The 115343-nt window shown below is 30.8% G+C and carries 103 protein-coding genes and 2 tRNA genes (2 of these 105 only partly in view); 74 read left to right on the top strand and 31 right to left on the bottom strand.

All coding sequences use genetic code 11. From position 1 onward, the window contains the following. On the bottom strand, nt 1-362 hold the 5' portion of the coding sequence (locus LQ677_RS02720; protein ID WP_025905690.1) for a Crp/Fnr family transcriptional regulator. The gene continues 331 nt to the left of window position 1, outside the view; the window shows 362 of its 693 coding nt (coding positions 1-362); the start codon lies at nt 360-362; its stop codon lies beyond the left edge, outside the window. Nucleotides 363-532: 170 nt separating this feature from the next. On the opposite strand from LQ677_RS02720, the gene clpB reads away from it, so the two are divergent. Then, on the top strand, nt 533-3130 hold the full coding sequence (gene clpB / locus LQ677_RS02715) for an ATP-dependent chaperone ClpB (protein ID WP_239748073.1): 2598 nt from the start codon (nt 533-535) through the stop codon (nt 3128-3130). Nucleotides 3131-3752: 622 nt separating this feature from the next. Here clpB and LQ677_RS02710 read toward each other — a convergent pair. Continuing rightward, nucleotides 3753-3956, bottom strand: coding sequence for a YjzD family protein (locus LQ677_RS02710; protein ID WP_025905688.1), 204 nt, complete (start codon nt 3954-3956; stop codon nt 3753-3755). Between the two features lie 186 nt (nt 3957-4142). Here LQ677_RS02710 and LQ677_RS02705 point away from each other — a divergent pair, with 186 nt between their 5' ends. Then, nucleotides 4143-5084, top strand: coding sequence for a beta-ketoacyl-ACP synthase III (locus LQ677_RS02705; protein ID WP_159315238.1), 942 nt, complete (start codon nt 4143-4145; stop codon nt 5082-5084). Nucleotides 5085-5098: 14 nt separating this feature from the next. Next, nucleotides 5099-6343 (top strand): beta-ketoacyl-ACP synthase II, encoded by a 1245-nt coding sequence (fabF, locus tag LQ677_RS02700; protein ID WP_037588871.1) that lies wholly within the window; start codon nt 5099-5101, stop codon nt 6341-6343. A gap of 65 nt (nt 6344-6408) precedes the next feature. On the opposite strand, the gene LQ677_RS02695 is transcribed toward fabF, so the two are convergent. Next, entirely contained in the window at nt 6409-6780 is a 372-nt protein-coding gene (locus tag LQ677_RS02695) for a DUF3899 domain-containing protein (RefSeq protein WP_025905685.1), read from the bottom strand. A gap of 381 nt (nt 6781-7161) precedes the next feature. On the opposite strand from LQ677_RS02695, the gene opp3b reads away from it, so the two are divergent. From opp3b to LQ677_RS02645, 10 genes are all read left to right on the top strand, one after another. Then, entirely contained in the window at nt 7162-8088 is a 927-nt protein-coding gene (gene opp3b, locus LQ677_RS02690; protein WP_025905684.1) for an oligopeptide ABC transporter permease, read from the top strand. After that, the gene (gene opp3C, locus LQ677_RS02685; protein WP_037588872.1) at nt 8088-9158 is read left to right on the top strand and encodes an oligopeptide ABC transporter permease; all 1071 of its coding nucleotides are present in this window, start codon (nt 8088-8090) and stop codon (nt 9156-9158) included. Before opp3b ends, opp3C begins: the two co-directional genes overlap by 1 nt. 14 nt (nt 9159-9172) lie before the next feature. Continuing rightward, complete coding sequence (locus LQ677_RS02680) at nt 9173-10246, top strand: ABC transporter ATP-binding protein (RefSeq protein WP_037588873.1); 1074 nt, start codon at nt 9173-9175, stop codon at nt 10244-10246. Then, nucleotides 10246-11211, top strand: coding sequence for an ABC transporter ATP-binding protein (locus LQ677_RS02675; RefSeq protein WP_025905681.1), 966 nt, complete (start codon nt 10246-10248; stop codon nt 11209-11211). The genes LQ677_RS02680 and LQ677_RS02675 overlap by 1 nt, the downstream gene beginning before the upstream one ends. 147 nt (nt 11212-11358) lie before the next feature. Beyond that, on the top strand, nt 11359-13029 hold the full coding sequence (locus LQ677_RS02670) for a peptide ABC transporter substrate-binding protein (RefSeq protein WP_037588875.1): 1671 nt from the start codon (nt 11359-11361) through the stop codon (nt 13027-13029). Between the two features lie 89 nt (nt 13030-13118). Beyond that, nucleotides 13119-14774, top strand: coding sequence for a peptide ABC transporter substrate-binding protein (locus tag LQ677_RS02665; protein WP_239748072.1), 1656 nt, complete (start codon nt 13119-13121; stop codon nt 14772-14774). A 162-nt stretch (nt 14775-14936) separates the two neighbouring features. Next, nucleotides 14937-15647 carry a hypothetical protein gene (locus tag LQ677_RS02660; RefSeq protein WP_239748071.1) on the top strand — a complete coding sequence of 237 codons (711 nt, stop codon included), beginning with the start codon at nt 14937-14939 and terminating at the stop codon, nt 15645-15647. Between the two features lie 11 nt (nt 15648-15658). After that, on the top strand, nt 15659-16372 hold the full coding sequence (locus tag LQ677_RS02655; RefSeq protein ID WP_239748070.1) for an ATP-binding cassette domain-containing protein: 714 nt from the start codon (nt 15659-15661) through the stop codon (nt 16370-16372). Nucleotides 16373-16512: 140 nt separating this feature from the next. Further along, the gene (locus tag LQ677_RS02650; RefSeq protein ID WP_037588879.1) at nt 16513-18153 is read left to right on the top strand and encodes a peptide ABC transporter substrate-binding protein; all 1641 of its coding nucleotides are present in this window, start codon (nt 16513-16515) and stop codon (nt 18151-18153) included. A 44-nt stretch (nt 18154-18197) separates the two neighbouring features. Further along, nucleotides 18198-19820, top strand: coding sequence for a peptide ABC transporter substrate-binding protein (locus tag LQ677_RS02645; protein ID WP_025905675.1), 1623 nt, complete (start codon nt 18198-18200; stop codon nt 19818-19820). Between the two features lie 274 nt (nt 19821-20094). On the opposite strand, the gene trpS is transcribed toward LQ677_RS02645, so the two are convergent. Beyond that, nucleotides 20095-21090, bottom strand: a complete 996-nt coding sequence (gene trpS, locus LQ677_RS02640) for a tryptophan--tRNA ligase (protein ID WP_037588881.1) — start codon at nt 21088-21090, stop codon at nt 20095-20097. Nucleotides 21091-21424: 334 nt separating this feature from the next. Here trpS and spxA point away from each other — a divergent pair, with 334 nt between their 5' ends. The 4 genes from spxA (at nt 21425) to pepF (ending at nt 25551) form a co-directional block, all read left to right on the top strand. Next, nucleotides 21425-21820 carry a transcriptional regulator SpxA gene (gene spxA, locus LQ677_RS02635; protein ID WP_025905673.1) on the top strand — a complete coding sequence of 132 codons (396 nt, stop codon included), beginning with the start codon at nt 21425-21427 and terminating at the stop codon, nt 21818-21820. A gap of 151 nt (nt 21821-21971) precedes the next feature. After that, nucleotides 21972-22661, top strand: coding sequence for an adaptor protein MecA (gene mecA / locus LQ677_RS02630; RefSeq protein ID WP_025905672.1), 690 nt, complete (start codon nt 21972-21974; stop codon nt 22659-22661). A gap of 53 nt (nt 22662-22714) precedes the next feature. Continuing rightward, complete coding sequence (locus tag LQ677_RS02625; RefSeq protein WP_239748069.1) at nt 22715-23704, top strand: competence protein CoiA; 990 nt, start codon at nt 22715-22717, stop codon at nt 23702-23704. A 41-nt stretch (nt 23705-23745) separates the two neighbouring features. After that, the gene (pepF, locus tag LQ677_RS02620; RefSeq protein ID WP_239748068.1) at nt 23746-25551 is read left to right on the top strand and encodes an oligoendopeptidase F; all 1806 of its coding nucleotides are present in this window, start codon (nt 23746-23748) and stop codon (nt 25549-25551) included. A 500-nt stretch (nt 25552-26051) separates the two neighbouring features. Here pepF and LQ677_RS02615 read toward each other — a convergent pair whose 3' ends face one another. The 3 genes from LQ677_RS02615 to LQ677_RS02605 all read right to left on the bottom strand — a co-directional run bounded on the left by LQ677_RS02615 (nt 26052) and on the right by LQ677_RS02605 (nt 27900). Beyond that, the gene (locus LQ677_RS02615) at nt 26052-26846 is read right to left on the bottom strand and encodes a DsbA family protein (RefSeq protein ID WP_025905669.1); all 795 of its coding nucleotides are present in this window, start codon (nt 26844-26846) and stop codon (nt 26052-26054) included. A gap of 20 nt (nt 26847-26866) precedes the next feature. Next, complete coding sequence (locus LQ677_RS02610) at nt 26867-27226, bottom strand: globin domain-containing protein (protein ID WP_049319860.1); 360 nt, start codon at nt 27224-27226, stop codon at nt 26867-26869. 95 nt (nt 27227-27321) lie between these two features. Continuing rightward, a complete protein-coding gene (locus LQ677_RS02605; RefSeq protein ID WP_239748067.1) occupies nt 27322-27900 on the bottom strand; it encodes a CYTH domain-containing protein in 579 nt (192 codons plus the stop codon). Between the two features lie 135 nt (nt 27901-28035). Between LQ677_RS02605 and LQ677_RS02600 the strand changes: the two genes are divergently transcribed. The 7 genes from LQ677_RS02600 to fabI all read left to right on the top strand — a co-directional run bounded on the left by LQ677_RS02600 (nt 28036) and on the right by fabI (nt 34903). Continuing rightward, nucleotides 28036-28392, top strand: coding sequence for a UPF0738 family protein (locus LQ677_RS02600; RefSeq protein WP_025905666.1), 357 nt, complete (start codon nt 28036-28038; stop codon nt 28390-28392). Between the two features lie 5 nt (nt 28393-28397). Further along, complete coding sequence (gene yjbM / locus LQ677_RS02595) at nt 28398-29033, top strand: GTP diphosphokinase (protein ID WP_037588886.1); 636 nt, start codon at nt 28398-28400, stop codon at nt 29031-29033. Nucleotides 29034-29044: 11 nt separating this feature from the next. Next, nucleotides 29045-29848, top strand: a complete 804-nt coding sequence (locus tag LQ677_RS02590; protein ID WP_025905664.1) for an NAD kinase — start codon at nt 29045-29047, stop codon at nt 29846-29848. A gap of 2 nt (nt 29849-29850) precedes the next feature. Continuing rightward, nucleotides 29851-30711: an RluA family pseudouridine synthase gene (locus LQ677_RS02585; RefSeq protein WP_239748066.1), complete on the top strand. Its 861-nt coding sequence runs from the start codon at nt 29851-29853 to the stop codon at nt 30709-30711. 31 nt (nt 30712-30742) lie between these two features. Then, complete coding sequence (mgtE, locus tag LQ677_RS02580) at nt 30743-32125, top strand: magnesium transporter (RefSeq protein WP_025905662.1); 1383 nt, start codon at nt 30743-30745, stop codon at nt 32123-32125. 10 nt (nt 32126-32135) lie between these two features. Next, on the top strand, nt 32136-33977 hold the full coding sequence (locus tag LQ677_RS02575; RefSeq protein WP_037588887.1) for a cation:proton antiporter family protein: 1842 nt from the start codon (nt 32136-32138) through the stop codon (nt 33975-33977). A gap of 152 nt (nt 33978-34129) precedes the next feature. Further along, nucleotides 34130-34903 (top strand): enoyl-ACP reductase FabI, encoded by a 774-nt coding sequence (gene fabI, locus LQ677_RS02570; protein ID WP_037588888.1) that lies wholly within the window; start codon nt 34130-34132, stop codon nt 34901-34903. A gap of 227 nt (nt 34904-35130) precedes the next feature. Here fabI and LQ677_RS02565 read toward each other — a convergent pair whose 3' ends face one another. Then, nucleotides 35131-36243 (bottom strand): AI-2E family transporter, encoded by a 1113-nt coding sequence (locus LQ677_RS02565; protein ID WP_037588889.1) that lies wholly within the window; start codon nt 36241-36243, stop codon nt 35131-35133. 370 nt (nt 36244-36613) lie between these two features. Between LQ677_RS02565 and LQ677_RS02560 the strand changes: the two genes are divergently transcribed. The 3 genes from LQ677_RS02560 to LQ677_RS02550 all read left to right on the top strand — a co-directional run bounded on the left by LQ677_RS02560 (nt 36614) and on the right by LQ677_RS02550 (nt 39546). Continuing rightward, on the top strand, nt 36614-38176 hold the full coding sequence (locus LQ677_RS02560; RefSeq protein ID WP_269669427.1) for an alanine/glycine:cation symporter family protein: 1563 nt from the start codon (nt 36614-36616) through the stop codon (nt 38174-38176). A 78-nt stretch (nt 38177-38254) separates the two neighbouring features. Next, entirely contained in the window at nt 38255-39004 is a 750-nt protein-coding gene (locus tag LQ677_RS02555) for an alpha/beta hydrolase-fold protein (RefSeq protein WP_191835749.1), read from the top strand. Between the two features lie 35 nt (nt 39005-39039). Then, nucleotides 39040-39546 carry a YjcG family protein gene (locus LQ677_RS02550; RefSeq protein ID WP_191835750.1) on the top strand — a complete coding sequence of 169 codons (507 nt, stop codon included), beginning with the start codon at nt 39040-39042 and terminating at the stop codon, nt 39544-39546. A 202-nt stretch (nt 39547-39748) separates the two neighbouring features. Here the strand turns inward: LQ677_RS02550 and ltaA are convergent, their stop codons facing one another. The 4 genes from ltaA to LQ677_RS02530 all read right to left on the bottom strand — a co-directional run bounded on the left by ltaA (nt 39749) and on the right by LQ677_RS02530 (nt 44117). Next, nucleotides 39749-40945, bottom strand: coding sequence for a lipoteichoic acid biosynthesis MFS flippase LtaA (gene ltaA, locus LQ677_RS02545; protein WP_191835751.1), 1197 nt, complete (start codon nt 40943-40945; stop codon nt 39749-39751). After that, entirely contained in the window at nt 40923-42098 is a 1176-nt protein-coding gene (locus tag LQ677_RS02540) for a diglucosyl diacylglycerol synthase (protein ID WP_037588893.1), read from the bottom strand. Before LQ677_RS02540 ends, ltaA begins: the two co-directional genes overlap by 23 nt. Before the next feature lie 170 nt (nt 42099-42268). Continuing rightward, nucleotides 42269-43402, bottom strand: a complete 1134-nt coding sequence (locus tag LQ677_RS02535; protein WP_191835752.1) for an ABC transporter permease — start codon at nt 43400-43402, stop codon at nt 42269-42271. After that, the gene (locus LQ677_RS02530; protein ID WP_107565915.1) at nt 43395-44117 is read right to left on the bottom strand and encodes an ABC transporter ATP-binding protein; all 723 of its coding nucleotides are present in this window, start codon (nt 44115-44117) and stop codon (nt 43395-43397) included. The genes LQ677_RS02535 and LQ677_RS02530 overlap by 8 nt, the downstream gene beginning before the upstream one ends. A 127-nt stretch (nt 44118-44244) precedes the next feature. Here LQ677_RS02530 and LQ677_RS02525 point away from each other — a divergent pair, with 127 nt between their 5' ends. The 6 genes from LQ677_RS02525 to LQ677_RS02500 all read left to right on the top strand — a co-directional run bounded on the left by LQ677_RS02525 (nt 44245) and on the right by LQ677_RS02500 (nt 51842). Next, nucleotides 44245-45729, top strand: a complete 1485-nt coding sequence (locus LQ677_RS02525; protein WP_037588897.1) for a UDP-N-acetylmuramoyl-L-alanyl-D-glutamate--L-lysine ligase — start codon at nt 44245-44247, stop codon at nt 45727-45729. Continuing rightward, nucleotides 45719-45958: a YueH family protein gene (locus LQ677_RS02520; protein ID WP_025905650.1), complete on the top strand. Its 240-nt coding sequence runs from the start codon at nt 45719-45721 to the stop codon at nt 45956-45958. Before LQ677_RS02525 ends, LQ677_RS02520 begins: the two co-directional genes overlap by 11 nt. 13 nt (nt 45959-45971) lie before the next feature. Then, nucleotides 45972-47534 carry a peptide chain release factor 3 gene (locus LQ677_RS02515; protein ID WP_037588898.1) on the top strand — a complete coding sequence of 521 codons (1563 nt, stop codon included), beginning with the start codon at nt 45972-45974 and terminating at the stop codon, nt 47532-47534. A 218-nt stretch (nt 47535-47752) separates the two neighbouring features. Then, on the top strand, nt 47753-48574 hold the full coding sequence (locus LQ677_RS02510; protein ID WP_037588899.1) for a TerC family protein: 822 nt from the start codon (nt 47753-47755) through the stop codon (nt 48572-48574). 212 nt (nt 48575-48786) lie between these two features. Continuing rightward, on the top strand, nt 48787-50472 hold the full coding sequence (locus tag LQ677_RS02505; protein WP_191835753.1) for a S1C family serine protease: 1686 nt from the start codon (nt 48787-48789) through the stop codon (nt 50470-50472). A 17-nt stretch (nt 50473-50489) separates the two neighbouring features. Further along, entirely contained in the window at nt 50490-51842 is a 1353-nt protein-coding gene (locus LQ677_RS02500) for a TrkH family potassium uptake protein (protein ID WP_239704676.1), read from the top strand. A 36-nt stretch (nt 51843-51878) separates the two neighbouring features. On the opposite strand, the gene LQ677_RS02495 is transcribed toward LQ677_RS02500, so the two are convergent. Further along, nucleotides 51879-53351 (bottom strand): ATP-binding protein, encoded by a 1473-nt coding sequence (locus tag LQ677_RS02495; protein ID WP_191835754.1) that lies wholly within the window; start codon nt 53349-53351, stop codon nt 51879-51881. A gap of 153 nt (nt 53352-53504) precedes the next feature. On the opposite strand from LQ677_RS02495, the gene LQ677_RS02490 reads away from it, so the two are divergent. Continuing rightward, nucleotides 53505-55016, top strand: coding sequence for a bifunctional metallophosphatase/5'-nucleotidase (locus LQ677_RS02490; protein WP_191835755.1), 1512 nt, complete (start codon nt 53505-53507; stop codon nt 55014-55016). A 66-nt stretch (nt 55017-55082) separates the two neighbouring features. Here the strand turns inward: LQ677_RS02490 and LQ677_RS02485 are convergent, their stop codons facing one another. Together LQ677_RS02485 and LQ677_RS02480 are read right to left on the bottom strand one after the other, a co-directional pair. Continuing rightward, nucleotides 55083-55688: a CPBP family glutamic-type intramembrane protease gene (locus tag LQ677_RS02485; protein WP_025905643.1), complete on the bottom strand. Its 606-nt coding sequence runs from the start codon at nt 55686-55688 to the stop codon at nt 55083-55085. 2 nt (nt 55689-55690) lie between these two features. Further along, nucleotides 55691-55876, bottom strand: a complete 186-nt coding sequence (locus LQ677_RS02480; RefSeq protein WP_025905642.1) for a YkvS family protein — start codon at nt 55874-55876, stop codon at nt 55691-55693. Nucleotides 55877-56045: 169 nt separating this feature from the next. Here LQ677_RS02480 and lplA point away from each other — a divergent pair, with 169 nt between their 5' ends. Continuing rightward, complete coding sequence (gene lplA, locus LQ677_RS02475; protein WP_191835756.1) at nt 56046-57041, top strand: lipoate--protein ligase; 996 nt, start codon at nt 56046-56048, stop codon at nt 57039-57041. A 73-nt stretch (nt 57042-57114) separates the two neighbouring features. On the opposite strand, the gene LQ677_RS02470 is transcribed toward lplA, so the two are convergent. Continuing rightward, a complete protein-coding gene (locus tag LQ677_RS02470; RefSeq protein ID WP_016911637.1) occupies nt 57115-57330 on the bottom strand; it encodes an IDEAL domain-containing protein in 216 nt (71 codons plus the stop codon). Nucleotides 57331-57573: 243 nt separating this feature from the next. On the opposite strand from LQ677_RS02470, the gene LQ677_RS02465 reads away from it, so the two are divergent. The 8 genes from LQ677_RS02465 (at nt 57574) to LQ677_RS02435 (ending at nt 60551) form a co-directional block, all read left to right on the top strand. Continuing rightward, nucleotides 57574-57939, top strand: a complete 366-nt coding sequence (locus tag LQ677_RS02465) for a VOC family protein (protein ID WP_191835757.1) — start codon at nt 57574-57576, stop codon at nt 57937-57939. A 112-nt stretch (nt 57940-58051) separates the two neighbouring features. Then, entirely contained in the window at nt 58052-58606 is a 555-nt protein-coding gene (locus LQ677_RS02460) for a competence protein ComK (RefSeq protein WP_191835758.1), read from the top strand. Nucleotides 58607-58738: 132 nt separating this feature from the next. Beyond that, nucleotides 58739-58813 (top strand) — tRNA-Asn (locus LQ677_RS02455). Between the two features lies 1 nt (nt 58814). Further along, nucleotides 58815-58902 (top strand) — tRNA-Ser (locus LQ677_RS02450). 365 nt (nt 58903-59267) lie between these two features. Further along, entirely contained in the window at nt 59268-59594 is a 327-nt protein-coding gene (locus LQ677_RS02445) for a fibrinogen-binding protein (RefSeq protein ID WP_191835818.1), read from the top strand. Between the two features lie 350 nt (nt 59595-59944). Next, nucleotides 59945-60073, top strand: a complete 129-nt coding sequence (locus LQ677_RS14675) for a hypothetical protein (RefSeq protein WP_262405058.1) — start codon at nt 59945-59947, stop codon at nt 60071-60073. A gap of 40 nt (nt 60074-60113) precedes the next feature. Further along, nucleotides 60114-60353, top strand: a complete 240-nt coding sequence (locus tag LQ677_RS02440; protein ID WP_191835819.1) for a hypothetical protein — start codon at nt 60114-60116, stop codon at nt 60351-60353. 3 nt (nt 60354-60356) lie between these two features. Beyond that, the gene (locus LQ677_RS02435; protein WP_191835820.1) at nt 60357-60551 is read left to right on the top strand and encodes an LSM domain protein; all 195 of its coding nucleotides are present in this window, start codon (nt 60357-60359) and stop codon (nt 60549-60551) included. A gap of 169 nt (nt 60552-60720) precedes the next feature. On the opposite strand, the gene LQ677_RS02430 is transcribed toward LQ677_RS02435, so the two are convergent. Both LQ677_RS02430 and LQ677_RS02425 read right to left on the bottom strand, forming a co-directional pair. Continuing rightward, entirely contained in the window at nt 60721-60930 is a 210-nt protein-coding gene (locus tag LQ677_RS02430; RefSeq protein ID WP_126477171.1) for a hypothetical protein, read from the bottom strand. 324 nt (nt 60931-61254) lie between these two features. Further along, entirely contained in the window at nt 61255-61470 is a 216-nt protein-coding gene (locus LQ677_RS02425; RefSeq protein ID WP_037588914.1) for a hypothetical protein, read from the bottom strand. Between the two features lie 512 nt (nt 61471-61982). Between LQ677_RS02425 and LQ677_RS02420 the strand changes: the two genes are divergently transcribed. Beyond that, complete coding sequence (locus tag LQ677_RS02420; RefSeq protein WP_191836728.1) at nt 61983-62114, top strand: putative holin-like toxin; 132 nt, start codon at nt 61983-61985, stop codon at nt 62112-62114. 166 nt (nt 62115-62280) lie between these two features. Here the strand turns inward: LQ677_RS02420 and LQ677_RS02415 are convergent, their stop codons facing one another. Next, nucleotides 62281-62766, bottom strand: a complete 486-nt coding sequence (locus tag LQ677_RS02415; protein WP_191836727.1) for a tetratricopeptide repeat protein — start codon at nt 62764-62766, stop codon at nt 62281-62283. 214 nt (nt 62767-62980) lie between these two features. Between LQ677_RS02415 and LQ677_RS02410 the strand changes: the two genes are divergently transcribed. The 6 genes from LQ677_RS02410 to LQ677_RS02385 all read left to right on the top strand — a co-directional run bounded on the left by LQ677_RS02410 (nt 62981) and on the right by LQ677_RS02385 (nt 66590). Next, complete coding sequence (locus LQ677_RS02410) at nt 62981-63130, top strand: hypothetical protein (protein WP_239748065.1); 150 nt, start codon at nt 62981-62983, stop codon at nt 63128-63130. A 147-nt stretch (nt 63131-63277) separates the two neighbouring features. Next, a complete protein-coding gene (locus LQ677_RS02405; protein WP_239704675.1) occupies nt 63278-63409 on the top strand; it encodes a putative holin-like toxin in 132 nt (43 codons plus the stop codon). A 481-nt stretch (nt 63410-63890) separates the two neighbouring features. Next, nucleotides 63891-64358, top strand: coding sequence for a GNAT family N-acetyltransferase (locus tag LQ677_RS02400; RefSeq protein ID WP_191836726.1), 468 nt, complete (start codon nt 63891-63893; stop codon nt 64356-64358). Nucleotides 64359-64392: 34 nt separating this feature from the next. Next, on the top strand, nt 64393-65121 hold the full coding sequence (locus LQ677_RS02395; RefSeq protein ID WP_191836725.1) for an alpha/beta hydrolase: 729 nt from the start codon (nt 64393-64395) through the stop codon (nt 65119-65121). A 107-nt stretch (nt 65122-65228) separates the two neighbouring features. Beyond that, nucleotides 65229-65801 (top strand): LysE family translocator, encoded by a 573-nt coding sequence (locus tag LQ677_RS02390; RefSeq protein WP_191836724.1) that lies wholly within the window; start codon nt 65229-65231, stop codon nt 65799-65801. 15 nt (nt 65802-65816) lie between these two features. Then, on the top strand, nt 65817-66590 hold the full coding sequence (locus LQ677_RS02385; RefSeq protein ID WP_191836723.1) for an AraC family transcriptional regulator: 774 nt from the start codon (nt 65817-65819) through the stop codon (nt 66588-66590). 47 nt (nt 66591-66637) lie between these two features. On the opposite strand, the gene LQ677_RS02380 is transcribed toward LQ677_RS02385, so the two are convergent. After that, the gene (locus LQ677_RS02380) at nt 66638-67576 is read right to left on the bottom strand and encodes a 1,4-dihydroxy-2-naphthoate polyprenyltransferase (protein ID WP_025905471.1); all 939 of its coding nucleotides are present in this window, start codon (nt 67574-67576) and stop codon (nt 66638-66640) included. Between the two features lie 205 nt (nt 67577-67781). On the opposite strand from LQ677_RS02380, the gene LQ677_RS02375 reads away from it, so the two are divergent. Genes LQ677_RS02375 through menB form a run of 4 tightly spaced genes read left to right on the top strand, consistent with a single transcriptional unit; the run spans nt 67782 to nt 72394 of the window. Next, nucleotides 67782-69116: an isochorismate synthase gene (locus tag LQ677_RS02375; protein ID WP_239704673.1), complete on the top strand. Its 1335-nt coding sequence runs from the start codon at nt 67782-67784 to the stop codon at nt 69114-69116. 2 nt (nt 69117-69118) lie between these two features. Continuing rightward, entirely contained in the window at nt 69119-70798 is a 1680-nt protein-coding gene (menD, locus tag LQ677_RS02370) for a 2-succinyl-5-enolpyruvyl-6-hydroxy-3-cyclohexene-1-carboxylic-acid synthase (RefSeq protein ID WP_191836721.1), read from the top strand. Then, a complete protein-coding gene (gene menH / locus LQ677_RS02365; RefSeq protein ID WP_191836720.1) occupies nt 70779-71600 on the top strand; it encodes a 2-succinyl-6-hydroxy-2,4-cyclohexadiene-1-carboxylate synthase in 822 nt (273 codons plus the stop codon). Before menD ends, menH begins: the two co-directional genes overlap by 20 nt. Beyond that, nucleotides 71573-72394 (top strand): 1,4-dihydroxy-2-naphthoyl-CoA synthase, encoded by an 822-nt coding sequence (menB, locus tag LQ677_RS02360; RefSeq protein WP_025905467.1) that lies wholly within the window; start codon nt 71573-71575, stop codon nt 72392-72394. The genes menH and menB overlap by 28 nt, the downstream gene beginning before the upstream one ends. 301 nt (nt 72395-72695) lie before the next feature. On the opposite strand, the gene LQ677_RS02355 is transcribed toward menB, so the two are convergent. Together LQ677_RS02355 and LQ677_RS02350 are read right to left on the bottom strand one after the other, a co-directional pair. Beyond that, entirely contained in the window at nt 72696-74294 is a 1599-nt protein-coding gene (locus tag LQ677_RS02355) for a M20/M25/M40 family metallo-hydrolase (RefSeq protein ID WP_191836719.1), read from the bottom strand. 15 nt (nt 74295-74309) lie between these two features. After that, nucleotides 74310-75467, bottom strand: a complete 1158-nt coding sequence (locus LQ677_RS02350) for an aminotransferase class I/II-fold pyridoxal phosphate-dependent enzyme (RefSeq protein WP_191836718.1) — start codon at nt 75465-75467, stop codon at nt 74310-74312. Between the two features lie 126 nt (nt 75468-75593). Here LQ677_RS02350 and LQ677_RS02345 point away from each other — a divergent pair, with 126 nt between their 5' ends. Further along, entirely contained in the window at nt 75594-76130 is a 537-nt protein-coding gene (locus LQ677_RS02345) for a hypothetical protein (protein ID WP_025905464.1), read from the top strand. Nucleotides 76131-76182: 52 nt separating this feature from the next. On the opposite strand, the gene LQ677_RS02340 is transcribed toward LQ677_RS02345, so the two are convergent. The 5 genes from LQ677_RS02340 to LQ677_RS02320 all read right to left on the bottom strand — a co-directional run bounded on the left by LQ677_RS02340 (nt 76183) and on the right by LQ677_RS02320 (nt 84004). Further along, nucleotides 76183-77184 (bottom strand): acyltransferase family protein, encoded by a 1002-nt coding sequence (locus LQ677_RS02340; RefSeq protein ID WP_196308043.1) that lies wholly within the window; start codon nt 77182-77184, stop codon nt 76183-76185. Nucleotides 77185-77331: 147 nt separating this feature from the next. Then, nucleotides 77332-81003, bottom strand: coding sequence for an N-acetylmuramoyl-L-alanine amidase (locus LQ677_RS02335; protein WP_275583243.1), 3672 nt, complete (start codon nt 81001-81003; stop codon nt 77332-77334). A gap of 119 nt (nt 81004-81122) precedes the next feature. Next, nucleotides 81123-81545: a GNAT family N-acetyltransferase gene (locus tag LQ677_RS02330; protein WP_037588927.1), complete on the bottom strand. Its 423-nt coding sequence runs from the start codon at nt 81543-81545 to the stop codon at nt 81123-81125. Nucleotides 81546-82219: 674 nt separating this feature from the next. Further along, the gene (locus tag LQ677_RS02325; protein ID WP_025905460.1) at nt 82220-82699 is read right to left on the bottom strand and encodes a DUF2538 family protein; all 480 of its coding nucleotides are present in this window, start codon (nt 82697-82699) and stop codon (nt 82220-82222) included. Nucleotides 82700-82717: 18 nt separating this feature from the next. Next, entirely contained in the window at nt 82718-84004 is a 1287-nt protein-coding gene (locus LQ677_RS02320; RefSeq protein WP_191836715.1) for an LCP family protein, read from the bottom strand. Between the two features lie 197 nt (nt 84005-84201). Between LQ677_RS02320 and LQ677_RS02315 the strand changes: the two genes are divergently transcribed. From LQ677_RS02315 to LQ677_RS02290, 6 genes are all read left to right on the top strand, one after another. Next, nucleotides 84202-85050 carry a WecB/TagA/CpsF family glycosyltransferase gene (locus tag LQ677_RS02315; protein ID WP_025905458.1) on the top strand — a complete coding sequence of 283 codons (849 nt, stop codon included), beginning with the start codon at nt 84202-84204 and terminating at the stop codon, nt 85048-85050. A gap of 84 nt (nt 85051-85134) precedes the next feature. Then, complete coding sequence (locus LQ677_RS02310; protein WP_239748064.1) at nt 85135-86544, top strand: AMP-binding protein; 1410 nt, start codon at nt 85135-85137, stop codon at nt 86542-86544. After that, complete coding sequence (locus tag LQ677_RS02305; RefSeq protein WP_037588929.1) at nt 86526-87668, top strand: thiolase family protein; 1143 nt, start codon at nt 86526-86528, stop codon at nt 87666-87668. Before LQ677_RS02310 ends, LQ677_RS02305 begins: the two co-directional genes overlap by 19 nt. Then, entirely contained in the window at nt 87631-87993 is a 363-nt protein-coding gene (locus LQ677_RS02300; protein WP_239748063.1) for a hypothetical protein, read from the top strand. The genes LQ677_RS02305 and LQ677_RS02300 overlap by 38 nt, the downstream gene beginning before the upstream one ends. A gap of 8 nt (nt 87994-88001) precedes the next feature. Further along, complete coding sequence (locus tag LQ677_RS02295; protein ID WP_191836713.1) at nt 88002-88253, top strand: hypothetical protein; 252 nt, start codon at nt 88002-88004, stop codon at nt 88251-88253. 120 nt (nt 88254-88373) lie between these two features. Next, on the top strand, nt 88374-89441 hold the full coding sequence (locus LQ677_RS02290; protein ID WP_191836712.1) for an acyltransferase family protein: 1068 nt from the start codon (nt 88374-88376) through the stop codon (nt 89439-89441). 42 nt (nt 89442-89483) lie between these two features. On the opposite strand, the gene tagH is transcribed toward LQ677_RS02290, so the two are convergent. After that, nucleotides 89484-90278 (bottom strand): teichoic acids export ABC transporter ATP-binding subunit TagH, encoded by a 795-nt coding sequence (tagH, locus tag LQ677_RS02285; RefSeq protein WP_037588932.1) that lies wholly within the window; start codon nt 90276-90278, stop codon nt 89484-89486. Between the two features lie 207 nt (nt 90279-90485). Here tagH and LQ677_RS02280 point away from each other — a divergent pair, with 207 nt between their 5' ends. The 4 genes from LQ677_RS02280 to LQ677_RS02265 all read left to right on the top strand — a co-directional run bounded on the left by LQ677_RS02280 (nt 90486) and on the right by LQ677_RS02265 (nt 95687). Further along, nucleotides 90486-91289 (top strand): ABC transporter permease, encoded by an 804-nt coding sequence (locus LQ677_RS02280; protein WP_037588933.1) that lies wholly within the window; start codon nt 90486-90488, stop codon nt 91287-91289. Between the two features lie 116 nt (nt 91290-91405). Beyond that, nucleotides 91406-92461 (top strand): CDP-glycerol glycerophosphotransferase family protein, encoded by a 1056-nt coding sequence (locus tag LQ677_RS02275; protein WP_037588934.1) that lies wholly within the window; start codon nt 91406-91408, stop codon nt 92459-92461. A gap of 4 nt (nt 92462-92465) precedes the next feature. Next, nucleotides 92466-93518, top strand: a complete 1053-nt coding sequence (locus LQ677_RS02270; RefSeq protein WP_191836711.1) for a glycosyltransferase family 2 protein — start codon at nt 92466-92468, stop codon at nt 93516-93518. Between the two features lie 183 nt (nt 93519-93701). Next, complete coding sequence (locus LQ677_RS02265) at nt 93702-95687, top strand: acyltransferase family protein (RefSeq protein WP_191836710.1); 1986 nt, start codon at nt 93702-93704, stop codon at nt 95685-95687. A 27-nt stretch (nt 95688-95714) separates the two neighbouring features. Here the strand turns inward: LQ677_RS02265 and LQ677_RS02260 are convergent, their stop codons facing one another. After that, nucleotides 95715-96833, bottom strand: coding sequence for a serine hydrolase domain-containing protein (locus tag LQ677_RS02260; protein ID WP_191836709.1), 1119 nt, complete (start codon nt 96831-96833; stop codon nt 95715-95717). An 87-nt stretch (nt 96834-96920) separates the two neighbouring features. Then, a complete protein-coding gene (gene tagD, locus LQ677_RS02255) occupies nt 96921-97313 on the bottom strand; it encodes a glycerol-3-phosphate cytidylyltransferase (protein WP_037588940.1) in 393 nt (130 codons plus the stop codon). A gap of 234 nt (nt 97314-97547) precedes the next feature. On the opposite strand from tagD, the gene LQ677_RS02250 reads away from it, so the two are divergent. Together LQ677_RS02250 and LQ677_RS02245 are read left to right on the top strand one after the other, a co-directional pair. Beyond that, nucleotides 97548-99032: a CDP-glycerol glycerophosphotransferase family protein gene (locus tag LQ677_RS02250; protein WP_051575416.1), complete on the top strand. Its 1485-nt coding sequence runs from the start codon at nt 97548-97550 to the stop codon at nt 99030-99032. A 2-nt stretch (nt 99033-99034) separates the two neighbouring features. After that, the gene (locus LQ677_RS02245; RefSeq protein ID WP_191836746.1) at nt 99035-102232 is read left to right on the top strand and encodes a CDP-glycerol glycerophosphotransferase family protein; all 3198 of its coding nucleotides are present in this window, start codon (nt 99035-99037) and stop codon (nt 102230-102232) included. A gap of 49 nt (nt 102233-102281) precedes the next feature. Here the strand turns inward: LQ677_RS02245 and LQ677_RS02240 are convergent, their stop codons facing one another. Then, nucleotides 102282-103709, bottom strand: coding sequence for a glycosyltransferase family 2 protein (locus tag LQ677_RS02240; RefSeq protein ID WP_191836745.1), 1428 nt, complete (start codon nt 103707-103709; stop codon nt 102282-102284). 135 nt (nt 103710-103844) lie between these two features. On the opposite strand from LQ677_RS02240, the gene LQ677_RS02235 reads away from it, so the two are divergent. The 7 genes from LQ677_RS02235 to LQ677_RS02205 form a co-directional block, all read left to right on the top strand. Then, the gene (locus LQ677_RS02235) at nt 103845-105518 is read left to right on the top strand and encodes a CDP-glycerol glycerophosphotransferase family protein (RefSeq protein ID WP_239748062.1); all 1674 of its coding nucleotides are present in this window, start codon (nt 103845-103847) and stop codon (nt 105516-105518) included. Between the two features lie 14 nt (nt 105519-105532). Next, nucleotides 105533-106699: a glycosyltransferase gene (locus LQ677_RS02230; RefSeq protein WP_191836185.1), complete on the top strand. Its 1167-nt coding sequence runs from the start codon at nt 105533-105535 to the stop codon at nt 106697-106699. Between the two features lie 145 nt (nt 106700-106844). Continuing rightward, entirely contained in the window at nt 106845-108833 is a 1989-nt protein-coding gene (locus tag LQ677_RS02225) for an acyltransferase family protein (protein ID WP_239748061.1), read from the top strand. A 210-nt stretch (nt 108834-109043) separates the two neighbouring features. Next, nucleotides 109044-110327, top strand: coding sequence for a nucleotide sugar dehydrogenase (locus LQ677_RS02220; RefSeq protein WP_126477807.1), 1284 nt, complete (start codon nt 109044-109046; stop codon nt 110325-110327). Between the two features lie 18 nt (nt 110328-110345). Further along, complete coding sequence (locus LQ677_RS02215; protein WP_191836187.1) at nt 110346-111290, top strand: hypothetical protein; 945 nt, start codon at nt 110346-110348, stop codon at nt 111288-111290. Continuing rightward, a complete protein-coding gene (locus LQ677_RS02210; RefSeq protein ID WP_239704671.1) occupies nt 111290-113923 on the top strand; it encodes a glycosyltransferase in 2634 nt (877 codons plus the stop codon). Before LQ677_RS02215 ends, LQ677_RS02210 begins: the two co-directional genes overlap by 1 nt. 30 nt (nt 113924-113953) lie before the next feature. Then, nucleotides 113954-115343, top strand: the 5' portion of a protein-coding gene (locus LQ677_RS02205) for a hypothetical protein (RefSeq protein WP_191836188.1). 437 nt of this gene lie beyond the right edge of the window; the window shows 1390 of its 1827 coding nt (coding positions 1-1390); its start codon is at nt 113954-113956; its stop codon lies off the right edge, out of view.

Here is a 115343-nt window from a genome sequence, read left to right as displayed (position 1 = left end):
ACCCACAGTAACCATTCATATTTAAGCACTTCATCGTTTAAAATGGCTTCTTCGAATTGTACTTTAGGAATACTAAATACGACAGCTGCTTCTTTTACTCTTGCTGAAAGGCTATGTGTCTTTCTGCCACAAAATAATGTTGTCGAACCGAAAATACTATGTCTGCCTAATAGTTTAGTATTAAATTCTTTCCCGTCTTCCATTACGCGATGTGTAATGACTTTTCCCTCTACAATTACATAAATATGATTACATAAGTCTCCAGTATGGTATATATAATGGTGGGCATCAAAATGGTGTCGTTGACCATGTTGAATAATATACTCAATAATTGAAGTTGCTTCTGTATATGTAGTTTGCAAAAGATCACTTCCCCTTATGATTTCACTTATAGTTTACCATAAAATGTCATAAAAAAGGTTTGTAATTTTGGTGCTTTATATTTGTCAAAGAAGGTCAAAAGGTATATAATCAAATTAAGGTCAAAGATAGTCAAACTATTGACCGTTGAAAATTTAAAGAGGTGATACATTTGGATATTAATCAGATGACATATTCCGTACAAAGTGCAATTGAACAAGCACAACAATTATCACAATCATATCAACTACAAAATATTGAAATAGAAGCTGTATTACTTGCAGCATTAAATGAAGATGAAAGTATTTATAAAAGAACGCTAGAAAGAGCAAATATTGATACAGAAATTTTAAAAGATAAATATGAACAAAAGTTAAAACAATATTCTGTAGTTAAAGGTGATAACGTCCAATATGGACAATATATTTCGCCAAAGCTTAATGAATTATTTAATAAAGCAGATAAAATTAAAGAAGAAATGCAAGATGACTATATGTCTATGGAGCATATCTTAAAAGCAGCTATCGAAGTTGACCAAACAACAATCGATATTGTAGGCAATAAAAAAGAAGTCGTAAATGAAATTATTAATAAAATAAGAGGAGGGAATCGTGTGACATCACAAAATCCTGAAGTACAATATGAAGCATTATCTAAATACGGTAGAGATTTAGTCGAAGAAGTTCGAAAAGGGAAAATGGATCCTGTAATCGGTAGAGATGAGGAAATTCGTAATACGATTCGTATATTAAGTAGAAAAACTAAAAATAACCCAGTATTAATAGGTGAGCCTGGTGTTGGTAAAACAGCTATTGTAGAAGGACTTGCTCAACGAATTGTTAAAAGAGATGTTCCTGAATCACTATTAGATAAAACAATTTTTGAATTAGATTTATCAGCATTAGTTGCTGGTGCCAAATTCCGCGGTGAATTTGAAGAAAGATTAAAAGCAGTCTTAAAAGAAGTTAAAGAATCTGAAGGAAGAATTTTATTATTCATTGATGAAATTCATATGCTAGTTGGTGCAGGTAAAACAGACGGAGCAATGGATGCAGGTAACATGCTTAAACCAATGTTAGCAAGAGGTGAGTTACACTGTATTGGTGCAACAACTTTAAATGAATATCGTCAATACATTGAAAAAGACTCAGCATTAGAAAGACGTTTCCAAAAAGTAAACGTTAAAGAACCTGACTTAGAAGATACTATTTCAATTTTAAGAGGTTTGAAAGAAAGATATGAAGTACACCATGGTGTTCGTATTCAAGATAGAGCATTAGTGGCAGCAACTGAATTATCAGATAGATATATTACAGATAGATTCTTACCAGACAAAGCGATAGATTTAGTAGACCAAGCTTGTGCAACAATACGTACAGAAATGGGTTCTAATCCAACTGAATTAGATGCTGTAAATAGACGTGTCATGCAGTTAGAAATTGAAGAAAATGCACTTAAATCAGAATCTGATCAAAGCAGTCAAATACGTCTAGAAGAATTACAAAAAGAATTAGCCGATGAAAAAGAAAAACAACAACAATTACAAAGTAAAGTTGAACAAGAGAAAGAACAAATCAAATCATTACAAGATAAAAGAGCAGAATTAGATGAAAGTAAACAAGCGCTTGAAAATGCAGAAAATCAATATGATTTAGCTAAAGCAGCAGAACTTAAACACGGCAAGATTCCACAAATAGAAGCAGAATTAAAAGAATTAGAAGAAGCATTTGCTGAAGAAACAGGATCTGACCATGACCGACTTATTAGAGAAGTTGTAACAGATGAAGAAATTGGTTATATCGTCAGTCAATGGACAGGTATTCCAGTATCAAGACTTGTTGAAACTGAAAGAGAAAAATTACTTAAACTTTCAGACATTCTACATGAAAGAGTTGTAGGTCAAGATGAAGCAGTAGATTTAGTGTCAGATGCTGTTGTAAGAGCAAGAGCAGGTATTAAAGATCCTAATAGACCAATTGGTAGTTTCTTATTCTTAGGTCCTACTGGTGTCGGTAAAACTGAATTAGCTAAGACATTAGCAGCAACATTATTTGATTCTGAAAAACATATGATCAGAATTGATATGAGTGAATATATGGAAAAACACTCTGTAGCACGTTTAATTGGTGCGCCTCCAGGTTATGTAGGTTATGAAGAAGGTGGCCAATTAACAGAAGCGGTTAGAAGACAACCATATTCAGTTATTTTATTAGATGAAATTGAAAAAGCACACAATGATGTGTTTAACGTATTACTTCAATTATTAGATGAAGGTAGATTAACAGATGCAAAAGGTCGCAGTGTTGATTTTAAAAATACAATTATCATTATGACAAGTAACATTGGTTCACAATTTTTATTAGATGGTGTTACTGAAAATGGTGAAATTGAAGAATCAGCTAAAAAACAAGTAGACGACAGCTTGCATGCTTACTTTAAACCAGAAATATTAAACAGAATGGACGATATCGTATTATTCAAACCATTATCTATTAAAGATATGAGTCATATCGTAGATCATATTATTACAAACTTAAACATTCGATTAGTAGATCAACACATCAAAGTGAGTGTAGACCAAGATGTGAAAGAGTGGATAGCTGAAGAAGCATATGAACCACAATTTGGTGCAAGACCATTAAAACGATTTGTACAAAGACAAATTGAAACACCATTAGCAAGATTAATGATCGGTCAAGAATTAAAAGAAGGTACAATAGTAAACGTACACTTAGTAGATGGTGAAGTTAAATTTGAAGTAAATGCATAATAATGAATCCCGTCATGTAATTGGCGGGATTTTTTTGGTGTTATGTATAAGGTAGCAAGGAAGTAATTAGCAAGTTAGGTGAGAAGTGCAAATACTGAGGTTGTTATTAGCAGTTTTGGTAAGAAGTGCAAATACTGGTATCGTTATTAGCAGTTTCGGTGAAAAGTGCAAATACTGAGTGTGTTAGTATCACTTCGACCAAGTTTTGTAACTATAGCGGTCCACAGTAACAGTTCAGCAGAGATTTGTAACTATAGCGGTCCACAGTAACAGTTCAGCAGAGATTTGTAACTATAGCGGTCCATAGTAACAGTTCAGCCGATTTTTGTAAATAACGCCCCTGTTATGAACAAGTTTGGTAAGAAGTGTTCATAAGACTGCCGTTATGAACAAGTTTGATAAGAAGTGTTCACAACGCCCTCGCTATAAACAAGTTTGGCGAGAAGTGTTCACAAGACCCTCGTTATGAACAAGTTTGGCGAGAAGTGTTCGCAACGCCCCCGTTATGAACAAGTTTGGCAAGAAGTGTTCATAACGCCCACGTTCACACCATGAATATAAGCTAGAAATCATTTGGTCTAATATAAACAAAAAATCCCGCCACATAATTGACGGGATTTTTTTATGAATGTTGTGTACTTTGTTTGTCCGAAGAAGATTTACCAACTAATGCATCTAAAAGAATAATAACAACTGTAAAAATGATTGCATAAATAGTTGGACTAACAAAATTTAGCGCTTCATCTGAACCGCCTAAACTATGTAAAACAAAGTTTATCATTTGTGATAATAAGAATGCCCATATAAAAGTTAAGATGTATTGCATTTTTTATCCTCCGTAACTGTTAATGTCATATTATTCATTATAATTAACTTTTTATAAATTGTATACCTTATATGATGAAAACGATTTAAATATTTTTAAAAGTGAGTCTGTGCTTGTGTATAATGGTATAAGTATGTTAAATTAGTACCTGATAATAACAACAGATTATAAGAAGGTGTCAATATAATGGATATTGGTATAAAAGGTTTTGGTGCATATGCGCCTAAACGCGTGGTAAAAAATGAACATTTTGAAAGTTATTTAGATACATCAGATGAATGGATTACAAAAATGACAGGTATAAAAGAAAGACGTTTTGCTGATGATACTGAAGATACAAGTGATTTGGCATATGAAGCTGCGGTAAGAGCGATTGAAGATTCTGGTATGGATAAAGAAGAAATCGAAATGATCATCGTAGCAACGTCAACAGGGGATAAACCATTTCCAACTGTAGCAACTACATTACAGAAAAGATTAGGTTTAAATAAAGTACCTTCTATGGATCAACTTGCTGCATGTACTGGTTTTATTTATGGTATAGTAACTGCACAACAATTTGTACAATCTGGTCTTTATAAAAATGTATTAGTAGTTGGTGCTGATAAACTAACGAAAATTACAGATATGAATGACAGAAGTACAGCTATATTATTTGGAGATGGTGCTGGCGCAGCTATCATTGGCGAAGTATCAGAAGGTAAAGGTATACTAAGTGTTGAACTTGGTTCAGATGGTAATGGTGGACCACACCTATATCAAGATATGGATGCTAATACAATCCAAATGAATGGACGAGAAGTCTTTAAGTTTGCAGTTAGAATTATGGGTGAAGCTTCTACTAAAGCAGTAGAAAAAGCAGGTCTACAATCAGATGACATCGATATGTTTGTACCACATCAAGCGAATATTAGAATTATGGAATCTGCTCGTGAAAGATTAGGTATTTCTAAAGAGAAGATGAGTGTAACTGTAGATAGATACGGGAATACATCTGCAGCTTCAATACCCTTAAGTATTGCATATGAATTAGAACAAGGTAAAATAAAAGATAACGATACAATAGTCCTAGTTGGATTTGGTGGCGGCCTGACTTGGGGTGCCATAACGTTACGCTGGGGTAAATAGGAGGAAATTGGATAATGACAGAGAAAAAACGTGTTGTAATGACTGGTTTAGGTACATTAAATCCTTTAGGAAATGACGTGCCTACAACTTGGGAAAATGCAATTAACGGTAAAAACGGCATAGACGAAGTAACAAGGATTGATGTTTCTGAATTTCCAGCTAAATTAGCGGGTGAATTGAAAGACTTCAATATTGATGATCATATTCCGAAAAAAGATGCTCGTAAAATGGACAGATTCACGCAATATGCAATTGTTGCTGCGCGTGAAGCTTTAAAAGATTCTAAATATGAAATTACAGATGAAAATAGTCATCGTGTAGGTGTTTGGATTGGTTCAGGTATTGGTGGTATGGAAACATTCGAATACTCACACAATATGCTTTTAAAACGTGGTCCAAAACGTGTAAGTCCTTTCTTCGTACCAATGATGATTCCAGATATGGCAACTGGTCAAGTATCTATAGATTTAGGCGCTAAAGGACCAAATGGTTGTACAGTTACGGCTTGTGCAACAGGTACAAACTCTATAGGAGATGCATTTAAAATCATCCAACGTGGTGATGCTGATGTTATGTTAGCTGGTGGTACAGAGGCACCTATAACAGAAATGGCTATTGCAGGTTTCAGTGCGAATAAAGCATTATCTACAAATCCTGACAAAAATACAGCTTGTCGTCCTTTCCAAGAAGGAAGAGATGGCTTTATCATGGGTGAAGGTGCTGGTGTAGTCGTATTAGAATCATTAGAATCAGCTGAAGCACGTGGTGCACATATTTATGCTGAGGTTGTAGGATATGGATCAACTGGGGATGCATTCCATATAACAGCTCCATCTCCAAATGGAGAAGGCGGTGCTCGTGCAATGCAAGCAGCCATTAAAGATGCTGGTATTAATCCAGAAGATATCCAATATTTAAATGCACACGGTACAAGTACACCAATTGGTGATTTATATGAAGTATTAGCTATTAAATCTACTTTCGGTGATGCAGCTAAGAACTTAAAAATAAGTTCAACTAAATCAATGATGGGTCATTTACTTGGTGCAACTGGTGCAGTTGAATCAATCTTAACGGCTTTATCAATTGAAAATAGTATTGTCGCTCCGACAATTAATGCAAACACACCAGATCCAGAAATCGATTTAGACTATACGCCTAATGAAGCGGCTAAATTAGATATTGAGTACGCTATGAGTAACAGCTTAGGCTTTGGCGGACATAATGCAGTATTAGTCTTCAAAAAATATCAAAAATAGATCATAAAAATAAAGCAGAAATACCAATGGAAAGTTGGTGTTTCTGCTTTTTATTTTAAAAAATATTAAACGATAAACCCTAGAAAGATTGAGATAATAAAAAATAATGTACTTAATACGACAAAAGGTAATACCCAGTTATGTATTGTTCTTTCTTTTAAATGTAGTTCTTTCATATTTGGATTCATGATTTCATCGTCTTTCAAATAATCTTGTGACGCTTTAGACTTCATATGAAAATTAAACTTCCGAACTGCTTGTCTAGAAACTTCTCCAACGCCATCTTGTTTCATCGCAACAATCCAACTAGCTGCAAAAGCAATTGTCATGATGTAAAAGTATATATTAGCTGCTTGATCTAAGTCTTTTAAAAAGATAAGACAAAGGACAGCGAATAGGCCAATATAACCTATAGTAAAAATACCCCAAAATTTCATTATTACCTACCTCTTATCATTAGATTTAAGTGTATTATAACAGATTAGAAAAAAATATTTATGTTTTGTGGAACTTAATAAAAAAATAAGTGTAATTTTACTTATGTATAATTATTGTATGTGACTACATAGTAAATGACTGAAAATTAGAAAAAATAGGTAATTAGTAAACATTTGTTGTATATTTATGCTAATAAAGTGTATATCGATATCGCGTTGTCGCTTTATCGTAATAAAATAATCTACTATTTTGAACACTTTCATATTCAAAATTCTGAATATTCGTGTTGATTTACATTGTATAAATTCTGTATAATGTATATAAATATTTCTGAATATTAAAAGAAATATGAATTCGATAAGGGGATTGGAGGCAAAACAATGGTTAGATATACTTTGAAACGTATTATTTATATGTTCATATCATTGTTTTTAATTATGACGATAACATTTTTCTTAATGAAATTGTTACCGGGTTCACCGTACAACGATGAGAAATTATCAGAAGAGCAGAAGGTTATTATAAATGAAAAGTATGGTCTGAATGATCCTGTACCAGTACAATACGCGAACTATTTAAAAAATGTCGCGAAAGGTGATTTTGGTATTTCATTCCAATACGATAACAGAGAGGTTTGGAGTTTAATTAAACCTAGACTTGGACCATCTGTAGAAATGGGTACATATGCGATGATTTTAGGAACTATTACTGGTTTATTATTAGGTATAGTTGCTGCAATCAGGCAAAACACAATAGTAGACTATGGGGCTACCTTCCTATCGGTGATATTTATTTCAGTTCCATCATTCGTTCTAGCTGTACTACTACAATATGTATTTGCTGTTGAATGGCAAATCTTCCCTGTAGCAGGTTGGAGTGGATTTATGACTGCTGTATTACCATCAATTGCGTTAGCAGCAGGTGTAACAGCAACAATTGCTCGTTATATTCGTTCTGAAATGATTGAGGTCCTAAGTTCTGATTACATAGAATTAGCAAGAGCTAAGGGGATGTCAAGTGCACGTGTTATCTTTGGACATGCAGTACGTAATGGATTAATTCCAATCATTACGATTATCGTTCCAATGTTAGCAGGTATCTTAACAGGTACTTTGACAATTGAAAATATATTCGGCGTTCCTGGTCTAGGTGACCAATTCGTTCGATCAATTCAAACAAATGACTATCCTGTCATTATGGCTTTAACATTACTATTCAGTTTCTTATTTATTATTTCAATCTTTTTAGTTGATGTACTTTACGGATTAGTAGATCCAAGAATCCGTGTTGAAGGAGGTAAAAAATAATGGCTAATAATGATGATAACAAGTTAAATAATAGCGGTTATGATAACGCCTCTGTTACACACTCAACACAAGGTATGCCAGCAGAAAGCTTCGTATTACATGGTAGAGATAAAGTAGTAGAAGAAAAATTCGAAAGAAAAAGTCGTACATTCTGGCAAGATGCTTGGAAACAACTTGTAGGGAATAGACTAGCGATTGTTGGTTTAATATTCCTTATCTTACTGACAGTTATTTCTTTAGTAGGACCATTAATGAATGATCATAAATTTAGTGATCAAAACGTTTCACATGCGAACTTACCACCGAAAATTCCAGTATTAGATAAAGTTCCGTTCTTACCATTTGATGGTACAGATAGAGATGGTTTTGACTTATATGAAAGTCAAAACGTTCAAGAAAATTACTGGTTCGGTACAGATGAACTTGGACGTGACTTATGGACACGTACTTGGAGAGGTACACAAGTATCCTTATTCATCGGTCTTGTAGCAGCAGCTCTAGATATCTTTATCGGTGTCATTTACGGTGCTGTATCAGGTTACTTCGGAGGAAGAATAGATGATATTTTACAACGTATTGTAGAAATACTTTCTTCTATTCCAAACTTAATCGTCGTAATTTTATTCGTATTACTATTTGATCCATCTATATGGACAATTATTTTAGCCATGTCTGTAACAGGTTGGCTCGGTATGAGTCGTATTGTACGTGGACAATTCTTGAAAATTAAAGAACAAGAATTCGTAATGGCATCTAGAACATTAGGGGTTTCTAACTTTAAATTAATCTTTAAACATATTTTACCGAATACACTTGGCCCAATTATTGTAACGTCTATGTTTACAGTTCCAAGTGCAATTTTCTTCGAAGCATTCTTAAGCTTCATTGGATTAGGTATTCCAGCACCACAAGCATCACTAGGTTCATTAGTTGATACAGGTAGAAAAATGTTGCTGATTTACCCACATGAATTATTCGTACCAGCAACAGTATTAAGTTTATTAATCTTATTCTTCTACTTATTCAGTGATGGTTTAAGAGATGCGTTTGACCCTAAAATGCGTAAATAAGGAGGAAATTAATTATGGCTAAGAGAATATTAGAAGTAAATAACTTACATGTTTCCTTCGACATTGACGCGGGGGAAGTACAAGCAGTAAGAGGTGTAGACTTTTATTTAGATAAAGGGGAAACACTTGCAATAGTTGGTGAATCAGGTTCAGGTAAATCTGTTACGACTAAAGCATTAACACGTTTATTGCCTAGAAAAGTAGGTAGAATTAAAGACGGTTCTATCTTATTTGACGGGAAAGATATTGCAAAATTAAGCGAAAAAGAAATGCAGAAGATTCGTGGTAAAGAGATTGGTATGATATTCCAAGATCCTATGACTTCACTCAATCCAACAATGAAAATTGGTAAGCAAGTTATGGAACCACTTATTAAGCATCAAAAATTATCTAAACAAGATGCAAAAAAACGCGCATTAGATATTTTAAATTTAGTAGGTTTACCGAAAGCAAAAGAAAGGTTTAATAACTATCCTCACCAATTCTCAGGTGGTCAAAGACAAAGGATTGTTATTGCGACAGCATTAGCTTGTGACCCTAAAATCTTAATTGCGGATGAACCTACAACAGCATTAGATGTAACGATTCAAGCACAAATCTTAGAATTGATGAAAGAATTACAACATAAAATAGATACTTCTATTATCTTTATTACACATGACTTAGGTGTGGTAGCAAACGTGGCAGATAGAGTAGCAGTTATGTATGGTGGACAAATAGTAGAAACAGGTTCTGTTGATGAAATTTTCTATAATCCTAAACATCCATACACATGGGGCTTACTATCATCAATGCCAAGTTTAGAAACATCTCATGAAACAGAGCTTTTGGCTATACCTGGTACACCACCAGATTTAATCAAGCCACCTGTTGGAGATGCTTTTGCTAGACGTAGTGAATATGCCTTAGATATTGACTTTAAGGAAGAGCCACCTTGGTTCCAAATTTCACCTACACACTTTGTGAAGTCATGGTTGTTAGATGAAAGAGCACCTAAAGTAGAATTACCAGAAGCTGTTAAATTAAAACAAAAAGCAACACCAGATCAATTTGACAAGCCAAAACGTGTAGAAAGGGTGACGTTCTAATGGCTGATAAAAAAGAAGTACTGATTGATGTTCAAAATTTAAAGCAATATTTCAACGTAGGTAAGAAAAACGAGGTAAGAGCAGTAGATGATATCTCATTTCAAATATTTAAAGGTGAAACATTAGGTTTAGTTGGTGAGTCTGGTTGTGGTAAATCCACAACGGGACGCACACTTATTAAACTATATGATGCAACTGACGGAAAAGTCATCTTTGATAACGTTGATATACAAAATATCAAAAAGCGTAAAGACTTATTACGATTTAATCGTCGTATGCAAATGATTTTCCAAGATCCATATGCATCGTTAAATCCACGTCTTAAAGTTATGGATATTATTGCTGAAGGTTTAGATGTTCACAAACTCGTTTCAAGTAAAGAAGAAAGAAAAAAACGTGTTTACGAATTACTTGAAACAGTTGGTTTAAATAAAGAGCATGCGAATAGATATCCACATGAGTTCTCTGGTGGACAAAGACAAAGGTTAGGAATTGCGCGTGCACTAGCTGTTGAACCAGAATTCATTATTGCAGATGAACCTATCTCTGCACTTGACGTTTCGATTCAAGCACAAGTTGTTAACTTAATGCAAAAGCTACAAGATGAAAAAGGCATTACGTTCTTATTCATCGCGCATGATTTATCAATGGTTAAATATATTTCAGATAGAATCGGTGTAATGTACTTTGGTAAATTGGTTGAACTTGGACCATCTGACCAAATTTATAAGCATCCTCAACATGAATATACTAAATCATTGTTATCAGCGATTCCATTACCAGATCCTGATTCTGAACGAACAAGAACAAGATCTTCATATAATCCAGATATACATAAATATGAAGACGACGACAAACTAGAATTAAGAGAAGTAGGTCCGGATCACTTTGTATATTGTTCTGAAAAAGAATTTGCTGAGAAGAAGGCCAACTATAATAAAGACTTTGATTTAACAGAAGCATAAATTATAGTTTTTTAATCTAGGTTTATCGTATTTTAACAATTGTTTGAAAATTGTGTGAATTTTTGTTGTTATTCATGCATTTTTAAAATATAATTATAATAACTCTTCTGGTTACACAGGAGAAAGAAAACAAGGGGGAAAAGCTATATGAGGAAGAAGATTTCGGTTTTATTGTCAATACTCGTTGCAGCTGTTTTAACGTTAGCAGCATGTAGTGGTGGCGGTTCTAAAAGTGACGAAGGTGGTAAAGGCGGCGTTAAGAGCGAAAAATCTGAAAACGTCTTAAACTTATCTTCATCATCAGATATTCCAACTATGGATTCATCTTTAGCAACAGACCAAGTATCATTCTTTACGTTTAACCAAACTTTAGAAGGATTATATGTTTTAGATAAAGATGATAATCCTGCACCAGGTGTTGCAAAAGCAGATCCTGAAAAATCTGCAGACGGTAAAACTTGGACTATCAAATTAAGAGACAATGCAAAATGGTCAAATGGTGATCCAGTAACAGCACATGACTTCGTTTATGCTTGGCAAAGAACTGTTGATCCAGACACAGCTGCAGAATATGCATACATGTTTGAAAACATCGAAAACGCTAAAGACATCACTGCAGGTAAGAAAAAACCTGAAGAATTAGGTGTTAAAGCAATCGATGATCATACTTTAGAAGTTAAATTAATTAAAGACGTTCCTTGGATGCAAAGTCTATTTGCTTTCGGTTCATTCATGCCTCAAAACGAAAAATTCGTTGAGAAGCAAGGTAAGAAATTCGGGACTACTGCAGATGCTACATTATCAAACGGTCCATTTATCATGAAAGAATGGAAAACTGAAGATAACTGGAAGCTTGTACCAAACAAAGAATATTGGGATAAAGACAAAGTTAAACTTAAAGAAGTTAACTATAAAGTTGTAAAAGAAGTACAAACAGCTATTAACATGTACCAAACTGGTAAATTAGATACTGTTGGATTAGATGCTTCAAACGTTACAAAATACAAAGATAGAGAAGACTTCTCTACTCAATTAAACTCTTCTAACTATTTCTTTAGAATTAACAAAACTAAGAATAAAGATTTAGCAAATGAAGATTTAAGAAAAGCATTCGCAAAATCTATTGATAAAGAACAATATGTTAAATCATTATTAAACAATGGTTCTGTTCCTTCAGATAAATTAATGGTTAAAGATTTCGTTAAAGATGAAGACGGTAAAGACTACATCGATGGCGTTAAATCTCCATTAAATTATGACAAAGAAGAAGCTAAGAAATTATTAGAAAAAGCTAAAAAAGCAACTGGTAAAGATAAATTCAACATCGAGTTATTAACATATGATGCTGATGAATCTAAAAAAGCAGCTGAGTTCGTTAAAGAACAAGTTGAGAAAAACTTACCAGGTGTAACATTAAAAATTAAACAACAACCTTTCAAACAAAAATTAGCATTAGAATCTAAAGGCGATTATGACATTTCATTTGCTGGTTGGGGTCCTGACTATCCAGACTCAACTACATTCTTAGATTTATTTAAGAAAAATAGTCCACATAACCAAACAGGATATTCAAATGATGAGTACGATAAAGCATTAGAAGAAGCTAATTCTGATGAAATGTTAAAAGATGAAAATAGTGAAAAACGTACTAAATTATTACAAGATGCTGAAACTAAATTCTTAGACTCAGCTTCAATTGGGCCACTTTACCAACAAGGTGTTGCACGTTTACGTCAACCATACGTTAAAAACTGGCAACCACATAAATTCGGTGGTGACTACTCACTTAAAGAAGTAGAAATCGCTGGAGCTAAATAAAAGTGAATGAAAGCAATCAATGGAAACATTGATTGCTTTTCTTTATATATTCAAGATGTTTGACACAATAATGAGGAGGCGCATTAAAAATGAAAAAGTATAAAGTCATATTTATGATAGTTGTCTCATTGATGCTTATTATGTCAGCGTGTAGTAATGATAAAGATGAAAAAGGCAGTAATATTAAACAATCCAAATCTAAAAATGAGCTTAATTTATCATCAGGGGATGATATACCAACTATGGATCCATCATTAGCAGCTGACCAAGTATCATTTACAACTTTTGCACAAACGTTAGAAGGCTTATATGTATTAGACAAGAATGACAAACCTATACCAGGTGTTGCAAAAGATGAACCTAAAAAGTCTAGTGATGGGAAAACATGGACAATTGAATTAAGAGATAACGCAAAATGGTCTAACGGGGACCCAGTAACTGCACATGATTTTGTATATGCATGGCAAAGATCAGTGGATCCAGATACAGCTGCAGAATTTGCATATATGTTTGAAAATATAGAGAATGCAAAAGACATTACGCAAGGTGATAAAAAGCCAGAAGAATTAGGTGTTAAAGCGATTGATGATCACACGCTTCAAATTAAACTCATTAAAGATGTGCCTTGGATGGAAAGTTTATTAGCATTCGGTTCATACATGCCTCAAAATGAAAAGTTTGTTAAAAAGCAAGGTGACAAATTTGGAACAACAGCTAAGACCACATTATCTAATGGACCATATAAATTAACAGAGTGGAAACCAGAAGATAAATGGAAGCTTGAAAAGAACGATGAATATTGGGATAAAGATAAAGTCAAAGTTCAAGACGTGAACGTTAAAGTAGTTAAAAATACGCAAACAGCCATTAATATGTATCAAACAGGTAAGTTAGACATGGTTGGTTTAGATGCGCAAAACATAAAAAAATATAAAGACAGAGAAGATTTTTCTACTGAAGCAACATCAGGAAGTTACTTCTTCAGAATTAATAAAGAGAAAAATGAGAACTTAAAAAATGAAGATTTAAGAAAAGCAATTGCGAAATCAATCGATAAGAAATCATATGTGAATTCGTTGTTGAATAATGGATCTAAACCATTAGATACATTAATGATTAAAGACTTTGTGAAAGATAGCGATGATAAAGATTATACAGAAGGTGTGAAATCGTCACTGAGCTATAATAAAAAAGAAGCAAAAGAACATCTAGAACAAGCGAAAAAAGACTTAGATAAAGATAAATTTACAATTGAATTGCTAACGTATGATGAAGATGAATCTAAAAAAGCAGGAGAATTTGTTAAAGAACAAGTAGAGAAAAATTTACCTGGTGTAACATTAAAAATTAAACAACAACCATTTAAACAAAAACTCGCACTTGAGTCTAAAAAAGACTTTGATATTTCATTTGCAGGTTGGTTCCCAGATTATCCAGATCCAACAACATTCTTAGATTTATTTACATCAGATTCTCCGCATAACCAAACAGGATATGCTAACAAAACGTATGATAAAGCGTTAGAAGAAGCCAATTCAGATGAAATGTTGAAACCAGAAAATAGCGATAAACGTATTAAAGCATTACAAGATGCAGAATCAGAATTTTTAGATTCAGCATCCATATCTCCATTATTCCAAACAGGGTCTGCACGATTGAGACAACCATATATTAAAAATTGGCAAAACCATAAATACGGTGGAGATTACACATTAAAAGGTGTCGAAATAGAAGGCGCTAAATAAATTAATTTAATAGGGATATAAAAACCATTTGTGTATGGATTTTATATCCCTATTTATTTTGTAAATTTTTAACACTTTATTGATACTGAAATAGACTTTATATATAATTAAACTAAATAAAGTCAGAAAATTCACGCTTTTAAAAGCTGATTGGAGGGAACTATGAATCAACTTAATTCTTTTCTTGTATTTAATTTAAAATCGATATTGAAAGATAGGATTACTTTAGTTTGGACGCTAATTTTTCCGATTCTAATGATTATCATTAATTTTTCAGTTTATCAAAATAGTGTCAAGACTATTGAAGATAAGGAAATATTATTAGTTCAATTTTGGTCATTTATGACAATCCTGATATTACTTAATGGCATTGCAGTTGAAATTGCAAATATTAGAGAAGTTGGCGCACTGAAAAGTTATGTTATGTTGGCAGGATCCAAGTATCCATTTATATTGGCAATATTAGTATCTCAAATCTTAATTTTATCTATAAGCATAAGTGTTATATCCATTCTATTTATGGCTTTATTTAAACTCTTTAGTTTGAAAATTTTATTATATGCCTTTATTTATATACTTTTAATCATTCCTATATCATTTATATTCTTAGTAGTAACGTCATTGCCTTTTAAAGCAAGTTCTATCGCTACTATTTCAACGATACTTTCAATTGCATTATTTTACATTGTCAATATGCAACTCTTTGGATTGGAATGGATTAATCCGTTACATTTCCTTTATAAATTAGGGGATTTGATTGTTCTTGGTTTTAATCATTTTAGCATGATGATTCCTATAATCTACGTACTTTATGTCGTAATTGGTTTATATGCACTTTTAAAATTAGATATTAATTCTAAAATTATTAGATAAGGATGAGTTACATGTACTATGTAAAAAATTTAAAATATACATACAAAAATAGTGATAAAGCTGTACTTTCAAATATTTCGTTTGATCTAAAACGAGACAGATTAAATGTATTAATAGGTATGAATGGAGCTGGTAAAACAACTTTATTCGATTGTATAACGAATCATTTAAAAGCAGAATGCGATGAAATCAATATGCCGAAATTGAATGATATTTCATTTCTTACACAATATAATTATTACGCACCAAATAATACTGGAGAAGACCTTATAAAATTATTTTTAGGCATTATTCCTAAGGATGAAAAAAAGAAGTTCAAAGATCGTTTTTATAATAGTTTATCCAACATCGAAAAAGAGAAATATGATCATTTATTAAAAATGAAAATTGGGAAAATGTCATTTGGAGAAACTAAATGGCTGTTAACAGTGATTTTTTCAAACTTGGATAGAAAGCTGTTTTTATTTGACGAACCGACGAGTGGTGTTGATCCAGTATCTAGGAAAATGATAATGGAAAAATTACAGTCATTAATACATAAAGGTAAAATTTGTCTATTAGCCACTCATCAATTACAAGATTTAGCTCATTTAAATCCACATATCATATTTATAGATCATGGAGAAATCCTATATGAAGGAAACTATGATAAGTGGTTAGAATTAAATCATACTCAAAATCCAGATGTGGCTTTTGAAAATACTATAGGTATAAATAAATACTAGTTTTCCTCTTAATTTTAATTTGTAAAATATTATTGCTGTCAACTTGATAACTTATGTTGCGACATAAACAAATTAACATTATAATTGAAGAAAGTTCAGAAATGACTGAATTTTCAAAAATTGAATAAGGGGAAATGTTTATGAAAAACAAACATGCAAGGTGGAGTTTTTTAGTTTTTCTGTCGATAATTTTACTTTTATCGGCATGTAGTGGTGGAAACGGAAAGGATAAAAGTGGTGGTTCTGCAGGGGATGGCAAAAAGTTACGATTAATTTCTATTTCGGATATTCCATCAATGGATTCATCTTTAGCAACTGATGCTGTGTCTTTTGATGCATTAAATAATACGATGGAAGGGTTGTATAAGTTAGATAAAAATGACAAAGCGATTCCGGGTATTGCAAAGGGTGATCCTAAAAAGTCTAAAGACGGTTTGACTTGGACGATTGAATTAAGAGATGCAAAGTGGTCGAATGGAGATGAAGTTACTGCGCATGATTTCGTATATGCTTGGCGTAAATTAGTTGATCCAAAGACTGCTTCTGAATATGCATTTATTATGTTTGATATTGAAAATGCCGAAGATATTAACAAAGGTGACAAGAAGCCTGAAGAATTAGGTGTTAAAGCGATTGATGATAAGACATTAGAAATTAAACTTAATCGTGAATTACCTTATTACCAAGAATTATTGTCATTCGGTTCATTTTTACCGCAAAATGAAAAATTCGTAAAAGAAAAAGGCGATAAATACGGTACAACTGCTGAAGATACACTATACAATGGACCATTTACGTTATCTGACTGGAAGACAGAAGATAATTATACTTTAACTAAGAACAAAGAATATTGGGATAAAGGTAATGTGAAATTAGACAGTGTGAATTTTAAAGTTGTTAAAGAGCCTCAAACAGCTCTAAACATGTATAATGCAGGGGATGTAGATGAAGCACTTATCCCAGCAGAAAATGTTAAGAAATATGAAAAAGATAAAGCTTATAATACAGAACTTGAATCAAGAGTTTACTTTATGAGAATGAATCAAAAAGATGTACCTGAATTCAAAAATAAAGATTTAAGAATGGCAATCGCGCAATCAATTGATAGAGAGCAATATGTTAAGAGTAATTTAAACAATGGTTCTAAAGCAGCAAACTCATTAGTACCTACAGAATTTGTAAAGGATACTAAAGGAGAAGACTATACTAAAGGTGTTAAAACAGATAATAAATTCAATAAAGCAGAAGCTAAGAAACATTTAGAAGCTGCTAAGAAAGAACTTGGTAAAGATGAATTTACTTTTGAATTATTAACATATGACCAAGACAACGCTAAAAAAGATGCTGAATACTTTAAAGAGCAAATTGAGCAAAACTTACCAGGCGTGACAATTAAAGTTAAACAACAGCCTTACAAGCAAAAATTAAAACTAGAAGCGAACATGGATTATCAAATTTCATTCGGTAGATGGGGTCCTGATTACCCAGATGCTATGACATTCTTAGAATTATTTACAAGCGATAATGTGATGAATGAAACTGGTTGGAAAAACAAAGAATATGATAGCAAAATTAACGATGCGGGAGATAAATTGTTAGATAAAGAACAAGAACGTGTTGAAGCTATGCAAGATGCTGAATCATTATTGTTAGATGAAGCGGTTATTGTGCCTATTTATCAACAAGGGAATGCAAGATTAACGCAAAGTTATGTGAAAGATATTGAAAGACATAAGTTTGGTGGAGATACAGATTTAAAACATGCTTATGTTCAAAAGTAACAAATCGGTAGTTTAACTAAATATAAACTTAGGGGATGAGTTACATGTCGAAAATATTTAAAGTTTTAACAATGATGTTGGCAGCTGTACTCGTATTGAGTGCATGTTCATCGGGTGGCGGAAGTAAAGGCAAGAGTGACGAAACATTAGATTTACAAATCAATGGTGATATACCCACGATGGATTCAGCTATGGCAACAGATGGTTTATCATTTGATATGTTCTTCCAAACAATGGAAGGTCTCTACACATTAGATAAAGATGATAAAGCAATACCAGCAGTAGCAAAAGGTGATCCGAAAATTACTAACGATGGTAAGAAGTGGACGATTAAATTAAGAGATGATGCAAAATGGTCAAATGGGGATCCAGTAACGGCACATGATTTTGTCTTTGCTTGGAGAAAAGTTGTAGACCCAGATACTGCATCTGAATATGCATATATCTTATACGATATTAAAAATGCAGAAGAAATTAATTCAGGTGACAAAAAGCCTGAAGAACTTGGTGTTAAAGCCGTAGATGATCATACATTAGAATTTGAACTAACGAAATCATTACCATACTATAAAGAATTATTGTCATTCGGTACATTTATGCCACAAAATGAAAAATTCGTTAAAAAACAAGGTGACAAGTATGGTACAACTGTCAAAACAACTTTATATAATGGACCATTCAAAATGACTGAATGGAAAACAGATGATAAAGTTACGTTAGAAAAAAATGATGATTACTGGGATAAAGATAAAGTTAAATTAAACAAAGTAAACTACAAAGTCGTTAAAGAAGCTTCAACAGCTGTAAACTTATATGAAACGAATAAATTAGATATTGTAGATTTACCAGCAGAACAAGTTAAGAAATATAAAGATGATAAAGCATTTAATACAGAATTAGATACTGTAACGTATTACTTCAAATTAAATGAAGATACAGTACCTGAATTCAAGAATGAAGACTTTAGATTAGCATTTGCTAAAGCAATTGATAAAGAAGCATACGTGAAAAATAACTTGAATAACGGATCTATTCCAACAGATAACTTTGTACCGAAAGACTTTGTTAAAGACAGTAAAGGTAAAGAATATCAAGATGGCGTGAAAAATACGAACCAATATAATGTTAAAGAAGCAAAAGAACATTATGAAAAAGCTAAAAAAGCATTAGGTAAAGACAAATTTACAATTGAGCTGATGACTTATGATAAAGACACAGCTAAACGAGATGCTGAATACTTTAAAGAACAATTAGAGAAAAATTTAGATGGAGTTACAATTAAAATTAAACAACAACCATTTAAACAAAAACTTGATCTTGTTTCAAAAGGTGAATATGAAATGTCACTAGAAAACTGGATTCCAGACTATCCAGATCCAATGACATTCTTAGAACTTTATGTAACAGACGGTTCTCATAATAATACTGGCTGGTCTAATAAAGAGTATGACAGTATTATTAAAGCAGCAGACTCATCATTAGCAAGCGACCCTGACAAACGACTTTCAGAATTACAAAGAGCTGAAGGTATGTTATTAAATGAAGCGGGTATTGTACCACTTTATCAAGTCGGTGTAGCACAACTTCAAAAACCTAACGTTAAAAATGTAGTGAACCACCAATTCGGAGGCGTTTCTACATTAAAAGAAGCTTATATTGAAAAATAGACATTAAAGAAGCAGTAGAAATTCACTTAAATGTGAGTTTCTACTGCTTTTTATAGGTTGGAGATGAAATTGGTAGTTGGGCACGCACGAAGACTGAGAGATATCGTGCGCTAAGGTACAAAATAGGGGTGAAACGCACGAAGACTAAGAGATATCGTGCGCTAAGGTACAAAATCAGGGTGAAACGCACGAAGACTGAGAAATATCGTGCGTTATGATAACCAAATATAATCTAGCATAAAAAAGAGATGGTCAAGACCATCTCTTTTTATAATTATTTTCTTTTTCTTCCTAATCCTATAGCGTTTTCCATCTTTTTCAATGTTTTGTTGGCTACGAAACTTGCTTTATCTCTACCTTTATCAAGTATTTCATCTAATACTTCTTTGTTTTCATAATAATAATTGAATTTTTCTTGGAATTCTACAAGGAATTTCTTAACTTCTTCAGCTAAGTCTCCTTTGAAATCGCCATATCCTTTATCAGCATATTGTGCTTCTAATTCTTCAATTGATTGTCCTGATAGGCTAGAGTATATAACGAGCAAGTTACTGATACCTGGTTTGTTTTCTTTATCATATTTAACGATGCCATCAGAATCTGTAACAGCACTTTTAATTTTCTTAGCTGCAACGTTTGGCTCGTCTAATAATGAGATGAAGTTCTTTTGATTATCATCACTCTTACTCATTTTCTTAGATGGATCTTGTAAGCTCATAATTCTAGCGCCAAACTTAGGCATGTGAATTTCTGGTTTAATTAAAACATCATTATATTTCGTATTAAAGCGATCAACGACATTACGTGTTAATTCAATATGTTGTTTTTGGTCATCGCCGACAGGTACGATATTTGTATTATATAGTACAATATCTGCTGCCATTAATGGTGGATAAGTTAATAGACCTGCTGGAATACCTTGAGATTGTTTTTGTGCTTTATCTTTATATTGCGTCATTCTTTCAAGTTCACCAATTGAACTGATTGTTGTTAAAATCCAACCTGCTTGAATATGTGCTGGTACTTCTGATTGGATGAATAGCGTTACTTTTTCTGGATCTAATCCAGATGCTAAGTAAATCGCAGCTAATTTACGTGTGTTTTCTCTTAATTTAAGTCTATCTTGAGGTACTGTAATTGCATGCTGATCTACAATGCAAAAAAAGCAGTCATAGTCGTGTTGAATTTCATTAAATTGTTTTAATGCACCAATGTAGTTACCTAAAGTAGGGATACCACTTGGTTGGATACCTGAAAATAAAGTTTCCATTAACCTTGCCTCTTTTCTACAAAATTTCTTTATATCATTATAACAGTATTTTATTCATTTGTAAGTTGTGTTATTCTTGTAATTAGATAAATATGTCGTCATAAACATATTCATCTATAATTTATGTGCTTTTTAATGAATTATTAGCAGTTTCTCATTTAATTTTAATCTTTGAGTTATATAATATATTTATAGCAATTAGATAAAGATTAAACCAAGTGAGCAATATATGTTTAACCTAGTAAGATATAGGGTATATATAATTAAGTGTATTTTATCTTATAAGTTCACTGACGTTTAACATAAATAATATTCAATTAGGAGAGTGAGATGTATGGTAACATTATTTACTTCACCAAGTTGCACATCTTGCCGTAAAGCGAAAGCATGGTTACAAGAACATGACATTCCGTATACGGAGCGTAATATTTTTTCAGAACACTTAACATTAGATGAAATTAAATCAATCTTAAAGATGACAGAAGATGGAACAGACGAAATTATTTCAACTCGTTCTAAAACATATCAAAAATTAAATGTAGATATCGATGCATTACCTCTACAAGAATTATATACAATTATACAAGACAACCCAGGTTTATTACGTCGACCTATTATTTTAGATGATAAACGTTTACAAGTTGGTTATAACGAAGATGAAATTCGTCGTTTCTTACCAAGAAAAGTGCGTACATTCCAATTAATGGAAGCACAACGTATGGTTGACTAATTTAGTCTAATATTAACATTATAGCTCCTGTTTACAGGGGCTATTTTTGTATATAAAATTAAATGTGAATAGTTCGAACAAATTACTGTTAAAATGTACTTGTTTATAATACAATGAATGTACTATTCCTAGAGTAAGGGAGTGTGACATTATGAGAATAGAACGAATTGATGAAACAACGGTAAAATTATTTATAACTTATCAAGATATCGAAGCAAGAGGTTTCAAACGTGAAGATTTATGGACAAATCGTAAACGTGGCGAAGAATTTTTCTGGTCTATGATGGATGAAATCAATGATGAGGAAGAATTTGTCGTTGAAGGACCATTGTGGATCCAAGTGCATGCATTTGAAAAGGGTGTTGAAGTAACCGTTTCTAAATCTAAAGGTGACGAACTGTTAAATATGACTGACGAAGAATCTAATGAACAATTAGAGTATCAAGTCAATGATTTCTTATCTCAAGCACTCGATTCTGATCAGAATATCGGAGATCTCTTGAATGAAGAGAAAGAAGCTGAAAAGCATTTTGTCCCTAAAGACATAGGCTTACTTGTAAGATTCGAAGAGTTAGAAGATATTATTGAATATGCACATTATAATGAACATAAAGATATTGTATTTACAGACTTATTATACATGTTAGATAACAAATATTATTATTATGTACAATTTGATCAAATAGATAGTGAAGACATTATTAATGACTTCTACGGACAATTACTTGAATATGCAAATCCAACTCAAGTGTCTAAATTATATCTAGATGATTATGCGAAAGTTGTCATGAGTTATAATGTTATGGGTCAAGTGAGAAGATATTTTGAACCTAAAAATTAAATAAGTAATTTTAGCACCTCTTTACGTTTTATATATTAAAGAGGTGTTTTTTTATGTTAATGGGACTTAATCAACATAATCAGTTAATATATGCACAACACGCTAAGGCAAATGAAATATATAGGTGCCCGGATTGTTTATCTGAACTTGTTATCAAGAAAGGGAAACATACTGTTGCGCACTTTGCTCATAAAGTAGATAGTTATTGTTTAAGAAATAGTTATAAGAAAGAATCTCTTGATCACATATCTTCTAAACATCATATTTATGCATGCTTAAATGGGAAAGTTAACATAGATATGGAATATTATATTTCAGAGATAGAACAAATACCTGACATACTGATTAATAACAATACCGTTGTCGAATTTCAATATTCACCTATTAGCTTTGATTTATTAATGGATAGAAGCGAAGGATTTCGAGTAATGGATATGAAAGTAATTTGGATAGGTAAAGAAATTAAATATCAGAATGGAATATTAACTCTCAGTTATTTCGAAGCAGCACTCATTAATCATAGAGAAAGAACACTTATAACTTATAATCCTGATGAGCGACTGTTAATAAGATATGAATGTTTACAATCAATTGATAAACATAGATTTATCGGTTATAGATGTGAAATTCAATGGGAGCATTTATTAGAAGATTACCCTTTAAAGCAAATACCGAATTTAGCGTTAACGGATAGAGCTTATCAAGAATATTTAACTAAATGTAGGAAACAGAAGAATGTATTAGAACCGACGCTATCGTTATTATATAATGCACGCTTAATACATAAGAAGAGACAACCGATTATTGGCATTATTGTACCTGAACAAATATATTTTTTAACACATTGTATAACATGGCAATCATACTTATTTTTAGAAATGAAAAATAAGACATTTACTTTTGAAAAATTTTATCAGTTCATAGAATTTAGATCATTTTATGATTGTCATTACTCTAAGAAAGAAATCCTTTTAAACGCCTTTTACTCATATATTTCAATTGTAAAACGAAAGGCTATTTCACGTGCAAAATGGACTAATTAATGAGAAAATTATAAATATGAAATATTAAGGAGGCTATTAAGATGGCGAAGTTAATTACAAGGGAAGAACAACAAGAACAATATACATGGGACTTAACAACTATCTTTTCTTCTGACGAAGCATATGAAGAAGCTTTTAAAGAGTTAGAAGGCTATTTAGGTAAAGAAGAACAATTCAAAGGTCACTTGAAAGATAGTGCAGAAACATTGTATAAAGCGTTATTACTTGATAGTGAAATTGATGAGAAACTAGGTAAAGTTTATGTTTATGCTCATTTGAAACATGATCAAGACACAGCAAATGATAAATACGCTGGATATGAAGCGAAGGCAGCAACACTTGCTAATAAATTTGCGAGTGCATGGAGCTTTATTTTACCTGAATTAATGTCTATCGATGAAGCAACATTAAATGAATTTGTTGAATCAAACGATGATTTAAAAAGATATCAATTTGATATTGAGAAACTTAATAAGAAAAGACCTCATATATTAAGTGATAAAGAGGAAAAGATTTTAGCTGAAGCAGGGGAAGCATTACAAACACCTAGCAATGTATTTGGTATGTTCAATAATGCTGACTTAACATTTAAACCTGCAGTTGATAAAGATGGTAATGAACACGAACTGACACAAGGTACATATACTAAATTACTAGAATCTGAAGATCGTGTGTTAAGAAAATCTGCTTACGATAATGTATATGAAGCTTATGGAAGTCATAACAATACATTAACAGCAACGTTAAGTGGGAAAGTTAAGACTGCCATATTTAGTTCAAAAGTTCGCAAGTACAACTCAGCACGTGAACAAGCATTATCAAATAACTTTATTCCAGAAGAAGTATACGATAATTTAATTGCGACTGTACATAAGTATTTACCATTGTTACATCGTTATACAGCTTTAAGAAAAGAGTTACTCGGTTTAGATGAAATGCATATGTATGATATGTATACACCTCTTGTTAAAAACTCTTCATTTGAAATGCCATATGAAGAAGCTAAAGACTGGATGGTTAAAGCGTTACAACCTATGGGTCCAACGTACACAGATGTAGTTGAAGAAGGTTTAAATAATAGATGGGTAGACGTTTATGAGAATAAAGGTAAACGCTCTGGTGGTTATTCTTCAGGCGCCCACTTAACAAATCCATTTATTTTACTTAACTGGACAGACTCTATTTCTGATTTATTTACGTTAATTCATGAATTTGGACATTCTGCACATAGTTATTTCAGTAGAAAACATCAACAATCAAATGAAAGTGATTATTCAATCTTTGTAGCAGAAGTTGCTTCAACAACTAATGAAGCGTTATTAAGTGAATATATGGATAAGAACTTAGAAGATCCTGAAAAGCGTAAATATTTATTAAACCAAGAGTTAGAAAGATTTAGAGCAACATTATTTAGACAGACAATGTTCGCTGAATTTGAATATCTTATTCATAAAATTGTAGAAGATGGTGAACCATTAACTGCAGATCGTTTAAACTCTGAGTATGCAGAACTTAATAAAAAATATTTCGGAGATGCTGTTGTGACAGATGAGAACATTGCCAAAGAATGGTCACGTATTCCTCATTTCTATTATAATTTCTATGTTTATCAATATGCTACAGGTTATAGTGCGGCACAAGCATTGAGCAAACAAATATTAGAAGAAGGCGAACCAGCAGTTGAGAGATATATTAATGAATTCTTAAAAGCAGGTAGCTCAGATTATCCGATCGAAGTATTGAAAAAAGCTGGTGTAGATATGACATCTAAACAACCAATAGAAGAGGCAATGGAAGTATTTGAACAGAAACTAAATGCCTTTGAAAAGCTTGTAAAAGAGAAATAAATGTATGTAGACGTTTCCAATATGACAACTGTGTGACAAATTAAAAAAACCGATGTTTTTTGTTGAATTTAGTGTACAGACCATGTTATATTACATACATGAAATTAATCACATAACAAACATACCCCTTTGTTTGAAGTGAAAAATTTCTCCCATCCCCTTTGTTTAAGCACCGTGTAATCAGACACGGTGTTTTTTATTTATTTGTTTGTTCATTCATAGTTAACATCCCAAAAGTTATCTATTAAATGGTAAGTATAAGTTATAAGAACGTATATTTAACCATAAAGTATGAAACCTAATGTTCATGCTAAAAATTGAGTAGGGCATAAATGTCCAAATTTAAACAGCAGCTATTCATCTTTAATGATGAATGACTGCTGTTTTTTTATATTGCAACTTTATTCTAAAACATAAAAAATAACATCTCATTTCTAACTGAATAAACAAGTGAAATGAGATGTTATTTAATTTAAATAAGGATACAGATCCTATACTTATTATTTACTTTTCTTGAATTTCCAAAAATCTCCGTGTACAGAATCTTGTTGTTCTATATAATTTTGGAGTTGTAATTTTTTTAATTCGCGTTTGACGATTTTCTCTGGCCATTCATATATTGTCGCAATTTCTTGTTCAGAAATAATGGATTGCGACTGTATATAGTCGAGTAATTTTGGAGGAAGTTGTTTCTCAACTTCAGTTCCAATAAGTTCTTGAATGATATACGTATAAATATGATATGGGTATAAACCTTCTACTTTAAGTCCTTCAGAATGTACATCTTCATTAAAGAACACAAGTGATGGTGTCATATTGATATCCATTTCACGTGCAATGTGCAAATCTGTTTGTAAACTTTCAGTCAATGACTGCTCTTTTAAGTCTTTAATAAAAACAGATAAATCAATTCCAGATTTGTACGCACATTTTCTAATTAACTCAGTTGTAATGATTTTTTCATGAGGTATAATTTCATTCTGAATTAAGTTTAGAAATCTGCTCGCTCTATTATGTCCTTGTAATTCTGCTGCTTTAAATGCTAAAGCTACATTATCAAATTCACATGTGCTTTGAGCCTGACATTTAGTCAAAACTTTTAGAGATGGGTTCAAAATCTGACGAATTTTAACATATTTTTGATATTCAATTTTTAACTTTGCTAATGTAGCTGATAGATTAAAACAATCTTCGCAAAATGGATCGAAAAATGAATAAATTTCGATTTTGCTTACAGGTGTTAAATCTATATTATTTTGTTCATTAGCATGGATTAGTCTTAATTCTTCGGCCATATTATCCACCTTCAACTATATTAAGCGTTAACCATGTGGTTTGCAGTTAGCTTGAGTCTTTCATATAAATATTCTTGTATATCTTTATTTAATCGAGATTGGGTAAGGGCTTCAAGCATATTCTCTAGCCAAGCATCTCTTTCTTTATTCGTAATTCTGAAAGGTAAATGACGTTGTCGTAACATCGGATGACCATGTTCTTCTGTATATAATGCTGGACCACCCAAAAACTGAGTTAAAAACTGTTTCTGTTTACGACTCGTTTCTGCAAAGTCACCAGGGAAAAGATGATTAATACGATTATCGCGTTCTACGAGATAATAAAAGTGATCAATCATGTCGTACAAATCTTGGGGGTCGATTACTTCATATGGGGTCATAATTTCACCTTTTCTTGCTTATTTCATTATCGATAATATTAATATAACATGTTCTTAAATTTTTGAAAGTATTTCGACTTGTAACGAAAGTAAATTCATGTTCTTTTGCGATCTGCATTGAAAAAGCGTACCACTTTATTATTTGGAATATTTCTTTCTATATTCATGTCATTCAAAATTTTATTAAAAGCTATTTCGCCTTTAGCATAGTCTTTAACTTCGAATTCTAATTCGTAATCTTCAATACCTAAATAAATACTATGATCTAATACTAAAAGTCCAGTGCCTATATCTTTTTCTAATCTATAAGTCGTTAAATCACCAAGTTGTCGCAGGTCATTCAGTGGAATATTGAACTTATTTAATATATCAGTAATGTTTTCTGGAAGATATTGTTTGTCTAATCGTTCACCTTGTTTAGGAACATCCTCAACTATTTCGTTATATTCTAGAAGACCAACTTCTTGTGGGACTTTTAAAGTCATTTCATAATTTTGATTCTTTTCACGTATTCGTAGTGCCATTTTTTGTGACATAATATCATGATTATGTGTATCTATATAGTAATTTGTTTGTTTAAAAGGCTCACTTTGTTTAAAATAATATTGTTTGATTAATTCATAATCTTCAAGCGTGAGCATATTCTTGAATTCAATTTCGAGTTCTTGTCCCATTTTGATATACACTTCCTTTTACACTATTATTATAGAAGATTTACGGATAAACAAGTAATTATACAAAATTGACTTGATGATATGAATGTTTAAATTAAAATGTGTTAAAATAGATTGGAATAAGGAGGAACAACAATGCGTATTTATGTAAATGAAATTAAAATAAATGATAATCAAATCAAATGTTATACAGACCAACCAACTGAGGGATTAGAACCAGCAGAGCATATGATTGTAGATAGCGATAATCATGCATTTGTATATATGCTTGATAGCGGTGAACAATACCATTATTTATTATTTGTAGAGGAAACATGGTCAATGATTCATGAACACTTCGACAAAGAGGTCATCGTCAACGATCATTTAGTATTAACTTCATTTAAAGAAGAAATGGAATTTTTATTAGATAACATCGCAGATAATCACAACTATGGTAAAGCGTTTGTAGCTTCGGTAGAGGAAGCATTTGAATTAAACAAAGCGGAGTGATGGTTATGAATCAATGGGAAGAATTTTTGGCACCATATAAACAAGCAATTGACGAATTAAAGATTAAATTGAAGGGGTTACGTAAACAATATGAATCTTCAGATAAACCTTCGCCAATTGAGTTTGTTACAGGTCGTGTTAAACCTATCTCAAGTATTATAGATAAAGCAAATCAACGTAACATTCCTTTTGATCGATTAAGAGAGGAAATGTATGATATTGCAGGTTTAAGAATGATGTGTCAGTTTGTTGATGATATAGATATCGTTGTAGAACTATTAAGACAACGACAAGATTTTGAAGTTGTAGAAGAACGAAATTATATCGAATATACAAAAGAAAGTGGATATCGCTCGTATCATGTCATTATTAGTTATCCAATTGAAACGTTACATGGTCAAACAAATATTTTGGCAGAAATTCAAATTAGAACATTAGCGATGAATTTCTGGGCGACGATTGAACACACTTTAAGATATAAGTACGATGGTGATTATCCTCCTGAAATAAGAAATAGATTAGAGAGAGCAGCTGAGGCAGCATTTTTATTAGATGAAGAAATGTCTGAAATACGTGAAGAAATTCAAGAAGCACAGAAATATTATTCCAGACAGAAAAGTAATAAACATAAACACGATTAGGGGTGAATGCTTTGAAATATAATATATTATCAAAAGGTGATTCAAAATCGAATGCTTTAATGTATAAGATGAAAAATCATATGAATGACTTTAATATGGTTGAAGACAAAGAATCACCCGATATCGTAATTTCTGTTGGTGGAGATGGTACTTTATTACAAGCATTTCACCAATATAGTCATATGTTAGGTGATGTCAGTTTCGTAGGTGTACATACTGGGCATTTAGGTTTCTATGCTGATTGGTTGCCACATGAAGTTGAAAAACTCATTATCGAAATTAATAATTCAACTTATCAAGTGATAGAATATCCATTATTAGAAGTGATTATTCGTTACAAAAAAGGCGGATATGAAACGAGATATTTAGCTTTAAATGAAGCGACAATTAAAACAGATAATGGTGCAACATTAGTCGTAGATTTAGTATTAAGAGGCGAGCAGTTTGAAAGATTTAGAGGCGATGGTTTATGTGTATCAACACCATCTGGCTCAACAGCTTATAATAAAGCTTTAGGTGGGGCACTTATACATCCATCACTAGAAGCTATGCAAATAGCTGAAATAGCTTCTATTAATAACCGTGTCTTTAGAACAGTCGGTTCTCCGCTTGTACTACCTAAACATCACGTTTGTCATATACATCCTGTAAATAACGATACATTACAAGTTACAATTGATCATGTAAATGTTAAACATAAAAATATTGAATCGATTCAATATAGAGTAGCAAATGAAAAAGTCCGCTTTGCGAGATTTAGACCATTTCCTTTCTGGAAAAGAGTACATGATTCATTTATTTCAAATGAGGATTAAATATGAAAGTATTACAATATAGAGCAACTTCTTCAATGACTTTGAAGACATTCTTATATGATAAAGGCATTTCTAAAAAGAGTTTAAGCGCCATTAAGCAGAATGGCGCTTTATTAGTGAACAAAAAACACGCTACCGTTAGAAAAGAAATTCATGAAGGTGATGAAATTGATGTTCATTTACCAAATGAAACTCCTAGTCATAATTTAGAACCCTTTACATTTGATTTAAAAATTTTGTTTGAAGATGAATGGTTTATTATCGTTTCTAAACCTGCCATGATGAATACTGCGCCTTCTAGAGAACATCCTCATCATAGTTTAGTTGAAGCGGTGTTAAGTCATATGATAATGAATGGTGAACGCACGATTCCACATATTGTGACACGTTTAGATCGCGGTACAAGTGGTATAGTTATATTTGCGAAGCATCAATTATTACATCACATGGTTTCAAATACGACAATTAGTAAATACTATGTTGCACTTGTACATGGCGTTGTTGAACCGAAACAAGGTGTTATTAAAGCGCCGATCGCACGTGCTAAACATTCTATTATAGAAAGAGAAGTTTCTGAAGAAGGTAAGTTTGCACATACAGAATATGAATATTTAGATGGTGATGCTGAAAATAGCATGCTTAAATTACAGTTGTTTACAGGTAGAACACATCAAATAAGAGTGCATCTCGCACATATTGGATACCCAATTATAGGGGATAGTTTATATGGATTTGAAGATGGTCAATATGAGCATCAATTACTCCAGTGCTATCATATAGAATTTATACATCCCATTACTTTGAAACAATTGCATATTGTAGATGAAATGCACTATAACCTAAGCGGTGTAGGTATGATATAATAAATTGTATTTTTATGAGGAGGTGGCAAAGTTGGTTAATGAAAATAATGAAAATTACATCGAAGACGAAGCTTTTGATAAAGAAAAGTTAGACGAACTATTAGCAAATGATGAAATAGACCAATTTAGAGAAGAATTTTTAAATATGCATACATATGATCAAGGTGAATACTTTGAAATATGTGATAATGAGCTCAAACAAAAAATATATCAATTCCTTTCTCCGTTAGAAGTAGCTGACTTCTTTGAAACGACTGAGTTAGATGATGAAGAATACGAAGAAATTTTTCAAAATATGAATGCTAATTATGCAAGTCAAATGTTAAGTGACATGTCATACGATAACGCAGTTGATATTTTGAATGTATTATCTAAAAGTAAAATAGCCACTTTACTCACACTCATGAATCGTGAAGATGCTAGAGAAATTAAAGCATTACTTCACTATGAAGAAGACACTGCCGGTGGTATTATGACCACTGAGTTTATTTCAGTATATTCAACAATGTCTGTTAAAGAAGCGATGTTCTACGTTAAAGAACAAGCACCTGAAGCGGAAACAATATACGTTATTTTCGTTGTTGACGAAAATAAAAAGTTAGCAGGTGTTATCTCATTAAGAGACTTAATCGTTGCTGAAAATGATGCATATATTGAAGAAATTATGAGTGAACGTGTTATCAGTTCTAATGTAGCTGATGACCAAGAAGACGTAGCACAAACAATGCGTGATTATGACTTGATAGCGTTACCTGTAATAGACTATCAAGATCATTTACTTGGTATCATTACAATCGATGATATCTTGGACGTTATGGATGAAGAAGCAAGTGAAGACTACTCTAAATTAGCCGGTGTATCTGACATCGACTCTACAAATGATTCAGTCTTCCAAACAGCTATGAAACGTTTACCTTGGTTATTAATATTAACGGTTTTAGGTATGATTACAGCATCCATATTAGGACAATTTGAAGATACACTTTCACAAGTTGCACTTCTTGCAGCGTTTATACCGATCATTAGTGGTATGAGTGGTAACTCAGGTACACAATCTCTTGCCGTATCTGTACGTAATATTTCAACAGGTGAAATAAATGAACAAAGCAAATTTAAGCTCGCACTTCGTGAATCAGGTTCAGGATTACTGACTGGTTTCTTCTGTGCAATAAGTTTATTTATTATAATTGTCTTATTATATCGCGAACCTGTATTGGCACTCATCGTTTCAGTTAGTTTAACAATCGCGATGACTGTTGGTACATTAATGGGTGCAATTATACCGATGTTTATGAATAAAATGAATATTGACCCTGCAGTTGCAAGTGGACCATTCATTACGACAATAAACGACATTGTCAGTATGTTGATCTACTTTGGTTTAGCAACAGCATTTATGTCTTATCTAATATAAGGAGAATAATATGGAGCATTCTAGTTTTACATCTCTCGTTATTGTTGTTATTGCTGCATTTTTAACACCTATACTTGTAAATAGGTTGAAAATTTCTTTCTTACCTGTTGTCGTTGCTGAAATCATAATGGGGATAATCATAGGTGACTCTTTATTTGGATTAGTAAAAGAAGATGCATGGTTATCTATCTTGTCGACGTTAGGTTTTATATTTTTAATGTTCTTAAGTGGTTTAGAAATTGATTTTAACGCGTTTAAGACGAAACAAACTTCTGATGAACAAGAAGGAAATAATATTCCAAGTAATTTATATTTAACGGCTGTCGTATTTTCATTAATTATGGTTTTATCTATTTTATTAGCCTTTATATTCAAATGGACTGGTTTAATAGACGACGTATTATTGATGGTCATCATCATTTCAACAATTAGTTTAGGTGTAGTTGTACCAACAATAAAAGAAATGAATATTATGCATACAAGCATCGGACAATTTATCTTGTTAGTTGCAGTTGTAGCAGATTTAGCAACAATGTTACTGTTAACAGTTTACGGAACAATAAATGCTAAAGGTGATTCACCATTATGGCTTATAGGTATTCTAATCGTCTTTAGTTTTATCTTTTATATTATGGGTGGTTTATTTAAAAAATCACCATTCTTAAAAAAATTAACTTCAGGTACTACACAAATAGGTATTCGTGCTGTATTTGCACTTATTATTCTACTTGTTGGTTTAGCTGAAGGTGTAGGTGCTGAAAATATATTAGGTGCCTTCTTAGCAGGTGTTATCGTATCGTTATTAGGACCTGACCAAGATATGGTAGAGAAATTAGACTCATTTGGATATGGTTTCTTTATTCCAATATTCTTCATTATGGTAGGTGTGAATTTAAACATACCATCACTAGTGCAAGAGCCAGGATTATTAATTATCATACCTTTACTGTTTATTGCCTTTTTAATTTCTAAGTTAATTCCAGTAGCATTTATAGGTAAATGGTATGACCGTAAAACGACAATATCTTCGGCATTCTTATTAACGTCAACATTGTCACTTGTAATCGCAGCAGCAAAAATCGCTGAACAACTTGGAACAATCAGTTCAGAAATATCTGGCATACTTATTCTAAGTGCGGTTATCACATGTGTCTTTGTACCGATTGTATTTAAGAAGATGTTCCCAATGCCTGAAGAAACTAAGAGAATTGTAAAAGTGAGCTTTATTGGTAAGAACCAATTATCAATTCCAGTTGCTCAAAGTATTCATTCTCACATTTATCAAACTTCAATGTTCTTTAGAAAAGACCTTTCAGATAATAGAAAGTTAGATGAAAGCATTAAAACATATGAGCTGGATGATTATATTGAAGAGGAACTTGTAGAATTAGGTTTATTTGATTCAGATATCATTGTATGTTCTGCAAACGATGATCATATCAATAAACAAGTCGCTTTAATGGCACATGATCATGGCGTTAAAAGAATTATTTGTAAGCAAGAAAATGGTAGTGAAGATGAAGCATTTGAAGGTAAGAATATTGAATTCTTTAGTAGTTTCTTAAGTAATAAAATTTTACTTAAAGGATTAATTGAATCTCCAAACATGCTGAACTTATTAAGTAACGTGGAAACTTCTCTATATGAAATAGAGATGAAGAACCACAGCTACCATAATGTTCTGTTAAGATCATTCCCATTTGCTGGGGACGTAATCTTCGTACGTATTATTAGAGGAAAAGATTCAATCGTACCTCATGGTGATACTGAATTACAATACGGAGATAAGTTGATTGTGACAGGATCTAAAGAATATGTTTCACAATTAAAACAAGATATGGAATTTATTTAATAAACTTTGTAAAAATGAGGTTGTATAATAGACCTCATTTTTACTTTTTATTCAATATAAAATAAAAGTATAATGCTTGTCAGGTGGTCTGACCAGTGTTATTATAACGAGTGAATGTTTAGTATAATATACATATTAAAGGAGTATAGTGAATGTTTAATTTAGAAGGTAAAACATATGTAATCATGGGTATTGCGAACAAAAGAAGTATTGGCTTTGGTGTAGCTAAAGTGTTAGACGAACTAGGTGCTAACTTAGTATTCACATACAGAAAAGAACGTAGTAAAGATCAACTTGTTAAATTATTTGAAGAATTAAAAAATCAAAAAGGACAACACATCTATGAGTGTGATGTTCAAAAAGACGATCATGTTGTAAATGCTTTTGAACAAATTGGAGAAAAATTTGGTCATATTGATGGTGTTTACCATTCAATCGCTTTTGCTAACATGGAAGACTTAAGAGGAAGATTTACAGATACATCTCGTGAAGGATTCTTATTAGCACAAGACATTAGTTCTTATTCATTAACTATCGTTGCAAGAGAAGCTAAAAAATTAATGCCAGAAGGTGGAAGCATCGTTGCAACTACTTATTTAGGTGGAGAATTTGCAGTTCCTAACTATAATGTAATGGGTGTGGCTAAAGCAAGCTTAGAAGCAAACGTTAAATATTTAGCACGTGACTTAGGCGAAGATAACATTCGAGTAAATGCAATCTCTGCAGGTCCAATCCGTACATTAAGTGCAAAAGGTGTAGGTGGATTCAATGCAATTCTTAAAGAAATTGAAGAACGCTCACCATTGAAACGTAATGTAGATATTATAGAAGTAGGTAAAACAGCAGCTTATCTATTAAGTGACTACTCAAGCGGTGTAACAGGTGAGAATATTCACGTAGACTCAGGTTATCACGTTGTAAGATAATTAAGAGAACCAACAAAATCTATGATTTTGTTGGTTTTTTTGTATATGTAGTAACAAAAAGATGGGGAAGTGTAAATAAGAGCGGCCATAGTAACAAAACTTGGCCGAAGTGTAACTAAGGCCGCCCATAGTAACAAAAGTCTAGGGAATTGTAACTAAGGCCGCCCAAAATAACATCTTCCACACCAAATAAAAAACTGAAACCGCATTGGTTTCAGTTTTTTTGTTTATTTTAAGTTATTATCATGTATTGGATCGTCTTCAACTGTACGGTTCGCACTTGAACTAATAGATTGTCTATGTGTGTATACATTTCGAACGATTGTCTTAAGTACTGCGTAAGTAGGTACGGCTATTAAGATAGCTACGAATCCACCTAAATTACCTGCAGCTAATATTACTGTAATGATTGTAAGTGGGTGAATATTTAATGATTTACCCATAATGTTTGGTGTAATGACGTTACCTTCAAGTTGCTGACAAATTAAAGTGATAATACTTACCCAAACGAGCATCATAGGATCTTGTATGAGCGCGATTGTTGCTGCTGGTATAAATGCTAACCATGGTCCTAAGAATGGAATCATATTGGTAATCAATGCTAATAATGCTAAAAGTAATGCATAATCTAATCCTACAAAAGTATAACCAAGGTACAATAAGACGCCTAATATAACGCTGACTGTAACTTGACCTTGTATATAAGATTGTAAAGTTTGATTAATGTCTTTACTTAAATTCACGACAAACCATTTCGTACGTCCTTTGAAAGGTCTCGCAATAAACGGTATAAATCTTTCGTGATCTTTTAACATATATATTAAGAAGAAAGGCACTAAGATTAATAAGAACATTGTTGAAACAAATGATGAAATATAACTAAATAAGTTGGTTAACATATCTGTTACGATACCGCTTATACTTTCGATTGAATCATTAATCTTTTGTGATATATTATCTGGTAATCGATCTCTTTGTTGTAATGCATAATCAACAACATGCTGAATTTCACGTTGTATATATGGAATGTTCTTAATTAAATTATTAATTTGATTTGTTAATACAGGTGCAATGATAGAGATAAATAATACAACAATTAGTATTAATGCAACGATGATAATCGAAATACTTCCCCATCTTGGTACTTTCCTTTTTTCTAACATCTTCTGAAAAGGTAAACAAATATAGAATAAGAATCCACCTAATAATAATGGTAGTAATATGGATTTTACGATAATGATAATCGGATAAAATATTTCATTGATTTCCATAAATATTTTAATAATTAGAAACGTAAGGAGAATAGCTATTCCTGTACGAAACCATGCTTTATTTAACAATAGAAGTCCTCCTTATCAAACTTTCTCATACTTTTATATTATAAGCGAAATTACAGAATTAACAATGATAAATAAAATAGTTTCTAGAATTCGTGTATTGTTTGAAAGTTTATATTTTTATATATTATTTTAAGTTGTACGGATTAGAATAATTATAAAGTATTTGTGAATATAAGCGTCTGTAAGATTTTACGCTTATTATTTCAAGAAACCTTTTTTAACAATATAGTAAGCGCTTACAATTTATGTTATGTTCATTTCAAAAAAATATTGATTGTGTATTTATACATGGTATAATCATAACAAGGTAATTTCGAAATTTTCTGAACATGAGGTTATCTTAAGGCTTACAACAAAGGGGAGATTAATTATGGAATCTATTGTTAGCTTTGCGAATGAGATTGTATGGAGTAAAGCGTTAGTATATGGTCTTTTACTGACTGGTGTTTTATTTTCATTTATGATGAGGTTTTTCCAAGTCAGGCACTTTAAAGAAATGATTCGGTTAATGTTTCAAGGGGAAAAATCACCAACGGGTATTTCTTCTTTCCAAGCAATCGCAGTATCATTAGCAGGTCGTGTTGGTACAGGTAACATTGTTGGTGTTTCAACAGCAATCTTTATCGGTGGTCCCGGTGCAGTATTCTGGATGTGGGCTACAGCATTTCTAGGTGCGAGTTCGGCATTTATCGAATCAACACTTGGTCAAATTTATAAAAGAGAAATTAATGGTCAATATCGTGGTGGACCAGCATACTACATAGAATCAGGTATAAAAGGTAAAGCTGGTAAAATATATGCAATTATATTTGCACTTGTAACAGTACTATCTGTAGGTTTATTACTTCCAGGTGTACAATCAAATGCCATTGCTTCTTCAATGAAAAATGCATTTGGTTTAAATCCTTGGATTATTGCTATAGTATTAGCTGTATTATTAGCACTTATCATTTTCGGTGGTATTAAAGCAATTGCAAATGTTGCGACAGCCGTTGTACCTTTTATGGCTATTGTTTACATAGGTTTAGCGATTGTTATTATTATATTAAATATTCAAGAAGTTCCAGGTTTAATTGCATTAATTTTCAAATCTGCATTTGGTGTTGAAGCTGCTTTTGGTGGTATTTTCGGTGCGATGATTGAAATTGGTGTTAAACGTGGACTTTATTCAAACGAAGCAGGTCAAGGTACTGGACCACATGCTGCTGCTGCTGCAGAAGTATCACATCCAGCTAAACAAGGACTTGTACAAGCATTCTCAGTTTATGTAGATACTTTATTAGTATGTACAGCTACAGCATTAATGATTTTAATGTCAGGTACATTTAATACAACAGACGGTGGAACAAATAAAGATGGTTCACCACATTTAATTCATGACAATGGTATTTATGTACAAGGCCCAGATGGTAGTAAAGACGTATCAGGTACAGCGATGTATGCTCAAGCAGGTATCGATAAAGCGTTCTCTGGAGATAACTACACGTTTGATCCAGCGTACTCAGGTTTCGGTTCTTACTTTATTGCGTTAGCATTGTTCTTCTTCGCATTTACAACGATACTGGCATATTACTATATCGCAGAGACTAACGTAAGTTATATCATACCGTCCGATAAACAGAAGATATGGATTATATTAGTACGGTTAATCCTCATTGGTGCCACAATATACGGTTGTGTTAAAACAGCTGATGTTGCCTGGGCGATGGGTGATTTAGGTGTAGGTATGATGGCATGGTTAAATATCATTGCAATTTGGATACTCCATAAACCAGCCTTAAGAGCATTACGTGACTTTGAAATTCAGAAAAAACAAAAAGGATCAGGTTACTATGCTATATATAGACCAGAACCTGATGAAGTACCAACAGCTAAATTCTGGCATGAAGATTATCCTAAACGTTTAAAAGAATATAACTTAGATGATAAATAATTAAACAATATCAAACGCTTTCAAATATACGCTCTCTACTGTACAATAATATTATATGTACAGTTGGGAGCGTTCTTTATGGATAAAAAAATAGGTCTTGTTGACCAAATTAAACTCGAAAGTAAATTCTTAAAAAGGGAAGTGACAATCTCAATTTACTTACCTAAAGACTATACAGATCTATATAAACATCATGTGATTATTACATTTGACGGTAGGGACTTTTTCCAATTTGGTCAAATTCATCGCGCATATGAGAAATTAAGAACAAATGATGTGATAGAAAGGGCAATCATTGTCGGTGTTCACTATGAAGATGTAGATAAGAGAAGAACAGAATTTCATCCCGATGGAGAATACCGAAAAGAAACGTCACAATTTGTGGTGAAAGAGCTATGTCCTTATATTGATAAAACATTCTCAACTTTGAAAGTAGGTAATGCAAGAATGTTACTAGGCGATAGTCTAGCAGCAAGTATTGCTTTAATGACATGTTTAGAATACCCGCATCATTTTAGTCAAGCAGGTCTGTTCAGTCCACTGATCAACGATACTGTAATAGAAGCATTTAACAAGTGCTCATCTAAACATCTATTAACAATCAAACATTATATAGGTAAAGAAGAAGATTCTTTCAAACTTATAAGTGGAGATATGGCAGACTTTTTAACACCTAATCGTGCATTCAGTGAACGCGTTAAGCAAGAAGATTTAACATATGAATACACTGAATTAGATGGTGGACATACATGGAAAACATGGAAGCCTGAATTACCAAATATGTTAAGTTACTTTTTAAGTCATCAAAATCAAAAAAATTTGATATAATAATAATGTAGAAAAACAAAGGAGGAAGTATCATTATGAAATTAGGCATCGTACTTATTCCGTCTAAACCATTCCAAGAACAAGTGAATGCTTATCGTAAAAGATATGACAAACACTATGCGTTAATTGCACCACATATTACAATTAAAGAGAAATTTGAAATTGAAGATAGTAAACTAAATGAAGTGAAATCACAATTAGAGGCAACAGCTAAAGCATTTGAACCATTAAATATCCAAGTGTCTAAAGCATCTAGCTTTGCACCTACTAAAAATGTTATTTATTTTAAAGTGACTAAAACGGATGAATTAGAATCTTTATTTAGTAAATTTAATAATGAAGCATTCTATGGTGAGAGTACACATCCATTCGTACCACACTTTACAATTGCACAAGGCCTTTCAAGCCAAGAATTTGAAGATATTTATGGCCAAGTAAGAATGGCTGGTATAGATCATTCAGAAACAATTGATACAATTAAACTTATGAAGCAAAATGAAGACGAAACATGGTCTGAAGAAGCTTCATATACATTAGGATAAATTGAAATTTATCTCATATAAATAAGGAAGGGAGCGGGACAGAAATCTAATTTGTATAAAAAGATTTCGTAGTCCCGCCCCGGCAAGGCTGACTAGAGTTGAAAAAAGCTTGATTCAAGCGCATTTTCAATTCAGTCAGCTACTGCCAAGATGCTAAAAGAGACTGAGACATTATATTATGTCCTAGTCTCTTCCTTTTATTTTATGCTGATTTTCTTTTTCTATAATTAATGATAAAGAATGTGCCATAGAATAATGCTAAGAATAAGAACATAATACTTGAAGCATAAATTGTATAATACACGTCTCTAAATACTTCAGATATTAAGCCTCCTAATACTGGGCCAATCATTGTTCCAAATCCTTGAACACTATTGAATACACCCCATGTTTCTTCTTGTACTTTGTTATGAATTTGACCTGCCATAAATGTATTCCACGCTGGTAAGAGTAATCCATAAATCGTACCAATGAGTAAAGCAATCAATAGAACGATAAATAATTGTGTTAAGACCGTTAAGCCAAATATAAATGAACTATATGCTAAAAATCCTACAAAAATGACAAGATGTGTAAATGCTTTAGAATGTTTATCCATCAATTTAGAAAAGAATAACATCGAAATGGTACATCCAATACCGCCGACAATAAGTAAAAGTGTATATTCTAATGTCGTAACACCCATATGCTTTGTTGCGTATGTTGGCAATATAGGGACCAACATGCCTATTGCAGAACCTTGTAAAAAGATACCTGGAAATAGCAATAAATGTCTTCTTGTCACTTGTACGATTTCGCGTAGTTGTTTTTTGACAGATTTACTTTCATAATTTGTTAATTGTACTTTAACGAAATAGAATAATATCCATGCAATGAGTACACAAAGCGCCATCATAAATGTAAATCGAGTAGGATGTAGTTTAAATAGTAAGTTCATAAAAATCATACCTGATAATAAACCAACTAACCAGCTGAAATAAACATATCCCATTTGTTTACCTCTAGATGCTTCGTCAACACTAGATAACATAATGACCCAAATTGGACTGACCGCGATACCTAATAATATGGCACTTAAAATAAACACGATAGGTGACGGTATAAAAATAATGAGTGCTAAACTTGAAAAAGCTAATATAAATCCACACGTTAATATAACAGTTGGACCAAATCGTTTTAGAAGAAAACCTATTACGAAATTGGTTAATGCATCACTGATGAAATGTAAAGAAATCGCTAAAGAAGTAATACCAACAGTCACTTTAGTAGTGGTTGTTGGTAAAATTGGTAAATAACTTAAAATGTACATTCCTCTCGCAAATTCCATCATAAATAATATGATGAGCATTAACCGAAAATCTTTTTTGTGAAATGTTTTATCTGATGAAGTATTTGGCATACATAGGAACCTTTCCATAAACTTCATTATAAGAAAGTGAATCACTTAATAATGAAAGTAAGTCTTTGCAAATATTTTCTGTTGATTTTTCAATATAGTTTTCTTCAAGTAATTGTGTCATTTCTTTTAGTCTTGATGGTTGGTTCATAAGTGAAATAACAAGTTTAGTCGCTTCTTCTGGTGTGTGTGCTATTTTACCGTATCCTTTTTGTGAGAAATACTCAGCGTTTTCTAACTCTTGTCCAGGTGCTGGATTTAAGAATATCAATGGTAGATGTCTTGAGAATGCTTCAGAAATAGTGATACCACCTGGTTTAGTAATCATAAGTTGGCTTGATGCCATCCATTCATTCATATGTTTCGTATAACCGAGTATCAACACATTATCATTATCTTTAAAATGATGTCTAAGTTCATTTTTCAAGCTTTTACTGTTACCACAAATCATGACAACTTGAGCATCTTTAGCGTACATATCTATTTTACTAATCATCGTTGAGAAACCTGTTGATACACCGAAAGCACCAGCAGACATTAAAATAACTTTCTTGTCTGGATCTAATTTATGTTTCGTTAACCAATGATATCGGTCGATTGGTTGCTCAAATTGTTTCGAAATAGGTATGCCTGTTACTTTGATTGCATCGCTTTCTACACCGATAGATTCAATTTCTTTTTTCAAATCTTTCGTAGCAACATAGTATCTATTTGAGTGTGGTGTTACCCAGTTCTTGTGTAAACGATAGTCCGTCATAACTGTAGCGATAGGTATATTTAAATTGAATTGTTCCGTTAAAACTGATACGACCGGTGTCGGAAAAGTTAACAAAATCAAATCAGGCTTTTCTTTTATAAGTAAATTCAATAATTTATTTAATCCATAGTATTTATAGAAACATTTATCAATTTGTTCAGGTCTACTATAGTAGAAGAACTTATACATATTTCTGAAATACTTAAAGCTGTTTATATACCATTGTTTCGCAATTGAAGTCATAATAGGGTGTGCTTCCAAAAATAAATCATGCTCAATAACAGTTAAATGATTTAAATTCATTTCACCAAATTGTTTCACAATACTATTCGTAACTTGTAAATGACCATTACCGAAAGAACCTGTAATAATCAATAATTTTTTGTTTTGAGAAACCATTAGCCACACTCCGTATTTGTATTTAATTTCTATGATAGTTTAACGCATTTTCGCTATTTTGTGAAAAGATATTGCATATAATTACAAAATTAATATAAAAACTTTATACTATATCAATGTTTTAGTTGGAGATATTTAACAAATTATACGTCATTATGCATGAGATATAGTTAAACTTTTCTGTATCGATTCATACCAATCATATTTAATAATAACAGTAATAAGAATATACCTATGAGTATGATCCAATTTATATAAATATCTGATAAGTGATAGCCTCTTAACATAACATTTTGTATTGTATCACCTGCATAGTATAGTGGCATGATATGTGCGATATATACGAGTACTTTATGCATGCTTTCCACTGGTATGATGCCTGCAAAAAAGACTTGAGGAATCACAACTAAAGGAATAAATTGAATCATTTGAAATTCTGATGATGCGAATGTCGATAACAATAAACCAAGTGTAAGTGCTATAAATGACACGAGTACATTCGTAATAAATACTAATAATATGTTGCCTTCTGTAACCATTTGTAATACATAAATAGCATATAAAACAATCAAAGTTGTTTGTATGATGGCAAATGTACCATAACCAACTATATAACCTAAAATTATTTCATGTTTATTAATAGGTGATGATAAAGTTCTTTCTAAAGTTCCAGATGTTCTTTCTTTGAGTAATGAAATACCTGAAATTAAGAATGTAAAGAAGAATACGAAAAATGCGATTAAAATAGGACTTATTGTATCAAAATAATTTGTATCTTTATCACCATGTAAATAATGCTCTTTGGCATCTAGTTTAGTTATATGATTTGGGTATTTAGCCGAAACTTGAAACTTTTCGGCTGCTGGCAGTTGTTGAGTTATTGACTGAATGATTTTCCCTTGTTGATTAACGACAGATGTCAACTGCTTTGTACTTTGCATGATGACTAATTTATTGATGGTTAACTTTAATTGACTCGTTTTGCTTGGGTCAGTATTTTCGTAAGTTACATCTAGTTTGTTATCGTTTAATGATAGAAAACCATCTAAATGATCCTCTTTAAATTTATGTTTTAAATCTTGTTGATTTGAATACTTTTGAATGTTAATATCTTGTTTTTTGAGGCTTGAAATGATTTGATCGTTTACTTGATATGTACCCACTTTTAGATCAGTTGACTCATCTGAATAATTAAATAAAAAATAAATCAACGTCATGATTAATAACGGTGCAACGAGTAAGAGCATAAGGGTACGTTTATCTCTAATAACTTGTTTTAAAATACGCGTGGCAATATTAATCATGTGCACCATCTCCTAACGCTAAAAAGACATCTTCAATCGTTTTTACATTATATGATGATTTAATTTCATTTGGCGTACCATAAGAAATAATTTGGCCTTCTCTCATTAGTAATAAACGATCGCATTTATCTGCTTCATCTAATACATGTGTTGTGATCAGAATGGTCTTGCCTTCATCTCTAAATTGAAACAAATCATTCCATATCGATTTTCTTAATCTAGGATCGATGCCAACTGTTGGCTCATCTAAAATCAATATGTCTGGATTTTGGATCATACTAATTGCAAGAGATAATCTGCGTTTCATACCTCCAGAAAATGCCTTAACTTTTTTATGTTTTTCATGTGATAAGTTGACAATTTCCAGCGTGCGTTCTATTTGTTCGTTGATGTCCAATTTAAGTGCTTTATGAATATATAATTTCGCAAAGAATTTTAAATTTTCAACAGCGGTTAAATCATCAAACAATGCATCACTTTGAGACATATAACCAATAGACCTTAAAATTTCTCTATTAGGTATACGATTGCCGTTGATCGAGATTGTACCGGAATCCATAGTTGTCATGCCTAAAATACATTTAATCAAAGTCGTCTTGCCAGCACCTGATGGGCCAATTAAACCAGTTATTAAACCAGGTTCAAATTGAGTTGTTACATCTTTTAAAATAACTGCTTTTCCATAAGATTTTGTAATGGATTGAATATCAATCATAAAAGCACCCCTTTATTTAAAAGTAAACGCTCACTCATTTTATAATTGTTTATAGTTATAGTCTAAGCTATAAAATCAACTTAAGAAAGTGTATAATAGACCTATTGAAAATAAAGGAGCAATAACGATGAATGTTAAAACGTTATTAAATAAAATAAAAATTAAACAAACTTACGGTCAAATTGACCAAGAAGTTCATGATATTACGACAGATTCAAGAAATGCTCAAGAAGGCTCTATATTTGTGGCATCAAAAGGTTATACAGTAGATAGTCATAAATTTATACCGAATGTAATAGAGCAAGGATGTAGCGTCATTGTGAGTGACCGTTACGTAGAATTAAATGATGACGTATTATTAATTGTGGTTAAGGATACATTGAAAGTGGCAAGTATCTTTAGTCATGTATTATTTGATTTTCCTAGTCAAAAATTAACGACAATTGGTGTAACTGGCACAAATGGTAAGACGACAATTGCGACAATGATTCATCATTTAACGAGAGGGTTAGGAAAAAATAGTGCTTATTTAGGAACGAACGGTTTTCAAATTAATGAAACAGTTACAAAAGGTGTTAATACGACTCCAGAAACCGTTACTTTAACGAAACATATCGTTGAAGCGGTTGATAAAGAATGTGAGAGTATGACATTTGAAGTTTCAAGTCACGGATTAGTTATCGGCAGACTTCGTGGTTTAGAATTTGATATCGCTATTTTTTCAAATTTAACACAAGATCATTTAGATTTTCATGGTACGATGGAAGCTTACGGACATGCAAAGTCATTATTATTTAGTCAATTAGGTCAAGACTACAGAAAAGACAAATATGTCATATTGAATGCAGATGATCCATATATAAAAGAATTAATACCTGTAACACCATTCGAAATATTTACATATGGTATAGATAACGAAGCAGACTTTATGGCTAAAGATATAGAAGAATCTATCAGCGGTGTTCGTTTTACACTTGAAACACCATTTGGTTCTTACAAAGTACAATCACCTTATTTAGGTAAATTTAATGTCCTTAATTTATTAGCGAGCATTATAAGTTTGTGGGCACAAGGTTATGACTTAAACGACATAACTGAAGCTGTTGAAAATATGCCTGCAGTTGAAGGACGTTTAGAAGTATTAGATAGAAACTTACCAATAGATTTAATTATTGATTATGCACATACGCCAGACGGAATGGATAAATTAATAGATGCAGTAAAACCATTTGTAAAACAAAAATTAATATTCTTAGTAGGTATGGCCGGAGAAAGAGACTTAACAAAAACACCAGAAATGGGTAAAATAAGTTGTCGAGCAGATTATGTGATATTCACACCAGATAATCCTGCAAATGATGATCCGAAAATGTTAACAGCAGAATTAGCTAAAGGAGCGACACATAATAATTATGTAGAATTTGAAGATAGAGCAGAAGGCATTAAACATGCAATAGAAATTTCTGAGCCAGGTGATACAGTTGTACTTGCATCTAAAGGGAGAGAACCATATCAAATCATGCCTGGACATATCAAAGTGCCTCATAGAGATGATTTAATCGGTTTAGAGGCAGCATATGAAAAGTATGGAGGAAAGCCAAGTGAAGATTAGAGAAAGTCATTCGCAAAACTTAAATTGTAAAGTTTATATATATGAAAATAAAAAAGAAGAATATTTTGTGATTTCAATTCCGGATTTATTTTGGTCTATTGAAGTAGATTACGATTTATACGGAGAATCTTTAATTGAGCATTTGTACTTGCATTTGTTTAATGTGCTTGATGAAGATGAAGCAAATGAATTAGCAAATAGAATTAGCCAATGGACATCCGAATTATAAGGAGAAATGAATTGTGACGATTAAACAAGAAGTAGAAAGTAGAAAGACATTTGCGATTATATCCCACCCAGATGCTGGTAAAACAACATTAACGGAAAAATTATTACTTTTTGGTGGTGCGATTAGACAAGCAGGTACCGTTAAAGGTAAAAAGACAGGGAAGTTTGCGACAAGTGACTGGATGAAAGTGGAACAAGAACGTGGTATATCTGTTACAAGTTCAGTTATGCAATTTGATTATGATCATTACAATATTAATATATTAGATACACCAGGACACGAAGACTTTTCAGAAGATACGTATAGAACATTAATGGCTGTAGACAGTGCCGTAATGGTAATTGACTGTGCGAAAGGTATCGAACCACAAACATTGAAATTGTTTAAAGTATGTAAAATGAGAGGTATTCCTATTTTTACATTTATCAACAAATTAGACAGAATGGGTAAAGAACCTTTTGAACTTTTAGAAGAAATTGAGAAAACATTAGAAATAGAAACTTATCCTATGAACTGGCCAATTGGAATGGGACAAAATTTCTTCGGAATTATTGATAGATCCGATAAAACAATTGAACCATTCAGAGATGAAGAGAATATTTTACATTTAAATGATGACTATGAATTAGAAGAAGATCATCCAATCAAAAATGATTCACAATTTGCTCAAGCAATTGATGAGTTAATGCTTGTTGATGAAGTAGGTGAGCAATTTGATGAAGAATTATTGTTAGCTGGAGAGTTAACACCAGTATTCTTCGGTTCAGCATTAGCGAATTTCGGTGTACAAAACTTCCTTAATGCGTATGTTGATTATGCACCAATGCCAAGTGGACGCAAGACTGAAGAAGGTGATGTTGTAGATCCGTTCGATCCAGACTTCTCAGGATTTATCTTTAAGATACAAGCAAATATGGATCCAAGACATAGAGATAGAATCGCATTTATGAGAGTTGTGAGTGGTGCATTCGAAAGAGGTATGGATGTGACACTTCAACGTAATAAGAAAAAACAAAAAATTACGCGTTCAACTTCATTTATGGCTGATGATACACAAACTGTAAACCATGCAGTTAGTGGTGATATTATTGGGTTATATGACACTGGAAATTATCAAATAGGTGACACACTTGTAGGTGGAAATCAGAAATTCCATTTTGAATCATTACCACAATTTACGCCTGAAATATTTATGAAAGTTAGCGCTAAAAATGTTATGAAACAAAAGCATTTCCATAAAGGGATTGAACAATTAGTTCAAGAAGGTGCGATTCAACTTTATAAAACGTTGCACACGAATCAAATCATATTAGGTGCAGTTGGACAATTACAATTTGAAGTATTCGAGCATCGTATGAAAAATGAATATAATGTTGATGTTGTTATGGAACAAGTCGGTAAGAAAATAGCAAGATGGATTGAAAATGAAAAAGATATTACAGACAATATGAATTCAAGTCGATCTATTTTAGTTAAAGACCGCTTTGATCAATATGTATTCTTATTTGAAAATGAATTTGCAACAAGATGGTTTGAAGATAAATTCCCAGAAATTAAATTATTTAGTTTGTTATAATGAACAAAACATTGTATAATAACTAAGTAAAACTAAATAGACCTACGACTTTGTCGAAGGGGAGTAACTTTAGAACTTAAAAATTCTAGCATATTATCGTCATTACGAAGCGCAAGTTTCCGGTAATATGGACATCATATAAATGTTAAGTGAGACCTTTGCCTTTTATTAGGCATGGTCTCTTTTGTTTTTTATAAAAAAGAATGGAGTGTGAATAGATGGATCCGAGTTTGTTAATTAGTTACGGCTGGGTATTGATTGTTTTAATTTTTCTTGAAGGATTATTAGCAGCTGATAATGCAGTTGTTATGGCCGTGATGGTCAAACATTTACCAGAAGATTTAAGGAAAAAAGCATTATTCTATGGATTATTAGGTGCATTTGTATTTCGTTTCTTATCATTATTCTTAATTAGTTTCTTAGCTAACTTCTGGCCAATTCAAGCAGCAGGGGCATTGTACTTAATTTATATGTCCATTAAGAATTTGATAGACTTTAGAAAACATAAAGGTGAAGAGCTCAAGACACCAGATGACGTAGAAGCTCAAGATGATTTCCCTGAATCAGAATTTCCTTCAGATGGACATGGTCATCATAAATTGAAAAAGAATTTCTGGTTGACTGTATTAAAAGTAGAATTTGCAGATATCGCATTTGCGATTGATTCAATGTTAGCAGCATTTGCTATCGCAGTGACATTACCAGCAATGGGTATACACTTTGGTGGAATGGACGCTGGTCAATTCGGTGTTATGTTTGTCGGTGGTATGATTGGTGTTATTATTATGCGATTTGCAGCAACATACTTTGTAGAATTATTAAATAAATATCCAAACTTAGAAGCAGCAGCATTTGGTATTGTAGGTTGGGTAGGTATTAAACTGTTTGTTATCGTATTGGCACATGATGAAATTGGTGTATTACCACATGATTTCCCTCATGGCATACTATGGCAATCTATATTCTGGTCAGTATTATTATTACTCGTTATTATTGGCTGGATCACTTCAGTACGTAATAATAAAAAGACAACAAATTAATATTATAAATACAAAACATCCACAAAGTTTATTGTTGACTTTGTGGGTGTTTTTTTATCTTTTTTTAATTGAATAATCCATATTGAATGAATTCGTAAATATATGTAAAAATAGGTGTATAATATTGAGAATTACAATGGTTTTATGTTAATAAATTTAGTATTATATGGCATAATAGATACATTAAGTGTTTAGATTGAGGAGGGCAATAAATGTCACGAAAAAAGCATGTCATTCCTAGAAATGAATATAAGAGACAGCGACGTGAATTTTTTCATAACGAAGAACGTGAAAAAAGAATCGAACAAGAGAAAAAAGAATATGAAATAAAAAAAGCTAATGAACGAGAACTTCAAAAGAAAAACGAATTACGTGTTAAGGAAAATATGCAAAAAGCACGTATTGAAAAATTAACGAAAGAAGAAATTAAAAAGCAAGAAGAAGAATCAAAATCACATCCAACAATTGATTTAGACGATGACCGACTTGCTGAAACACATCAAGAACATAGTGAACAAGATGATGTATTACATAACGATGAAATTCAAACAAACAAAAAAGATAGCATAATAAACTCAGAGGAAGAACCTGAAGAGATTAAATATGAAAAAGTAAGTGAACAAAAACAGGCAGAAACAGATAAAGCCTTTTCTAAAGACAATGACTTTGAAACAAATAAGCAGCTCGGTGCAAGACATGATGAAAAAGTAGAACAAAAATCTCAAAATAAAAATAGTTTTCTTAATACATTTTTAACTAAAATAGAAAAGCATTGGCCAATCATTGCGATTATTTTAGCAATCATATTAATATTTATTTTAGTATGGAGTATATTCCAAAATGTAAATCCTCCTAACGAAAGTAGAAAATCGATTGAAGAAAAACAATCTCAAAAAGGATTCCAAAAGCCTATTACGAATGTTATGGAAGCTGTAGAGAAATCTAAAAACTCAGTAGTAGGTGTATCTCATGAAGATTCAGATGTATCTAGTAAGAAAGAATCTTCAGCGAAGGAAAAAGAAGAAAATAGCGGCGTCGGTTCAGGCGTCGTTTACAAAGTTGAAAATAAAAAAGCATACATAGTAACAAATGCACATGTTGTATCAAGTGATAAAAAACCAATTATTACAGCAGCAAATGGTAAAAAGTATGATGGTAAAGTATTAGGATCAGATCAATGGTCTGATATTGCAGTCTTAACGATTCCAATCGAAAAAACTGAAGATTTTAAACCTATTAAATTTGAGGACTCAGACAATTTAATTTTAGGTGAAACAGCTATTGTAATAGGTAGTCCGTTAGGCGCTGAATTCCAAAATAGTATTTCTACAGGTGTAGTTTCTGGACTAGATAGAAAAGTTCCTGTTGATTTTAATGGCGATGACGAGTATGATTGGGAAATTAAAGCTATTCAAACAGATGCTGCAGTCAACCCTGGTAACTCAGGTGGTCCTGTATTAGACTCACAAGGTAATTTAATCGGTATTGTATCATTGAAAATCGATATGCCTAATGTAGAAGGTATGGCTTTTGCAATTCCATCAAATGACGCTACTGATTACATTAATAAATTAGAGAAAAATGGTAAAATTGAACGTCCAGAATTAGGTATTATGGCTCAAAACTATTCTAAAATGAGTGATAGCGAAAAGTCTCAAATATCTTTACCTGATAAATACAAATCAGGAATGGCAATTACTGGTGTTACTAAAGACGGTAATGCTGACAAGGCAGGCGTTAAATTTAATGATGTAATCGTCGGTATTAACGATACAAAAATTGAAAATAATCTTGAATTTAGAAAAGAATTATATAATAATCATAAAAAAGGCGACAGTGTAAACTTGAAGCTTATTCGAGATGGAAAAGAAATTACGAAAAAATTAACATTGAAATAAAATAGAGGTGACAATTTGTGTCCATTATAAAATACTTTTTTCAAAAAATGACTCCACAACAAGGTATTGTATTATATTATTTGGGCGCAATTATTGTCGCCTTTTTATTATTAAATTTACCTTATGTTGTTAAACCTGGTGTTAAAATTGCACCAGTCGATACATTATTTGTTGCTGTATCTGGTGTCAGTGTAACGGGGTTAACGCCTGTTACAATTGAAGATACGTTTACCATATTTGGACAAGCTATCATCCTGATTATACTTAATATTGGTGGCATAGGTGTAATGGCTATTGGTACATTACTTTGGGTTATTTTAGGTAAACATATCGGTTTACGTGAACGCCAATTAATTATGTTAGATAGTAATTCAAACGCTATGAATGGTGTTGTGAAGTTAATATTAGATATTGTGAGAACAATTTTAATGATTGAAGTTATTGGTGCGATATTGTTATCATTTTACTTCTATAAAGATATTGGATCGGTGAAAGAAGCAATCCATCATGGTATATTTGCATCTATTTCAGCAACTACTAACGGTGGGCTAGATATTACAGGTGAATCATTAGCACCATATGCGAATGATTATTTCGTTCAAACAATCATTATGTTACTTATTATGTTAGGTGCAATCGGCTTCCCTGTATTAATTGAAGTCAAAACATACATGAAAAATACAATTCCAAACTTTAGATTCTCGCTATTCACTAAAATTGCAAGTGCGACATATTTATTTTTATTTTTATTAGGAACAATCGTGATTTATTTATTTGAGTTTTCAAATTCATTTAAAGATGTTTCGTGGCATAAAGCTTTATTCTATGCAATGTTCCAATCATCATCTACAAGAAGTGCTGGACTTTCAACTATAGATTTAAGTCATTTTACTGAAGCGACCAACTTCTTCTTAGGTGGATTAATGTTTATAGGATCTTCACCTAGTTCAGTAGGTGGTGGTATAAGAACAACAACATTTACAATACTTGTCTTATACTTAGTGAACTTTAGTAATGGTCGAACAACTATTAAAGCTTTCAATAGAGAAATACATCCAATTGATATACAAAGATCATTTGCAGTTATTTCACTTGCATTAGCGATTACGTTTGTAGGTGTGTTATCTGTTGTTCGATTTGAAGATGGTAAACATGATTTGTTATCTATATTCTTTGAAACGATGTCAGCGTTCGGGACATGTGGATTATCAATGGGGATTACAGATGGCTTACAATTAGGATCTAAAATCGTCATCATGATGTTGATGTTTATAGGTCGGGTAGGTCTATTATGTTTCGTCGTCATGTTAGGTGGAAAATCAACACCTGATAAATTCCATTATCCTAAAGAACGTATACAAATAGGCTAAATATAAAAAGCAAGCGGCTGGGCCGCTTGCTTTTTCTTATGGCTTAATAGTTGGTATGGTGATTATAAACGTAGTACCTTTAGTCATATTTGTAAATACGCTAATTTCGCCTTCCCAATCTTCAATGAGTTTCTTACTTAAATATAAACCGAGTCCACTACCAGATTCTTTCGTTGTAAAGAAAGGATCGAATATCTTTTGTTGTGTCTCTTTAGACATACCGACACCGTTATCTTTAAATATAATCGTTGCTTGGTTTGCATGTGTATGTTGTAATTGAATTTCAATTTCTGGTTGTTCAACATCTACTAAAGCATCTTTAGCATTTTGAATAAGATTGATGAGAATTTGTTTTAATTGATCTTCTGAAATAAATGCAAAGATAGGGGTATCTGGCAATGTTAAAGCAATTTTAATGTTATGTTGTTCTAGTTCATATTTCAAAAACTGTGAAACTTCTTTAATAGATTGATTAATGTCGACATTCGAATAGGCAAGATTAGTTGGCTTTCCTAAAAATAAAAATTGAGTAACGATATTGTTAATTCTATCTAGTTCTTCTGAAATGATATTAAAGTGATGATCTTGTTTATCTTTATCATATTTCATTCTCGTTAGTTCAATAAATCCATTAATGCTTGTAAGTGGATTTTTAATTTCGTGTGCTGTATTAGCAGCGAGTGTACCAATTAATCTAAGCTTTTCATTATTAGCTTGTTCGATTACTTTTTCATGTTCTAATCGTTCGGATCTATTTTTAAATATAAGTGTCACAATAGATAATAATAAAAATACCACTAAAAATATTAAAAGAATCGGTAAAATAATACGCGTTATAAAATTATACTGTCCGCTAATTGTTAATGAAATAGGTAATTGATCATACATATAATTTATAGATTTAGAATGTTTATATTCTTTTCCAACTTGATAGATTTCAGTTCCATCGATACCATTGACTTGAATATGATATCGTTGAGAAATTAAATTAACTTCATTTTTAAAAGAAGACATATTTATTTCTGATGCGACAATGTAGTCTTTGTTTTGAACTTTTAAATGATTCGTTAATAACAATGTATTGGCATTTTTTAATGAAATATTTTCACTACTTAAACTTGAATTAGCTGTAAAAGGAAAATGAAACTTATATTTGTTAAAATCTTTAAGAGAGGTATAATCAGCCCCTTTTGAGTCATAGACGATTTCTTTCTTGTCATTCAAAATATAAATATGATCAATCCATGTATATCTAATGTGATTATCTTCTAAAAATTGATTAATAAATTTTTCATTACGGCTGTTAGATAAAATAGTCGTTAAAGATTCAGAGATGCTATTTGATTCGTTTATAAATGTATTAATTTTTAAGTTTACAATTTCTTTTGTCGTTTCTAATCTTTGATTCACTCTATTTGTATAATTTTTATTTATAATAAAACCGATAGTTAATGAAATGACTAAAGCGATAGCAAAATTAATGATGATTAATTTATTAAATGATTTCATTATTGCCTCCAAGTTTATTGTTTACTAATAGAGTATATTATGATTAACAATTATTGCCAATACATATTAAATAAATTTTCTATCCAAATGGTCGTAAACTGCCCTAACAGTATTTAAAAATGGTAAAATAAATAAAAAAAGGTGGGGATAGCATTGAATACGAATGAAACCATAACAATTGATTTATTAGCTACTTCTGACTTACATGGACAAATAGGAAAAAGTGGTATTAGTGGTAACATTCTAAAGATGGCCACTTACGTTAAACATAAACGCAAGACCAATCACCATGTCTTATTGTTAGATAATGGTGGTATGTTGTCGGGTTCAATGTTTGCTTTTTATTATGCTCAAATTGCCCCATATAAGAGAAATCCAATGATTAAAGTGATGAATGAAATGCAATTTGATGCAAGTGGCGTGAGCCCTGACGAATTCAACTTTGGCTTAGACTTTTTAAATAAATCTATTGCTTTAAGCAGATTTCCTTGGTTAGCAGCAAATATTGAACATAGTAAGACTCGTGAACCATATTTTACAACACCTTATACAATTAAATATGTAGAAGGTATAAAAATAGGCATCATAGGATTTACATCAAGTGGCCTTATGGAAAATAAAAACGTTGAGTTTGAAGACGAAGTGCTTGTTGGTGAGTCTATGACCACAGCTAAAAAATGGGTGAGATATTTACATGAAAAAGAAAGCCCTGACTTCTTAATTATGTTATACCATGGTGGCTTAAACACATATACAGATAAAAATAATTATAGATCATATTACAGTAATAACGCTGAAAGTATGACGAAAAGTACGGAAGGCGTTAATGTCATTATTACAGGTCATCAAGAACATATCGTCGATCTTAAAGTCGAAGAAACACAGTTTATACAACCAGGTAAAGATGCTACGAATATTGTAGATATGTCTATTCAATTTAAGAAAAGAGCAAACTCAGTAGAAATTATCGATACGTCTATTAAGCACGTAGAAATTTCAAGTTATCCTGAAGATAGAGATTTATTGGAACTAACGTATTTCGACCAAAAAGCTGTCCAACATTGGTCTGAACAGAGCGTTGTTGACGTACCTGTTGTATTAGATTATAAACATTTAACAGACTTATTTATTAAACCGCATAAGTTCATGGAATGTATTCAACAAAGTATGGCAAGAGCATTTAAAGCGTCTGATTTTGTTTGTGCACAAATTGGAAATCCGACAGGAAACGGTTTACGTGGCGAGTTACAAGTTAAAGATGTTTATCAATCATATGTACATACTGATAAACCTGTCAAAATTAATTTATCTGGTGCTGAAATAAAGCGCATTATAGAAAGAACTGCTACAGCACTGTATAAAGAAGGGGACACGGTTCAATATAATGACCATATTTTAGAACCGACACTTATGACTGTATGGAAAGGTTTTGAATATACGATTGATTTGAGTAAACCTGTAGGTAGTAGAGTTAACTTAAATAATATTGATTTAGAAGCTTCTTATTCAGTTATTATGACGGACTATTTATTTAGACACGTTAATAAGATCATTTCTGAATCAACGTATGAGAGAGCGAAGAAGACCGTCATCGAATATATGATTGAAGAACTAACAGAATCAAAAGGTAAATATAATTTAGAACATCATTTTGAAGTATTATAATATAAAAATACCCCTAAAAAGTTAGCATAATTGCTAAAATTTTGGGGGTTGTTTTTATTAAAAGTATTAGCTGAAAATGATAACGAGTATGATGATTGCTGCAATTTGAGCTACATAAGATGTTACGATTCTTTTCGTATAGAAATACAATGTAGATAATATGAGTTGTGCTAAAAATATAAACATAAATATAGCTAAATTATCTAAATATAAAAATAGTGAACTAGATGCAAGGGCACTCACAACGATTGCAATAATAGGTTGTGAAAATTTCAGTTGCAACTGATTTTGTAAAATTGTTCTAATATATAACTCATGACAAGGTATAGCAATAACAATTGTTACAAGCATTTGCCACTTATAAAATACGCCAGCATGCATTAATTCTTTTAATAAGGATGCATATGACAAGCCATTATAAATTTGTGATAATAATAGCTGAAGTAGAACTAATATAATGGCACCAATGAGACCATATCCAATTGATTGAAGTAATCGCTTAGATTTGATGTCACGTTGATAAAAGACATAGCTAATGCCCGCAATCAGCATAATACCAGTATATAAGTACCAGAATACTTCTTTTTCACCTTGCATAATGAATAAAATAATGTGAAAAATAATGAAACTAGATATGAACCATATTAACTGAGGATTAATTTGTCTCTTCACTATTATCCCTCTTCAGAAATTATTGTATAACGCTTATGATTCACTACAGTTTTTTCAGGTAACTCTAAACTTTCAAAGTTATCCATAATTGTGATATCTACGATAACTGAGTTTTCATTAATTTTTTCAACTCTACCTCTTAATCCATCTTGAAACTCTATGATATTTCCAACTTCTGCGATTGTCATCTTATTCCTCCTAAATAATACTATGAAACATTATACTAAATAATACCCAGTTTATAAAGTATTAACAAATATACTCTATTTTAACATAAACATATCATACATATGATTAATCAAACATATGGTACTATATACTTGAGGCTATTTGGGGAGAAAAGAAGGAGGAAATATAATGAAATTTGTAAGTAATAATGGTATTAACGATCCGATGATTAATTTAGCTATGGAGGAATATGTCTTAACTTCTCTTCCTAAAGATGATAGTTATTTCCTTTTCTATATTAATCAACCATCCATTATTGTAGGGAAAAATCAAAATACAATCGAAGAAGTTAACCAAGAGTATGTTGAGAAAAACAACATCAAAGTTGTAAGAAGAATTTCTGGTGGTGGAGCTGTATATCACGATTTAGGTAATTTAAACTTTAGTTTTGTTACAAAAGATGACGAAGACAGTTTCCATAACTTTGCGAAATTTACACAACCAATTGTTGATGCTTTAAATGAAATGGGCGTTAAAGCAGAATTATCTGGTAGAAATGATATACAAGTCGGGGAAAGAAAAATATCAGGTAATGCAATGGTTAAACAAAAAGATCGCATGTTCTCACATGGAACATTGATGTTAAATAGTGAAATCGAAGAGGTTGTAAATGCACTTCGCGTTAACGAAGCAAAAATAAAATCTAAGGGTATTAAATCTATAAGATCACGTGTCGCAAACATACAAGAGTTCTTAGAAGAGCCAATGGATATTGAAACATTTAAACAACGTATACTTACCTCTATCTTCAAACAACAAGGTAGTGAAGATGTTGAAGAGTACCATTTAACAGATGAAGATTGGGATAACATTAATGAACTAAGTAAAAATAAATACCAAAAATGGGAATGGAATTACGGTAAGAATCCTAAATACAACTTTGAAAGAAGTCATAAATTTGATAGAGGACTTGTCCAAATTAAATTAGATGTTAAAAAAGGTAAAATAGAACACGCAGCAATATTCGGTGATTTCTTTGGTGTCGGCGATGTAAAAGATATTGAAGAAGCATTAATAGGTGTTCAACATCAAAAATCATCCATTCAAGAAGCATTAAAAGATATTGATGTTTATCACTATTTTGGAGATATCGCTAAAGAAGAAATTATTAATTTAATGCTATAAACAAATAAAAGAGACTATTTTTGAATGTTTTCAAAAGTAGTCTCTTATTATGTGTTAAATTTTAAATGACAACTCACGATTGTAAATCCTCCAACTGAATTAATTCTTCACTGTATTGTTCAAATAAAGTATTATTACGATTCGCAAGTGCTTCATCAATTAAAACCATTAATTCTCTTTTACGATTTTCACGTAAAGCAGAGTCAATCACAAGCTCAACTGATAAATCATTTAAGTTATTAACAAAAGTTTCTAAACTCTGGTGCTTAACTTGAGAATATTGTTTCATTTTAAACAACCCCTTGACTTTATTTGTTAAAATTATAGCGTATTTATTTTCTAAATGCAATGAATATTCAGAAATTTTAAAAAGTAAATTTATAATTCGAAATCAGTGATAAACTTACTCTATAAATTCATTATATGTTACTATAATCTAATTTCAAATTATTTTGCTCACAATTCAGAATACGGTTGTGAAAGTTTTGAGTAGTCGAACCATATATATCAAAAATACTAAAGGAGAATCATAATGTATCAATTAAAAAAGTGGGACCATGTACAATTATCAGCACCTAAAGGATCAGAGGATAAAGCACGCTATTTCTATTGTAATCAATTAGGGTTTAAAGAAGTAGAAAAGCCTGAGTCATTGAGAGGTAATGGAGGCGTTTGGTTTAATATTAATCAAATTGATTTGCATATTGGTATTGAAGAAGAATTCGAACCATTAAAAAAGGCGCATCCAGCTATTAATGTTGGAAATCTAGAAGATTTAAAAGAACATTTAACGAATGAAAAAATAGAGTTTAAAGCAGATAATCGTTTTCCAGGCGCAAATAGAATCCATTTATTAGATCCTTTTGGAAATCGATTAGAATTTATAGAAAAACAATAGAATTTATTCCAAAAAGTATTGACTTCCATTTAAATATAGATTATATTTTATGTAATTACAATAAATATAAATCCATTCGTTGTAATTACATAAAATTTGAAAGGAGAATATTATGAGTAAATACGTAATTAAACAAAATACGATGTACATTAGAGGAGTTAAAGTAGACGATCACACCATTCATACTGAGGTGTCTGAAGCGGGTAGAGAACCATTCATCGTTAAACAGAAGCCTCAAGAAATTATGAATCAGTCATGTCGCTTTTATGGCGAACACTTCAATGAAAGAAAGCTTTTTACAAAAAGGCTTACCAGAATTACAAGCAAACCCCCGATTTTAGTATCCGCAGTAACATCCACTTATTTTTTCTGCACAGGTTCCGAAAGGTCAATAGACAACACATGGATAAATATACTCTATGTTAAAGATTTCAAAGAATATAATGGTAATAAGACCAAGATGTTTTTAGAGCAAGATCAAAGCCTCGTTTTTCCAATTTCCTACCACGTTATTAATCACCAATACTTAAACTGTTTATGTTTGTACTATAGAAATCACCGTAATAATATCTTTATTAAGCAGCTAAATACACCAAATATAGATTTAACTCAAGATGGGTATAGTGTACTTGATGTTATTAAGATGTATTTGAAAAATCAACATTAGCATACGAATATAAATATTAACGGAACAAGTGCAACTAAAGTGTAAATGTTCCGTTAATTTTTTTAGGTTTTCTCTTGAAAATATTACGATGCTTGATATAATAGTATTTGTGCTTGATAAAAATTTAATTATTCCACAGTAGCTCAGTGGTAGAGCTATCGGCTGTTAACCGATCGGTCGTAGGTTCGAGTCCTACCTGTGGAGCCATGGAGATGTACTCAAGTTGGCTGAAGAGGCGCCCCTGCTAAGGGTGTAGGTCGTTCTGCGGCGCGAGGGTTCGAATCCCTCCATCTCCGCTCAGATTAATTAATCACGTATAGTGAAAAGAAAAAACCTTGATAACTCAAGGTTTTTTCTTTTTTTATTTAGGCGAATTTAATATTTTTGGTCACAACGTGACTATATATGAATATCCAAAAGCTCACCTAAATGAAATAGGTGGGCTTTTTTTAGTTTGAGATCGTGGTTGATATTTACTACAATCTTAAATGCGATATTTGATATTTTTCTACATTATTGTATGTAAATCATTTGTGGGAGTTTAACAAGTCAAAAACCTGATGGTGCCATTTGTATTTAATAATTAATTAAGAAATAGTTAATGGTTTTATATTACTCATTCTGTAAAATATACATATACTTTATAGATAGGAGAATACATATGCAATTATCAAAAAAATTACTATTAGCATTTACATCATTAGGATTGGCACTAACAGGTTCGATAGGAGAGGCTGATGCTAAACAAGCTGAACAAACTCAGGTAAAATACAATGCCTATGATTACAAGAAATCATTAGATGAAAAGGTTATGGCAGCTAAACAAGCTGTAAATAAGCTGAAACGCGATAAAACGATTAAAAGCCATAGAGTTGCTCAAAGAGCAGTAAATAGAATCCATGAAACGGCTGGTAAATCGTATGCTGCAGAAAAGAAAAAATTGCAAAAAGAAATAGACATTGTACTCAAAAATAATTACTTAAGATAATATGAAATTTCTTTCACACTTTCATCTTACTAGTTTATTTATTTATTATGTTTTTATATATCTATGTGTGAGAGTTAAATATACATTAAGTTGATTGGCGAGATAATTGTCGTATTCAAGATAATGACCCACTTTAATTAGTGGGTCTTTTTTATAGGCGAATTTAATAATCTTAATCATAACGTAACTATATATGAATATCCAAAAGCTCACCTAAATGAAATAGGTGGTTTTTTTAATTTGAGATCGTGGTTGATGTCGATCTCAATGTTTAATAGCTTTTTTCTTTATTGTAAGAATTTTGAAAAAATTATATAATATAGTAAAAAGTGAATAAGTGAGATATAAGGTTGAAGAAATACGAAATGATTCTAGACACTTATATGCCACTTAAAGATGCTGCTGAAGTATTTCAAAAAATAGCTGAAAGAAAAAAAGAACAACTAAAACAACGACATATAAAAAGAGAAAAAAGCTAGAATACTAGAAGAGTTAATTAGAAAAAGGAGGTAATGAGTAATGTTAGTTTTAAAATTAGTAAGTAAAGACGAAAAAAGCGTGACTTATGATTATTATCCCGAAAACGAAAAAGTATCAGGGAGAATTACTATAAGTATAGAGGATTGTGAAATACTCTATGCAAAAAAATCGGAATATGATCAAGATACAAGTAACTATTTAGGGCATGCGATTTATAGAATTGAGAAATATATTAAAAATAATGAGTTTCCTGAAAACGATCTTGTAGCATGGGGGTAAGTTATGAAATTATGGACTTATGTGGGAAAAAAGGTACGAATAGAATTGACGAATGGAAATCAATTTATTGGTGAAGTTACAAATTACGATGATGAAGTAGTTAATGACAGTGGAGAACCTTCTATACATTTCGCTACTGAAACTTACTTATATGACTTTGATGAAAGTGAAATAAAGTCGATTGAAATTTTAGATTAAGCACCTAACAAAGAATTAATGGTTAAGGAGCTGTTTTTAGTCAATTTTTTAGCTATCACAGTGTTGTGATAGCTAGTTTTTATGTAAAAATTTTTTTGAAGATATTATAAGAATTTATGGAAAATAAACTTGAAAGATTTGAAAAAGAATATTTATTTTAAAAATTTTGCTATTTTATCTTACCATTTTTATTTTGTTTGCTAGGATCGAATACAGTTGAAACGAAAAGTGTGATTAATATAGTAAAAATCAACATGCTAATGACAGCTAGTATTCTAGCGATAGGATTTTCTTTATATATAACAACATAGAATCCTTGAATGAAAAAATAAAGATATATAGGTATTAATGCAACTAAGATATTTTTCATGTTAGTCATTATTTAGTACACCTCATTTATTATTAGTTCTCTGTTTTTCTTTTGCTTTAAAATATATTAAGTTTAGTATGATAAATATAATGATAAATATGCTATAAACTCTTGAATAACTTTCTTTAATTTGGATGACATTAAATATGACAAATAAATTGAAAATAAAGAATAAAAGTATAACGATAAATAATAGATTAAGAGCATAATTTTTCATGATACCAATCCTTATTGTCTAATATATATTTAAACTTTAAAATTTAATTATTTAAGATAATATGAAATGAGTCAATTTATTATACGCTTCTTTGATATTTTAAAAATTTTTCACGCTTACTTAAGTTGCTTTTTGATTTGCGAAATGAAACTTGAAATTGAGATAACAATTCCTGTTGTTAAAATGAATAAAATAACTACGACAAATGATTTTAAAATCATTGAGTTGCTATATAATAATGCATGGATAAATTGAGCGTAGATTATAATACAAATTGGTAAAATACCCGCAAAAATACCTACAGATAAATTATTATCTTTTTGTTCTATCACTATTAATCACCCCTTGCGTAATAATGAAGTAATTTATGTCGAAAGTTAAATATATTTGATATAAAACTAACACATTCTTTATAGGTTTATACTTTTATATATTTTTAAAATAAAATTTAATGCAATCTAAAACTGGGTAAAAAAATATAACCTTAACTTATATTGCATAGTAAGATAGGGTCTTTATTTTTATGAATTATTAATTAGTTATAAAACTAAAAAATATCATTATCTATCTTTGGCATGTTAAATGGCTATTTTTATAGTAATTAATAAAGTCACAGTCTTTAAGATGGCTCATAGGACAACGTGTTATATAACGTTGTAATTCAATTATATAATATCATAATTTAGAATATTTTGTCTATTATGGTCGTAAATGTATATAACAAATACTGGTAATTTGGTATAATATAACAGAGCAAGTTGGATAGATGGTGGCCAATCTTAGTATAAAGTGAGGTGATGCTTATGAAAGTATCAACTAAATCTTTAGAAAGGAGAAGCTTCTAATGGTTCCGATTAGCGAAGCGCTAAACTTAATGTTTAGTTTCGGTAGTTTTATCGTACTATTATTGGGTTTAGTGATCGCGATTGTTAAATTGAACCAAAAAAATAAACCATCTCTTACAACTTTTGACTAGTTTGAGATGATTTATTCTATCATTTATAAATACGGTCACCGTCTTTAAAACGGGCTCATGGGGCAACGTGTTGGAGCACGTTGTCCTTTTTTCAATTGGATTATAACATAATTTGGTAGAATTTGTCTATTTTGTAGTCGGATTATTACGTGTGACTTTCACGATATCAGTTGAATATTTTATCTAGATTTTCATTGTAAAATTTCAAAGCATTTTTATATTCGTGAATCTCAGTATTATCATCATTTGTTAGCAATGTATCAATTAATAGTGAAACAGACTCTTGATTATTATTCATATTATATTGTGTAATAGCAAGGAATATTTTTAATACAGGGCTGTCTTCAAATTTTGTTAATCCTTCATTTAAAATCTGCTTAGCTTCTTTGTATTTGCCAATACTTCTATAAGTGCTTCCTAAACCTATATAAGCATCTTTTAGATATATTAGTTCTAAATTGTTATTAATAGCTTTATGATAATAATTAATAGCCTCGTGTTCGATTCCTAAATTATCTAGACACCATGCCATTTGATAATTGTAATATGCATTGTTAGGATCCTTACTTAATATATCTTCCATTTTTTCTTTTGCTTTTATATATTCTTTCTTTGATCTTAATTCGATAACTTCGTCTATCGTATGCGTCATCATAACCCCTCCAATAAGATAATATTACACTATCTATTTAATCTTATCCATACACTTTATTATATCCAATTTATGTAAAATATATTTACAAATTACAACCAATAATTATAATAAATAAAAAGAGCTAATTTTCGTTTTATAGAAAGGAGAAGGAAAGTTGAAAAGGAAAATAAATAAAACGGGAATTGTAGTATGTCTTATTTATTGTTTTGTTATGTATTTTATATTAAGTAAGTATGATCAGCACGTTGGCAACCATGAAAATAATACACACTATGTATTATTACCAATAGGTGTAGTAATAATAAAAATTATTTTTGAATATATCATTAAGAAAGATATTTTTGATAAAGAACAAAAGTAAAAAAAATAAACCATCTCTTACAACTTTAGACTAGTTTGAGATGATTTATTTATTAAATAAGGTCACCGTCTTTAATACGGACTTATCGGGTAACGTGTTATTGCACGTTGTTTTCTCATTAAATTCCTTAGAAAGGAGAAGGCTATAGTGGTCCCGATTGGTGACGCACTAAACTTAATGTTTAGTTTCAGTACTTTTGATGTACTATTATTGGGTTTAGTAATCGCAATTGTAAAAATGAACCAAAAAAATAAACCATCTCTAACAACTTTTGACTAAATAAAGAAGGTTTATTAAAAATTAGCCATCGTCTTTATAACGGGCTTATCGGACAACGTGTAGCAGCACGTTGTCCTTTTTCAAAGAAATTATAACACAATTTGGCAATATTTGTCTATTGTGAAAAATTAATGATTAAGGGATGTATTTGATATGAAAAAAGTGTCAAGAGTATTAACAATTATTAATATTATTACAAATATTGTAGGAACGGTATTGATATTAGCAGGAATGATTAAACGTTTAAAATAATGCTAGTGAAATGATTATTGAGTTGATTATGGACGGAGTGTGATTGATATGAAAGTAAGTATAAGTATTCGTAAAACGACGAAGAAAGAGAAGATTGAATCGCTTGTTGCTGTGAGTATTTTAATTTTGGGGATTTGGTTTATTAAGTGGTTAAACAAATAATTGTATTTTTGTTTCTAATTTTTAGAAGTGTATAATGAACCTAAATATAGAGAGTGGAGGGGATTATATGACTGTTGAATTAAGATTAATGGAAATGCAGGACTTTAATGATTTTTATGAGGTTTCTTTGAAAGAATTTGCTGATGAACAAGTGAAAAGTGGTTCTTGGTCTGTTGAAGAAGCGGATGAGAGAGGTAGAGCATATTTTAAGAAACTTCTACCTGATGGTTTACATACGGAAGGTCATAAAATTTTTAATGTCTTTAATGAAGGAGATAAGGTAGGTATTTTATGGCTACATGTTTTCGAGAAAGATCATGTATTAAAGAGTTTTATTTATGATATTAAAATTGACGAATCTGAAAGAGGTAAAGGTTTAGGTAAAATGACGATGCAAGCTTTAGATGAGTATTGCAAGGAACATGACATTAAAAGTATTCGACTCCATGTTTTCGGTCATAATCAAATTGCGTATGAGTTATATAAAAAAATGGGATTTGAAACGACAAACTATTATATGGAAAAAACGTTATAATAGTGATATCGAAATTGAAATCGGAGTGATTTGATTGTTGAAATTGAAAGAATCTCAAAATGTATTTTTAAAAGGTGGAGATGAAGCGGTTATATTATTGCATTCTTTTACAGGTACAGTAAGAGATGTAAAAGCTTTAGCAGAGTTTCTAAACGAAGCGGGATATACTTGCTATATTCCAGCTTATAAAGGACATGGATTAAGTTTAGAAGAATTATTAGCCTATACGACAAATGATTGGTGGGAACAGGTACAAGAGAGTTATCATTATTTAAAGGATAGTGGATATGAAAATATTCATGTGCTCGGTGTTTCATTAGGTGCGCTTATGTCTTTAAAACTTGTCGAAACATTTGATGTGAAGAAATGTATAGCAATGTCCACACCTCATAATAGAACTAATAAAGATATTAAAAGAAGACTCTATCATTATGGAGAAAGAATTAATCAGATCCAAGATTTAGATGAAGATGAAAGTAAACGCCAACTTGCACTCATTGATGATTATGAAGAAGGTGCACGTCTTTTTACATCATTTATTGAGGATATTATGAATCATTTAGACGCAGTAAAAATACCTATCTCTATAAAGTATGGAGAATTAGATCAAACATTCTATCAAGATAGTGCTGAGAAAATATATCATGATATAGCATCAGAACATAAAGAATTAGTAGCCTATAAAAATGCAACACATTTAATGACAAGAAGTGACGATAAAGAACAAATTGAACAAGATATACTTGAGTTCTTAAAAAAATAAGACCATGCCAACAAATATTGGCATGGTCTTATTTTTGTGTGAATGCAATTTTGTACTATATCAATTTTGACATTATTGAGAAAATACAAAGATATTGGAGGGATTCGATGAGTACATTATCATTTTTATTTTACTGTTTTATGATTACTTTCACACCTGGACCTACAAATATCGTAATATTAACGACAACTCAAAATTACGGTACTAAAAAAGCTTTACATTATACGTACGGTTCAACGGTAGCATTCTTTTTAATTTTGTTATTATCTGCAATATTTAATACAATACTCGTAAACATTATGCCAAATATCATATTTACGATGAAAATTATTGGAACAATATATATGTTATATTTGGCATATCAGATTTTAAACGCTTCAAAATCACATAATGATACAAATTACGGTAACTTTACATCTGGGTTTGTTATGCAATTTCTAAATCCTAAAGTTGTATTATTCTGTTTAACGGTTTTACCGAGCTTTGTTTTAAAAGCAGACTCTACTTTTAACGATGTGTTTCTTAATGTAACTATCATAACGATTATTGGATTTTTAGCATTTGCGTCTTGGCTATTATTCGGTACGGTTCTGAAAAGATTTATAGATCAACATTTGAAAGTTTTTAATGTTGTTATGTCAATGGCACTAGTTATGGCGACATTATTAATTTGGTTATAGATAAGGAGGGGTTATATGGATAATTTTTTGTATAAAAAGCGTATAGGTGTTACAGCATTATTAGCACAAATGAGCGAGTTTAAATATAAAAAACATGCGCATAAAGAATATGCACTTGGTGTAACGTTAGATGGTATTCAACACTATACTTTAGATGGTGCTGAATATTTATCCTATCCAAATAATGTTATGTTCTTTAATCCGGAACAAATTCATGATGGTAGTTCTTTTGACAAGAAAGATCTTAAATACACAATGATTTATTTAGAGAGAGAGCATATTCTTGGAAATGATAACATACCGCAAAATGTCATTTTCAATAAACCTATATCAAATGACCAAAATTTAAAAAACAAAATTATCCATCTCTCTAATGCTATTTTAACGAATCAAGAAGATGCTTATATATTAGAACAATTGCTGCAAGTTAATGATGCTTTGTTGAATAATGATATAAATGTAGCGCCTAAAGATAACAGGCTCATAAATATGGCGAAGAATATTATAGAAAGCCACTTGTTTGATACATTAAATGTAGAAATGATCAGTCTAGAATTAAATATGACTCAATATCAATTTATTCGCTATTTCAAAAAATATACTGGCTTTACACCTTATCAATATTATTTGAATAGAAAGGTAGAGCAAGCTAAATTAAATTTAGAAATGACTAAAGATATTTACGCTGCTGTTACAAATTGTGGATTTGTAGATTTGTCTCATTTAAATAAAAATTTCAAGAAAATTTATGGTATTACAGCTTTTGAATATTTAAAACAACTTATATAAATCAAAAAGAGGCTGGACATTGTCCAAGCCTCTTTTTTGGTGGTGTTTTATAATCCACCTAATAAACCACTAATATATACACCAAGAGCTAATAACAATCCGAAGATCGTGTTTGCTTTACCTGTTGCTGCCATTGCAGGCATCATTGTTTGTGGTGTGTCATTTTTGTTAAATCGACGTACGGCTTTGATTGGGAATGGTGCAGATATTAAGACGAGCAACCATAATAGAGAGCCGTATGGTTTAAATAATGCTAAGTAAATAACAAAGACATATGCGAAAATATATAGAATTGCCATAGTCATGATGGAAAGTCTTTTACCGACTAAGATTGCGTAAGTCTTTCTACCACTTTGTTTGTCTTTTTCGCGGTCTCTAATGTTATTTGCTAAGTTGATAAGTCCAATTGTAATAGAAACTGGAATACTTAATAATGCTGGATAAAAGCTTAAAGTACCTGTTTGTATATAGAATGAAATCATAACAATGACAAATCCCATGAAGAATCCAGCGAATATTTCACCGAATGGCGTCCATGAAATAGGGATTGGTCCACCTGTATAAAAATAACCGATTGCCATACAAACTAATCCTATTGGTATTAATAGCCATGTACTTTGCATGCATATGTAAATACCTAATATGACAGCTATAACATAGAATGCTATCGCTAAATTATAAACGGATTTAGGAGACATTCCATTTCTTACGATTGCACCTCCGATACCAACAGAAGTATGGTCATCTAATCCACGCTTATAATCAAAGTATTCATTAAACATATTAGTTGCTGCTTGTATTAAAATACTTGCGAGTAACATTGCTAATACGACTGAAATTTTAATGGATGCTTCAGCACCTGTTAAGAAAATCTTTGATGAAGCGGTACCTAATAGTACAGGAACAAATGATGCTGTAAGGGTATGTGGTCTCATCAAATGATAATATTTTTTCAAGCCTGAATGCTGTGATAAATTTTGTGACATGTATTTACCTCTTAAATTTATATTTTTGACAGTATTAGTATATGCTTTCGCTATCAATTGGTCAATCACTGTAATTGTGTAAAATTTTAATTTATATTCTGTATTTAAAGTACAATATTAACGCATGTTCACTTAAAAAATGATAAAATAAGTAGATAGATATTTTTCGGAAAGAAGTGGAAGTGAAATGGCCTTGAGGACGGATTTGAAGCAACAGATAATTTCTGAAATCGATGGAAATAAAAATTATATTTCAGTTGAAATTGAGCTTCAATATCAACCAGATTTAATCCATTTATTAAGGGAAGAAATCAATTATACAGGACAACATTTTTATTACAAATCTAAAGATTCTAAATTAGAAATGTGTGGAATTGGATATTTATTAGAAGCTAGGTATTCGCATCTAGAACATGATGATATATATGAATACTGGCAAAATATTAAAGAACAATTAAATACGATTAAGTTACATGATGAAAAGCACCATCTAAAATTCTTTGGTGGCTTTCAATTTTCTGAGCATTCATTAACGAATGAATGGAAAGATTACGGGATGAGTCATTTTGTATTGCCTAAATATTTGGTAACAAAAGAAAATGGTCATTATTATCTTACTTATACGGATCATAGTAACAAATTCGATATCGACAACATTCAAGAAGTTATAAATATTTTAGAAACAGAAAATAAAAAAATCGAATCGATTGAACCTGTAGTAGTGGAAAATAAAGATATTCAAAGTGAAGAATGGAAAGCGTTAGTTACTAAAGTTGTTTCACAAATGAATCAATCTGTAGCACTACAAAAAGTCGTACTATCCAGAAGAAGACAAATCGAATTTGAAGATCGTGTTAATGTTGAAGATGCATTACAAAGATCATTAGATTCAAATGAATCAAGCTATTTATTACTATTTGAGTCAGGTAAATCTCAATTTATTTCACAAACACCTGAACAACTTTGCCAAATAGAAGATGGTAAACTATATACAAATGCAATTGCTGGTACGATTTTAAGAACAGAAGATGAAACAAAGAATGATAAATTAAAAGATGAGCTTCTTAATGATTCTAAAAATCAATTTGAACATCGTTATGTAGTGGATAGTATTATTCATGATATTCAATCATTTACGAAACACATTGAATACGATAAAAAGCCAACCATTCTTACAAACAAACATTTATATCATCTATATACGAAAATACAAGCAGATTTACTATCTGAAAATGTATTAGAAATTGTTAATCAATTGCATCCAACGCCAGCATTAGGAGGGTTTCCTAAAGTTGAAGCGATAAAATTTATAGAACATGAAGAGTTTGGCACAAGAGGATTTTACGGTGCACCATTAGGTTATATCGATTTAGAAAATAATGGTGAATTTGTTGTATCTATTCGATCTATGTTAGTGAACAATCATACTGCAACATTATATTCAGGTTGTGGTATTGTAAAAGATTCTGAAGCAATATCTGAGTTTGAAGAAACAGACTTAAAATTTAAACCAATGTTGAAAGCACTAGGAGTGATGTAGAATTGAGTACACATACTGAAAGTCTCACTAAACAAGTATTTACATTTGTTTCTAAATTATATGAATATGGTGTCGATGATGTTGTTATAAGTCCTGGATCACGATCTACACCATTAGCGATAGCTTGTGAAAGACATCCACATTTAAAAACATGGGTTCATCCAGATGAAAGAAGCGCAGCATTTTTTGCACTTGGCATAATCAAAGCAAGTCAAAAGCCTGTCGCAATCATTTGTACTTCAGGAACAGCTGCATCAAATTATATGCCAGCAGTATCTGAAGCGTTTATTAGTCGATTACCACTTGTTGTTGTTACGAGTGATAGACCACATGAACTACGTAATGTTGGTGCACCTCAAGCAATCAATCAAGTAAATATGTTCCAAAACTTTACGAAGTTTCAATTTGATATGCCTATAGCTGATGACTCAGAGGGTACATTAAATGCAATTAATATGAATATGATTAATGCTGAGAAACATTTTGTTGGTCCACAAAGAGGTCCTGTACATTTTAATTTTCCATTTAGAGAGCCATTAATTCCTAATGTGAAATTAAGAAGATATTTGTCTTCTAAAAGAAAATTAGAAACAAAATATCAAAAATCGATTGATTTTACGAGTATACAAACATATATCGAAAAACCAAGAGGTGTCGTTATTGTAGGAGATACACAAGGTCAAGATTTATCTCAAATATTAACTTATTCAGCGATTCATAATATTCCTATATTAGCTGATCCATTAAGTAATTTAAGAAAATTAAATCATCCAAATGTGATTTCTACTTATGATGCATTATTCAAAGGTGGTTTAAGTATTGAACCACAATTTATTATTAGAGTGGGGCAACCAGTCGTTTCGAAACATTTAAACAATTGGTTAAAAGAAGTTAAATGTCCACAAATTCTTGTGCAAAATAATGATACACCTGATGCTTATCCTAAAGTACCAACGATTTCAGTGGAACTAAGTCCAAATGATTTCTTCAGACAAGCTCAAGATGTATCACCAACTCAAAACAAGAATTGGTTAGAAAAATGGTTAACAATGGACAAAGAAGCAAGTGCATTGATTGAAAAATATATCGAAGAAGAAACAGATGAAGGTGCTGCAGTTGGTAGTTTATTGAAAAAAATGACTTCTAAAGATACTGTATTTGTTGGTAATAGTATGCCGATAAGAGATGTCGATACATTTAATTTAAACTCAAAAGCTGAAATAGCAGCTAATAGAGGTGCAAATGGTATAGATGGTGTCGTGTCGACTGCACTTGGTATGTCTGTATATAAAAAAGTTACACTTATCATTGGTGATGTTTCATTCTTCCATGATATGAATGGCTTGATTATGAGTAAACTACATGATTTAGATATTACAATTGTGTGCTTAAACAATAATGGTGGGGGCATCTTCAATTACTTAGCACCAAAAGAAGAAGCACCTGAACATTTTGAGAAATTATTCGGTACGCCACTAGATTTAGATTTCCAACATGTTGCACATCTATATGAGTTAGGTTATGAAAAATTTGAAAGCGTTTCTGATTATAAGAAACAAACATTACCTCAATTCGGTTCTTATTTATACGAAATTCTAACGAATAGAGAAGAAAATACCGCAACACATAGACAACTTTTTGAACAAATGAAAGGTATCCAATATGTTAAATCACCGCGTTAAGTCGTTTGATGAACATAATCCGTCTATTATTTTATTACACGGCTTCATCAGTGATCATACATCATTTCATTTAGTTGAGCGTACGTTAAGTAAGCAAGGGTTAAATGTTATAACTATTGATTTACCCGGACATGGACATGATGAATCAAGTTATGATGAAATATGGTCAATGGATTTTATTGTCTCTAAGATTAAAGAAGTTATTGATTATTTAGAGCTTAAAAAGGTTTATTTGCATGGATATTCAATGGGTGGGCGTGTTGCGTTAAGCTTTGCTGTGCAATACCCAGAGTTATTAAACGGCTTGATTTTAGAAAGTGCTAGTCCAGGACTTAAAGATCCATCAGATAAACAGAATAGAATTGAAGTCGATCATAATAGAGCAGCGCGCATTCATGAAATTGGATTACCTCACTTTGTAGAGGAATGGTCTAAACTTCCATTATTTAATAGTCAGTCTATACTTTCTACTGAAGAAAGAGAACGTATTAAACAAATGAGACTTTCTCAAAATCCTAATGGATTAAGTAAAGCACTTAAAGATTATGGTACAGGTTCACAACCATCCAATTGGTATCATTTGAATACAATGACTGTGCCAACTTGTATTATCGTCGGTCAAAAAGATGAAAAGTTTATTCAAATAGGTAAACAAATGAACGAAAGTATAAAAAATAGTAAATTTTATATTGTTAATGATGCTGGGCACACAATTCATGTGGAACAACCCTCAAAATTTGATACAATAATAATAGAATTTATTTTAGGAGGCAAATTATGTCAAGACAATGGGAAACTATAAAAGAATATAAAGAAATTAAATATGAATTTTTCGAAGGTATTGCTAAAATTACAATCAACCGTCCAGAAGTACGTAATGCATTCACACCTTTAACAGTTCAAGAAATGATCGATGCTTTCTCTAGAGCTAGAGATGATGAAAGAGTAGGTTCTATCATCTTAACTGGTGAAGGCGACTTAGCATTCTGTTCAGGTGGAGACCAATCTGTTCGTGGACATGGTGGTTACGTTGGCGATGACCAAATTCCAAGATTAAATGTACTAGATTTACAACGTCTTATCCGTGTTATTCCTAAACCAGTAGTAGCTATGGTTAGAGGATATGCTATTGGTGGTGGACACGTACTACATATCGTATGTGACTTAACAATTGCCGCTGAAAATGCAAGATTTGGTCAAACTGGACCTAAAGTAGGTTCATTCGATGCTGGTTATGGTTCAGGCTATTTAGCAAGAATTGTTGGACATAAAAAAGCACGTGAAATTTGGTTCTTATGTCGTCAATACGATGCACAAGAAGCGATTGATATGGGTCTTGTTAATACAGTTGTACCATTAGATAAAATAGAAGATGAAACAGTTCAATGGTGTAAAGAAATGATGCAACATTCACCAACTGCATTACGTTTCTTAAAAGCTGCTATGAACGCTGACACTGATGGATTAGCTGGTTTACAACAATTCGCTGGTGATGCAACATTATTATATTACACTTCAGACGAAGCAAAAGAAGGAAGAGACGCTTTCAAAGAAAAACGTCAACCAGACTTCGATCAATTTCCTAAGTTTCCTTAATATTGATAGAAAAAATAAAAGGTTGAGGCATTTTATAATGTCTCAGCCTTTTTTATGGAAAAAATATCTGTATATGAAGTGTTCTATGTTGCTTGTTTGGGTAGTCTTGCAATATAGGAGCCTCTATGTTGCTTGTTTGATGTGTCTTGCAATATACAGAAGTTCTATGTTGCTTGTTTGATCAATCTAGCAATATTCAGCCCTCCAACATTGCATGTAACGCTTCACTTGCAATGTTCAGCACTATATTTCTGAAAATATGAAAAAGAGTCTAGAACATTTCTGTCCCAAACTCTCATTTTTATAATAAATGTTTTCTTATAACTTGCTCGATAATAGTAGGTATTTCTTCAAACGCACTTTTCATGTTGATACGTTCTGTTACTTGATGAGCATCTTTACCGATAGGTCCAATATTTATGACAGGTGCACTTATTTCTTGTATATCTTTAAATGGTATAAAGTATGATTGATTAAAGACAGGTGTTTGCTCAATATAGCTTTCAAATCCTAAATCGTCTTGTCTATATTTGGCATAACTCAGATCACTAATACCATTAAAGAAATATTGTCTTTTTGACACTCTATCAAACTGTTTTAAAGATGTTTCACTAACAGTTTGGACGATTTCATCAATAAATGGATCTTCAGAAGAGTGTGCAGCAGGATAATAAGGTGGTGCAAAGAATGTCACGACACTTGGTCCTAAACCTTTCAGCATATGCATAAATCGATCCGTAATTTCTATTGATTGTGCTCTTTCATCAGGAATTTCATGAACAATTTGTTCAATGATTTGATTAATTTTACTTTCACCATACTCTTTTATTGCAAGTGCTTTTAATTCTTTGAAAGTTAAGATATTAATGGATAACTTTTTATCAAAGCCCTCGGATTTTAATGTTTCTTGGTATGCTTTTTCACATGTATGAATGGCATCTTTTACTACGTCATTAAAAATTTTAAAAGCTTGTTCTGCATTTCTGTTAAATAAGAATACATTATATAATGAAACAGTTCTAAATGGTGTTTGAACGTCATAATGATCTTTAATATCTCTACTCATGAGAGAGACTGGAAGCGGCGTCGTTTCATCTTTATATGTTTCCTTAAACAAAGTACAGTATTCCATTTTGCTATTAATAAAGCTTTGTATATAGTTCGAACTAATACCATTCAATGGTTGTCCAACATGTGTTTCTTTACCATAGCATAATACTGAAGGCATGATTTTGCCTATTGTACCTGAATAAACATAATGATTTGGGTCATTTTCTGCTTGTGAAAAAGTAGGTTCACTGTTTAAATGTAAAGCTATATCTAAATGGTCTACTTTACGAATTTGATTGAGCTTTTGAACGGCAGCATGCATACCTTTAGACTCAACTTCTTCATCAGGTACTGAAACTACGATTATGTTAATATCCCATGATTCTTGGATTGCTTTTTCTATCAGAGACATATGTATCATAAGACCTGGTTTCATATCCATTGAACCACGTCCGAATAAATAATTTTGTGTTTGGATATCTTTTTTAGCATCAGGCGTTAAGTATTTCATATCTTGTCGAAATTTCTCTGTAATTTTATCCATATCAAAAGCATCATCTTTATATTCGCTATAATCATCGATACCGACCGTGTCAAAATGACTTATACAAACGAGTGTTTTTTTTGATTGTGGTGCTTTGTAATATGCAAGAACTGCATGACGACCATCCCCAGTCGGTTGCAGCATAACTTGATCAGCATTACGCTTAAAATAATCTAACTTTAAGTATTGATCCCTTAAAAAGTAAGGAAAAGTCTTTTCTCCTTCTGAATGTGTTATAGATTGATGTCTGACCAAGCTTTTAAGTAAATCGCTTCTATCTTCAAACGTTTGCCATAATAAATTCATTGTGTTCCAGCCCCTTTAAAATAGTTCTTGAATCATTCTTTCTAATCTATTCAGTCCTTCTTCAAGTGCTTTTAAATTGTAAGCATATGAAATTCTAATATAGCCTTTGCCAATATGGGTGAAAGCTGAACCAGGTACAATCGCGACGTGGTAATCTTCAAGTGCTTTCATACAGAATTCATAATCATCCATTCCGAAATGTGATATTTGCGGAAAAATATAAAATGCACCTTGAGGTTTTTCATTTAATTTAAAGCCGATTTCAATTAATCGCTTGTATACATAATCTCTGCGTTCTATGTACGCTTTATTCATTTCTTTAGGTGAATCAATTGCATTTGTTAATGCTTCAATTGCAGCATATTGGCTCGGTACATTTGCACAGATACAATTATAGGCATGTACAAATGTTAATTGTTTCATAACATATTGTGGTCCTAATAAAAAGCCAATTCTAAGTCCAGTCATTGAATGAGACTTACTTAAGCCACCTAGTAAAATACATTGATCTTTGATTGCGTCATATGAAGCGAAAGATGTATGGGTTTGATTAAATGTATTCTCAGCATAAATCTCATCGCTGACTATATAAATAGGGTAGTCTTTAAATACATCAACAAGTGCTTCTACTTCTTGTTGATTCAGCGTAATACCAGTAGGGTTATTAGGATAATTCAGCAAGATAGCTTTCGTCTTATCAGTAATATGAGATTTAACTAATTCAGGTGTTATTTTAAGGCCAGTTTGGGTAGTATCTATGTATATAGGTTTAGCGCCTAACAATTCGATAAGGGGGACATACCCAGCATATACTGGTGAAGGAATTAATACTTCATCGCCATGTTCAAGAATCCCTCTTAATGTCGTGTCTAACGCTTCGCTTGCACCATTAGTGATGAGGATTTCATCCGTTTCAAATGAAGCATTGAAGCGATTTTTATAATATTGTGCAACGATTTTTCTCAATTCTGGTAAACCAGCATTATGAGAATAAGATGTAAAGTTATGATCAATTGCATCTTTCATTGCATCTTTAACACTTGTTGGTACAGGAAAGTCAGGTTGACCAACTGTTAAGTTAATCACATCATCAATTTCAGGTATACGGTTAGATATCGCTCTAATTCCAGACACTTGAAGTTGAGATGCAAATTTATTTAATGGTAATTGCATTTTTTTCACCTCTTCAAAACGATAGTTTAATTATAACTTTAAAAAGCATACAAATAAATGAATATAGCAAAAATTTAGAAAACGTATTACAATAAGGGAAACATTACAATAATAGGGGATGTTTATATGGTGAATTTAGCTAATATGAATCAACGATTAAAGTTACTACTATCTTTAAATATTTTTGATTGGTTACCACATCCAACGTTTGTATTGATACAAAATAATGATGAACAATGGATGGTTTCATTTGAAGAAGATTCAATACATATTTGTAGAGCAGAAGCTCAATTACCACATTTTCATCGATATTATTTCGGGCAAGATAATCGACTTATTAAGAATGCGCAATTCCATATTAAATTTAAAGTGAAAGAAGAACTATCATTAGACGAAAGAAAATTTGTTTCTGATTTTATGCAACCAACGTCTAAAAAAGAGAATCCAATATTATTTATTCAGTCAGATACACCGTATACGCAAGAGTGGGTAGATTATTTAACATACTTATTAAGTGCGAGCTATGAAGTATTAGAAAATCTTTATAATAACAATCATGAGTTAGCGCCCATTACACATAAACATGTACAAATACCTGCTTATTTATTAAATAGTGAAGATAAATTTATAGGAACGATATCGTATGCAACATTAATTAGATAAACAAAAAAGCCAATCCTTAAGTTATGTACTCAAAGGATTGGCTTTTCTATATTTATTTTTTCTTTTTTGGTGGCTTTTTAATGTTAACAACGGGACTTGCGTAATGTCTTACAAGATCGCTACTAAAGAAGTAGACAATAGCAATTGTTATAAGAATGATTGCAACCCAAACATAAGGTTGGTCTAATAACATTTGATCCCATTCTTTTGAACGGAATAGACCTACGAAAAGTCCGTGTAGTAAATAAATAAACATTGTTCTTGAACCAATATAAGTTAATGGTAATTTACGTTCTGGTATTAAGTTTAAGAAACTAAATGTTGAAACGAAAATGACCACATATATAAATAATCTTTTTAATGCACTATAAACGTCTACATCGCCTTCAAGTGCAGAGTATGGTTTACTACCAAATAACCATTCAAAGTTATAATCAGTTAGTAAATAAGCAATGAAAATAACAATTAAACTAATGGAAGATAACCAAATATGTTTTTTATTTCTTAAAATTAATGACTGTTCTTTATTGATGTAATAGCCTAATAGGAAAATTGGGAAGAATACAAATGTTCTTGATAGACTAAGTTTTGCATTAATAAAGTCAAAGTAACCAACAACTAAACCTAATAATATTGCTACTGTAAATGTGATATATGGATTGAAGTTTCTCACAAAGTGCAAAATAATATGCCATGAGAATAAACTTACTAAGAACCACATTGCCCATTGTGGATCGAAGGGACTAATATTTAATGTATCGTCTCTATCAATATAGTAGTAATATAAACCATAAAATAATTGGAATATTAAATAGGGTAGTAACAGTTTGATTGTAATTTTTTTTATGTAACCTGGTTTTCCTACACCTTTAGCAAAGAATCCTGATATCAGTACGAATGCTGGCATATGGAAACTATAAATAAACATATATAGTGCTTTGAAAATATGACTTTCATTAACATAAGATCTTGTTAAATGACCGAATACAACTAACACAATTAAGAAAAATCGTGCGTTATCAAAATAATGGTCTCTTTCTTTTTCGTTTGCCATGAAAAGTGCTCCCCTAAAACGATAATCTACAAATTGCTTGAAATGTAGATTATAAATTAAATTTTTCAAAAGTACAAATAATTTTATTTCGTTAATACTATAAAATCAAACCAATGCCTTTTAAAGGCATTGGTTTTTACTTTAATATTATGCTTTATATTGGTCAACATCGTAATATTGACCGTCTGTTTGAATCTGTTGATAGAAGTCGCTAATTCGTTTTGCATTAGACTTAGCGAAGTCTATGCCTGTTGCGTATTGATGAACGCCAGGATTTTGTGGATTAAATCTCATTTTATAAAGTGTGTTTTGTCCTGATTTAATGTAATTATTAGCTATAAATTGAGCACCACCTAGGATTGCTTTTTCAGGTGTGTTCCATCCAGCTTGTTGTGCATATTTAATACCGCCGTATAATGCATTTTTATCAATAGCGCCAACACCAAACACATTATAATATTTTGTTTGTGCATTTAAATCAACATTACCATTTTGGTCAATTGCTCCACCGTTAGCTAAATCACTTGTACCGTTACCAGTTTCTAATAATGCATGTGAAATTAAATAAATTTCATTAATACCTACTGCTTTTGCAGCTTGGCTAAAAGCACTACCTTGATTTTCAAGAATTCCTTTTCCACGTAACAAGTCATTTAGTTTAGTTACTGAAATATTTTGAGATTTGTTTAAGTCTAAAAATTGATATTTTTGAACTGGATCGTTTACATACTTACTTGTATCCATTGCATCTTTAACTTCAGCTCTAGTAGCATTTCTAATACCACTTGCTAATACTTTTTTAGGTTCAGAACCATTTCTTAATGCCATTTGAATATCAACAGCTTGATCTAACGTGTATGGGCTAGTTGAAATATTTGTTGATTCTGTAGCGAGTTGTAAATACTTAGCGTTAATCCATACAGTTTTACCATTTAATAAACCTTTATACCATAATTCATTACCAACTTTTTGAGATGAAATCACTTTAAAGTATGAATATTGATAGTTTTGTAATGAACCGAGTAATGTCTTTTTAGATACTGAAGGTTCACTATAGAAGTATCCACTGTTATCAAAAATTAAGTAGTTTTGATAATTCTCTTTTAAGACAATAAGTTGATTGTTAACAGCACTTGATTTTATAGCATTAGTCTTTTTAGGTTGAGCAACAGTTGGTTTATTAACAACTTTTGGTTGTGTTGTTGCTTTTTGCAATTGAACGTCTTTAGCGTTAACCCATCCTAATGGAATAGCATTATTATCTTGAAGTAGATAATATGTTTGATTGTTATAAGTTGATTGTTTACCAATCTTGAATGTTTTTCCTGCTTTGTTGATGGCAGGTACAGTTTTTTGATCATATACAGAAGTATATACACCAGAAATATTTTTATTAACTTTACCTAAATAGTTAACACGAACCGTTTTAGCAACTGCGTTTGCCTTTGTTGTCTTAGAAGCAACAGGTTTCGGAGTTGCTTTAGGTTTCACAGTGTTAGAAGCAACAGGTTTAGAAGTTGCTTTAGGTTTCGCAGTGTTAGAAGCAACAGGTTTCGGAGTTGCTTTAGGTTTCGCAGTGTTAGAAGCAACAGGTTTCGGAGTTGCCTTAGGTTTTACAGTATTAGAAGCAACAGGTTTAGAAGTTGCTTTAGGTTTCGCAGTGTTAGAAGCAACAGGTTTAGGAGTTGCTTTAGGTTTCGCTGTGTTAGAAGCAAGAGGTTTCGGAGTTGCTTTAGGTTTTACATTCTTAGAAGCAACAGGTTTAGGAGTTGCTTTAGTATTATTTTGCAGTTGAATATCACTAGATTTCACCCAACCTAAAGGTGTACCGTTATTATCTTGTAATAAATAATATACTTGGTTGTTATAGTTAGATTGTTTACCGATATTAAATGTTTTACCTACTTTGTTAGCAGCTGATTTTGTTTTAGTATCATAAACTGAACTATAGACACCTGATGCATTTGTATTAACTTTACCTTTATAGTTAACAACTACTGTTTTAGCAGGACTCGCTACAGGAGTAGTCGTTTTAGGTTTAGAAACTACAGGTGTAGAAGTCTTAGGTTTAGACGTTACAGGAGTAGTCGTTTTAGGCTTAGAAACTACAGGCGTAGAAGTCTTAGGTTTAGACGTTACAGGTGTAGTAGGTTTTGGCTTAGAAACTACAGGCGTAGTAGGTTGAGTTGCGCTACCTGTTTTATATAAATATTTTTCTCTCACTAAATCTACAAGCTCATTGAAAGTATAATTATTTTCTGCAAACCAACCATATGGATCACTATGATCTGTGCCGCCTAAATATCTTGAAACGGCATCATGAGACCATAAAGTACCAGTACCATCATTTTCAGCACTATCAAATGGTAAGCCATAATATGATAAGTTTGTTGCGATATAATCTGCATAATTGTTAATAGAGCGAGCAAAACGATCTCCGCCATAAACACGAACTAATTCAACATGTATAAATCGTTCATTTGCGACACCACCAGCACCCCAAGCTAAGTAATCAGTTGGCGCAACTTCAATAATATTATTATCATCTACAAAGGCATGTACAAAAGCACTTTCGTAGTTGTTTTTCATATATGCAATTTCACCTTGAATTGTTGAATTAGGATTTGCAGTTTCATGTGCAATAATTCCTTCAGGTTTACCAACACCATTACGATATGGAATTTTAGGAATATGACTTGAAAAATCTTCAACATATGTCGGCACTGTATAATTATTATTTCTAATTTGACTATTAATTGATGAACTTACTGTAGGACTATAAGAACTAGTAGTAGCTACTGCTTTTTTAACAACAGGCGCACTACTTACAGATCTAAATGCAAAAGTACTAACTCGTGGTTGAACACTAGCAGTTTCTAATTGAACTTTGTCATTTTGAGTACTATTAGCCGCTTCAGTATTTTGAACATCATTAGTAGAAGTAGGTTGAGCTGTATCCTCAGCAACCTCTTCGTTATTTGTAACTTCAGAGTTATCTTCAGTAGAAGCTACATCAGTTTTTTGCTCTTCCTCGTTAGAAGTAGGCTGAACTGAGTCATCAGAAACGTCTTCGTTGTTTGAAACTTCAGCATTATCTTCAGTAGGAGCTACTACAGTGTCTTGGTCTTCATTGTTAGAAGTAGGTTGAGTTGAATCCTCAGCAATCTCTTCGTTATTTGTAACTTCAGCATTATCTTCGGTAGAAGCTACTACAGTGTCTTGGTCTTCATTGTTAGAAGTAGGTTGAGTTGAATCTTCAGAAACTTCTTGGTTGTTCGCAACTTCAGTATTACCTTCAGTAGGAGCTACATCAGAATTTTGCTCTTCTTCATTAGAAGTAGGTTGAACTGAGTCATCAGAAACGTCTTCGTTGTTAGTGATTTCAGTATTATCTTCAATAGAAGCTACATCAGAGTTTTGTTTTTCTTCGTTAGAAGTATTTTGAACTGAGTCATCAGAAACGTCTTCGTTGTTAGTGATTTCAGTATTATCTTCAGTAGAAGCTACATCAGAATTTTGCTCTTCTTCATTAGAAGTAGGTTGTACTGTTGCATCAGCTGTATTTTCCACTTCTTGTTTTGGTTCATCAATGATAGAAGGATCTTTATATTCTTTCGTACCTGAAACGTTTAAAGATTGGCTTTTTAATTCTTTTTGTTCATCTTGAATTTGACTAGCATTATCGTGTTGTTCAATGATGTTTTTATTTTCTTTGTTTGTTGTTTGTTCTTCTGCATTAACTTGATGTGTTACAAGCGTAGTACCTGCTAATGTCATTGCTACAAGTGCGGGGGTTTTGTAATAGAATTTTTTATCCATAAACAATCTCCTTTTGTATAGGTATTTATTTATAAACAGTATAAGGCTTTTTAATATTAAAAGATGAACTTTTTATGAAATGTAATGTAACTTTAATATTTGAGATATTAATAATTTATCTAAAATGTTAGTTTCATAAAATAGTGAGGAATGTTTTCTTCTAAGAATTCTTCGCCTTCAGTTTTATAACCTAATTTTTCATAGAAACCTTTAGCGTGAGATTGTCCATTAAGTACAGTACCCTTGTATCCATCTTCACTAGCTTTTTCGTTAATAAAATTCATTACATCTTTGCCATAACCAAATTTTCTATAAGGTTTTAAAACAGCAACTCTTTCTACTTTCGCATATCCATCTTTATAATTTCTAAAACGACCTACCGCAGCTGGTTTATCATCGTGATATAGAACAACATGCTTAGAAACATTTTCAAATTCATCTATCTCTGCATCTATAGAAACACCTTGTTCCTCAACGAAGACAGTTTTTCTAATATTTAATCCATCTTGTATATCTTTTTCGCTTTCTGCTATTTTAATCATCATGATACCTCCATTGTATTGATTCAATTTATTATACATTATGATTATTCTAATTGATGTAGTAAATAAAAAACTCAATAAATAACAAATATTTTGTAAAAAGAACTTGTATTTATCAAGACTACCCAAACAAGATAAATAGAAGCGTTGTATTTATCAAGACTGCCCAAACAAGATAAATATGGACGCTGTATTTATCAAGACTGCCCAAACAAGATAAATATGGACGCTGTATTTATCAAGATTGACTAAACAAGATAAATAGAGGCATTGTATTTATCAAGACTGAGCAAACAAGATAAATAGGGACGTTGTATTTATCAAGATTGCCCAAACAAGATAAATAGAAGCGCTGTATTTATCAAGATTGTCTAAACAAGATAAATAGAGGCGTTGTATTTATCAAGACTGAGCAAACAAGATAAATAAACATCACCAATATTGCAAGACGAGGCTGACTAGCAACATAGAGCCGCCGAATGTTGCAAGACTACTCAAACTAGCAACATAGAAGCCCCGAATATTGCAAGACTACTCAAACTAGCAACATAGATCACTCGTATATTGCAAGACAATCCAATCTAGCAACATTCACACTATATTTTCACAATAAGTCCATCTTATTTCTGTCCACACAAAAAAGCTGAACCACTTTATACGGTTCAGCTTTTAATTTATATCGTTTGTACTGCTTGTCTTCTAACGATTGCGGTATATTGCCAAAATAATCTTAATTGGTGAATGCTCCAATTTGTCATACCCATTGTATATCCGCTTGGTGTAAATATTTGAATTTGGCTTGTTTCTAGTGCTGCTGCTACTAGATATTGTAAATGAACACTTAATGATTTCATTTCTTCTGTTAAGCCTGTTTCTGTATATACCCATGAAAAAGGTAGGGGGTTATCAAAGATATTGATAACATTAAAGATTTCTGGGATGGCAATGATGTAACAAGCGCCATCTACAATTGGATCGTTGTTTGCTTGATTATAGTATAGTAATAACGCTTCATAATTCTCATGATGTTCGTGATTAACATAGTACAAATTTTGTCTGAAGTGAGACAAATCTCCAGAATGAATGATTTGATTTTCAAGTGCATCAAACATTGTATTGATTTGTTCATATTTTTCATATGTTTTACGTTGAATCATAATTTGCCTCCTTTCCTAGTAAACTTCTGGACCAGGTTGTTGAGCGCTTAGATCTGGTGCTTGACCACTTTGATCTGGTGTTGGTTGTTGTGGTACTTCTTGTGATGGTACTTCTTCTGTAGGTGTTTGTTGTACAGGTTGTTCTACAGGCTGTTCGGATGGTTGCTCAGACGGTTGTTCAGTCTGCTGCTCTGTTGTTTCTTCAGTATCAGGTTCTATAGCTGGTTCAACTGTTTCAGCTGAATCGTTGTCACCTGATGTGTTTCCGCTCTTTAGACTTTTCTTAGATACTTCGATATAAGGTGTTAAATCACCATACGCTTGAATCATAAGATAATTCATCAATTCTGTTTTCTTAGTTTTAGGTAAGTTTAAGTCTTTTCTAAGTTTATTAGAAAGTTCTAATAAATTATCTAAGTCAGGATTGAAGAAGTAAACACCATTGAAATTAGCATCAGTTCCTGTAATTTGTTCTGTTTTGATTTTTACTTTACTTGATGAATAAGTCGTTGCTAAGTTTTGAATATCTTCAAATGTGAAATTGTGTTTCGCATTTTTACCAACGATTTTAACTAAGTCATCTAATTTATTAATAGAATTTGTTTCTTGAGCTTTTTTGATAATGGCTTTAATCATTTCCATTTGACGTTTACCACGCTCTAAATCTGAATCTTGTTTTCTTGAACGAACAACTGCAAGTGCTTCGTCACCAGATAAATTACGTTTACCTTTTTTAACTTTAATACGTCCTTTATCTTCTGTGTTAGGCTCGTTTAAATCAAATGGTACATCATATTCAATACCACCAAGCTCATCTACAACTTCAACAAAAGCTTCCATATTAATTCTTGCATAGTAATCTACTGGAACGTTTAAAGTACTTTCAACACTTTCCATTGAACCTTCTGGCCCATCTATTGCATGAGCGTGCGTGATTTTATCATAATATTTTACGGCTGGTATATAACTTAATGTATCACGTGGAATACTAACCATACGTATTTGCTTTTTATCTCTATTAAATGTTGTATAAATCATAGCATCCGTACGAGATTGGTTAGCTTTTTGACCACCTTCACGTCTTGATGTACTATCATCTACACCTAAAAATAATACCGACACATGATCTAAACTAGGATCTACTGGCTTATCTCTTAAAGATGATTTGCTTTTTTTAGAATCAAGAAATGAATCATTAATCGCACCTTTAGTTTCAAGATAAAGCATGAGTCCAAATACTACGGGTAGAATCATGAGTACTATTGACATCAAAAGTAAACCTATTTTTGCAAATCTTTTCATATTATATATTTACCCTTCTATTCGTATTGTGTTTTGAAATATCTATTTTTGCATATTATACATCATATATGATTATACAAGTAAAATTCAACAATTTAAATGAATTATGTGTACTACTTATCAAATATAGAATGTAAATTTGTTGTAAAATTTATGGAAATGGTGTAAATTATAGTGAAGAATGAGAGGTGAGACAAATGGCAAAAGTACTAGAAAAAGATTTAAATAGTATAAGTGAACAAATAGAGTTAAACAGAGAGAATTCGTATGACGTGATTAAGCCTCCAACCGTTAATGTTCTAGGTTTGCCATTTGCAAACCTGACGGCAAATGAAATGGTAGAACGCATTAAGTATTTTGTAAATCAGGAAACGAAAGACAATTTATTTATTGTAACAGCTAATCCTGAAATTGCACATTATGCTTATAGCAATAATCACTATCAACGACGTATTAAACATGCAGATTACATTGTACCAGATGGTATTGGTATTGTTAAAGCAGCTAAATATTTAAATACGCCATTAAAAGAACGTGTTCCGGGAATAGAGTTAATGGAAGAAATGTTGAATATTGCTAACGCAAGTAGTAAGAGAGTATTCTTATTAGGTTCTTCTAAAGAAGGCGTTAAAGCAACTCGCAAAATTTTAGAAGAACAATATCCAAATATTACGTTTGATCATAAACATGGCTATAAACATGTATTAGATTATAAAGTAACTAAGAAAATCAAGAAATTTAATCCAGACTTTATTTTTGCGGCAATGGGTTTTCCTAAACAAGAAGATTGGATTTATTATAACCGTCATCACTTTGAGCATACAGTAATGATGGGGGTAGGCGGCTCATTTGATGTCATAAGCGGAAATGTTAAACGTGCACCAAAAATGTTTATTAAACTTAATTTAGAGTGGTTATATAGAATTATAACTGATTTAAAACGTGTGAATAGAGCACTTAAAATTCCACTGTTTTTAAAAGAAGTTCAATTCCAAAAATCATGTACACCTAAAAAGAATAAATATGATTATATGAAGAATAGATAATTTAGAAACATCTTAATGTTGAAATTTAACATTAAGGTGTTTTTTTATGAAGAATTTTATCTATTCAATTGTTAACTAAATGATATGATAAAGGTAACAATAAAAGTAGGTGGTATGATCATGCAAGTACTGGAACTTATAAATCAACAATTAAATACAAAAGCAGATAAAATTGCCATGTATATTGATGAGATGCATTTATCTTATAACGATTTATTGATAGAATCTGAAAAAATTGCCACAACGTTAAAACAATATCCAAAACATATCATGATTGGTATTTCAATGAAAAATCCACTTCAGTTTATAAAATGGTATATTGCAGCTTTAAAGTGTGAACTTATACCGTGCGTCCTAGATCCTTATATAGCTGAAGAGAAAAAGTATGAATTATTAAGGTTATATCATATTCCGTTATTAGTAGATGACAGCAATAAGGTAACATATCGACAAATAGAAAATAATACGGTATTACCTCAAGATATCTTACATATTGGATTTACTTCTGGGACGACAGGTATTCCTAAAGCATATATGAGGAATCATCAATCTTGGATTCAATCATTTAAATATAATGAAGACTTACTCAATGGTCATACAGACATTATTATAGCACCTGGACCACATGCACATTCTTTAACACTATACGCTATGATTTATGCATTATGTACAGGTAGAACATTTATTGGCCAAAAGAAATTTAATACGCAAATACTAGATAAATTAATCAATATATTTAGTAAAAATCAAACGATGTTTATTGTGCCTACAATGCTATATAGTTTATTGAATCATAACGTTCATTTAATGAATGTTTCGAGCATTTTTTCATCAGGTGCAAAATTATCTACACAAATATTTGAAAAATTTAAATATAAGTATCCTGATATTGATTTAATTGAATTCTTTGGAAGCTCTGAAGCGAGCTTTATTAGTTACAATATTAATGGACAAGCAGATTCAGAATCTGTAGGTAAACTATTTCCTTCTGTACAAGTTCAAATTAAAGACAAAGATGAAAATAATATAGGCAGGTTATATGTCAAAAGTGACATGACATTTAGTGGTTATTTGAATGAAGAAGTCCACGATGAGTGGATTAAAATAGGCGATTGGGCATCAATTTCTGCAGACCAAGAACTACGCTTATATGGACGAGAAAGTGACCGTTTAATTATTGGTGGTAAAAACGTATATCCAGAGATTATTGAGCAAAAATTATTAAATCTAGATATTGTTGATGAGGCAATTATTATAAGTAAGCAACATAATAAATTTGGAGAAATAGCAATTCTATTATATAAAGGTAAAGATCATTTGCAATATATAAGCATGAAAGAGTATTTGTTAGCGTGTGGGTTAAGTCGTTATGAAATACCATCTCGAATGATACGAGTTAAACAGATGAAATATACTTCTAGTGGAAAGATAGCGAGATATAAGATGAAATCTATTTATGAGATAGGAGGAAAAGCATGGGACCAGTTATTGTAGCTGCAAAACGAACGCCATTCGGTAAATATGGCGGCATTTTTAAACAGTTAGAACCCGAATTACTCTTGAAACCTTTATATGAATATTTGTTATCTGATCATGCTGAGGCACTTGAACATTTAAGTGAGGTTGTTTTAGGAAACGTAGTAGGTAATGGAGGTAATATCGCAAGAAAGTCTTTGCTAGAAGCAGGTTTGCCGGTTGATATTCCTGGTGTCACAATAGATAGACAATGTGGTGCTGGATTAGAAGCGGTCACTTATGCTTGTAGAATGATCCAAGCAGGTGCTGGTGAAGTTTATATTGCTGGTGGTGTTGAAAGTACAAGTCGAGCACCTTGGAAAATCAAAAGACCACAATCAGTTTATGACGCACCAGAATTTTTTGAGCGTGCTTCATTTGCGCCTGATGGAGAAGACCCTTCAATGATTGAAGCGGCTGAAAATGTTGCGCAAGTATATCAAATCTCTAGAGAAAGCCAGGACGAATTTGCATACAATAGTCATCAAAAGACAATAAAAGCTATGGAAAAAGGTTATTTATCAAATGAAATTTATCCGATTAAAGTAGGGAATGAATGGATCCAACATGATGAAGGTGTTAAACCTAAATTAACTTTAAGAACGTTATCACGTTTAAAACCACTTATTAAAGATGGGACTGTAACAGTAGGTAATAGTTGCATGAAAAATGACGGTGGGGTATTACTTTTAATTATGAGTAAAGAAAAGGCGGCTGCTTTAGGTTATCGCGAAGGACTGGAATTTATCGATAGTTCTGTAAAAGGTGTAGATCCTAGATTACTAGGTATAGGTCCAGTACCTGCTGTTGAAAGTTTATTAAAGAAATCACATTTAACAATGAACGATATTGACGGTGTTGAATTTAATGAAGCATTTAGTTCTCAAGTTCTTGCTTCAAAAGATATGTTAAATATTCCAGACGATAAATTTAATTTGTATGGTGGCGCATTAGCTATTGGACATCCATATGGAGCTAGTGGTGCTAGCCTCGTTACGCGTTTATATCATATGAAAGAAATTGAGACATCGATAGCAACAATGGGAATAGGAGGCGGCATGGGACATGCAACATTATTTAGAAGATGGAATCGAAATAATTGACGTCTTTTTCAACAAAGAAGATGTTGAAGCATATAAAAAAATACTTCCTATAAAAAAGAATAACTGCGCTGTGCCAGTATTGTATTTAGCAAGTATATGGCCGGAATTTTCAATGTTTGAGCGTTTTTTAGAAAAAGAGATTTACTTAAAAGAAACATCAGTTGAACAGTATAAAGCAATAGATGTTGATACAATTTATAAAGCAGAATTAAAAAATGAGAAAATAAAAAAAGTAAAGTCGTTTACGATTTACGAATTTAGTTTGACGATTACAAGTGGAGATAACATATACACTCGACTCAAGCAAACATTCGTTGGAAAGTGAGGTATAGTATGAAATTGGATATTAGTCTTGTTAACAAATATTTAACTATTATTCATGATTCAAATCCAATCCATCAAGAAATTGTACCCGGCCAACTTGTATGTGAATGGTTGTTAGAAGATGTTGAGTGGCAACATTATACTGTGAGATACAAAAATCCAATTTATATAGATGAAACATTAGAAAAAGTACTTCAAGATAATAAGATTAAATGTATCAATCAACAAGGGATGGTAAAGATTATTGTTGAAAAGCAATAAATTAAATGTAAGATTTATCCAACAAAAGTTTAGTTATAAAAAGACTATATAATTATTTTACAATTAATTTAAAATCATGTAATCTTCATAAGTGACAAAAAATTATGAGTTGGAGTACTTATGAATAGAAAACATGAAATTACATATGCCAGGGCAATATTTTGCTTAATTATAGTAGCAGTGCATATATTATCAAATTATTTGAGAGACGTAGAATTACAAGATCATAATCGCATGATTGTATTAACATTCCAAATATTAATTTTGTTTGCAACGCCGTGTTTTATTATTTTGTCAGAATCACTGATTTCAATGGTTTATAAAGATAAATTACCGAAAAACTTTCTAGTCAAACGCTTTAAATATATTATGATTCCTTACTTTTCAATTGGAACATTTTATGTGTATACAAAGTATAAAGTAGATGCAAATGAAGAAACATTCTGGCAGTTGTTTAAAGAAAATTTATTAATTGGGAATTGGTATGGTTGGTTTGTCATTGTCATATTCCAATTTTATATTCTACATTTAATGTTCCATAAAGCATTAAGTAAAGCTAATCCAGTTGTTATGCTGGTCATCAGCTTTACGATCAGTCTCGCACATTCATATTTAATGTACGATAATGATACGTATACGAATTGGTGGAATGAATTTTACCCGTTATTCCATAGAACGAATATTCTTTATTGGTTATTCTATTTTGTATTTGGGTTTTACTTAGGTAGATACTACAATGAAGTTCTATCGTTTATGGAGAAGAAGTTTATGTGGTTAGTAGGAAGTTTAAGTGCCATGACACTTTTAGTTATTTATTCAATTTATCAAAATGATGTAACAGTCGTTCAATCTAACCGTTATGATATTTTAATATATTCAGCATTAGCGTTTATAGTTATCTTAGTTATTTCTAAAAAGTTGTCTAACTTTAATATAAGCTTTTTATATTTTATAGGTGAAATATCATTCTTTATTTACTTAACACATAAAATTATGGTCTATTACATGGCAAAATATACATTTCATTTTATAGATCAATTCTTTATGTATAATATTGCAACGTATATCTTTGCTTTATCTTTAAGTGTAGGCTTAGCAGTTGTTGTGTCATTTATACCATTTTCTAGATTTATAATTGGTAGAAATTCTATTAACGCAATGATAAAAGGGAATTATAGAGTAGAGTAAAAAAGCACGTCACCTTCATTGATAAAGGTGACGTGCTTTCTGTTATTTGAAATAAAAACGTGTAGCATCTAATTCGTCTTTAAAAGCTTTTTTATCTTTTGCTGACTTTTTATTGAACTCTTTTAAGAATGCTTGGTATTTTGGAAGTACATCTTCAGTAGAGCCAAATTCTTTTAATTTGCCGCCTTCAATCCAAGCTATTTTTGTACAAAAATCTTTAACTTGACCTATATTATGACTAACAAAGAAAATAGTCTTGCCAGCTTCTTTAAATTGATTCATTTTGTCTAAACTTTTTTTAGTAAATGTTTGGTCACCTACAGATAATGCTTCATCAATTACAAGAATATCTGGATCGACAGTTACATTGATTGCGAAACCTAATTTAGATTTCATACCGCTTGAATATTTCTTGACAGGTTGATATATAAATTCACCTAATTCAGAGAATTCGATAATTTGAGGTGTAAGTTCTTTAATTTGTTTTTTAGAGAAACCAAGTAATAACATCTTGTATTCGATATTATCTATACCGTTTAGTTGCGTGTTTAAACCAGAGTTAATTGCAATAACGTTAACATCACCGTGGCGTTCAATTATACCGTCTGTTGGTTGTAATGAGCCGCCGATAATATTACTTAATGTTGATTTTCCTGATCCGTTAATACCCACTAAACCGATAATATCGCCTTCGTAAGCAGTAAATGATATATCATTAAGCGCTAAAAATCTTTGTGATTGATGCTTTGGTAAAAAAACATCTTTTAATCTCTCTTTGTTATTACGGAAAATTTTATATTCTTTTGTTAAATTATTAATGATAACTGATTCTTTCATATGTACTTCATTCCTTATAATTATTAACATTTCTATTATGCATTATTTTATGAGTTTAGTAAATTTATTGTAAATTCTGTTAGAATCATGTAAATTATATATGTTCTATAATTATGAGATTAACCTAAAGTTTAATATATCATCTATGCTCATTTGATGCTATATTAAAGATTAAGTTATAAATGTCTTAGCGAGAGAGTGATATTCATGCATGCTGTTTTTACAGTAATAAAAGAGCACGTCAAAAACTTTTATTTGATTCAAAGATTAGCACAATTCCAATTAAAAATTTCGAATCATGATAATTATTTAGGATTAGCGTGGGAACTTATTAATCCTATACTACAAATATTTGTATATTGGTTTGCATTTGGTTTTGGTATAAGGCAGAATGACCCAGTACATGGTGTACCGTTTATCTTATATTTATTAGTTGGTATTAGTATGTGGTTCTTTGTAAACCAAGGTATACTTGAAGGGACTAAATCAATAGGTACTAAGTTTAATCAAGTAGCAAAAATGAATTTCCCTTTATCTGCAATACCCGCATATATTTTAACAAGTAGATTTTATGGTCATATTATTTTAGTTTTAATTATTATTTTATTATGTATGCCTGCCGGTATTATACCTTCGATTTATATTTTACAATTATTCATATACTTACCTTTAGTGTATTTATTTGCATTTTCTGTTTCGTTATTAACATCGACTTTAGGTGTCATTATTCGAGATACACAAATGGCAATGCAAGCTATTTTGAGAATGCTATTTTACATGTCACCAATTCTTTGGGTACCTGATAAAGGTTCAGTGATTGAAATGATTATGAAATTAAATCCAGTATTCTTCTTTGCAGAAGGGTACAGAGCAGCAATATTATATAATAATTGGTACTTCATAGAACATTGGCAATTATTACTTTATAATTTATGTGTAACAGTGTTATTCTTTGTAGTAGGTGCAATATTACATGTTAGATTTAGACAAAGATTTGCTGACTTTATTTAAAATGATTAATAAATGATAAGGCTGAGACGTTAATGATTGTCTCAGCCTTTATCTCAATATATAGCTGCTTTTGGTCAATTTTTACTTTAGTAAATTTTATATAAGGAAGTGTCATTGTGGTAAGAAGCATAATTAAACAAGTCTACCTTTCTATTATTTTTATATTTAATAAATTATTTAAAAGTAATGTGAAACGTAAAAATGTCGTGGTGTTTATGACATTTAAAGAAGATGTGTTACCTGTTATTGAAGCATTAAAGAAAGAAGAATACTATATTACGGTAATTGCGCATCCGAAGTGGATTGATTTTTTGAATGATATAGATGTAGATAAAGTGGTAAACTTAAGTAATAAATATGTCTTACAACAGATTAAAGCAATTAAAAGCAGTAAAATAATAATTATCGATACATATTATTTATTATTAGGCAGTATCAGCAAAACGCCAGAACAAAAAGTTATACAAACTTGGCATGCTGCTGGTGCTTTGAAGAAATTTGGTTTAGAAGATAAAAGTATTAATCTTGAGGATAAACAACAGATAAAAAATTACTTATCTGTTTATCATTTTACAGATTATTATCTAGTCAGTTCAGATATTATGAAAGATGTCTTTATTAAAAGTTTAGATGCCGAGCCCGATCAAATATTACCATTTGGCTTACCAAGGTTAGACCAATATAAAGATAAACATGAGTATCCTATTAAATCCAAAAAAATAGCTTTATATGTTCCTACTTATAGAGATTATACAAATGAAATTCATATGATAGATAAACAGAAATTTGAAAAAATGTGCCCTGAATACGAACTCGTGACTAAATTACATCCAAGCATTACTTCACATGATTCAGATTCGAGAGATATACAAGATCTAGTTGAAATGGCAGAAATCATCATTACAGATTACAGTTCATTAAGTATTGAAGCCGCACTTTTAAATAAAACGATTATTTTCTATAGTTATGATGAATCAAAGTATGATGAAATGAGAGGACTTAATCAATACTATTATGAAATGACGAAAGAGAACAAAGCTTATGATTTAGAAACACTTTATAAACTTGTGAATCTAAATAGAATTAATAATGAAATTAAACCTATGTGGCATCAATATACAAACTTCGATGCAACTGGGAAGTTAGTTGATTTTATAAACAAAGGAGCTTAACGATATGGAAGTAAGTGTCATCATCCCTATTTATAATGCAGAAAAAACAATAGAGCAAACCATTAAATCAATTAAAAGTCATTATGAGCATGAAATTATTTGTATTAATGATGGATCTAAAGATAATAGTGCAGATGTAATTAGCAAAATTAATAATCCTAATATTGTACTTGTGAATCGAGAAAATAAAGGTGCTGCGGCAACAAGAAATGAAGGTATTAGTATCGCAAAAGGTAAATATATTATGTTTTGTGATGCAGATGATAAATTAGGTGAAGGTATTATCGACAAGATGGTTGAAGCGATAAAAAGGAATGATACAGATATCGTGGTTGGTAAGGTTTCTCATTTAATTGGTGATCAGATTAGGCCGATTCAAACATACAATGATTTAAAAGCTGTAGATCATACAACATTAAACTTAACACCAGAAGTTACCCAATCAATAGGACCGTATGGTAAACTGTACAAACATGACGTATTAGAAAATATTAGATTCGATGAAGATATTACTTTTTGTGAAGAGCATACCTTTAATTTAAAAGCTTGGTCAAAGAGTCGTATTACAATATTAGATGATTCAGCGTACTTGTATAATATAGGTATTGAAGACTCAATAGTAGCGACAAGTTACAAAAATATTGAAAAATATTTAAATGATGCCATTGAAGTTAGAAAAAGAACTTTGGACATTTTAAGTAATTTAAAAGAAAAAGTGAGTAACTATTATAGTTATAGAATGGATTATCTCATTATTTACTTTTTAATTCGAAATAATTTTATGAAAGTAGATAACTTAAATCATGTTATAGATCCAGCAATTAACTATTTAAAAGTCGTTCAACCACTTCAAACGAATAGTGTGAAAGATTTAAAAGAACTCGTATTGACAATTGCTGCGACTTACAATTTTGAAAGATTTAAAGAAGTGGCAAGTAATTTAGATATGCAAATTGATAAAAAAACTTATCGTTCTTATAAACTCAAACTATTTAAACTTAAGACAAAAATGAATTTAAGAAATATAAGAAATAAAAGCAAGAAAATATCTCATTAAATTATAAAAAATACTAACTGCCTTAAATGGTTGTTAGTATTTTTTATTTATTTTCATATATTAATTTCTAGTATCGAATCAATATTTCTATTTATTAATTAAATATACATAAACTTTACAATAGTTAATTGTTTGATATAATTTACAATTGCATATCAAATTAAATTAAAATGGAGTTAAAATATGGATAAAAATATAATTGATATTGAAAGAAAGTTTAGGCCAGAAATTGAAGGCCTAAGGATTGTTGCAGCTTTATTAGTCGCTATATACCATATTTGGTTTGGTAAAGTATCTGGTGGGGTAGATGTTTTCTTTGTTGTATCAGGATTTCTGATTACAACATCAATCATATCTACAATCAATAAAACAGGGGAATTTAAGTTTTGGCCATACATATCTAAAATAATGAAGCGTTTATTTCCGCTTGCATTTATTATTATATTAGTGATTCTCATATTAAGTATATTTTTCTTACCATCAACCATTTTTGATAAAACAATGAAAGAAGTCATTTCATCAATGTTCTATTATCAAAATTGGCAGTTGGCAATTAGTAATACAGATTATTTAGATGCACACCAAATGAAAAGTCCACTTGAACATTATTGGGCAATGTCCATTCAAGGACAATTCTATATCATTTGGTTCTTATTATTTACATTTATATTATTCATAATAAAAAAATATAAATTAGTAAATGGAAAGAGAATAGTAAATTACTTACTCGGTTTTATATTTATTGTATCCTTTGCATACTCAGTATATTTAACAGCAGTTAATCAACCTTTAGCATACTTTATTACATTTACGAGAGTCTGGGAATTTGCGTTAGGTGGTTTACTTTGTATTAACTTAAGCAAAATTAAAATCAATAATTTAACAGCAGAAATTATTGGATGGATTGGTCTTATTGGTTTAATTTTAACGGGGGCTTTATTTGATGTATCAACAATGTTTCCAGGTTATATTGCTTTATGGCCTATGACTTGTGCATTATTGATTATTTTATCAGGTAATAAAGATACTAAATACGGTGTTAAGAACTTCTTATCTATGCCGATTATGATTAAACTAGGTGGAGTATCATTCGGGATATACTTATGGCACTGGGTATTGCTATCATTCTACAAATACAATATTTCAGAAACACCTGGTATTATTTCAGGGATACTTATCATTGTATTATCAATTGCTCTGTCATTTATTACGACTAAATATATTGAAACTCCTATAAGAAGTGCAAATTTAAATAAAGTCGCATTTAAGAGAATAGGTATTATTGCATTAGCTAATATCATATTAATCGCTGGTTTAGTCTCTCATAATGCATATGTGAAAATATCTGACGATAAAACACTAGCATCGAAAGATTATCCAGGAGCACTAGCCGCAACATCAAAACAAAAAATTAAAGAAAATGATCCTAAGCCTGAATTTGCCAATGTATTTGATGATTTACCACAATCACACTTAGATGATTCAAATCAAGGATTAAAAAAATCAGATTTAAAGATTGGTATTTATGGTAAGAAAAAAGACTACAAAGCAACAATTGCTTTAGTAGGTAGTTCACATTCTGAACATTGGTTAGGAGCAGTTATTGAAGCGGCAAAAGAGCATGATTACAGAGTGATTAATATCACAAGATCTGGAACAAGATTCTCTACAGGTTATGATGATAATTCATTAAAAGGCCAATGGGTTAAAAATGTCGAAAACTATTTAAAGAAATCTGATGATATTGATCTAGTGTTATCACATGTTACAGCAGCTGACTCAAATAGCGATAAGATTCAACAACAAATGGTAGATGAATTATTAAAAGTTAAGAATGATTATAATATAAAAGTAATGGCAATAAGAGATATTCCTAGATATGATTTTAATGTTTCAGAAGAACTAGAAAAATCTGGTGAAAAAGAGACAATTAAACTTATGAATAAAGGAAATAACCAACAAGATACTTCATATTGGAAAAAACTATCAGAAACAAGCAAAGAATTACCAAAATTCGATCCATCAGAATACTTTAAAGTGAATGGCAATTATAGACCGATTATAGGTAATATTGTTGTGTATCGTGATATGGACCATATGACAAACACTTATTCAAAATCTTTCGGACCTATTTTAGGTAAAGAAATTAAATCTATCGTAAAAAAATAGAGAGCGGACAATGTCCACTCTCTATTTTTATAATTTTTGTTTGAGTATATCTTTAAAGATGTGCTTTAAAATTTTTTCAGTGTCACCATGATAATGGTCATTCAATTTATTGCTAGCAATAGAAACAATAAATTCGTTGTTAGAATATGTTACAAAATCATTTTGATAAAATATGCCTCTGTATCTTTGGTGATTAGGGTAACTATAAAATCCATATCTATAAGGGCTAGGATATAAATTTGTAGAGGCTTGTGATAGTAAATTATCAGTTGATGATTTAGAAAGTAATTTATTTGATTTAAATTGACTTACTAGTTTAGCCATATCATCTGTTGAAATATAGATATTACCAGCACCATCGTATTTATCCAAAGTGGATGGATAGAAATATATGGATTGATTATTTTTAAATTTATAGCCTTTTACCATAAACTCTTGTTGAGTAATTGCGTCATAACGAGCAGTATATTTTAAATGAGCTTTATTAATGATAAGTTCATTTAAGTTTTGTGCGTATGATTTTTTTGTAGCATTTTCTATGACTTTAGCAATTGTGATGTAGTTTGCATCATTATAAAAATAATTATGATAATTTTGGGGTACAACACCATTTAATTTAATACTTTCTATTGCACCATTTAAGCCCATTGCACTAGTTGGGAATTTTGCTTTAGCTAAGCCACTTCTATGCAACATTAAATCTTTAATGGTAATAGGATATACATTTTGAAAGTTTGGTATGTATTTATTAACATTGTCATTAATATTGATTTTCCCTTGATCTTCTAACGATTTCAACATTAAACCTGTTATAAATTTGTTAGCTGACCCTAGTAGGTACATTGATTTGCGATCATTATTTATATTGTTTTCAATATCCCTGAAACCATATGCTTTACTCATTAATGGTTGATTATGTTTATAAATGGTTATATTACCATTAAAAGATTTTGATTTTAAATACTTATCAATTTTTCTTTCCTCTGAAAAATTCATTTTAGATGTTTGCTTATTTTCTTTATGTTTTTTATAAATATGGGTTTGTGATTGCTCTTTTTTATATTGGCGAGCTTGGTAGACATCTCTTAATAAGATGATAAGGCATATAGCGATGATGCATAATATAAGTTTATTTAATTTCTTCATGTTCTTCTCCTGATGTTTTTACATTATATTACCATGAATGCTATTTTTTTACATTTGATATTGTAAAAAAGAACACATTGATGTGTTCTAGTCATTACCGTATAATTCTTTTTTGATTTGAGTTGTTGAAATACCTTCTGTTCTCTTAAGATAAATCACTTCACAATGGTCTTTTAAGAAGTCGAATTCGCCTTCCCAATCATGTCCCATTAAGAATGTATCAACATTAAATTTTTCTACATCTTCTGTTTTTTGTTCCCAATTATTCTCTGGAATAACTAAGTCAACATATCTAATAGACTCTAGCATCATTTTTCTTTGTTCATAATTGTAATATGATTTTTTATTTTTCAACTTATTGAATTCGTCTGTTGATAAAGCAACAATTAGATAATCTCCATGCTGTTTAGCTCTTCTTAAAAGCTCAATATGACCGTAATGTAGTAAATCATATGTTCCATAAGTAATTACTCTACGCATTATTTCACCCCATTATTTGATATCTTTAATATTAATATATATATGTATTATTGTAAATAGTTTGCAAAGTTTGTAAATTTATTTTGAAGGTATTTTAATAGGAGAAGTATATATTGAAATAAATAAATTTATTATACAAGTCGCTAAATAGTCATCAGTTTAAATTTATAAATATGTAGTGTATTATAATAGAATATGTTAATTTAATGTAAATTATGAATTAGAGGAGTATCTATGGAAGAAAAACTATTTTTAATGACTGAAAATTCATTTAAAAGTACGATAGAATATTTTAATAATAAAGAAGATGTCAATTCTACAGATAAAGAGAAATTACTTTATTATTTCAACAAAGTTTTCAATCCTCTATTTCCTTATAAATTTGACTTTATACTAAAAAATAGAAATGGTTTGTCAATTTTGTTAAGAAAGATTAACTACAGCACTCCTAAAAAAAGTGTTTTTAAATATTTAGAAGGTAAAGCTATGAAACGAGGAGATTATAAATATAGTTATATGCTATCACAGTTTCGTAAATCTTTATCCATTTTACGCTCTAAAAACTATGTCTTAGATTTTAATCCAAGTAAGGTAGACAAGACTATTGTTTATGAATCATTTAATGGTAGAGCATTTTCGGACTCTCCAAAGATGCTTTATTTTTACTTAAAAGACGCACTACCTAATTATAAACATATTGTAGTAACGGATAATAATGATTTAGATGAAAATCTTAGATTATTAAATATAGAAACAGTTAAAAAAAATACTAAACAATATTTCAAAGTATATCATAAAGCCAAGGTATGGATTGCTAATACGAGATTATCACCCCAACTTGAGAAAAAAGAAAATCAACTTTTTATTCAAACATGGCACGGTACGCCCTTAAAGAAATTGGCTAATGATCAAACGGTTATTTCTATTCCCGAAATTACGCTTGAAGAGTATCTTTATGGCTTTAATAAAGAAACAAGTAGGTGGGATTTCCTAATATCTCCTAGTGAAACTGCTACTAAACGATTTAAATCTGCTTTTAATCTGAAAGAAGAACAGATTTTAACTTTAGGATATCCAAGAAATGATGATTTAGTTCAGTTAAATAATGAAGATTATATTAATCAACTCAAACAAAAATATGATATTCCTTCTCATAAAAAAGTCATATTGTATGCACCGACATGGAGAGATAATGATCGTACAGATATAGGTAATTACAATTTTAAATTGAAGATTGATTTAGATTCGTTTAGTAAAGAACTATCCGATGAATATGTATTGCTCATAAGAGCACATTATTTAGTATCAGAACATTTGAATTTAGAAAGTTATTCAAATGTGTATGACTTATCTAATGCTAATGATATCAACGAATTATTCTTAATGAGTGATGTATTAATCACAGATTATTCGTCTGTTTATTTCGATTATGCGAATCTAAGTAGACCAATCTTATTTTTTGCATATGATAAAGATGAATATGCTAACGATATTAGAGGATTTTATTTACCGTATGAATCAGATTTACCAGGACCAGTATTTGAAACAAGTGAAGCATTAATTGAGTATATTAAATCAATGCAATATGTAGATATTCCACATTCTGATAATTATAGAAAATTCAATAATAAATATAATCAACTTGATGATGGAGGAGCAACTGAAAGAGTAAGTGAAAAGATTATCGGCACTCTAGATAAAGAAAAGGAGTTTCAATAAATATGAAAATATTAAATATTTATCAAGAACGCGATTTACTAGTCTTTGAGTTTGATCAAACATTGGATAATATTAAAAATGTTTATATAAAAAATGAATTTGATGAAATAATCATTCCACAAACCAATATCAAAAATCAATTTAAAATTAATTTGAATGACGTTTTAGAAAAATTTTCACAGTATGATAGAGAAACAATCTTTATTTTACTAGAAAGATCTGATGGTATTACACAATCCATTCAAAAAATAAACATAAAAAAATATGAATATAATATACAAAACTTTGAAACAGTTATTCATGATGAAGCGACTATTACCCCGTATATTACTAAAAACGGAATTATACAATTCACATTAAAACCAGAATTACCAGTGTCTACTTATTTTGCAAGAAGACATATAGATAAAATTATCATAAATAATAAACAAGCATTTTTAAAAGGGAAGTTCTCAATTCAAAATTCAACACTTGAATATGCTCATATAAGAATCACTTCAAGGTTAAGTGAGCATGTTATTGAGATACCATTAGATCCAGTTGTATTTAATGTGTATAAGTCACTAAATTCTACAAGTTATGATTTTGAAATTGATATTTTTAATGAACTTAAGCAGTATTTAGAAAATGACTTTGATTCTGAAGATATTATTGATATCTACTTAAATATTAAAGTAAATGAATTTAAAAATGTAATAGATGTAAAATTGGGTAACCCAAGAATTATGGTAGAAAGATTTGCTAAAGGTGAAGTATCAATTGATCTTGGGCAAACTGTAAAAACGGCTATACCATATTTCACGATAAAAGGTAGAAACCTATCATTTAGAATTAATGAATATGCAAAAGAAGATTATGAAGCATACAAAAAATTAATGCACGACTATCCAACATTAATCAAAAACAATTTGAACAAAAATAAAGTTTGGGTGATTGGTGAAAAATCATATAAAGCCCAAGATAATGGCTATCATTTCTTTAAATATATGAGAACTGAGCATCCAAATGAAGAAGTATATTATGTTATTGATAAAAATTCTGAAGAACGAAAAAACGTAGAACCATATGGAAATGTCATTGATTTTAAATCAAAAAAACATTTCGAAGTTATGATTAAAGCAGATATTATTTGCAGTACGCATCATACAGAATTATTGTTCCCAAGTCATGAAGCAAGTTATGTGAAAAAAATTAGAGCTAAACGCGTCTTCTTACAACATGGTGTATTAGGTGCTAAAAACTTAACACAGATAAATGGTAAACAACTGAAAGACTTTAATGTTGATATGTTTATCACAAGCTCTAATCGAGAAAAACAAATCGTTAATAGAGATTTATTATTTGATTCATATCAAGCAAAAGTTACAGGTCTCTCAAGATTTGATGAATTATTTAAGGAAAACGTAGAAGTTAAAAATCAAATTTTAATTATACCTACATGGCGTGATTGGATAACAAATATTAATAGTCTTTTAGAATCTGATTATCTACAAAATTATAATAGCTTATTGAATAGACCAGAATGGAAAACAATTGCTCAAACAAAAAATGTAGATATCATATTCTGTTTACATCCTAATATGCAGGCATTTGTTGAATATTTTGATATACCTGATTACATTAAAGTCATTAGACAAGGTGAAGTAGATGTTCAATTACTTATTAAAGAAAGTAAATTGATGATTACAGACTATTCAAGTGTTGCGTTTGACTTTAGTTTCTTAGAAAAACCAGTTATTTACTATCAATTTGATAGAGATAGATTTATCGGTAAATTACCATCGCATTTAGATCTTGATAAAGAACTACCTGGTAAAATTGTTGATAATGTTGAAGCAGTTTTAGAAGCGGCTAACCATTATGTTAATAACGGCTTCAAGAATGAACAACAAATTATCAATAAAGCTAATAACTTTGTAGCATATAAAGATACAAACAATTCACAGCGTATATATGAAGAGGCTAAATCATTTAAACGTAGAAATATCATAAAGGATACTTTAAAATATGATATTCTTTCACAACATGTGTTTAAACGATTTAGAAGACATAAAAAATACTTTGATATTATGTCCTATATGAATAAATTCCTTGTAAGATTTGGGAAAATAGATGAAAAACTAATTGTGATAGAAAGTAATTTAGGTAAACAAGTAACGGATAGTCCTAAAATGATTTACGATCAAATTAAAGCGCTCGATAAAGGTTATAAGATCGTATGGGTATCCAATAAAATATATCCATTTGATGATGAAAATGTTATAACAGTGAAACGTTTAAGCCCAAGTTATTATAAATATTTATCATTAGCTAAATACTGGATTAATAATCAGAACTTCCCTCATTATATTGAGAAGAAGAAAAATACAACATATATTCAAACATGGCATGGTACGCCACTGAAGAAAATGTTAAATGATGTCGATGATTTTAAAGGTAGAGATGCAGGGTATATAGACAGAATTAATCGTTCAGTGTCACGATGGGACTATTTAGTTTCACCAAGTCCATATGCATCGAGTTGCTTTAAATCTGCATTTAACTTTAATAAAGAAATATTAGAAGTAGGTTATCCACGTAATGATATCTTCTATGAAAATGAAAGTGATATTGAAGAAAAACAACATATTATCAAACGTAAACTTTCAATTCCTAAAGATAAAAAAGTGATATTATATGCACCAACATTTAGAGATGACGAAGTATCATCTGCGAAAAAACATTTAATTAATTTAAAATTAGATCTACATCAAATGAAAGAAAAACTTGGAGACGAGTACGTACTACTATTAAGACCGCATATCATTATTAGTAATAATATTATTATCGACAAATCATTAGAAGGCTTTATTTATAATGTTGCGAGTTATGAAGATATTAGTGACTTATATTTAATTAGTGATATCTGTATTACAGACTACTCATCTGTAATGTTTGATTATGCTAATACACGAAAACCATTACTCTTCTTCACATATGATTTAGAACATTATAAAGATAATTTAAGAGGATTCTATATGAACTTCGAAGACGAAGCACCAGGTCCATTGTTGAAAGACAATGAGAGCTTAATAGATGCTATTCTAAATATAGAAACGGTTAATGAATCATATAAAGATAAATATGATAAATTCTATGATAAATTCTGTTCATTTGAAAAAGGAACAGCAGCGAAACAAATTGTCGATAAATTATTTTAAATAAAAAAAGCAGAACTGACGATGTATTTTCTGGCAGTTCTGCTTTTTATTATTTATTCGTTAATTTTAACGAAAGGTTTCCATTTATAGTAGGGTAGAAAACACCTTTTTTATCCGTTAAACTGATTTTCTTATCATACCCAAATTTAATATTTAAATGCTTAAATCCATCATATACAATGATACAGTTATATATTGATTCTGGTTTATTATTGATTTCAGTTTTAGGTATAGAGATGGTTAAGAGCTTATCTTGGACTTCTATATTCTTAATAACGATATCATCTTTGTAATCTTTTCGAGACATAAGAGACAAGTTACGTATTTCTTCAATATCTATACCATCTATTTCAATTTGTATTTTGATGGATTTGTCTACTTCAGCTATGTTTAATAACGTTGCCTGTTGAAATGGTATTGTGAATCTTTCATTAGCATCAGTTAACATTGTTTGTTTATGTTGCTTTTGAATTATTTTAGGTTGTTTTTTAAGCCACGTAAAGAAACTGATAAATGACTCAAAATCATTATTTTGAATAAACGTAATTGCGTCTGTATATTCTTGACTGATTGTTTGAATGATATCTGACTTTATATATGATTGGTTGAAAAGCTCATTCAGTTGTTTAAAATACCGAACTTGTTGTTGTTTATCACTATTTAGGAATACATGACTATTACAACTTTTCAATAAATCATACTCTAAATATCGATTTAACAATCGAATGTTTTTAGTGTTTGATTCTTGTTTTAGTAAATGTTGAATAATTTCTAAATCTGAATCACGTTTTTCATAGAAATCTATACCCGTTGTAAGAGATTCATTAGATGTTGTTCTGTCAATAATTGAACAATTATCTGTAACCGTAGAAACATCTTTAATATAAGGACTCAAGTTAGTGAAAAACATTTTATCTTCCCCGAAATGTAAGTTTTCCGGGAACTTTATATTGTGTTTTTTAATATGACTTAGTTTAATAAATTTTGATGGTGGACCAAAGTGATTATATATATATGGGATGTCATTGATGTTATAATTATAACGATTATCGTTACTCATAAATCTAGCATGTACAGTTAAAGAATGGTCATTTTGACGTAACGTTCTACCAACAATCATGTCTGATTTAAGAAGTTTATCGTCATTAGCAATTCTTGCTAATATATCTGTTGCTAAATAATCATCTGCATCTAGAAAATAAATATATTGACCGGTTGCTTTTGCAATACCAATGTTACGAGGTTTTGAAGGACCACCTGAATTTTCGTCTAATATGATAAATTTGATGTTTTTAGCTTCATAGTTTTTAATTAAGGTTTGAGTATTATCCGTAGAATGATCATCTACTATGATGATTTCGTAATTTCTTGCATCTAGAGATTGGTTTAATATTGAATCAATCGCACGTTCTACTTTAGCTTCATTATTATACGTTGTGACAATAATTGAAAAAAGCTTTTTACTTTTGAATAACATAAATTAACTCCATTCATTTAAAAAATCAAATTGTATAAACAATGTGGCAAATTTGTCTCACATTGTTTGTATAATGTAATATGAATAAATAAAGAAGTCAATTTATTGTATAACTTAAAATATATGGGGTGTAAAATGATTAAAATTATAAATATTCATGACGAGCATAATTTAGAAAATTATATAATTACAGAATGTCATGAAGAAAATCATATTATTTTAATAGATAAAAATACGCGAGTTAGGGAAGATGTATTGAACAATTTAGAATTGGATAACCAATCTTATATTGTTGATTATACTAACAATGGTTATTATACAAACGATAGTAGATATATGGGAAAGGCATTTATTACAGTTGCTGATTGGTTTAATAATATAACGCTTCAACCAAATATCATTTTTAAGAAAGATGAGCTATTATGGCTAATTTCTAATTATCAGTGGGAAACGATATTTGATATTACATTAAATGCAATTTTCCACTTAGATGAAATTAAAATTGATGCTCACGTTATTTTTGATTATGTTCAACAAAGTAAACTAAGTGCAAGCTGTTTATCAGCATTTAAAAATGAAAGTCTAAGTCATGAAGAGAAATTTTATTTAAATAAAACAGCACTTTTAAATGGCATTTCACCATTGTTTAAAGCGAGAGAAACACAAATTCCTTCAATCGCCAGAGCGATTGATAAAGTGATAGCAAAATCACAATTTCAATTACCGAAGATTGCTTATCAAAAATTAAGTCATACGGCACAACAAAAACAAATGAAAGCAATTAACATATATGACAAAGATGAGACGAAAATTAAGCCACATATTGTATTTTTAGGTTTCGATTATGGTTACAGAGGTAATTCAAAATATTTATTTGAATATTTAATAAAGCAACATCCTAAATATACGGTTTACTTTATTACGGACGAAGAAAAAGGTGATCACTTTGTTTCTCCTTCTCATTCTGATACGAAACAAATTATAGAGGAAGCTAACGTAGTGATACTTGAAAGTTACTTGCCAGATCAACTTAAACCTAATGGTACAATCATTCAGTTATGGCATGGTACACCTTTAAAACGACTATTCTTAGATAGCAAAGAACCTAAACAAAATATTGATATTTATAATTATCGAGCACGTAAATATAATAAATTAATTAAACAAGATTATTTTATAACGGATGTAGAATCTATAAACGATGTATTTAAATCCGCATTTCCAATGGAAAAAACTGAACTTGTTGCATGTGGCTATCCTAGAAACCAATATTTATTAGAGAAGCACTCAATTTCTAATGAAATAAATCAAATCAAACAACAGTTAAATTTAAATACTGAAAAAGAAACAATTCTGTATACGCCGACATGGAGAGATAATCAAGAAGAAGAGTTTTTATTAGAATTTACAGATGAGATGAAAGCGAAATATAACATCATTTATAAATATCACGAAGAAGATCATGCTAATAAACAGTATAATTATATCGATACAAGACAGTTTGAAACACAACAATTACTACTTGTTTCAGACATTGTAATTAGTGATTACTCTTCAATTGTATTTGATGCATTAACAATTGATAAAAAAGTGTATTTATATACACCGGATTTTAATAATTACGATTATAACCGTGGTTTATATAAAGAAGTTTATGAAACTATCAATGATAATCAATATTTTGAAAAGTCATTATTGTTTAATGCAATTATGAATAATGATTATCATACGATTAGTGATCAATTTATCAACAAAAATAATCAGTCATACGAAACTATCACGCAATTGATAGAACAAGCTATGGACTGAAAAGGAGGATTTATATGAAATCTTTTACATTTTTAGTTCACAATATTTATCATATGGGTGGGACGACGAAATCAATTTCTAATCTGGCAAATAAATTAAGTAAAAAAGGTCACGCTGTAAAAATATTGTCAGTATTTAAAGCGAGTGATGAACCTTATTTTAAGTTGCATGAAAATATAGAAATTCAACCCATTATTGAATATAACAAAACCATCAAAGGGTTGAAAAATATATTTGTAAATAGAATCAATAAGTATACACCTTTTTTGAGTCCTAAAATTATTCATCCGTCTGAACCTGGACTTCATCAATTTTCAAGTCATATTGAGCAACAAATTGTTAAAGCCATTCAGAATGTGAATACAGATATTATTGTAGGTACACGAGCAAGTTACAATATACTTGTTAGCAAATATGCAAGTCAGTCGGTATTTAAAATTGGTATGGAACATATGTATTTATATGCACATGATGAGCAATATCAAAAAGATATACTTAAAAGTTATGAACACCTTGATTTAGTGACGACATTAACTAAAGAGGATCAACAAGATTATCAACAAGGTTTAACACATACTAAAGTGATTATTGTTCCAAATATACTAAATGAAACTCAATATAATGTAGAGAAATATAATACAATTGTTGCTGCAGGTAGATTTGAGCATGAAAAAGGGTTTGATTTGTTACTGGATAGTATCAATTTAATTCAAGACACAATGCGAAAACACCAATTTCAATTAGAATTATATGGAGATGGACAAGAAAAAGAACAATTCCATCAATTGATCAATCAATATAATATTCAAGATATTGTGAAACTTAAGCCTACTACTAACGCATTATCAAAAGTATTAGCTGAAAGTAAGATTACGGCTGTTCCATCGAGAGTTGAAGGTTTTGGACTTGTTATATTAGAGGCGATGTATCAACGAAATGTAGTTATCAGTTATAAGGGCTGTTATGGTCCAGAATTTTTAATTGAAAATCAAAAAAATGGTTATTTAGTAGACTACCAAGATGCTAAACAATATGGAAAGCAACTTGCGTATGTTATTGAAAATTATCATCATTCTGATGTTCAAAATGTCATTCAAAAAGGTTTAGAAAGAAGTAACGATTTCGACGGAGATGTCATTTATGAGCAATTCATGAAAGATCTAAACAAGCATTTTAAATAAGCAACAACCTCAATCCCTAACAAGCCAATTGTTAGGGATTTTTTAATAGGGTGTTAAGATATTGTAAATATTAATTAATTGTCTTTCTAATAAATATCCTTATATATATACTTACAACTGTATAATACTTAAAGGAGATTTTTATATGCAGACAAATCCTATTAATCTAGAGAAAAAATTTAGACCTGAAATTGAGGGGCTAAGAGTTATTGCAGCATTATTAGTTGCGATATATCATATTTGGTTTGGGAAAGTGTCTGGGGGCGTCGATGTATTTTTCGTTGTTTCAGGATTCTTAATTACCACATCCATTATTTCTAAATACAATAAAACAGGGTCATTTAAATTTATACCTTACATAACAGGATTAATTAAAAGGTTATTCCCTTCTGTTATAACGGTGTTACTTGTTACGGTTATCTTAAGCTTTTTCTTATTGCCAGAATCAATACTAGGTAAAACGATAAAAGAAATCTTTGCTTCTTTATTTTATTATCAAAACTGGCAACTCGCTTTATCGAGTACAGATTATTTAAATAAAGATCAAATGAAGACGCCAGTTGAACATTTTTGGGCAATGTCGATTCAAGGACAATTCTATATTATATGGTTTGTCATCTTTAGTTTGTTTTTTATGTTATATAAAAAATACACTAACCTTAAAGTTATTAATGTCATAAATCTTTGTTTAGGTACATTATTTATCGTTTCATTGTCCTATTCTATTTATTTAACGCACGTCAATCAACCTTGGGCATATTTCCATACATTTACAAGAGTTTGGGAATTCTCACTCGGCGGATTATTAGCAATCAACCTTAATAAAATTAAAATTAATCGTCTAGTAGCAAGTTTAATTGGATGGTTAGGTTTAATTGGCTTGATCTTAACGGGTATTATTTTTAATGTATCAACAATGTTTCCTGGATATATTGCACTATGGCCAATGTTATGTGCCGTATTTATACTCGTTTCTGGTAACTATGAAACTAAATATGGTGTTAAGAAATTCTTAGGATCATCCATTATGGTGAAGATTGGCGGATTGTCATTTGGCTTATATTTATGGCATTGGGTGATTTTATCATTTTATCAGTATCATAATAATGAACGACCTGGAATTGTATTAGGTATTTGTATGATTTTACTATCATGGTTATTATCATATTTCATGACACGTTATATTGAAAAGCCAATTAGATCAGCATCTTCAGATAAAATTGCATTCAAAAAATTAGGAATTGGATTAGCGATACAGTTATTGGCAATCGCATCTTTATATTTCGTTATCTTTAATAATCCTTTTGAAAAAGAAAAAGTAGCATTGAGTGAAAATTATCCCGGAGCAATGGCTGCAGAAAAGCATGTAAAAGTTAAAGAAGGTGTAGAAGCAATTCCAGAGTTTTCAAAAATCAGAAATGAATCACCTGATTCTACAAGAGACAAAGTTCATCAAAAAATAGGTGAATCAAAAGTTCTAGTTGGAGAGTACGGTAAAAAAGAAAACTATGATAAGACAATCGCTTTAGTAGGGAGCTCTCACGCACAACATTGGTTAGGCGCACTTCAAAAAGCAGCTGAAGAAGGAAATTATAGAGTATTAAGCATGACGAAAAGTGGCTGTGTATTAACAACGAATGACAGTGACCGAGATTGTACCGAGTGGAATAAAAATTTAATTAAAGAACTTGATAAGCAAGATGTCGATTTAGTTGTAACAACTGCAGATTCAAGTACAGATGTAAATGGACAAATCGACCCATTACAATTAAAACAATATCAAAACATTACAAATACAAAAACACCAATTATGGCTATAAGAGATAATCCGAGATATGAGTTTAATGTTCCAGAAACATTAGATAAATTCGGAGAACAAGAAACGATTAAGAAGATGAATGCTAAACAACGTTTGCCAAAAGTATCTAAATGGGATCAACTTGAACAAAAGCCAGAACAAACAAAATATGTAGATTATACATCGTATTTCAAAGAAGATGGAAAGTTTGCACCTGTTATAGGTAACGTCATTGTATATATGGACAAAGGACATATATCAAATAGTTACTCTAAAACGTTTGGTCCTAAAATAAAGAAAGATATCGAACAATACTTTAAAGAACTTAATCATTAATCTATAAAGCCCTTCAATCATATGAATTTATATGATCGAAGGGCTATTTTTAACACAAAATATTGAGCAATTGTAAACAATGATAAAAGAGTGTAAACCCTTCCTTAAGTATCTGTTAAACGACTGTTTATTGTATTCATAGAAGTTACAATATATTTAACATTACGAAAGTAATAGCTTAACAATTAATTATTAAAGGATGGATATAATATGAAATTAACTACTATTGGTTTAGGATACATTGGATTACCAACATCAATTATGTTTGCGAAACATGGTGTAGATGTTGTAGGTGTCGATATAAATAAAGAAGCAGTAGATAAATTAAATAATGGTCAAATTCATATTGAAGAGCCTGGCTTACAAGAAGCTTATGAAGAAGTGTTAGCTAAAAATAAATTCAAAGCAAGTATGCAACCTGAAAAAGCAGATGCATTTATTATTGCAGTTCCAACTCCAAATAATGATGATCAATATGAATCATGTGATATTTCGTTAGTAATGGGTGCAGTTGAATCTATCGTACCATTTTTAGAAAAAGGTAATACGGTCATTGTAGAATCTACGATAGCACCAAGAACAACGGATGATCATGTTAAACCATATCTTGAAAGCCAAGGATTTGAAATTGGTAAAGATATATTTTTAGTACATTGCCCTGAAAGAGTGTTACCAGGAAAAATATTACATGAACTTATTCATAACAATCGCATAATTGGTGGTATAACGCCAGCATGTGTTGAAGCGGGTAAACGTGTATATGGAACATTCGTACAAGGTGAAATGATTGAAACAAATGCTAAGACAGCAGAAATGAGTAAGTTAATGGAAAATACTTACCGTGACTTGAATATTGCGCTAGCAAATGAACTTGCGATGGTATGTAATCATTTAGATATTAACGTATTAGAAGTTATCAAGATGGCGAACAAACATCCACGTGTGAATATTCACTTACCAGGTCCAGGTGTTGGTGGTCATTGTTTAGCAGTTGATCCATACTTTATTATCGCTAAAGATCCAGAAACAACGAATCTCATTCAAGAAGGTAGACGTATTAATCGTTCAATGCCTCAATATGTTATTAATGAGTCTAAGAAAATGTTAGAAACTTTAAATGGTCATAAGGTTGTTGTATTTGGATTAACTTATAAAGGTGATGTAGATGATGTCAGAGAATCGCCAGCATTTGATATTTATAATGATTTGAGAAAAGAAAATGATATTCAAGTAGAAGCATATGATCCACATGTTGAGCTAGGTTTTGTCCAAAAAGATATTCAAAAAGCAGTTAAAGATGCATCTCTTGTATTAATTTTGAGTGACCATTCAGAATTCAAAAATTTAGTAGATCAAGATTTTGAAGGTATGAAAGACAAAGTCATTTTCGATACGAAAAATGTTGTTCAATCACAATTTGAGCAAGTTAAATATTACAACTACGGTAATTTATATACTTTCGGAAAAAATATTGCACTTTCATTTAATAAGTAAAGATTGAGGGGTCTTCATATGATAGACGTTAACAGTCCAATTATTCAAAGCGGATTGAGCTTTCAAATAATTTTAAGAGAACCAGAAAATCAAAAAATATTTGATGTAGATAAAAATGAACTTGTTGTAGGATATGCTTCTGATTATTTAAATAAAGCATTAAAAGTTATTTCTATAAAAGTGATAGAAAGTGAACTATATGGATTAATTGTAAGAGGTACGAATATTATAGGGTGGACAAGATTAAATCATTCTATCAAATTAATTTCGAAACCTATTGATACGATAAGAGTAGATTTACGTCATTTCTCTACACCACAAATTAATAGAGAACTAGGGTTTGGTGATGACTATAATTTACTATTTAAAGAAAAAAACTTTTCATCTAGAGCATTGTATTTATTTGGAGGTGAAGTGTTAGAAGCTGTATTTAATAAAGGAACATTTGCAGGATTTGTGCATACGAAAGACATAGATAGAGCAATTCCTATTAATAAAAAAGTATCAATAGAAGAATCTACAGTCTTTTATCAAGATAGCGCATTGCACAAATCAATTGATCTATCCTTGGATAAAGAACAATTTGATTTCAATAACGTCTTGATCGATATGGTGTTCTTAAAAGCAGAATCGGTAAGGATTATTATTAAAAAGAAAAAATATTGGATGAGCTTTAATGACTTAAAAGATAAAAGCATCATTCAAGATTTAGAAGCTAAACAATATGAAAACTATAACGAATTAACGCTAGAACAGCTGGATATGATTACAAACTTTCAAGAAGAAAGAAAAGAGTCAAAATCTGCAATTGTTCGTTTAATAAACGAAAATATCTCATTACAAAAAACAAATAAAAATGAAGAGAAAAATCAGTATGAACGATTATATATGAATTTAAAAAATTCTAAATTAGGAAAGATTCAAACGAAATACTGGAGTTGGAGAAATAGGAGGAAATCATAATGTCTTCAAATATGCCAACAAATATCAATCAAAAAAATAATATCGAATCAACTAAAGAGGCTTTAGTCAATTTTGATGATAAAACAAAAGTTGAACAATTAGAAGAAGTGTTAAATATTGTTGAACAAGATTATATGTATGGACTATATAAATTAAAAAAGGTTAAAGATCATACAAATCATCATAATTACTATAAAAAAGTAGCAGAAGAATCAAAATTAGATTTCCTTGAAAAACACCAACAACATTTATCAAACCTTGTGAATTCTAATACATCGCGTGTATTTATTAAAAACAAATACAAAGTTGGTCTTATAGCTGATGAATTTTTATATAACTCATTTAAAGATATTGGGAATATCGTTTATTTAGATAGTAAATTTACAGATTTAAGTCGTGATATGGATGTTTTAATCGTTGCGACAGCATGGAGAGGTATAGACGGAAGTTGGACTGGTTTAGCATCAGTTAATAGTAAGAAAAGAAGAATGTTATTTGAAGGTATTCAACAAGCTAGAAAATTCAATATACCGATTGTCTTTTATTCTAAAGAAGATCCCGTCAATTTCCATTTATACAAAGATATCGCGACAGAATGCGATATTATTCTGACATCAGCTGCTGAAGTAGTAGAAGATTATAAAGAATATTGTCAAAATGATAAAGTATATGTACTACAATTTGGTATTAATCCTCATTACCATAATCCAGTAGGGACGAGAAGTTCATATAATAAATCATTTAAAAACGATGTTATTTTTGCAGGAAGTTGGACTGAGAAATATCCTGTTAGAAACCAAGAATCTGCAAGAATATTTGATGAGTTAATCAAAAAAAATCATAAATTAACCATTATTGATAGAAATTTACCATTGCGAAGAAAACGTTATCAATTCCCAATGAAATATATCCCATACTTAACAATGCCAATTGATCATGAAGAACTTATGAAACTGCATAAAGTATATAGATGGGCAATAAATGTCAATTCAGTAAAATATTCAGAAACGATGTTTGCGAATAGAATATTTGAATTACAAGCTTTTGGGAATTTAATCTTATCTAACTATTCAGTAGGTGTTAATAATCAATTTCCAAATGTATTTATGGTTAATCATAAAACTGATGTGGCACCAATTATGAACCAATATCAAGAATATGAAATAGAAGATATGCAGGCTAAAAGTATACGTAGTGTGATGAGAAATTGTACGACGTATCATCGTTTAGATGAAGTCTTATCATATATTGGCATTGAACCTACTCAAAAAGAATCGCAAATACTCGTTATTGTTGATGCATTAACCGATAAAATGAAAGATATTCTATATCGACAATTACATGTTCAGTTTGATGTTATAGAAGCTCAAGATACAGTAGAAGATGCATCACAATATGATTTTATAACTTACATGAAAGATTCAATTGAATATGAAGAGTATTATTTAGAAGATTTATTAACAGCATTTAAATATGTAGATGTTGATTTTGTTACGAAAGATAAACAACATGAAGCACATCAATTTATTGAAAAAGCTCAAAATAAATATGTAACAATGTATCATAAAAATATATTCGATCAACAGTTGAATGTTACACAATCTCAAAATGGTTATAATTTAGATCAATCAGAAATTTATGACGAATATTTATATGGTCAAAATAACCGCAAGAAAAAATTAAGTGTCATTATTCCAATTCATAATAACGGTACTTATTTAGAAGATAAGTGTATGAGAAGTTTAAGAAGATCTTCAATATTTAAAGAGATGGAAATTATATTCGTAAATGATGGTAGTACGGATTCTGAAACGATATCTATTATTAATCGATTAAGAAGACGATACCCAGATATCGTTTACTATGCATATGAAGAAGGATCAGGTAGTGCTTCAAGACCTAGAAATAAAGGTGCTGAACTTGCCTCTACAGATTATATTACTTATTTAGACCCTGATAACGAAGCGACTGGTGATGGGTATGCAACTTTATTAGAAGAAATAGAATCGAATAAAGATGTCGATATGGTCGTCGGTAATATTATTAAAGAAGATAACAAGCGCAGAGCACTGTTTAATTATGCGGGCACAGTGATGAAGTATAACGATGGAAAATTATTAATCGACGACCCTAAAAAATATATGAAAAAATGTGGTCTACGTGCTCAAAGTATTCAAGCTTTAATCATTAAATCACAAATTATTAAAGATAATCATATTCGAATGATTGAAGGTGCTGCTGGCCAAGATACGTTATTCTTCCAAGAATTAATGATTCATTCTAAAAAAGTACAAGCTGTAACAGATGTTATTCATATGTATTACGCTGCCGTGTCTGGATCAGTTACAAATTCGATTTCTAAGAAGCTATTTGATAAATATTACACATTAGAAATTGAAAGAATTCCATTTTACGAAAAACATGGATTACTAACATCCTACTTAGAACATAGATTTAATTTTTACGTAAAAGGCTGGTACTTGCCAAGATTAGAAAAAGTGAAACCAGAAGAAAGAAAAGAAGCCGTAGAACGATTTTTAGAAATATATAGTTTGTATGATCAATATAAACGACCTGAAGACCATGATTTAAATCAATATGTTGAACATTTAAAGCAAGAGGTTCAGCAATAATTGCGTGATTGATATAAGGGGGTGTGTATGATGGATAATACGTTCATAAGATTTAACAAAGCATATATGATTGTTCCTCGACAAATTTCAATTGAAGATCAAAACTATCGTCAACATATTCAATTCACTGACTTTACGATTTATTTTTCAAATGATTTAAGTTCATATGAGTATACAAAGAATGACATCAAAGTAGTCATATTAGGTCATTTTGTGCATACGAAAAATGTCGATTTAAAATATCCTGAAATATGCGCCGAATTATTGTCTCACGAAATTGATTCTTATGCTTTTCTTGAAGAGATGAGTTTTTATAATGGCAGGTATGTTATGTTGATAGAATATAATGGACGTTTGCTACTATATAATGATGCAACGTCATTTTTATCATTGTATTATCATGCATCTCATGATTTGTACGCTAGTCATTCAGAATTAGTAAATCAACTCGTAAAATTATGTTTTGATAAGACTTGTGAAAGAATCGCACATAAGTCATATGGATTTTTAGACTATAGCAAATATAAAGATGTTTATAAATTCAATGCCAATACAAGATTTAATATAACAGACCATACAATTAAAAGAATTTATCCAATCAACCCATGTGTTAAGAAATCAGCAGAAGAAGTATATGATATTGTTAATGATGAAATTGAAGCAGCGGTTGATTATTTATTTCGATTTGATCAAAAAGTGATTTGTTCTATCACAGCTGGTCATGATTCTAAAGTATCCTTATCTTATATTAAAGAACATATCAATGATGTGAATTTCTTTACTTATACAAAAAATATTGATGAATTAGAACATAAACAAACTGCTCATATTTATCGTATAGATGAATATATTTCTCAAAAGTTAGCATACAATTTAAATTTAAAGCATACGTTATTTAATATGGATCAACTAGCAGTCAATTCAAATTTGATTGATAGATATCAGTTATATGAAACAAATCATAGTATTCATTTAATCAATTATTATCATGAGAATAGGTCGTTTAATCATTGTATACATTTAAAATCTACTATCTTTGAACTTGCTAAAAGTATTATTCCTAAGCGGATACAAAGAGCAGACTCATTTTTACCGTATGAAAATGCAATCAAAAAATGGGCTAAAGATTTTCCAGTGGATCAATTATCTCACGATTATTTACTAGAATTTGTTAAAAGAAATAATCTCTATAAGACGATTGAATTAGGTTATCATCCTTATGAAACGTTGTATTACGAATCTAGAATGAACGGTTGGCATAGCTGTATTGTTCAAGAAAGTGATGATTATTTAGATGTGTTTAGCTTAATCAATACGAGGCATATCTTATTTGAATTTATGAGTATTAATCAGGAAGATAAGCAAAACCAAATGTTACATAAATTGATGATTAAACATCATTGGCCAATTTTAAATTACT

The sequence above is a fragment of the Mammaliicoccus sp. Q-M61 genome, from assembly GCF_022386055.1.
GTDB classification, from domain to species: domain Bacteria; phylum Bacillota; class Bacilli; order Staphylococcales; family Staphylococcaceae; genus Mammaliicoccus; species Mammaliicoccus sciuri_A.
This window is presented reverse-complemented; position numbering and strand designations above follow the sequence as displayed.

What these genes read in the sequence shown, in the direction of transcription:
- LQ677_RS02445 (WP_191835818.1), top strand. Translation starts at nt 59,268, where the DNA reads ATGCAATTATCAAAAAAATTACTATTAGCATTTACATCATTAGGATTG.
- LQ677_RS02250 (WP_051575416.1), top strand. Translation starts at nt 97,548, where the DNA reads ATGGAAGAAAAACTATTTTTAATGACTGAAAATTCATTTAAAAGTACG.
- LQ677_RS02240 (WP_191836745.1), bottom strand. Translation starts at nt 103,709, where the DNA reads ATGTTATTCAAAAGTAAAAAGCTTTTTTCAATTATTGTCACAACGTAT.
- LQ677_RS02710 (WP_025905688.1), bottom strand. Translation starts at nt 3,956, where the DNA reads ATGCAATACATCTTAACTTTTATATGGGCATTCTTATTATCACAAATG.
- LQ677_RS02260 (WP_191836709.1), bottom strand. Translation starts at nt 96,833, where the DNA reads ATGAAGAAATTAAATAAACTTATATTATGCATCATCGCTATATGCCTT.
- LQ677_RS02245 (WP_191836746.1), top strand. Translation starts at nt 99,035, where the DNA reads ATGAAAATATTAAATATTTATCAAGAACGCGATTTACTAGTCTTTGAG.
- LQ677_RS02600 (WP_025905666.1), top strand. Translation starts at nt 28,036, where the DNA reads ATGCGTATTTATGTAAATGAAATTAAAATAAATGATAATCAAATCAAA.
- LQ677_RS02650 (WP_037588879.1), top strand. Translation starts at nt 16,513, where the DNA reads ATGAAAAACAAACATGCAAGGTGGAGTTTTTTAGTTTTTCTGTCGATA.
- yjbM (WP_037588886.1), top strand. Translation starts at nt 28,398, where the DNA reads ATGAATCAATGGGAAGAATTTTTGGCACCATATAAACAAGCAATTGAC.
- LQ677_RS02400 (WP_191836726.1), top strand. Translation starts at nt 63,891, where the DNA reads ATGACTGTTGAATTAAGATTAATGGAAATGCAGGACTTTAATGATTTT.
- LQ677_RS02410 (WP_239748065.1), top strand. Translation starts at nt 62,981, where the DNA reads ATGTATTTTATATTAAGTAAGTATGATCAGCACGTTGGCAACCATGAA.
- LQ677_RS02560 (WP_269669427.1), top strand. Translation starts at nt 36,614, where the DNA reads ATGGAATCTATTGTTAGCTTTGCGAATGAGATTGTATGGAGTAAAGCG.
- LQ677_RS02555 (WP_191835749.1), top strand. Translation starts at nt 38,255, where the DNA reads ATGGATAAAAAAATAGGTCTTGTTGACCAAATTAAACTCGAAAGTAAA.
- LQ677_RS02265 (WP_191836710.1), top strand. Translation starts at nt 93,702, where the DNA reads ATGGATAAAAATATAATTGATATTGAAAGAAAGTTTAGGCCAGAAATT.
- LQ677_RS02215 (WP_191836187.1), top strand. Translation starts at nt 110,346, where the DNA reads ATGATAGACGTTAACAGTCCAATTATTCAAAGCGGATTGAGCTTTCAA.
- LQ677_RS02705 (WP_159315238.1), top strand. Translation starts at nt 4,143, where the DNA reads ATGGATATTGGTATAAAAGGTTTTGGTGCATATGCGCCTAAACGCGTG.
- LQ677_RS02220 (WP_126477807.1), top strand. Translation starts at nt 109,044, where the DNA reads ATGAAATTAACTACTATTGGTTTAGGATACATTGGATTACCAACATCA.
- LQ677_RS02270 (WP_191836711.1), top strand. Translation starts at nt 92,466, where the DNA reads ATGGAAGTAAGTGTCATCATCCCTATTTATAATGCAGAAAAAACAATA.
- LQ677_RS02210 (WP_239704671.1), top strand. Translation starts at nt 111,290, where the DNA reads ATGTCTTCAAATATGCCAACAAATATCAATCAAAAAAATAATATCGAA.
- LQ677_RS02390 (WP_191836724.1), top strand. Translation starts at nt 65,229, where the DNA reads ATGAGTACATTATCATTTTTATTTTACTGTTTTATGATTACTTTCACA.
- LQ677_RS02465 (WP_191835757.1), top strand. Translation starts at nt 57,574, where the DNA reads ATGTATCAATTAAAAAAGTGGGACCATGTACAATTATCAGCACCTAAA.
- LQ677_RS02535 (WP_191835752.1), bottom strand. Translation starts at nt 43,402, where the DNA reads ATGATTAATATTGCCACGCGTATTTTAAAACAAGTTATTAGAGATAAA.
- LQ677_RS02530 (WP_107565915.1), bottom strand. Translation starts at nt 44,117, where the DNA reads ATGATTGATATTCAATCCATTACAAAATCTTATGGAAAAGCAGTTATT.
- LQ677_RS02320 (WP_191836715.1), bottom strand. Translation starts at nt 84,004, where the DNA reads ATGAAAAGATTTGCAAAAATAGGTTTACTTTTGATGTCAATAGTACTC.
- LQ677_RS02295 (WP_191836713.1), top strand. Translation starts at nt 88,002, where the DNA reads ATGAAATTGGATATTAGTCTTGTTAACAAATATTTAACTATTATTCAT.
- LQ677_RS02665 (WP_239748072.1), top strand. Translation starts at nt 13,119, where the DNA reads ATGAAAAAGTATAAAGTCATATTTATGATAGTTGTCTCATTGATGCTT.
- fabF (WP_037588871.1), top strand. Translation starts at nt 5,099, where the DNA reads ATGACAGAGAAAAAACGTGTTGTAATGACTGGTTTAGGTACATTAAAT.
- LQ677_RS02420 (WP_191836728.1), top strand. Translation starts at nt 61,983, where the DNA reads ATGGTTCCGATTAGCGAAGCGCTAAACTTAATGTTTAGTTTCGGTAGT.
- LQ677_RS02380 (WP_025905471.1), bottom strand. Translation starts at nt 67,576, where the DNA reads ATGTCACAAAATTTATCACAGCATTCAGGCTTGAAAAAATATTATCAT.
- LQ677_RS02695 (WP_025905685.1), bottom strand. Translation starts at nt 6,780, where the DNA reads ATGAAATTTTGGGGTATTTTTACTATAGGTTATATTGGCCTATTCGCT.
- ltaA (WP_191835751.1), bottom strand. Translation starts at nt 40,945, where the DNA reads ATGCCAAATACTTCATCAGATAAAACATTTCACAAAAAAGATTTTCGG.
- LQ677_RS02385 (WP_191836723.1), top strand. Translation starts at nt 65,817, where the DNA reads ATGGATAATTTTTTGTATAAAAAGCGTATAGGTGTTACAGCATTATTA.
- LQ677_RS02585 (WP_239748066.1), top strand. Translation starts at nt 29,851, where the DNA reads ATGAAAGTATTACAATATAGAGCAACTTCTTCAATGACTTTGAAGACA.
- LQ677_RS02645 (WP_025905675.1), top strand. Translation starts at nt 18,198, where the DNA reads ATGTCGAAAATATTTAAAGTTTTAACAATGATGTTGGCAGCTGTACTC.
- opp3C (WP_037588872.1), top strand. Translation starts at nt 8,088, where the DNA reads ATGGCTAATAATGATGATAACAAGTTAAATAATAGCGGTTATGATAAC.
- LQ677_RS02335 (WP_275583243.1), bottom strand. Translation starts at nt 81,003, where the DNA reads ATGGATAAAAAATTCTATTACAAAACCCCCGCACTTGTAGCAATGACA.
- LQ677_RS02345 (WP_025905464.1), top strand. Translation starts at nt 75,594, where the DNA reads ATGGTGAATTTAGCTAATATGAATCAACGATTAAAGTTACTACTATCT.
- lplA (WP_191835756.1), top strand. Translation starts at nt 56,046, where the DNA reads ATGAAATTTGTAAGTAATAATGGTATTAACGATCCGATGATTAATTTA.
- LQ677_RS02310 (WP_239748064.1), top strand. Translation starts at nt 85,135, where the DNA reads ATGATAAAGGTAACAATAAAAGTAGGTGGTATGATCATGCAAGTACTG.
- LQ677_RS02435 (WP_191835820.1), top strand. Translation starts at nt 60,357, where the DNA reads ATGAAATTATGGACTTATGTGGGAAAAAAGGTACGAATAGAATTGACG.
- LQ677_RS02655 (WP_239748070.1), top strand. Translation starts at nt 15,659, where the DNA reads ATGTACTATGTAAAAAATTTAAAATATACATACAAAAATAGTGATAAA.
- LQ677_RS02605 (WP_239748067.1), bottom strand. Translation starts at nt 27,900, where the DNA reads ATGGGACAAGAACTCGAAATTGAATTCAAGAATATGCTCACGCTTGAA.
- LQ677_RS02460 (WP_191835758.1), top strand. Translation starts at nt 58,052, where the DNA reads ATGAGTAAATACGTAATTAAACAAAATACGATGTACATTAGAGGAGTT.
- LQ677_RS02340 (WP_196308043.1), bottom strand. Translation starts at nt 77,184, where the DNA reads ATGGCAAACGAAAAAGAAAGAGACCATTATTTTGATAACGCACGATTT.
- LQ677_RS02415 (WP_191836727.1), bottom strand. Translation starts at nt 62,766, where the DNA reads ATGACGCATACGATAGACGAAGTTATCGAATTAAGATCAAAGAAAGAA.
- LQ677_RS02540 (WP_037588893.1), bottom strand. Translation starts at nt 42,098, where the DNA reads ATGGTTTCTCAAAACAAAAAATTATTGATTATTACAGGTTCTTTCGGT.
- LQ677_RS02480 (WP_025905642.1), bottom strand. Translation starts at nt 55,876, where the DNA reads ATGACAATCGCAGAAGTTGGAAATATCATAGAGTTTCAAGATGGATTA.
- LQ677_RS02225 (WP_239748061.1), top strand. Translation starts at nt 106,845, where the DNA reads ATGCAGACAAATCCTATTAATCTAGAGAAAAAATTTAGACCTGAAATT.
- LQ677_RS02300 (WP_239748063.1), top strand. Translation starts at nt 87,631, where the DNA reads ATGCAACATTATTTAGAAGATGGAATCGAAATAATTGACGTCTTTTTC.
- LQ677_RS02280 (WP_037588933.1), top strand. Translation starts at nt 90,486, where the DNA reads ATGCATGCTGTTTTTACAGTAATAAAAGAGCACGTCAAAAACTTTTAT.
- LQ677_RS02675 (WP_025905681.1), top strand. Translation starts at nt 10,246, where the DNA reads ATGGCTGATAAAAAAGAAGTACTGATTGATGTTCAAAATTTAAAGCAA.
- LQ677_RS02505 (WP_191835753.1), top strand. Translation starts at nt 48,787, where the DNA reads ATGTCACGAAAAAAGCATGTCATTCCTAGAAATGAATATAAGAGACAG.
- trpS (WP_037588881.1), bottom strand. Translation starts at nt 21,090, where the DNA reads ATGGAAACTTTATTTTCAGGTATCCAACCAAGTGGTATCCCTACTTTA.
- LQ677_RS02355 (WP_191836719.1), bottom strand. Translation starts at nt 74,294, where the DNA reads ATGAATTTATTATGGCAAACGTTTGAAGATAGAAGCGATTTACTTAAA.
- LQ677_RS02610 (WP_049319860.1), bottom strand. Translation starts at nt 27,226, where the DNA reads ATGACCCCATATGAAGTAATCGACCCCCAAGATTTGTACGACATGATT.
- LQ677_RS02670 (WP_037588875.1), top strand. Translation starts at nt 11,359, where the DNA reads ATGAGGAAGAAGATTTCGGTTTTATTGTCAATACTCGTTGCAGCTGTT.
- menH (WP_191836720.1), top strand. Translation starts at nt 70,779, where the DNA reads ATGTTAAATCACCGCGTTAAGTCGTTTGATGAACATAATCCGTCTATT.
- LQ677_RS02305 (WP_037588929.1), top strand. Translation starts at nt 86,526, where the DNA reads ATGGGACCAGTTATTGTAGCTGCAAAACGAACGCCATTCGGTAAATAT.
- LQ677_RS02525 (WP_037588897.1), top strand. Translation starts at nt 44,245, where the DNA reads ATGAATGTTAAAACGTTATTAAATAAAATAAAAATTAAACAAACTTAC.
- spxA (WP_025905673.1), top strand. Translation starts at nt 21,425, where the DNA reads ATGGTAACATTATTTACTTCACCAAGTTGCACATCTTGCCGTAAAGCG.
- LQ677_RS02550 (WP_191835750.1), top strand. Translation starts at nt 39,040, where the DNA reads ATGAAATTAGGCATCGTACTTATTCCGTCTAAACCATTCCAAGAACAA.
- pepF (WP_239748068.1), top strand. Translation starts at nt 23,746, where the DNA reads ATGGCGAAGTTAATTACAAGGGAAGAACAACAAGAACAATATACATGG.
- tagH (WP_037588932.1), bottom strand. Translation starts at nt 90,278, where the DNA reads ATGAAAGAATCAGTTATCATTAATAATTTAACAAAAGAATATAAAATT.
- LQ677_RS02290 (WP_191836712.1), top strand. Translation starts at nt 88,374, where the DNA reads ATGAATAGAAAACATGAAATTACATATGCCAGGGCAATATTTTGCTTA.
- LQ677_RS02470 (WP_016911637.1), bottom strand. Translation starts at nt 57,330, where the DNA reads ATGAAACAATATTCTCAAGTTAAGCACCAGAGTTTAGAAACTTTTGTT.
- opp3b (WP_025905684.1), top strand. Translation starts at nt 7,162, where the DNA reads ATGGTTAGATATACTTTGAAACGTATTATTTATATGTTCATATCATTG.
- LQ677_RS02430 (WP_126477171.1), bottom strand. Translation starts at nt 60,930, where the DNA reads ATGACTAACATGAAAAATATCTTAGTTGCATTAATACCTATATATCTT.
- LQ677_RS02510 (WP_037588899.1), top strand. Translation starts at nt 47,753, where the DNA reads ATGGATCCGAGTTTGTTAATTAGTTACGGCTGGGTATTGATTGTTTTA.
- LQ677_RS02680 (WP_037588873.1), top strand. Translation starts at nt 9,173, where the DNA reads ATGGCTAAGAGAATATTAGAAGTAAATAACTTACATGTTTCCTTCGAC.
- LQ677_RS02315 (WP_025905458.1), top strand. Translation starts at nt 84,202, where the DNA reads ATGGCAAAAGTACTAGAAAAAGATTTAAATAGTATAAGTGAACAAATA.
- LQ677_RS02235 (WP_239748062.1), top strand. Translation starts at nt 103,845, where the DNA reads ATGATTAAAATTATAAATATTCATGACGAGCATAATTTAGAAAATTAT.
- tagD (WP_037588940.1), bottom strand. Translation starts at nt 97,313, where the DNA reads ATGCGTAGAGTAATTACTTATGGAACATATGATTTACTACATTACGGT.
- fabI (WP_037588888.1), top strand. Translation starts at nt 34,130, where the DNA reads ATGTTTAATTTAGAAGGTAAAACATATGTAATCATGGGTATTGCGAAC.
- LQ677_RS02615 (WP_025905669.1), bottom strand. Translation starts at nt 26,846, where the DNA reads ATGGCCGAAGAATTAAGACTAATCCATGCTAATGAACAAAATAATATA.
- mecA (WP_025905672.1), top strand. Translation starts at nt 21,972, where the DNA reads ATGAGAATAGAACGAATTGATGAAACAACGGTAAAATTATTTATAACT.
- LQ677_RS02495 (WP_191835754.1), bottom strand. Translation starts at nt 53,351, where the DNA reads ATGAAATCATTTAATAAATTAATCATCATTAATTTTGCTATCGCTTTA.
- LQ677_RS02330 (WP_037588927.1), bottom strand. Translation starts at nt 81,545, where the DNA reads ATGATTAAAATAGCAGAAAGCGAAAAAGATATACAAGATGGATTAAAT.
- LQ677_RS02440 (WP_191835819.1), top strand. Translation starts at nt 60,114, where the DNA reads ATGTTAGTTTTAAAATTAGTAAGTAAAGACGAAAAAAGCGTGACTTAT.
- LQ677_RS02230 (WP_191836185.1), top strand. Translation starts at nt 105,533, where the DNA reads ATGAAATCTTTTACATTTTTAGTTCACAATATTTATCATATGGGTGGG.
- LQ677_RS02625 (WP_239748069.1), top strand. Translation starts at nt 22,715, where the DNA reads ATGTTAATGGGACTTAATCAACATAATCAGTTAATATATGCACAACAC.
- LQ677_RS02660 (WP_239748071.1), top strand. Translation starts at nt 14,937, where the DNA reads ATGAATCAACTTAATTCTTTTCTTGTATTTAATTTAAAATCGATATTG.
- LQ677_RS02350 (WP_191836718.1), bottom strand. Translation starts at nt 75,467, where the DNA reads ATGCAATTACCATTAAATAAATTTGCATCTCAACTTCAAGTGTCTGGA.
- LQ677_RS02575 (WP_037588887.1), top strand. Translation starts at nt 32,136, where the DNA reads ATGGAGCATTCTAGTTTTACATCTCTCGTTATTGTTGTTATTGCTGCA.